The 95,324-nt window shown below is 59.0% G+C and carries 90 protein-coding genes, 4 tRNA genes, 1 pseudogene and 1 riboswitch; of the genes and pseudogenes, 66 read left to right on the top strand and 29 right to left on the bottom strand.

What is annotated here, in order from left to right; translation table 11 throughout:
• On the top strand, positions 1–471 hold a 471-nt coding region (locus tag AC1DIS_RS09310; protein WP_477780842.1), incomplete at its 5' end, for an OprD family outer membrane porin.
• Between the two features lie 74 nt (positions 472–545).
• Positions 546–1,955: an amino acid permease gene (locus tag AC1DIS_RS09315; RefSeq protein WP_064619401.1), complete on the top strand. Its 1,410-nt coding sequence runs from the start codon at positions 546–548 to the stop codon at positions 1,953–1,955.
• Between the two features lie 71 nt (positions 1,956–2,026).
• On the opposite strand, the gene AC1DIS_RS09320 is transcribed toward AC1DIS_RS09315, so the two are convergent.
• Positions 2,027–2,632: a TetR/AcrR family transcriptional regulator gene (locus AC1DIS_RS09320; RefSeq protein ID WP_007939160.1), complete on the bottom strand. Its 606-nt coding sequence runs from the start codon at positions 2,630–2,632 to the stop codon at positions 2,027–2,029.
• Positions 2,633–2,766: 134 nt separating this feature from the next.
• Between AC1DIS_RS09320 and AC1DIS_RS09325 the strand changes: the two genes are divergently transcribed.
• On the top strand, positions 2,767–3,681 hold the full coding sequence (locus tag AC1DIS_RS09325; protein ID WP_111454379.1) for a DUF808 domain-containing protein: 915 nt from the start codon (positions 2,767–2,769) through the stop codon (positions 3,679–3,681).
• A 185-nt stretch (positions 3,682–3,866) separates the two neighbouring features.
• Here AC1DIS_RS09325 and AC1DIS_RS09330 read toward each other — a convergent pair whose 3' ends face one another.
• Both AC1DIS_RS09330 and AC1DIS_RS09335 read right to left on the bottom strand, forming a co-directional pair.
• On the bottom strand, positions 3,867–4,655 hold the full coding sequence (locus tag AC1DIS_RS09330) for an MlaA family lipoprotein (RefSeq protein WP_258612511.1): 789 nt from the start codon (positions 4,653–4,655) through the stop codon (positions 3,867–3,869).
• Positions 4,648–5,946 (bottom strand): serine protein kinase PrkA, encoded by a 1,299-nt coding sequence (locus AC1DIS_RS09335; protein WP_018925099.1) that lies wholly within the window; start codon positions 5,944–5,946, stop codon positions 4,648–4,650. The genes AC1DIS_RS09330 and AC1DIS_RS09335 overlap by 8 nt, the downstream gene beginning before the upstream one ends.
• Positions 5,947–6,167: 221 nt before the next feature.
• Between AC1DIS_RS09335 and AC1DIS_RS09340 the strand changes: the two genes are divergently transcribed.
• The gene (locus tag AC1DIS_RS09340; protein WP_018925100.1) at positions 6,168–6,524 is read left to right on the top strand and encodes a hypothetical protein; all 357 of its coding nucleotides are present in this window, start codon (positions 6,168–6,170) and stop codon (positions 6,522–6,524) included.
• A 91-nt stretch (positions 6,525–6,615) separates the two neighbouring features.
• On the opposite strand, the gene AC1DIS_RS09345 is transcribed toward AC1DIS_RS09340, so the two are convergent.
• Complete coding sequence (locus tag AC1DIS_RS09345; RefSeq protein ID WP_477744256.1) at positions 6,616–8,211, bottom strand: glycoside hydrolase family 17 protein; 1,596 nt, start codon at positions 8,209–8,211, stop codon at positions 6,616–6,618.
• Positions 8,212–8,496: 285 nt separating this feature from the next.
• On the opposite strand from AC1DIS_RS09345, the gene AC1DIS_RS09350 reads away from it, so the two are divergent.
• The 3 genes from AC1DIS_RS09350 (at position 8,497) to AC1DIS_RS09360 (ending at position 11,511) form a co-directional block, all read left to right on the top strand.
• On the top strand, positions 8,497–9,348 hold the full coding sequence (locus AC1DIS_RS09350; RefSeq protein ID WP_477780843.1) for a glycine betaine ABC transporter substrate-binding protein: 852 nt from the start codon (positions 8,497–8,499) through the stop codon (positions 9,346–9,348).
• 196 nt (positions 9,349–9,544) lie between these two features.
• Positions 9,545–9,856 (top strand): DUF485 domain-containing protein, encoded by a 312-nt coding sequence (locus AC1DIS_RS09355; protein ID WP_007939152.1) that lies wholly within the window; start codon positions 9,545–9,547, stop codon positions 9,854–9,856.
• Positions 9,853–11,511 carry a cation acetate symporter gene (locus AC1DIS_RS09360; protein WP_018925104.1) on the top strand — a complete coding sequence of 553 codons (1,659 nt, stop codon included), beginning with the start codon at positions 9,853–9,855 and terminating at the stop codon, positions 11,509–11,511. Before AC1DIS_RS09355 ends, AC1DIS_RS09360 begins: the two co-directional genes overlap by 4 nt.
• A gap of 381 nt (positions 11,512–11,892) precedes the next feature.
• On the opposite strand, the gene gltA is transcribed toward AC1DIS_RS09360, so the two are convergent.
• A complete protein-coding gene (gene gltA / locus AC1DIS_RS09365) occupies positions 11,893–13,182 on the bottom strand; it encodes a citrate synthase (protein WP_018925105.1) in 1,290 nt (429 codons plus the stop codon).
• Positions 13,183–13,545: 363 nt separating this feature from the next.
• Here gltA and sdhC point away from each other — a divergent pair, with 363 nt between their 5' ends.
• The 12 genes from sdhC to AC1DIS_RS09425 all read left to right on the top strand — a co-directional run bounded on the left by sdhC (position 13,546) and on the right by AC1DIS_RS09425 (position 27,873).
• On the top strand, positions 13,546–13,920 hold the full coding sequence (gene sdhC, locus AC1DIS_RS09370; RefSeq protein ID WP_015096190.1) for a succinate dehydrogenase, cytochrome b556 subunit: 375 nt from the start codon (positions 13,546–13,548) through the stop codon (positions 13,918–13,920).
• Entirely contained in the window at positions 13,914–14,282 is a 369-nt protein-coding gene (gene sdhD / locus AC1DIS_RS09375) for a succinate dehydrogenase, hydrophobic membrane anchor protein (protein ID WP_003210573.1), read from the top strand. Before sdhC ends, sdhD begins: the two co-directional genes overlap by 7 nt.
• 3 nt (positions 14,283–14,285) lie before the next feature.
• The gene (sdhA, locus tag AC1DIS_RS09380) at positions 14,286–16,058 is read left to right on the top strand and encodes a succinate dehydrogenase flavoprotein subunit (RefSeq protein ID WP_018925106.1); all 1,773 of its coding nucleotides are present in this window, start codon (positions 14,286–14,288) and stop codon (positions 16,056–16,058) included.
• An 11-nt stretch (positions 16,059–16,069) separates the two neighbouring features.
• Positions 16,070–16,774 (top strand): succinate dehydrogenase iron-sulfur subunit, encoded by a 705-nt coding sequence (locus AC1DIS_RS09385; RefSeq protein WP_018925107.1) that lies wholly within the window; start codon positions 16,070–16,072, stop codon positions 16,772–16,774.
• Between the two features lie 262 nt (positions 16,775–17,036).
• On the top strand, positions 17,037–19,868 hold the full coding sequence (locus tag AC1DIS_RS09390; protein ID WP_477780844.1) for a 2-oxoglutarate dehydrogenase E1 component: 2,832 nt from the start codon (positions 17,037–17,039) through the stop codon (positions 19,866–19,868).
• A gap of 42 nt (positions 19,869–19,910) precedes the next feature.
• Complete coding sequence (odhB, locus tag AC1DIS_RS09395; RefSeq protein WP_018925109.1) at positions 19,911–21,125, top strand: 2-oxoglutarate dehydrogenase complex dihydrolipoyllysine-residue succinyltransferase; 1,215 nt, start codon at positions 19,911–19,913, stop codon at positions 21,123–21,125.
• Positions 21,126–21,233: 108 nt separating this feature from the next.
• Positions 21,234–22,670 (top strand): dihydrolipoyl dehydrogenase, encoded by a 1,437-nt coding sequence (gene lpdA / locus AC1DIS_RS09400; RefSeq protein WP_477744257.1) that lies wholly within the window; start codon positions 21,234–21,236, stop codon positions 22,668–22,670.
• 199 nt (positions 22,671–22,869) lie between these two features.
• Positions 22,870–24,036, top strand: coding sequence for an ADP-forming succinate--CoA ligase subunit beta (gene sucC, locus AC1DIS_RS09405; protein ID WP_007919879.1), 1,167 nt, complete (start codon positions 22,870–22,872; stop codon positions 24,034–24,036).
• Positions 24,036–24,917, top strand: coding sequence for a succinate--CoA ligase subunit alpha (gene sucD / locus AC1DIS_RS09410; protein ID WP_477780845.1), 882 nt, complete (start codon positions 24,036–24,038; stop codon positions 24,915–24,917). Before sucC ends, sucD begins: the two co-directional genes overlap by 1 nt.
• Positions 24,918–25,253: 336 nt before the next feature.
• Complete coding sequence (brnQ, locus tag AC1DIS_RS09415; protein ID WP_477744258.1) at positions 25,254–26,567, top strand: branched-chain amino acid transport system II carrier protein; 1,314 nt, start codon at positions 25,254–25,256, stop codon at positions 26,565–26,567.
• A 167-nt stretch (positions 26,568–26,734) separates the two neighbouring features.
• On the top strand, positions 26,735–27,472 hold the full coding sequence (locus AC1DIS_RS09420; RefSeq protein WP_018925112.1) for a DUF599 domain-containing protein: 738 nt from the start codon (positions 26,735–26,737) through the stop codon (positions 27,470–27,472).
• Positions 27,472–27,873 (top strand): MAPEG family protein, encoded by a 402-nt coding sequence (locus tag AC1DIS_RS09425; protein WP_477744259.1) that lies wholly within the window; start codon positions 27,472–27,474, stop codon positions 27,871–27,873. Before AC1DIS_RS09420 ends, AC1DIS_RS09425 begins: the two co-directional genes overlap by 1 nt.
• A gap of 76 nt (positions 27,874–27,949) precedes the next feature.
• Here AC1DIS_RS09425 and AC1DIS_RS09430 read toward each other — a convergent pair whose 3' ends face one another.
• Positions 27,950–28,195 carry a hypothetical protein gene (locus AC1DIS_RS09430; RefSeq protein WP_064619386.1) on the bottom strand — a complete coding sequence of 82 codons (246 nt, stop codon included), beginning with the start codon at positions 28,193–28,195 and terminating at the stop codon, positions 27,950–27,952.
• Positions 28,196–28,351: 156 nt separating this feature from the next.
• Between AC1DIS_RS09430 and AC1DIS_RS09435 the strand changes: the two genes are divergently transcribed.
• The 4 genes from AC1DIS_RS09435 (at position 28,352) to AC1DIS_RS09450 (ending at position 32,059) form a co-directional block, all read left to right on the top strand.
• On the top strand, positions 28,352–28,828 hold the full coding sequence (locus AC1DIS_RS09435) for a PaaI family thioesterase (RefSeq protein ID WP_111454373.1): 477 nt from the start codon (positions 28,352–28,354) through the stop codon (positions 28,826–28,828).
• Positions 28,825–29,277, top strand: a complete 453-nt coding sequence (locus AC1DIS_RS09440; protein ID WP_019579626.1) for a PaaI family thioesterase — start codon at positions 28,825–28,827, stop codon at positions 29,275–29,277. The genes AC1DIS_RS09435 and AC1DIS_RS09440 overlap by 4 nt, the downstream gene beginning before the upstream one ends.
• A gap of 81 nt (positions 29,278–29,358) precedes the next feature.
• Entirely contained in the window at positions 29,359–31,263 is a 1,905-nt protein-coding gene (gene htpG / locus AC1DIS_RS09445) for a molecular chaperone HtpG (RefSeq protein WP_064621333.1), read from the top strand.
• 67 nt (positions 31,264–31,330) lie between these two features.
• Complete coding sequence (locus tag AC1DIS_RS09450) at positions 31,331–32,059, top strand: dienelactone hydrolase family protein (RefSeq protein ID WP_086945838.1); 729 nt, start codon at positions 31,331–31,333, stop codon at positions 32,057–32,059.
• 93 nt (positions 32,060–32,152) lie between these two features.
• On the opposite strand, the gene AC1DIS_RS09455 is transcribed toward AC1DIS_RS09450, so the two are convergent.
• From AC1DIS_RS09455 to purM, 5 genes are all read right to left on the bottom strand, one after another.
• Positions 32,153–33,040 (bottom strand): pirin family protein, encoded by an 888-nt coding sequence (locus tag AC1DIS_RS09455; protein ID WP_064619378.1) that lies wholly within the window; start codon positions 33,038–33,040, stop codon positions 32,153–32,155.
• A gap of 61 nt (positions 33,041–33,101) precedes the next feature.
• A complete protein-coding gene (locus AC1DIS_RS09460) occupies positions 33,102–33,518 on the bottom strand; it encodes an OsmC family protein (protein WP_007936063.1) in 417 nt (138 codons plus the stop codon).
• A 195-nt stretch (positions 33,519–33,713) separates the two neighbouring features.
• Complete coding sequence (locus AC1DIS_RS09465) at positions 33,714–34,427, bottom strand: DUF3108 domain-containing protein (protein WP_064619375.1); 714 nt, start codon at positions 34,425–34,427, stop codon at positions 33,714–33,716.
• Between the two features lie 8 nt (positions 34,428–34,435).
• On the bottom strand, positions 34,436–35,086 hold the full coding sequence (purN, locus tag AC1DIS_RS09470; protein ID WP_018925121.1) for a phosphoribosylglycinamide formyltransferase: 651 nt from the start codon (positions 35,084–35,086) through the stop codon (positions 34,436–34,438).
• Entirely contained in the window at positions 35,086–36,144 is a 1,059-nt protein-coding gene (gene purM / locus AC1DIS_RS09475; protein ID WP_007936066.1) for a phosphoribosylformylglycinamidine cyclo-ligase, read from the bottom strand. Before purM ends, purN begins: the two co-directional genes overlap by 1 nt.
• Positions 36,145–36,528: 384 nt before the next feature.
• On the opposite strand from purM, the gene AC1DIS_RS09480 reads away from it, so the two are divergent.
• The 5 genes from AC1DIS_RS09480 (at position 36,529) to AC1DIS_RS09500 (ending at position 41,172) form a co-directional block, all read left to right on the top strand.
• Positions 36,529–37,578, top strand: coding sequence for a DUF2066 domain-containing protein (locus AC1DIS_RS09480; protein WP_477744260.1), 1,050 nt, complete (start codon positions 36,529–36,531; stop codon positions 37,576–37,578).
• A gap of 32 nt (positions 37,579–37,610) precedes the next feature.
• A complete protein-coding gene (locus AC1DIS_RS09485) occupies positions 37,611–38,684 on the top strand; it encodes an AI-2E family transporter (protein ID WP_018925123.1) in 1,074 nt (357 codons plus the stop codon).
• Between the two features lie 230 nt (positions 38,685–38,914).
• On the top strand, positions 38,915–39,619 hold the full coding sequence (gene hda / locus AC1DIS_RS09490; RefSeq protein WP_007936072.1) for a DnaA regulatory inactivator Hda: 705 nt from the start codon (positions 38,915–38,917) through the stop codon (positions 39,617–39,619).
• Between the two features lie 214 nt (positions 39,620–39,833).
• Entirely contained in the window at positions 39,834–40,469 is a 636-nt protein-coding gene (locus AC1DIS_RS09495) for a C40 family peptidase (protein ID WP_064619369.1), read from the top strand.
• Positions 40,470–40,635: 166 nt separating this feature from the next.
• Positions 40,636–41,172, top strand: a complete 537-nt coding sequence (locus AC1DIS_RS09500; protein WP_064619367.1) for a C40 family peptidase — start codon at positions 40,636–40,638, stop codon at positions 41,170–41,172.
• Positions 41,173–41,300: 128 nt separating this feature from the next.
• Here the strand turns inward: AC1DIS_RS09500 and AC1DIS_RS09505 are convergent, their stop codons facing one another.
• The gene (locus tag AC1DIS_RS09505) at positions 41,301–42,614 is read right to left on the bottom strand and encodes a PQQ-dependent sugar dehydrogenase (RefSeq protein ID WP_138866096.1); all 1,314 of its coding nucleotides are present in this window, start codon (positions 42,612–42,614) and stop codon (positions 41,301–41,303) included.
• A 68-nt stretch (positions 42,615–42,682) separates the two neighbouring features.
• Complete coding sequence (locus AC1DIS_RS09510) at positions 42,683–43,267, bottom strand: hypothetical protein (protein ID WP_477780846.1); 585 nt, start codon at positions 43,265–43,267, stop codon at positions 42,683–42,685.
• 154 nt (positions 43,268–43,421) lie between these two features.
• Positions 43,422–43,655: riboswitch (cobalamin riboswitch) on the top strand.
• Between the two features lie 81 nt (positions 43,656–43,736).
• Between AC1DIS_RS09510 and cobO the strand changes: the two genes are divergently transcribed.
• From cobO to AC1DIS_RS09580, 14 genes are all read left to right on the top strand, one after another.
• Positions 43,737–44,348 carry a cob(I)yrinic acid a,c-diamide adenosyltransferase gene (gene cobO, locus AC1DIS_RS09515; RefSeq protein ID WP_007936078.1) on the top strand — a complete coding sequence of 204 codons (612 nt, stop codon included), beginning with the start codon at positions 43,737–43,739 and terminating at the stop codon, positions 44,346–44,348.
• A complete protein-coding gene (locus tag AC1DIS_RS09520) occupies positions 44,345–45,670 on the top strand; it encodes a cobyrinate a,c-diamide synthase (RefSeq protein WP_477744261.1) in 1,326 nt (441 codons plus the stop codon). Before cobO ends, AC1DIS_RS09520 begins: the two co-directional genes overlap by 4 nt.
• Positions 45,667–46,317: a 5,6-dimethylbenzimidazole synthase gene (gene bluB / locus AC1DIS_RS09525; RefSeq protein WP_018925129.1), complete on the top strand. Its 651-nt coding sequence runs from the start codon at positions 45,667–45,669 to the stop codon at positions 46,315–46,317. Before AC1DIS_RS09520 ends, bluB begins: the two co-directional genes overlap by 4 nt.
• A complete protein-coding gene (gene cbiB / locus AC1DIS_RS09530; protein ID WP_018925130.1) occupies positions 46,314–47,222 on the top strand; it encodes an adenosylcobinamide-phosphate synthase CbiB in 909 nt (302 codons plus the stop codon). Before bluB ends, cbiB begins: the two co-directional genes overlap by 4 nt.
• Positions 47,215–48,207, top strand: a complete 993-nt coding sequence (gene cobD / locus AC1DIS_RS09535) for a threonine-phosphate decarboxylase CobD (protein ID WP_477744262.1) — start codon at positions 47,215–47,217, stop codon at positions 48,205–48,207. The genes cbiB and cobD overlap by 8 nt, the downstream gene beginning before the upstream one ends.
• A complete protein-coding gene (locus tag AC1DIS_RS09540; RefSeq protein WP_018925132.1) occupies positions 48,204–49,655 on the top strand; it encodes a cobyric acid synthase in 1,452 nt (483 codons plus the stop codon). The genes cobD and AC1DIS_RS09540 overlap by 4 nt, the downstream gene beginning before the upstream one ends.
• 42 nt (positions 49,656–49,697) lie before the next feature.
• A complete protein-coding gene (gene cobU, locus AC1DIS_RS09545; protein WP_018925133.1) occupies positions 49,698–50,219 on the top strand; it encodes a bifunctional adenosylcobinamide kinase/adenosylcobinamide-phosphate guanylyltransferase in 522 nt (173 codons plus the stop codon).
• Positions 50,216–51,271 (top strand): nicotinate-nucleotide--dimethylbenzimidazole phosphoribosyltransferase, encoded by a 1,056-nt coding sequence (gene cobT / locus AC1DIS_RS09550; protein WP_018925134.1) that lies wholly within the window; start codon positions 50,216–50,218, stop codon positions 51,269–51,271. The genes cobU and cobT overlap by 4 nt, the downstream gene beginning before the upstream one ends.
• Complete coding sequence (gene cobC / locus AC1DIS_RS09555) at positions 51,268–51,843, top strand: alpha-ribazole phosphatase family protein (RefSeq protein WP_477744264.1); 576 nt, start codon at positions 51,268–51,270, stop codon at positions 51,841–51,843. Before cobT ends, cobC begins: the two co-directional genes overlap by 4 nt.
• Before the next feature lie 2 nt (positions 51,844–51,845).
• The gene (locus tag AC1DIS_RS09560) at positions 51,846–52,577 is read left to right on the top strand and encodes an adenosylcobinamide-GDP ribazoletransferase (RefSeq protein WP_477744265.1); all 732 of its coding nucleotides are present in this window, start codon (positions 51,846–51,848) and stop codon (positions 52,575–52,577) included.
• A 254-nt stretch (positions 52,578–52,831) separates the two neighbouring features.
• Positions 52,832–53,236, top strand: coding sequence for a MarR family winged helix-turn-helix transcriptional regulator (locus AC1DIS_RS09565; protein WP_477744266.1), 405 nt, complete (start codon positions 52,832–52,834; stop codon positions 53,234–53,236).
• Positions 53,237–53,288: 52 nt separating this feature from the next.
• Positions 53,289–54,497 carry an MFS transporter gene (locus tag AC1DIS_RS09570; RefSeq protein ID WP_477744267.1) on the top strand — a complete coding sequence of 403 codons (1,209 nt, stop codon included), beginning with the start codon at positions 53,289–53,291 and terminating at the stop codon, positions 54,495–54,497.
• Positions 54,494–54,616 (top strand): hypothetical protein, encoded by a 123-nt coding sequence (locus AC1DIS_RS09575; RefSeq protein ID WP_007936107.1) that lies wholly within the window; start codon positions 54,494–54,496, stop codon positions 54,614–54,616. Before AC1DIS_RS09570 ends, AC1DIS_RS09575 begins: the two co-directional genes overlap by 4 nt.
• A gap of 71 nt (positions 54,617–54,687) precedes the next feature.
• Positions 54,688–55,239: a glutathione peroxidase gene (locus AC1DIS_RS09580; RefSeq protein WP_305411662.1), complete on the top strand. Its 552-nt coding sequence runs from the start codon at positions 54,688–54,690 to the stop codon at positions 55,237–55,239.
• An 89-nt stretch (positions 55,240–55,328) separates the two neighbouring features.
• Here the strand turns inward: AC1DIS_RS09580 and AC1DIS_RS09585 are convergent, their stop codons facing one another.
• The 3 genes and pseudogenes from AC1DIS_RS09585 to AC1DIS_RS09595 all read right to left on the bottom strand — a co-directional run.
• Positions 55,329–56,597 (bottom strand): OmpP1/FadL family transporter, encoded by a 1,269-nt coding sequence (locus AC1DIS_RS09585; RefSeq protein ID WP_064619339.1) that lies wholly within the window; start codon positions 56,595–56,597, stop codon positions 55,329–55,331.
• 146 nt (positions 56,598–56,743) lie between these two features.
• Positions 56,744–57,226, bottom strand: a complete 483-nt coding sequence (locus tag AC1DIS_RS09590) for a hypothetical protein (RefSeq protein WP_007936111.1) — start codon at positions 57,224–57,226, stop codon at positions 56,744–56,746.
• Positions 57,227–57,636: 410 nt separating this feature from the next.
• Positions 57,637–57,758 (bottom strand): annotated as a pseudogene (locus AC1DIS_RS09595) (phosphatidylcholine/phosphatidylserine synthase); the annotation flags it as partial.
• A 485-nt stretch (positions 57,759–58,243) separates the two neighbouring features.
• Between AC1DIS_RS09595 and AC1DIS_RS09600 the strand changes: the two are divergent.
• The 8 genes from AC1DIS_RS09600 (at position 58,244) to AC1DIS_RS09635 (ending at position 68,373) form a co-directional block, all read left to right on the top strand.
• The gene (locus AC1DIS_RS09600; protein ID WP_477744268.1) at positions 58,244–59,293 is read left to right on the top strand and encodes a hypothetical protein; all 1,050 of its coding nucleotides are present in this window, start codon (positions 58,244–58,246) and stop codon (positions 59,291–59,293) included.
• Positions 59,294–59,470: 177 nt separating this feature from the next.
• The gene (locus tag AC1DIS_RS09605) at positions 59,471–61,516 is read left to right on the top strand and encodes an iron-containing redox enzyme family protein (protein ID WP_477745553.1); all 2,046 of its coding nucleotides are present in this window, start codon (positions 59,471–59,473) and stop codon (positions 61,514–61,516) included.
• Positions 61,513–63,354 carry a carbamoyltransferase family protein gene (locus tag AC1DIS_RS09610; protein ID WP_477744270.1) on the top strand — a complete coding sequence of 614 codons (1,842 nt, stop codon included), beginning with the start codon at positions 61,513–61,515 and terminating at the stop codon, positions 63,352–63,354. Before AC1DIS_RS09605 ends, AC1DIS_RS09610 begins: the two co-directional genes overlap by 4 nt.
• Before the next feature lie 141 nt (positions 63,355–63,495).
• Positions 63,496–64,452, top strand: coding sequence for a TauD/TfdA family dioxygenase (locus AC1DIS_RS09615; RefSeq protein ID WP_064619327.1), 957 nt, complete (start codon positions 63,496–63,498; stop codon positions 64,450–64,452).
• A gap of 57 nt (positions 64,453–64,509) precedes the next feature.
• Positions 64,510–65,766: an ATP-grasp domain-containing protein gene (locus tag AC1DIS_RS09620; RefSeq protein ID WP_477780847.1), complete on the top strand. Its 1,257-nt coding sequence runs from the start codon at positions 64,510–64,512 to the stop codon at positions 65,764–65,766.
• Complete coding sequence (locus tag AC1DIS_RS09625) at positions 65,763–66,959, top strand: ATP-grasp domain-containing protein (RefSeq protein ID WP_477744271.1); 1,197 nt, start codon at positions 65,763–65,765, stop codon at positions 66,957–66,959. Before AC1DIS_RS09620 ends, AC1DIS_RS09625 begins: the two co-directional genes overlap by 4 nt.
• A complete protein-coding gene (locus AC1DIS_RS09630) occupies positions 66,956–67,741 on the top strand; it encodes an SDR family oxidoreductase (protein ID WP_477744272.1) in 786 nt (261 codons plus the stop codon). The genes AC1DIS_RS09625 and AC1DIS_RS09630 overlap by 4 nt, the downstream gene beginning before the upstream one ends.
• The gene (locus AC1DIS_RS09635) at positions 67,738–68,373 is read left to right on the top strand and encodes a LysE family translocator (protein ID WP_018925150.1); all 636 of its coding nucleotides are present in this window, start codon (positions 67,738–67,740) and stop codon (positions 68,371–68,373) included. The genes AC1DIS_RS09630 and AC1DIS_RS09635 overlap by 4 nt, the downstream gene beginning before the upstream one ends.
• A 403-nt stretch (positions 68,374–68,776) precedes the next feature.
• Here AC1DIS_RS09635 and AC1DIS_RS09640 read toward each other — a convergent pair whose 3' ends face one another.
• Positions 68,777–69,001 (bottom strand): hypothetical protein, encoded by a 225-nt coding sequence (locus tag AC1DIS_RS09640; RefSeq protein ID WP_007898912.1) that lies wholly within the window; start codon positions 68,999–69,001, stop codon positions 68,777–68,779.
• Between the two features lie 992 nt (positions 69,002–69,993).
• On the opposite strand from AC1DIS_RS09640, the gene AC1DIS_RS09645 reads away from it, so the two are divergent.
• Both AC1DIS_RS09645 and AC1DIS_RS09650 read left to right on the top strand, forming a co-directional pair.
• Complete coding sequence (locus AC1DIS_RS09645; protein WP_082920890.1) at positions 69,994–70,317, top strand: SEL1-like repeat protein; 324 nt, start codon at positions 69,994–69,996, stop codon at positions 70,315–70,317.
• A gap of 175 nt (positions 70,318–70,492) precedes the next feature.
• Positions 70,493–71,857, top strand: a complete 1,365-nt coding sequence (locus AC1DIS_RS09650) for a DNA recombination protein RmuC (RefSeq protein WP_169342498.1) — start codon at positions 70,493–70,495, stop codon at positions 71,855–71,857.
• A 178-nt stretch (positions 71,858–72,035) separates the two neighbouring features.
• Here AC1DIS_RS09650 and AC1DIS_RS09655 read toward each other — a convergent pair whose 3' ends face one another.
• Positions 72,036–75,506, bottom strand: a complete 3,471-nt coding sequence (locus AC1DIS_RS09655; RefSeq protein WP_477744273.1) for a hybrid sensor histidine kinase/response regulator — start codon at positions 75,504–75,506, stop codon at positions 72,036–72,038.
• Positions 75,507–75,665: 159 nt separating this feature from the next.
• The gene (locus AC1DIS_RS09660) at positions 75,666–76,205 is read right to left on the bottom strand and encodes a TetR/AcrR family transcriptional regulator (RefSeq protein ID WP_064619319.1); all 540 of its coding nucleotides are present in this window, start codon (positions 76,203–76,205) and stop codon (positions 75,666–75,668) included.
• Between the two features lie 91 nt (positions 76,206–76,296).
• On the opposite strand from AC1DIS_RS09660, the gene AC1DIS_RS09665 reads away from it, so the two are divergent.
• From AC1DIS_RS09665 to AC1DIS_RS09680, 4 genes are all read left to right on the top strand, one after another.
• Complete coding sequence (locus AC1DIS_RS09665) at positions 76,297–77,490, top strand: MFS transporter (RefSeq protein WP_477744274.1); 1,194 nt, start codon at positions 76,297–76,299, stop codon at positions 77,488–77,490.
• Positions 77,491–77,532: 42 nt separating this feature from the next.
• Entirely contained in the window at positions 77,533–77,844 is a 312-nt protein-coding gene (locus AC1DIS_RS09670; protein ID WP_477744275.1) for a cupin domain-containing protein, read from the top strand.
• 106 nt (positions 77,845–77,950) lie between these two features.
• Complete coding sequence (locus AC1DIS_RS09675; RefSeq protein WP_477744276.1) at positions 77,951–79,102, top strand: TDT family transporter; 1,152 nt, start codon at positions 77,951–77,953, stop codon at positions 79,100–79,102.
• Positions 79,103–79,204: 102 nt separating this feature from the next.
• Complete coding sequence (locus AC1DIS_RS09680) at positions 79,205–81,079, top strand: MFS transporter (protein ID WP_477744277.1); 1,875 nt, start codon at positions 79,205–79,207, stop codon at positions 81,077–81,079.
• A 52-nt stretch (positions 81,080–81,131) separates the two neighbouring features.
• On the opposite strand, the gene sugE is transcribed toward AC1DIS_RS09680, so the two are convergent.
• The 3 genes from sugE to rdgC form a co-directional block, all read right to left on the bottom strand.
• Positions 81,132–81,446, bottom strand: a complete 315-nt coding sequence (gene sugE / locus AC1DIS_RS09685; protein ID WP_018925158.1) for a quaternary ammonium compound efflux SMR transporter SugE — start codon at positions 81,444–81,446, stop codon at positions 81,132–81,134.
• A gap of 119 nt (positions 81,447–81,565) precedes the next feature.
• A complete protein-coding gene (locus tag AC1DIS_RS09690) occupies positions 81,566–82,531 on the bottom strand; it encodes a bile acid:sodium symporter family protein (RefSeq protein ID WP_018925159.1) in 966 nt (321 codons plus the stop codon).
• Positions 82,532–82,708: 177 nt separating this feature from the next.
• Complete coding sequence (gene rdgC, locus AC1DIS_RS09695; RefSeq protein ID WP_007936132.1) at positions 82,709–83,629, bottom strand: recombination-associated protein RdgC; 921 nt, start codon at positions 83,627–83,629, stop codon at positions 82,709–82,711.
• 159 nt (positions 83,630–83,788) lie between these two features.
• Here rdgC and AC1DIS_RS09700 point away from each other — a divergent pair.
• From AC1DIS_RS09700 to AC1DIS_RS09715, 4 genes are all read left to right on the top strand, one after another.
• A tRNA-Val gene (locus AC1DIS_RS09700) sits at positions 83,789–83,864 on the top strand.
• A 19-nt stretch (positions 83,865–83,883) separates the two neighbouring features.
• Positions 83,884–83,960, top strand: a tRNA-Asp gene (locus AC1DIS_RS09705).
• Positions 83,961–84,158: 198 nt separating this feature from the next.
• Positions 84,159–84,234 (top strand) — tRNA-Val (locus AC1DIS_RS09710).
• Positions 84,235–84,253: 19 nt separating this feature from the next.
• Positions 84,254–84,330, top strand: a tRNA-Asp gene (locus AC1DIS_RS09715).
• A 143-nt stretch (positions 84,331–84,473) separates the two neighbouring features.
• Here the strand turns inward: AC1DIS_RS09715 and AC1DIS_RS09720 are convergent.
• Complete coding sequence (locus AC1DIS_RS09720; RefSeq protein ID WP_477744278.1) at positions 84,474–85,610, bottom strand: catalase family protein; 1,137 nt, start codon at positions 85,608–85,610, stop codon at positions 84,474–84,476.
• Between the two features lie 3 nt (positions 85,611–85,613).
• Positions 85,614–87,446, bottom strand: a complete 1,833-nt coding sequence (locus tag AC1DIS_RS09725; protein ID WP_018925161.1) for a di-heme-cytochrome C peroxidase — start codon at positions 87,444–87,446, stop codon at positions 85,614–85,616.
• Positions 87,447–87,715: 269 nt separating this feature from the next.
• Between AC1DIS_RS09725 and AC1DIS_RS09730 the strand changes: the two genes are divergently transcribed.
• The 5 genes from AC1DIS_RS09730 (at position 87,716) to AC1DIS_RS09750 (ending at position 90,410) form a co-directional block, all read left to right on the top strand.
• Positions 87,716–88,429 (top strand): FKBP-type peptidyl-prolyl cis-trans isomerase, encoded by a 714-nt coding sequence (locus AC1DIS_RS09730; RefSeq protein ID WP_018925162.1) that lies wholly within the window; start codon positions 87,716–87,718, stop codon positions 88,427–88,429.
• Positions 88,430–88,724: 295 nt separating this feature from the next.
• The gene (locus tag AC1DIS_RS09735; protein ID WP_028940036.1) at positions 88,725–89,180 is read left to right on the top strand and encodes a YkvA family protein; all 456 of its coding nucleotides are present in this window, start codon (positions 88,725–88,727) and stop codon (positions 89,178–89,180) included.
• Between the two features lie 112 nt (positions 89,181–89,292).
• Positions 89,293–89,634, top strand: a complete 342-nt coding sequence (locus tag AC1DIS_RS09740) for a helix-turn-helix domain-containing protein (protein WP_026286335.1) — start codon at positions 89,293–89,295, stop codon at positions 89,632–89,634.
• On the top strand, positions 89,631–90,002 hold the full coding sequence (locus AC1DIS_RS09745) for a hypothetical protein (protein WP_007898892.1): 372 nt from the start codon (positions 89,631–89,633) through the stop codon (positions 90,000–90,002). The genes AC1DIS_RS09740 and AC1DIS_RS09745 overlap by 4 nt, the downstream gene beginning before the upstream one ends.
• Complete coding sequence (locus tag AC1DIS_RS09750; protein WP_477744280.1) at positions 90,003–90,410, top strand: SEL1-like repeat protein; 408 nt, start codon at positions 90,003–90,005, stop codon at positions 90,408–90,410.
• Between the two features lie 102 nt (positions 90,411–90,512).
• Here the strand turns inward: AC1DIS_RS09750 and AC1DIS_RS09755 are convergent, their stop codons facing one another.
• The 3 genes from AC1DIS_RS09755 to AC1DIS_RS09765 all read right to left on the bottom strand — a co-directional run bounded on the left by AC1DIS_RS09755 (position 90,513) and on the right by AC1DIS_RS09765 (position 93,148).
• On the bottom strand, positions 90,513–91,148 hold the full coding sequence (locus tag AC1DIS_RS09755; protein WP_019579664.1) for a hypothetical protein: 636 nt from the start codon (positions 91,146–91,148) through the stop codon (positions 90,513–90,515).
• Between the two features lie 102 nt (positions 91,149–91,250).
• On the bottom strand, positions 91,251–91,457 hold the full coding sequence (locus AC1DIS_RS09760; protein ID WP_477744281.1) for a hypothetical protein: 207 nt from the start codon (positions 91,455–91,457) through the stop codon (positions 91,251–91,253).
• Between the two features lie 335 nt (positions 91,458–91,792).
• Positions 91,793–93,148 carry a HEAT repeat domain-containing protein gene (locus AC1DIS_RS09765; protein ID WP_028940038.1) on the bottom strand — a complete coding sequence of 452 codons (1,356 nt, stop codon included), beginning with the start codon at positions 93,146–93,148 and terminating at the stop codon, positions 91,793–91,795.
• Between the two features lie 326 nt (positions 93,149–93,474).
• On the opposite strand from AC1DIS_RS09765, the gene AC1DIS_RS09770 reads away from it, so the two are divergent.
• Positions 93,475–93,795 carry a hypothetical protein gene (locus AC1DIS_RS09770; RefSeq protein ID WP_028940039.1) on the top strand — a complete coding sequence of 107 codons (321 nt, stop codon included), beginning with the start codon at positions 93,475–93,477 and terminating at the stop codon, positions 93,793–93,795.
• A gap of 87 nt (positions 93,796–93,882) precedes the next feature.
• Here AC1DIS_RS09770 and AC1DIS_RS09775 read toward each other — a convergent pair whose 3' ends face one another.
• Both AC1DIS_RS09775 and AC1DIS_RS09780 read right to left on the bottom strand, forming a co-directional pair.
• Positions 93,883–94,317: a DUF6678 family protein gene (locus tag AC1DIS_RS09775; protein ID WP_028940040.1), complete on the bottom strand. Its 435-nt coding sequence runs from the start codon at positions 94,315–94,317 to the stop codon at positions 93,883–93,885.
• Positions 94,318–94,511: 194 nt separating this feature from the next.
• The gene (locus AC1DIS_RS09780) at positions 94,512–94,943 is read right to left on the bottom strand and encodes a hypothetical protein (protein ID WP_477744282.1); all 432 of its coding nucleotides are present in this window, start codon (positions 94,941–94,943) and stop codon (positions 94,512–94,514) included.
• Positions 94,944–95,324 lie beyond the last annotated feature (381 nt).

Here is a 95,324-nt window from a genome sequence, read left to right on the forward strand (position 1 = left end):
GGCGCGCACCGCTTGACCCTGGCCTACCAACGGGTCGATGGCGATGAACCGTTCGATTATCTCGGCTTCGATCAGCAGCCGGGCACCTCGGTATTCCTTGCCAACTCGGTACAGATCCTCGACTTCAACGCGCCCAATGAGCGTTCTTGGCAGCTGCGTTATGACCTGGACATGGCGCCCTTTGGCGTGCCGGGCCTGAGCTTCATGTCGCGCTATGTGAGCGGTGACCATATCGACGACAGCCACTACGACGGCGGCCCCAATGGTGCCTATGGACGTTACGGCAGTGACGGCAAGCGCTGGGAACGCGACCTTGAAGCGCGCTACGTGGTGCAGGAGGGCAAGGCCAAGGACCTGTCGATACGTGTGCGTCAGGCCAGTGTGCGTTCCACCGCCCAGGTGGCCCGGGCGGACACCACCGACAACAACGAAGTCCGGGTGATCGTCGAGTATCCGCTGAATATTTTCTGATCCGTGGCTGATCCCCACCGGCAACCCAAACGATTTGCTCTCTTCAAGAAAGACAATATTCAGAGGAAAGAAAAATGACCGATAACGCCGGTTTTGAAAACATCTCCAAGCGTGAGCAGGGCCTCAGGCGCCAGCTCACCTCGGGTCAGATGAGCATGATCGCCATTGGCGGTGCGATTGGCACCGGGCTGTTCATGGGCAGTGCCTACGCCATTGGTTATGCCGGGCCGAGCGTGCTGCTCAGCTATGCGATTGGCGCGATCATCACCCTGCTGTTGATGGGCTGTCTGGCGGAAATGACGGTGGCCCATTCGACCTCCGGCTCGTTCGGCGCCTATGCCGAATTCTATGTCAGCCCATTGGCCGGGTTCCTGGTGCGCTATGCCTATTGGGCGGCGATTGTGCTGGCAGTGGGCACGGAAGTGACGGCGGTGGCGATGTACATGAAGTACTGGTTCGCCAACGTACCGGAATGGATCTGGATTGTTTCGTTCTCGAGCATGCTGATCGTGCTCAACGCCATCAGCGTGAAAACCTTCGGCACCTTCGAGTACTGGTTCTCGACCATCAAGATCGGTGCGATTGTCGGCTTCATCATCCTCGCGGTGTATGTGGTGTTCGGTTCCGGCAACGCGGATTACGGCGTGCACAATTACACCGCCCACGGCGGCTTCTTTCCCAATGGTCTGCAAGGCATGTGGATTGCGGTGATCGTCTCGATCTTCAGCTATCTGAGCGTGGAAATGATCGCAGTGGCCGCCGGCGAGGCGCAGGACCCGGAGCGGGCGGTGAAGAAGGCTTTTCGTGCGACCATCGTGCGGCTGGTGGTGTTCTACCTGCTGACCCTGGCCCTGATGCTGGCGATTGTGCCGTGGGTCCAGGCCGGTCAAGCGCAGAGCCCGTTCGTCACCGTCATGCAGACCATCGGCATTCCCGGTGCAACCGGCGTGATGAATTTCGTGATCCTGATTGCGGCGTTGTCGGCGATGAACAGTCAGCTCTACATCACCACCCGCATGATGTTCAGCCTGTCCCGCGGTGGTTATGCACCCAAGTCCATGGGGGTGTTGAGCAAGACCGGAATCCCGCTGAATGCCTTGTTGCTGTCGAGCTCCGGCATTGCCCTGGCAACGTTGCTCAATGTGCTGTACCCGGAAAGCTCCTTCACCTTGATGATGGCGATCTCGATGTTCGGCGCGATCTTCACCTGGTTCATGATCTTCCTGACCCACTACTGTTTCCGTCGCTACCACGAGCGCAACGGTGAACGGAAACTGTCCTTTCGCATGCGCCTGTTCCCGTACACCACGCTGTTGGGGCTGCTGCTGATGGGCGCGGTGATGATCACCACCTACTTCACCGATGCCTTCAAAATGACCTTGGTATTCGGTGTGCCTTTCCTGCTGATCCTCACGATCGTCTACTGGATCTTCTTCAGAAAACCCAAGGCAGCCGTGGTGTTGAATCCGCTGCCGAAGGTTTAGAGGGCGCAAACACGCAATCCCGACCGGCAGTTTTCATGGACTGCCGAGTCGGCATTGATCCTGGGCTGCTATCAGTCCGGCTCACACCCCTTGAGCACCAACCGGATAATCGTCTGTGCCGCCGCCTCATAATCAGCCTCATCCAGCTTGGCCTTGCCGGTCACTGCAGAAATCTGCCAGTCGAAATCGGCGTAGGTCTGGGTCGCGGCCCAAATGCTGAACATCAGGTGGTTGGGGTCGATCGGGGCGATCTGGCCGCGGTCGATCCAGGTCTGGATGCAGTCGATGTTGTGCCTGGCCTGGCCGTTGAGCTGCTCGACCAGGTCGGGGCTCAAATGCGGGGCGCCGTGCATGATTTCGCTGGCGAACACCTTGGAGGCGAAGGGCAGGTCGCGGGAGATGCGGATTTTCGAGCGGATGTAGCCACTGAGCACTTCGCTGGGCACGCCGTCGGCGTTGAACGGCGTCGAGGCTTGCAGGATAGGCTCGATGATGCTTTCCAGGACCTCGCGGTAGAGGTTTTCCTTGGATTTGAAGTAGTAGTAGACGTTAGGCTTGGGCAGCCCGGCCTTGGCCGCGATGTCACTGGTTTTGGTCGCAGCGAAGCCCTTGTCGGCAAATTCTTCACTGGCGGCACGCAGGATCAGTTCTTTGTTGCGCTCGCGGATAGTGCTCATAAACCAAGGGGTTCCTTGCCTGTTCTGGCGGTTGCGCATGGTAGCACCGGCCTCGCGCGGCGCTCAAGAATGCCCCGTGTGGCCTCGGGTCGCGTTATGCTGCGCACCATTCATTCAAGAAGGAAACCCGATTCATGGCAGGAAGCAGTTTGCTGGTGCTGATCGACGACATCGCCACCGTACTGGACGATGTAGCGTTGATGACCAAAATGGCCGCGAAGAAGACCGCCGGTGTACTGGGCGACGATCTGGCGCTCAACGCCCAGCAGGTTTCCGGCGTGCGTGCGGAACGGGAAATCCCGGTGGTATGGGCAGTCGCCAAGGGCTCGTTTCTCAACAAGCTGATCCTGGTGCCGTCGGCGTTGGCCATCAGTGCGTTCATTCCGTGGCTGGTCACACCGTTGCTGATGGTCGGTGGCGCTTACCTGTGCTTCGAAGGCTTCGAAAAACTCGCCCACAAATTCCTGCACAGCAAAGCCGAAGATCAGGCTGAACACGCAGAGCTGGTCGAGGCCGTGGCCAACCCGGCAGTCGATCTGGTGGCGTTCGAGAAGGACAAGATCAAAGGGGCGATTCGTACCGACTTCATTTTGTCAGCGGAAATCATCGCCATCACCCTGGGCACGGTGGCTGACGCTTCGCTGACCCAGCAAGTGATCGTGCTCTCGGGCATCGCCATCGTCATGACTATCGGCGTCTATGGCCTGGTGGCCGGCATCGTCAAGCTCGACGACCTTGGCCTGTGGCTGACCCAGAAGCCGGGCCAGATGGCTAAAAGCATCGGCGACGGGATTCTGCGCGCGGCGCCGTACATGATGAAAAGTCTGTCGGTAATCGGCACGGCGGCGATGTTTCTGGTCGGCGGCGGGATTCTGACCCATGGCGTGCCGGTGGTGCATCACTGGATCGAAAGTGTCACCGCAGCGTCTGGTGGCGCCGGGTTTATCGTGCCGACGTTGCTCAATGCAGTGGCCGGGATTGTGGCAGGGGCGGCGGTGCTGATTGGGGTAATGGCTGTCAGCAAGGTTTGGAAGACAGTGAAAGCCTGAAACCTGGTCAGTCCCGTAGGAGCGAGGCTTGCCCGCGAATGGAGCGCGTCGGTTGAACTGAATGACCGCGTTATCGTTCTTCGCGGGCAAGCCTCGCTCCTACAGTGATTGGTGGTGTTTGATACGCCGCGCATGAAAAAGGCCATTCGACGCAAATCGAATGGCCTTTTTTGCTGCCGATGGAGTTACTCGGCGATCTGCAGCTTGCGCGCCTCGGTATACACGTAACGCACTTTTTCATACTCGAACGGTGTGTTCATCTGCCCGTAGCGGAAGCCGTTCTGATAGCGCTTGTCGATAGCGCGCAGTGCCCAGATTTCCGGGTGGTTGGAACTGACTTCGGACACGTTCAGGAAATTGATCGCCGATTCGCCGGTGTAGTCGACCGCCAGGCCCGCGGTGTCGCGCAGGTTCGACGGGCCGAGGATTGGCAGCACCAGGTAGGCGCCGCCCGGTACGCCGTAGAAGCCCAGGGTCTGGCCGAAGTCTTCATTGCGGCGCGGCAGGCCCATGGCGGTGGCCGGATCCCACAGGCCGGCGACACCGATGGTGGTGTTGAGCAGCAGGCGAGCGGTGGTGTCCAGCGAGCGTTGCCCCTTGAATTGCAGCAGGCTGTTCACCAGGTTCGGCACATCACCGAGGTTGTTGAAGAAGTTGCTGACGCCGGTGCGCAGGAAACTTGGGGTAACGTAGCGATAGCCGTTGACCACGGGCAGGAACACCCATTCGTCGAACCGGTAGTTGAAGTGGTAGACGCGGCGGTTCCACTCCTCCAGCGGGTCATAGACGTTCAGCGCGTTGAGCGATGAGCGTTCGAATTCGCGCTGGTCCAGCCCCGGGTTGAATTTGAGTTTGCTCAGCGGTTCCTTGAAGCCGTCTTTATCGATCACCACTGGGGCGTTGGCTTTGCTGTTGTCGGCATTGGCGACGCCTGCACAGAGTAACGCTGCGATCAGCAGGAAGTATTTAGCCACGGAAAAACTCCAGCATGGCGTCGCTGTTGACGCGATAGTTGAGGTTGCCGCAATGGCCGCCCAATGGATAAACAGTCAAACGGTCGCCAAAGGTGCGGCGCAGAAAGCCCAGGTCGCCAGGGCCGAGGATCACGTCGTCGGCGTTGTGCATGACGGCGATTTTCGGGCTGTCGTGCAGGTAGTCCTTCAGTGCATACAGGCTGACCTGATCGATCAGTTGCAGCAGGCTGCCACCATCGGTGCGGGCGCGCCACATCGGGATGACCTGCTCGGTGATGTAGCAGTCGAAGTCGCACTGCAGCGCGCGTTTAAGGAACGGCGTGAGGGTTGTGCCTTCGGTGATCGGGAATTTCGGTGGCGTGATCAGGCCGCGACGGTTGATCAGGTCCGAGGTAAAGGCGATGTCCGCCGCCGAGAAACGGAACGAAGTGCCGATCAGCATTGCCATCTGCTCGTTGCTCAGGTGTTGCTTGGACTGCTGGAAGTCGTAGAGCAGGGCATCGTTAAGGTCGATGTAGCCCTTTTGCTGGAAGTAGCGGGTCAGTTTCCCCAGCACCAGCTCATAGAAAGTGGTGGTGTTGTTGATGCCCTTGACCTCGGTCTGTACCAGCTTGTCCAGGTTGGTGACCGAGGTGTAAAGGTTGACCGGCGGGTTGAGCAGCAAGACTTTCTTGAAGTTGAAGCTGCGACGGGTTTCATCCAGGTGTGCAACGAAAGCCGCATCCAGGGCGCCGAGGCTATAACCGGTCAGGAAATAATCGGTGACCGGCAGTTTCGGGTTTTGCGCCCGCACGGCCTGCATCACCCGGTACATGTCTTCGGCATCTTCCTTGGTTACGCCCGGGGTGGCGAAGCGCGAGGCGGCGCTCATGAAGTCGAAGCTGGTGGGCGACGACAGCTGCACCACGTGATAGCCGGCCTTGTAATAGAGCTTTTTCAGGTATTCGTTGAGGGTGCTGTCATAGCGTGCACCGGTGCCGGAGATCAGGAAGATCAACGGTGCGGCATGATCCTGCGTGGCGATGCGATAGGTGAGTTTTTTCACCGGCCAGAAGTTGTCCGGCAGATTGAACTCACGCTCCGGGCGCATCGTGACACTGCGGTCCGACTGATTGATGTCTTCATCCAGCGGCAATTCCGGGCGCAAGTCGGGCGGTGTCGTGGCGATGGTCGCCTCGAACGGGTTGGTCAGGGGGTAGCCATAACTGGCGGCGTCAATATCGGCCGCCAGTACGGACGCACTTAAAAGCAAGCCGCCAAACAGGGCGACGAAGCGCAAGGAACGAAGCATGACTAGATCCCTTAGAGGAAGGTGCCAAATGAAGTTCGCAGGCTATGACCATCGGATTTGGGCCAAAGTGCCATGCATCGGCCGCAAACAGGCCTGATTTCGGAGCAACGGTAGCGGGACGATACACTTTGCCGTTATTTCATGAACAGTTAATTGATGTTATTTGCTTACCACGGGCGGGGGATTAAGCTGGCGGCCGATTTCGTTTATTGGAGTGCTTCATGTCCCGCCGTCTGCCCGTGATTCTGCTGCTCGTTCTTCTGCCATTGTGGCTGGCCGCCAGTTATGGCGCGCGTTATGGCTTCATGGAGGATGCTCAATGGGTCGGCATCTGCGTTGACGAGGCCAGTCGCTGGGAATGCCTGGTGCGCTCGAACCTGGGTTTGATGATTCATTTCAAGGTGTTGGGCTGGGCGGCAGTGGCGGCAGCCGTGACCGGTTTTGTGCTGCCGGGGCGGGCAGGGTGGTGGCTGGCGGTACTGGCGCTGGTGCTCGGGTTTCCGGCGCTGGCGTTGTACACCACCACGTTGGCGGTGTTTGCGGTGGTGATTGCTGCTTTGCGTCTGGTTCGGGCATAAAAAAGATCGCAGCCTGCGGCAGCTCCTACACGGGGATATGCGTTTCCCTGTAGCTGCCGCAGGCTGCGATCTTTTGATCTTGCTGTGTTGATTACCCTTTGCGAACCCGCAAGCTGCGCCACAACGCCGCGACCATCAACACACTCACCAGCGCCCAGCCCCAAGCCTGCTGATTCTGCAGACCTTCACGAAACAGCTGCGGCGCAATGCCGGCGCCGATGATGAAGGTCAGCACGGCGATTTCCCGACGAGGCACTCTCACCGGCCGGCACAGGTACACCAGCGCCGGCAGGATGAAGGCGACACTCGGGAAGCTGCGATAACGCGGGTCAAACACCAGTTCCAGCATCATCACCGCCGCGGCAAAACCTGTCGCTGCCAGCCACCAGCCGGCTCGACGTTCGAGTGCATTGAAGGCGCGTCCACGCCAACCGGTGCGGGCGCTCAAGGTCAGCGCGGCATGGGCCAGCACCAACAGGTTCAACCCCGTCAGCAACGCTACCCACAACCATTCACTGGCAAATCGGGTGGTGACGCGGGCCAGGTCGCCCCAGGCGCCAATCGAGCAGGCCGCCAGGGCACCGAGCAGTGGCAGCACCAACGCTGCGCGGGTGCTGCGAACCCGACCGCCGAGGATCAGCGTGCCGATGAAGATCAAGCCACCCACCGCCAGCCATTGCGACCAGTACGGCACGTTCGAGACCGGCCCGGCGAGCACGCCCTTGTCCTGGCGATCGGCATCGAACAGTCCCCAATAACCGCCCACCGCCCCTTCGCTGGCGCGTTTCCAGGGCTGGTCGAACGCCTCGATCAGGTTGTAATGCCAGCCTTGCTGCTCGGCCATGATCACAAAGCTGCGGATGAACTTGGCTTCATTGACCCGGCTCGGCAGCGCCGTTTCGCGCTGACGACCTTCGCTCGGCCAGCCGGTTTCGCCAATCATCACGTCCTTGGGCGCGAACTTGTTGCCGAACACCTGGCGCACTTCTGCCACATGTTGCAGCGCAGCATCGATGTTCGACGGATCGTCTTCCCAGTACGGCAATAAATGGATGGTCAGGAAATCCACTGCCGGGGCGACTTCCGGATGTTTGAGCCAGAACTCCCAGACGTCGGCGTAGGTCACTGGTTGCTTGATCCGGCTTTTGACTTTATTGATCAGCGTTGCCAGTTGCGCGCCGGTGACTTCCTTGCGCAGCAGGGCTTCGTTGCCGACGATGACCGAGGTCACCACATCCGGGTTGGCATTGGCCGAGGCGATCAGCAGGTCGACTTCCTTGGCGGTGTCCACCGGGTTGCTGTTGACCCAGGCGCCGATCATCAGCTTCAAGCCGTGCTTGCGCGCCAGGTCGGGCAGATCCTGGAGGCCGGTCATGGAATAGGTGCGGATGCATTCGAAACGGGTCGCCAGCAGCGCGAGGTCGGCGTCCATGCGCTCGGGGCGCAGTTTGAACGGCACGTCGAATGGCGATTGGTCCTTGTCGAACGGGGTGTAGGAGGCGCATTGCAGCTTGTGCGTTGCGCTGACCACGTCCGGCAGGATCACCGGTTTGCCGAGGCCGTACCAGAAGCCGCCGAGGGCAAACAGCCCCAGCAGGCAAGCGAAAAGATAAGCCAAAAAAGGAAAGCGTGATGTCGCGGGCATGTTCAGGCCGTCTGGGAGCAAAGCCGGGCATGTTACCTGCATTTGGCCTACGCTTGGTGGGCTGCTTGGTTTTGACATGCAAAGTTCAGGCGGGATGGCCTATGCATTTTTAGCGGTCGCGATTAATGGCCTTCTGATGTCGTTTCTCGATGTCTTGAGGTCGCTGGCAGAGCAGGTCACTGTTGGCGTCAGGTTGATGATCGACACGTCAGTACTCCACTGATAATCGAGCGAGTTTGCGGTCGGCGTGATGGGGGCGCTGTGCACCATAAAAATACGTTGAGCGACTCGGCATCCGTCGAGTGCAGCACTTTCGGGGAAGTAACGATGAAGATGCGACGACTCTTGGGCGCAGGTGCCGCTTTGGTGCTGGCAATCAGTTCTACCGTAGCCAGCGCTGAAGGCAAGGCAGTAACGATCGGTTATGTGGACGGCTGGTCGGACAGCGTCGCCACGACCAACGTGGCTGCTGAAGTGATCAAACAGAAACTCGGTTATGACGTGAAACTGCAAGCGGTTGCCACCGGGATCATGTGGCAAGGTGTGGCCACCGGCAAACTCGACGCCATGCTGTCGGCGTGGCTGCCTGTGACTCACGGCGAATACTGGGCGAAGAACAAGGATCAGGTCGTCGACTACGGCCCGAACTTCAAGGATGCGAAAATCGGTCTGATCGTGCCGGAGTACGTCAAGGCCAAGTCGATTGCGGACCTGAAAACCGACGAGAGCTTCAAGGGCCGTATCGTCGGCATCGACGCCGGTTCAGGCGTGATGCTCAAGACCGATCAGGCCATCAAGGATTACGGTCTGGACAATTACACCCTCAAGGCCAGTTCCGGCGCCGGCATGATTGCCGAGCTGACCCGTGCCGAGAAGAAAAACGAATCCATTGCCGTCACCGGTTGGGTGCCGCACTGGATGTTCGCCAAGTGGAAACTGCRCTTCCTGGAAGACCCGAAAGGCGTTTACGGCGCAGCTGAAACCGTGAACAGCATCGGCAGTAAAGAACTGGCAACCAAAGCGCCTGAAGTCGCGAAGTTCCTGAAGAACTTCCAGTGGGCGTCGAAAGACGAAATCGGCCAGGTCATGTTGGCGATTCAGGACGGTGCCAAGCCTGAAGCCGCAGCGAAAGACTGGGTGGCTAAACACCCGGATCGCGTTGCCGAATGGACCAAATGATTTGAGCTGAAGCGTCTGGTCAGCACCTCCCAAGGCCCCTTGGCTTAAATGCCAAGGGGCTTTTTGCTTTCTGTGGGAATTCGGAGGGGGAGAAACCGTCATGTCGTTCTAATACTAAGGTCGTCTGGAACCTCTCCGGCAGCCGCATAGAGTGGATAACGTTCCAACTAAAATCTGTGCTGCGAGGATAAAAACAATGAACGACAGCATTTACCTCTCGATTCAAAACAGCCCGCGCTTCAAGGAGCTGGTTAGCAAGAGAGAACGATTCGCCTGGATTCTTTCAGCGATCATGCTTGGGCTGTACTCAGGATTCATCCTTTTGATTGCTTACGGGCCGCATATTCTGGGCGCAAAAATCAGCCCCGAGTCTTCGATTACCTGGGGCATTCCGATCGGTGTCGGGCTGATTGTTTCGGCCTTTGTCCTGACTGGCATCTACGTACGACGCGCCAACGGCGAATTCGACGACTTGAACAATGCGATTCTCAAGGAGGCTCAGCAATGATCCGGCGTCTAATCGCTCTCTTGAGCATCGCAGCCTTTGCACCGGGCGCCTGGGCGGCTGAGGCCCTGACAGGTGCAGTGCAGAAACAACCGCTCAACGTATCCGCGATCATGATGTTCGTGGTATTCGTCGGGGCAACCTTGTGCATCACCTATTGGGCGTCCAAGCGCAACAAATCGGCCGCCGACTACTATGCGGCGGGTGGCAAGATCACCGGTTTCCAGAACGGTCTGGCGATTGCCGGTGACTACATGTCCGCGGCGTCCTTCCTGGGTATCTCCGCCCTGGTGTTCACCTCCGGCTACGACGGCCTGATCTACTCGATCGGCTTCCTGGTGGGCTGGCCGATCATTCTGTTCCTGATCGCCGAACGCCTGCGTAACCTGGGCAAGTACACCTTTGCCGACGTGGCGTCCTATCGCCTGGGGCAAACCCAGATCCGCTCGCTGTCGGCGTGCGGTTCGCTGGTGGTGGTGGCGTTCTACCTGATCGCGCAAATGGTCGGTGCCGGCAAGCTGATTCAGCTGCTGTTCGGTCTGGACTACCACGTTGCGGTGATCCTGGTCGGTATCCTGATGTGCCTGTACGTGCTGTTCGGCGGCATGCTGGCGACTACTTGGGTGCAGATCATCAAGGCGGTGCTGTTGCTGTCCGGTGCCTCGTTCATGGCGCTGATGGTGATGAAGCACGTCAACTTCGACTTCAACACGCTGTTCTCCGAGGCGATCAAGGTTCACGCCAAAGGTGAAGCAATCATGAGCCCGGGCGGCCTGGTGAAAGACCCGATCTCGGCGTTCTCCCTCGGCCTGGCACTGATGTTCGGTACCGCTGGCCTGCCGCACATCCTGATGCGCTTCTTCACCGTGAGTGACGCGAAAGAAGCGCGTAAAAGCGTGCTGTATGCGACCGGGTTCATTGGTTACTTCTACATCCTGACCTTTATCATCGGCTTCGGCGCGATCCTGCTGGTCAGCACCAACCCGGCCTTTAAAGATGCGGCAGGCGCGCTGTTGGGCGGCAACAACATGGCGGCGGTGCATTTGGCCAACGCGGTGGGTGGCAGTGTGTTCCTGGGCTTCATCTCGGCGGTGGCGTTCGCGACCATTCTGGCGGTGGTGGCCGGCCTGACCCTGGCCGGTGCCTCGGCAGTGTCCCATGACCTGTATGCCAGCGTGATCAAGAAGGGCAAGGCCAACGAGAAGGACGAAATCCGCGTCTCGAAAATCACCACCATCGCCCTGGCGGTGCTGGCGATCGGCCTGGGCATTCTGTTCGAGAAGCAGAACATCGCGTTCATGGTGGGCCTGGCGTTCTCCATCGCGGCGAGCTGCAACTTCCCGGTGCTGCTGCTTTCCATGTACTGGAAGAAACTGACGACTCGCGGTGCGATGATCGGCGGTTGGTTGGGGCTGGTCAGTGCGGTTGGCTTGATGGTGCTGGGGCCAACCATCTGGGTGCAGATCATGGGTCACGAGAAGGCGATCTTCCCGTATGAATACCCGGCGCTGTTCTCGATGATCATTGCCTTTATCGGGATCTGGTTCTTCTCGATCACTGACAAATCTGCTGCGGCTGACAATGAGCGGGCGCTGTTCTTCCCGCAGTTTGTCCGTTCGCAGACGGGGTTGGGGGCGAGTGGGGCGGTTTCGCACTAAGGCTTCTTATATATAAGCTGCGCTGACACGAATGCCCCGGTCGAGAGATCGGGGCATTTTTATTGGGCTTTTATGGGCGGTTATCGCCCTTTGTAGGGGCGAGGCTTGCCCGCGAAGGCTATATGCAAAAGCCAAAGCGAGGCGGCCGGCCGGCCTGATCGGACGTGGGGATATATTCCTCCCGTAGGAACTGCCGAAAGCTGCGATCTTTTGATCTTGCCGTTGCTTTGGCTTTTGATCTGTCTGCTCTTTTCCCGGAGGTCGAGCCGCCGTTACCGAAGAAACGGATATATACACAACCAAAGAGCACAAACAAAAACGGCCTCTATCTATATAGAGGCCGTTCTCGGTGCAACTTAAGACGTTATCGCAAGACAGGTCTTATTTGCGGTCTTCAAGCGGGGTGATGTCACGCGACTCGTAGCCGGTGTACAGCTGGCGCGGACGGCCGATCTTGTACGGGCTGGAGAGCATTTCTTTCCAGTGGGAGATCCAGCCGACAGTCCGCGCCAGGGCGAAGATCACGGTGAACATACTGGTTGGAATGCCGATCGCCTTGAGGATGATCCCCGAGTAGAAGTCGACGTTCGGGTACAGCGAGCGTTCGATGAAGTACGGGTCGGTCAGGGCGATCTCTTCCAGGCGCATGGCCAGTTCGAGTTGCGGATCGTTGGTGATGCCCAGTTCCTTCAATACTTCGTCGCAGGTCTGCTTCATGACGGTAGCGCGTGGGTCGCGGTTTTTGTAAACCCGGTGACCGAAGCCCATCAGTTTGAACGGATCGTTCTTGTCTTTGGCCTTGGCGATGTACTTGTCGATGTTCGAGACATCGCCAATTTCATCGAGCATGGTCAACACGGCTTCGTTCGCACCGCCGTGGGCAGGGCCCCACAGTGCAGCGATACCGGCGGCGATACAGGCGAACGGGTTGGCACCCGAGGAACCTGCCAGACGTACGGTGGAGGTCGATGCGTTCTGTTCGTGGTCGGCATGGAGGATGAAGATCCGGTCCATGGCCTTGGCGAGTACCGGGCTGATCGGTTTGATCTCGCACGGGGTGTTGAACATCATGTGCAGGAAGTTTTCCGCGTACGACAGGTCGTTGCGCGGGTACATCATGGGTTGGCCCATGGAGTACTTGTAAACCATTGCAGCCAGGGTCGGCATCTTGGCAACCAGGCGGATCGCGGAAATTTCGCGATGCTGCGGGTTATTGATGTCGAGGGAGTCGTGGTAGAACGCCGAGAGGGCGCCAACTACACCGCACATGACGGCCATCGGGTGGGCGTCGCGACGGAAGCCGTTGAAGAAGGTCTTCAACTGCTCGTGGACCATGGTGTGGTTCTTCACGGTGCCGACGAACTGGGCCTTCTGTTCTGCGGTCGGCAGCTCGCCGTTGAGCAGCAGGTAGCAGGTTTCCAGGTAGTCCGACTTTTCAGCCAGCTGTTCGATCGGGTAGCCGCGGTGCAGCAGAATACCGTTGTCGCCGTCGATGTAGGTGATCTTCGACTCGCAGGAGGCGGTCGACATGAAACCAGGGTCAAAGGTGAAACGGCCCGTGGCCGTCAGGCCCCGAACGTCGATAACATCGGGACCAACGGTGCCGGTTAAAATGGGCAGCTCGACGGGGGCTGCGCCCTCGATGATCAACTGCGCTTTTTTGTCAGCCATGTGGCCTCCTATTTATGCTTGAAATCATCAGACAGACCCCCCACGCAGGGCCCGCACCACTATAGTGAGATAAATTCGAATGTCAATTTGCCTAAAGTCTTGCTCCAGAAGGCTTTAACCGCACTTTTTTCTCGAAATTGTCTGCCGTTTACGCCTTTTATGTCACTTGTGCAATCCGCTATTAGGGGAAGGTGAACGCGTTGTCATTAGTAGCCTAACTGTCTATACTCGGCCACCGACCGCCAGGGGCTTTTGGGCCTGCTTTATTGGGGGTCGCATCCCTGGGTGGTGGTTACCTGACCAGTGCACTCCCCAACAACTTTGCCCTGATTGTTAGGGGCTCTTCAGTGTGAAAAAAAAGCCGTGAAAAGCCAACGACCTGTAAACCTAGACCTAAGGACCATCAAACTCCCCATCACCGGCGTTACGTCGTTTCTTCACCGTGTTTCCGGCATCATCCTCTTCCTGGGCCTTGGCTTCATGCTTTATGCATTGGGCAAGTCTCTGGGTTCCGAGGAAGGTTTTGCCGAGGTGAAGGCATGCTTGACCAGCCCGCTGGCCAAGTTCGTAGCATGGGGCCTCCTGTCCGCTCTTCTGTATCACCTGGTAGCCGGTGTGCGCCACTTGATCATGGACATGGGCATCGGTGAGACGCTGGAAGGCGGCCGCCTGGGCTCGAAAATTATCATCGCCGTTTCCGTGGTGTTGATCGTTCTGGCAGGAGTTTGGATATGGTAACCAGCGTTACGAACCTTTCGCGTTCGGGCCTCTATGACTGGATGGCGCAACGTGTGTCTGCGGTTGTTCTCGCGGCTTATTTCATTTTCCTGATCGGATACCTCGCTGCGAATCCTGGCATTGGCTACGCCCAATGGCATGGCCTGTTCGCCCACAACGGGATGCGTATCTTCAGTCTGCTGGCCCTTGTGGCCCTGGGCGCTCACGCCTGGGTCGGCATGTGGACCATCGCGACCGACTACCTGACGCCGATGGCGCTGGGCAAGTCCGCGACTGCAGTACGTTTCCTTTTCCAGGCGGTATGCGGCGTTGCGATGTTCGCTTACTTCGTCTGGGGTGTGCAGATTCTCTGGGGTATCTGATCCATGGCTAACATTCCAACGATTTCTTTCGACGCCATCATTATTGGTGGCGGCGGTGCCGGCATGCGCGCAGCGCTGCAACTGGCACAAGGCGGTCACAAGACTGCCGTGATCACCAAGGTTTTCCCGACTCGTTCGCACACCGTATCGGCCCAGGGCGGCATCACTTGCGCCATTGCGTCTGCGGATCCGAACGATGACTGGCGCTGGCACATGTACGATACCGTCAAGGGTTCCGACTACATCGGTGACCAGGACGCTATCGAATACATGTGTCAGGAAGGTCCGGCCGCAGTTTTCGAACTGGACCACATGGGCCTGCCGTTCTCCCGTACCGAAACCGGTCGCATCTACCAGCGTCCGTTCGGCGGTCAGTCCAAGGACTACGGCAAGGGCGGCCAGGCTGCACGTACCTGCGCGGCGTCCGACCGTACCGGTCACGCGCTGCTGCACACCCTTTATCAGGGCAACCTGAAAGCCGGCACCACGTTCCTGAACGAATACTACGCTGTCGATCTGGTAAAGAACGGTCAAGGCGAGTTCGTCGGTGTGATCGCGATCTGCATCGAAACCGGTGAAACCACCTACATCCGTGCCAAGGCCACCGTACTGGCCACCGGCGGTGCAGGTCGTATCTACGCTTCGACCACCAACGCCCTGATCAACACCGGTGACGGCGTTGGCATGGCGCTGCGTGCCGGCGTACCGGTACAAGACATCGAAATGTGGCAGTTCCACCCGACCGGCATCGCCGGCGCCGGTGTACTGGTAACCGAAGGTTGCCGTGGTGAAGGTGGTTACCTGATCAACAAGCACGGCGAGCGTTTCATGGAGCGTTATGCTCCGAACGCCAAAGACCTTGCCGGTCGTGACGTGGTTGCCCGTTCGATGGTTAAGGAAATCATCGCCGGCAACGGTTGCGGTCCGAATGGCGACCACGTAATGCTCAAGCTCGACCACTTGGGCGAGGAAGTGCTGCACAGCCGTCTGCCAGGCATCTGCGAACTGTCCAAGACTTTCGCGCACGTTGACCCGGTCGTCGCTCCGGTTCCGGTTGTTCCGACTTGCCACTATATGATGGGCGGCGTTGCCACCAACATTCATGGCCAGGCGATCACTCAGGACGCCGAAGGCAAGGACACCATCATTCCTGGCCTGTTCGCGGTTGGTGAAGTGGCTTGCGTATCGGTTCACGGTGCCAACCGTCTGGGCGGCAACTCGTTGCTCGACCTGGTGGTTTTCGGTCGTGCGGCCGGTCTGCACCTGGAAAAAGCGCTGACCGACGGTATCGAATACGACGACGCCACCGACGCCGACATCAATGCGGCCCTGTCGCGTCTGTCCGCTCTGAACGAGCGTACTGATGGTGAAGACGTGGCAACCCTGCGTCGCGAGCTGCAAAGCTGCATGCAGAACTACTTCGGTGTATTCCGTACTGGCGAATACATGCAGAAGGGTATTGCTCAACTGGCTGATCTGCGTGGCCGTATCGCCAACGTCAAGATCAACGACAAGAGCCAGGCGTTCAACACCGCGCGTATCGAAGCGCTGGAGCTGCAGAACCTGCTGGAAGTGGCCGAAGCTACCGCCATCGCTGCAGAAGTACGTAAAGAGTCCCGCGGTGCTCACGCCCGTGAAGACTTTGAAGATCGTGACGACGAAAACTGGCTGTGCCACACCCTGTACTTCCCGGGTGAGAAGCGCGTTGCCAAGCGTGCAGTGAACTTCTCGCCGAAGACTGTTCCGACTTTTGAACCTAAGATTCGGACTTATTAAGGGTGGCCGCCATGTTGCAAGTCAGTGTTTATCGTTACAACCCTGATCAGGACGCTGCGCCGTTCATGCAGGAATTCCAGGTTGATACCGGTGGTAAAGACCTGATGGTGCTGGACGTGCTGGCCCTGATCAAAGAGCAGGACGAGGGTTTCTCCTATCGTCGCTCTTGCCGTGAAGGTGTTTGCGGTTCCGACGGCATGAACATCAACGGCAAAAACGGTCTGGCGTGCATCACGCCGCTGTCTGCCGTCGTAAAAGGTAACAAGCTGATCGTTCGTCCTCTGCCAGGTTTGCCGGTTATCCGTGACTTGGTCGTCGATATGAGCATCTTCTACAAGCAATACGAAAAGGTTAAGCCATACCTGCAGAACGACACGCCGGCTCCGGCCATCGAGCGTCTGCAGTCCCCTGAAGAGCGTGAAAAACTCGACGGTCTGTACGAGTGCATCCTGTGCGCTTGCTGCTCGACTTCGTGCCCGTCCTTCTGGTGGAACCCGGACAAGTTCCTGGGCCCGGCTGCCCTGCTGCAAGCGTACCGCTTCCTGGCAGACAGCCGCGACACCAAGACGTCCGAGCGTCTGGCTTCGCTGGATGACCCGTTCAGCGTATTCCGCTGCCGGGGCATCATGAACTGCGTCAACGTTTGTCCGAAAGGCCTGAACCCGACTAAGGCCATCGGTCACATCCGTAACATGCTGCTGCAAAGCGGCGTGTGATTCAGCTGCTGTACCCGTAGAACCGCTGTACCCGTAGATGCTACGGCGCAGGCTTCAACCGGCGCCGTAGTTTTAACCTGAGCAGCAGCCCATAAGGCTGCGGCTCTTATTTTGAAGAAATGAGACAAGCAGGGGCATCCGGGCTGGTACCCGGACTATCAGCGTGATCCTAAGTGGCTTGTTTTAGTCGCTGCATTCGGACTTCTGCAAGTTTGCTCGGTGTCGACGCCGGTGGTGTTCCCCTAACCGAGGGTGACCAAGCATGCAAGAAAGCGTGATGCAGCGCATGTGGAACAGCGCCTACCTTTCCGGTAGTAACGCTGCCTATGTGGAAGAGCTCTACGAGCTCTACCTGCACGACCCTAACGCTGTGCCAGAAGAGTGGCGCACCTACTTCCAGAAGTTGCCTGCTGATGGCAACACTGCCACCGATGTTTCGCACTCCACAATTCGCGATCATTTCGTCTTGCTGGCAAAGAACCAGCGCCGCGCCCAACCGGTTTCCGCCGGCAGCGTGAGCAGTGAGCACGAGAAGAAGCAAGTTGAAGTGCTGCGATTGATCCAGGCCTACCGTATGCGTGGCCACCAGGCAGCCCAGCTTGACCCGCTGGGGCTGTGGCAGCGTCCTGCACCTGCAGACCTGTCAATCAATCATTACGGCTTGACCAATGCCGATCTTGATACGACCTTCCGTGCCGGCGACCTGTTCATCGGCAAAGAGGAGGCGAGCCTACGCGAAATTCACGAAGCGTTGCAGCAGACATATTGCCGCACCATCGGCGCTGAATTTACGCACATCACCGATTCCGAGCAGCGCCAGTGGTTCCAGCAGCGTCTGGAAAGCGTGCGCGGCCGTCCGACGTACTCCGCCGACATCAAGAGTCACCTGCTCGAGCGCGTCACTGCCGGCGAGGGTCTTGAAAAATACCTTGGGACCAAGTATCCGGGTACCAAGCGTTTCGGTCTGGAAGGCGGCGAGAGCCTGATTCCGATGCTCGATGAACTGATCCAGCGTTCCGGCTCCTACGGCACCAAGGAAATCGTCATCGGCATRGCCCACCGTGGTCGTCTGAACGTGCTGGTCAACACCTTTGGCAAGAACCCGCGCGAGTTGTTCGACGAGTTCGAAGGCAAGAAGAAGGTCGAGCTGGGTTCCGGTGACGTTAAATATCACCAGGGCTTCTCGTCCAACGTCATGACCACCGGCGGTGAAGTTCACCTGGCCATGGCTTTCAACCCGTCTCACCTGGAAATCGTTTCTCCAGTGGTCGAGGGTTCGGTCCGTGCCCGTCAGGATCGTCGTAACGATCCTACCGGTGAAAAGGTTCTGCCGATCTCCATCCACGGTGACGCGGCATTCGCCGGTCAAGGCGTGGTCATGGAAACCTTCCAGATGTCGCAGACCCGCGGTTTCAAGACCGGCGGCACCGTGCACATCGTGATCAACAACCAGGTCGGCTTCACCATCAGCAACCCGCTGGACTCGCGCTCCACCGAGTACGCGACCGACGTTGCGAAGATGATCCAGGCGCCGATCCTCCATGTGAATGGTGATGATCCGGAAGCCGTGTTGTTCGTGACCCAGTTGGCCATCGACTACCGCATGCAGTTCAAGCGTGACGTGGTGATCGATCTGGTCTGCTACCGTCGTCGCGGCCACAACGAGGCTGACGAGCCAAGCGGTACCCAGCCTCTGATGTATCAGCAGATCACCAAGCAGCGCACCACCCGTGAGCTGTATGCCGATCGTCTGACCCAGAGTGGGGTGCTGGACGCTGAGCGTGTTCAGGCGAAAGTCGACGAATACCGCAACGCGCTGGACAACGGTCTGCACGTAGTAAAAAGCCTGGTCAAAGAGCCGAACAAAGAGTTGTTCGTGGACTGGCGTCCGTATCTGGGCCACGCCTGGACCGCGCGTCACGATACTCGCTTCGATCTGAAAACCTTGCAGGAACTGTCCGCCAAGCTGCTGGAGATTCCGGAAGGCTTCGTGGTTCAGCGCCAGGTCTCGAAAATCTACGAAGACCGTCAGAAGATGCAAGCCGGCGGCCTGCCGATCAACTGGGGTTACGCCGAAACCATGGCGTACGCGACCCTGGCGTTCGAAGGTCACCCGATTCGCATGACGGGTCAGGACATCGGTCGCGGTACGTTCTCGCACCGTCACGCTGTCTTGCACAACCAGAAAGACGCGGGTACCTATATCCCGCTGCAAAACCTGTACAAGGGTCAGCCACGTTTCGACCTGTACGATTCATTCCTGTCCGAAGAAGCGGTTCTGGCGTTCGAATACGGTTATTCGACCACCGAGCCAAACGCTCTGGTTATCTGGGAAGCCCAGTTCGGCGACTTCGCCAACGGTGCCCAGGTGGTTATCGACCAGTTCATCACCAGTGGCGAGCACAAGTGGGGCCGTCTCTGCGGTCTGACCATGCTGTTGCCGCACGGTTATGAAGGTCAGGGTCCGGAGCACTCCTCGGCTCGTCTGGAGCGTTACCTGCAGCTGTGCGCCGAGCACAACATTCAGGTAGCCGTGCCGACTACGCCGGCCCAGATCTACCACTTGCTGCGTCGTCAGGTGATTCGCCCGCTGCGCAAACCATTGGTAGTCCTGACTCCGAAGTCGTTGCTGCGTCACAAGCTGGCCATCTCGACCCTGGAAGATCTGGCCGAAGGTTCGTTCCAGACCGTGATCCCGGAAATCGATGCGCTTGACCCGAAAAAGGTCACTCGCATGATCCTGTGCAGCGGCAAGGTCTACTATGACCTGCTGGAAAAACGCCGTGCCGAAGGTCGTGAAGACATCGCCATCGTGCGTATCGAGCAGCTGTATCCGTTCCCTGAGGACGACCTGATGGAGGCTCTCGCCCCTTACACCAACCTCGAAAACGTGGTTTGGTGCCAGGAAGAGCCGATGAACCAGGGCGCCTGGTACAGCAGCCAGCATCACATGCGTCGCAGCCTGACCAACCATAAACAAGGCCTGGTCCTGGAATACGCTGGTCGTGAGGCGTCTGCCGCACCTGCTTGCGGTTACGCTTCGATGCACGCCGAGCAGCAGGAACAACTGCTGCAAGATGCTTTCACTGTTTAACGCCTTCGCGCACCTGAAACCGAATTTAAGGACCCACAGATAATGGCTATCGAAATCAAAGCCCCCACTTTCCCGGAATCGGTTGCCGATGGCACCGTTGCCACCTGGCACAAAAAACCGGGCGACGCCGTCAAGCGTGACGAACTGATCGTCGACATCGAAACCGACAAAGTCGTACTGGAAGTTCTGGCCACTGCTGATGGCGTGCTGGGCGCGATCGTCAAGAACGAAGGCGACACCGTTCTGTCCGACGAAGTTCTGGGCTCCATCGGTGAGGGCGGTGCTGCCGCCGCTCCAGCCGCTGCTGCACCTGCCGCTGCTGCCGCTGCTCCTGCCGAAGCGGGCGAAGACGATCCTGTTGCTGCACCGGCTGCTCGCAAGCTGGCTGAAGAAAACGGCATCAACATCGCTTCCGTTGCCGGTACTGGCAAAGGCGGTCGTGTGACCAAGGAAGACGTGGTAGCAGCTGTTGCCGCCAAGAAAGCCGCTCCGGCTGCTGCACCTGCCAAGGCTGCTGCACCGGCTGCTTCGGCTCCGGTATTCGCTGCTGGCGACCGCGTAGAAAAACGCGTTCCGATGACCCGTCTGCGTGCCAAGGTTGCCGAGCGTCTGGTTGAAGCTCAATCGAACATGGCCATGCTGACCACTTTCAACGAAGTCGACATGACCGAAGTCATGGCCCTGCGTTCGAAGTACAAGGACCTGTTCGAGAAGTCCCACAACGGCGTACGCCTGGGCTTCATGTCGTTCTTCGTGAAAGCGGCTACCGAAGCGCTGAAACGCTTCCCGGCTGTCAACGCGTCGATCGACGGTGCCGACATCGTTTACCACGGCTACGCCGACGTTGGTGTGGCTGTTTCCAGCGACCGCGGTCTGGTTGTACCGGTTCTGCGTAACGCCGAACTGATGAGCCTGGCTGAAATCGAAGGCGGCATCGCTACCTTCGGCAAGAAAGCCCGTGACGGCAAACTGTCGATGGAAGAAATGACCGGCGGCACGTTCACCATCACCAACGGCGGTACTTTCGGTTCGATGATGTCGACTCCGATCGTCAACCCGCCACAGGCTGCGATTCTGGGTATGCACAACATCATCCAGCGCCCTATGGCGATCAACGGTCAGGTAGTTATCCGTCCGATGATGTACCTGGCGCTGTCCTACGATCACCGTCTGATCGATGGCAAAGAAGCTGTGACCTTCCTGGTGACCATCAAGAACCTGCTGGAAGACCCGGCTCGTTTGCTGCTGGATATCTGATTTCGTTGCACGGGCCGTTCAGATGGACGGCCCTTCTGTAATGACCAGCTTCGTCCCACGACGGTCCTCAAAAGGGGCCGTCCGGTTTGATTCGAGAAGGAATGACACATGACTCAGAAATTCGACGTGGTAGTGATTGGCGCGGGTCCTGGCGGCTACGTGGCTGCCATTAAAGCAGCGCAACTGGGCCTCACCACTGCCTGCATCGAGAAATACACCGACAAGGAAGGCAAACTGGCCCTCGGCGGTACTTGCCTGAACGTCGGCTGCATTCCATCCAAGGCGCTGCTGGACAGCTCCTGGAAGTTTCACGAAGCGCAAGACGGCTTCGCGATCCACGGTATCAACCACGCTGGCGTGACCATGGACGTGCCAGCAATGGTCGGCCGTAAAGCCAACATCGTCAAAGGCCTGACCTCCGGCGTTGCAACGCTGTTCAAGGCTAACGGCGTCACTTCGATCCAGGGCCACGGCAAACTGCTGGCTGGCAAGAAAGTCGAAGTCACCAAGCCTGACGGTTCGGTTGAAGTCATCGAAGCCGAAAACGTCATCCTGGCTCCGGGCTCGCGTCCGATCGACATTCCACCGGCTCCGGTCGACCAGAATGTGATCGTCGATTCGACTGGCGCTCTGGAATTCCAATCCATACCAAAACGCCTGGGTGTAATCGGCGCTGGTGTTATCGGTCTGGAACTGGGTTCGGTATGGTCCCGTCTGGGCGCTGAAGTCACCGTTCTCGAAGCACTGGATACCTTCCTGATGGCAGCGGACACCGCTGTTTCCAAGGAAGCGCTGAAAACCCTGACCAAACAGGGTCTGGACATCAAGCTGGGCGCTCGCGTGACCGGTTCCAAAGTGAACGGCGACGAAGTCGTTGTGAACTACACCGATGCCAACGGCGAACAGAACATCACTTTCGACAAGTTGATCGTAGCCGTTGGTCGCCGTCCGGTGACCACTGATCTGCTGGCTGCCGATTGCGGCGTGACCCTGGACGAGCGCGGTTTCGTGCACGTTGACGATCACTGCGCCACCACCGTACCGGGCGTTTACGCCATCGGTGACGTGGTTCGCGGCATGATGCTGGCTCACAAAGCCTCGGAAGAGGGCATCATGGTTGTCGAGCGCATCAAGGGCCATAAAGCCCAGATGAACTATGACCTGATCCCTTCGGTTATTTATACTCACCCGGAAATCGCGTGGGTCGGTAAAACCGAGCAGGCCTTGAAAGCTGAAGGCGTAGAAGTTAACGTCGGCACCTTCCCGTTCGCAGCCTCTGGCCGTGCCATGGCCGCCAACGATACCGGTGGTTTCGTCAAGGTCATCGCTGATGCCAAGACTGACCGCGTATTGGGCGTCCACGTGATTGGCCCGAGCGCCGCAGAACTGGTTCAGCAGGGCGCGATCGGCATGGAATTCGGCACCAGCGCTGAAGACCTGGGCATGATGGTTTTCTCCCATCCGACCCTGTCTGAAGCCTTGCACGAAGCAGCGTTGGCAGTGAATGGCGGCGCCATCCACATCGCCAACCGCAAGAAACGCTAAGCGGATAATAAGAAACCACGGCGGTACGGCCCGTCGTGAGCCTTGCGAGCAAGACTCACCGCGGAATGTCCGCTGGACGCAGTCTTGCGTAGCTGCACCGGGTACCCGGAAAGGTTACGCAAGCAGCAGTCACAGGTGGTGCGGCACTTGAATGAGTGCAGCACCGAATGCGCAGTACCTAACGAAGACGGTAATAAGCATGAATCTTCACGAGTATCAGGGTAAGCAGCTGTTCGCTGAGTACGGCCTGCCAGTATCCACCGGTTACGCGGTAGACACCCCGGAAGCAGCAGCAGAAGCTTGCGACAAAATCGGCGGCAGCGAATGGGTTGTCAAAGCCCAGGTTCACGCCGGTGGTCGCGGTAAAGCGGGCGGCGTAAAGCTGGTTCGCAGCAAAGAAGACGCTAAAGCATTCGCACAGCAGTGGCTGGGCAAGCGTCTGGTGACTTACCAGACTGACGCCAATGGTCAGCCAGTCACCAAAATCCTGGTTGAATCGTGCACTGATATCGCTAAAGAGCTGTACCTGGGCGCTGTCGTTGACCGTTCGAGCCGTCGCATCGTGTTCATGGCTTCCACCGAAGGTGGCGTGGACATCGAGAAAATTGCTCACGACACTCCAGAAAAAATTCTGAAAGCCACTATCGATCCACTGGTTGGCGCTCAGCCATTCCAGGGTCGCGAGCTGGCATTCCAGCTGGGTCTGGAAGGCAAGCAAGTTGCTCAGTTCGCCAAGATCTTCGTAGGTCTGGCCAAGCTGTTCAAGGATCACGACCTGGCTCTGCTGGAAGTGAACCCGCTGGTGATCAAGGCTGACGGCGATCTGCACTGCCTCGATGCCAAGATCAACATCGACGCCAACGCCATGTACCGTCAGCCTAAGCTGAAGACTTTCCACGATCCGTCGCAAGACGATCCGCGCGAAGCGCACGCTGCCAAGTTCGAACTGAACTACGTAGCACTGGAAGGCAACATCGGTTGCATGGTCAACGGTGCTGGCCTGGCCATGGGTACCATGGACATCGTCAACCTGCATGGCGGCAAACCAGCCAACTTCCTCGACGTGGGCGGCGGTGCTACCAAAGAACGCGTAACCGAAGCGTTCAAGATCATCCTGTCCGACACTAACGTCGCTGCAGTACTGGTCAACATCTTCGGCGGCATCGTTCGTTGCGACATGATTGCCGAAGGCATCATCGGCGCTGTGAAAGAAGTCGGCGTGAAAATCCCGGTTGTTGTTCGCCTTGAAGGCAACAACGCTGAGCTGGGCGCTAAAGTACTGGCAGAAAGCGGTTTGAACATCATCGCTGCTACCAGCCTGACCGACGCTGCTCAACAAGTTGTCAAAGCTGCGGAGGGCAAATAATGAGCGTCCTGATCAATAAAGACACCAAAGTTATCTGCCAGGGTATTACCGGTTCGCAAGGTAGTTTCCACACCCAGCAAGCCATCGAGTACGGCACCAAGATGGTTGGCGGCGTAACTCCAGGCAAAGGCGGCACCGAGCACCTGGGCCTGCCAGTGTTCAACACCGTGAAAGACGCTGTAGCTGCCACTGGCGCCACCGCCAGCGTGATCTACGTTCCAGCTCCTTTCTGCAAGGACTCCATCCTGGAAGCAGCCTTCGGCGGCATCAAGCTGATCGTTTGCATCACTGAAGGCATTCCTACCCTGGACATGCTGGATGCCAAGGTCAAGTGCGACGAGCTGGGCGTAGTCCTGATCGGTCCTAACTGCCCAGGCGTGATCACTCCAGGCGAATGCAAGATCGGCATCATGCCAGGTCACATTCACTTGCCAGGCAAGGTCGGTATCGTTTCCCGTTCCGGCACCCTGACCTACGAAGCTGTGAAGCAGACTACTGACGCCGGTTTCGGTCAGTCGACTTGCGTCGGCATCGGTGGTGACCCGATCCCGGGTTCGAACTTCATCGACATCCTGAAGCTGTTCCAGGAAGACCCGAAGACCGAAGCGATCGTGATGATCGGCGAGATCGGTGGTTCGGCTGAAGAAGAAGYGGCTGCCTACATCAAGGCACACGTGACCAAGCCGGTTGTTTCCTACATCGCTGGTGTGACTGCTCCTCCGGGCAAGCGCATGGGCCATGCTGGCGCAATCATCTCTGGCGGCAAAGGCACTGCAGACGAGAAATTCGCTGCTCTGCAAGACGCAGGCGTTAAAACCGTGCGTTCGCTGGCAGACATCGGCAAGGCCCTGGCCGAGCTGACCGGTTGGGCCGTCAAGTAAGCCTCGCGCTTAACTGACGCTCCACCAAACAAAGGCCACCTTCGGGTGGCCTTTGTCATTTCCGGGGTTTGAGATATTCGCAGCGCTTTTTGTGGCGAGGGAGGTTGTGAAAATTAGATATGTAAACACGACACTGAAATGTCGCGTATCGGATAGTTCGCCCCGTAATAGTGCGTTTGGTGGGCAAATTCGGTAGGCTAGCCGCCATTTTGCGTTTGCGGCCCACAAGGCTGCGGCGCGCTAAACGGGTCAGTCCTATACGGATCGACAGCATTTCCCTCACCCATAAGGGAAATCCCTCTCTAAATTCCGATTCAGTAGTGTGGTATTTCCTTAATGAAAGTGTTGAAAGGCCAGGACATCCTGGCACTGGGCTTCATGACATTTGCCCTGTTCGTCGGGGCTGGCAACATCATCTTCCCGCCTATCGTCGGTTTGCAGTCCGGGCCTAATGTCTGGATGGCGGCGCTGGGTTTTCTGATCACCGCAGTCGGTCTGCCGGTGATCACCGTGGTCGCCCTGGCCAAGGTCGGTGGTGCAATGGATGCCTTGAGCAGCCCGATCGGTAAAATCGCCGGTGGCCTGCTGGCAGCCGCGTGCTACCTCGCTGTCGGCCCGTTGTTCGCGACACCACGCACCGCGACCGTGTCGTTCGAAGTGGGTCTGGCGCCGCTGACCGGCGAGAGCCCGCTGGCGCTGTTTCTCTATAGCTCGGTGTACTTCCTGCTGGTGTTCTTCATCTCGCTCTATCCGGGCCGTCTGCTGGACACCGTAGGACGGTTCCTCGCACCGCTGAAGATCATCGCCCTGGCCGTACTCGGCATCGCAGCGTTCGCGTTGCCGGCCGGTAACATTGGCGTGGCTACCCCTGAATATGTGGCGGCACCGTTCTCCCAGGGCTTCATCAATGGTTACCTGACCATGGATACCCTGGGTGCGCTGGTATTCGGCATTGTCATCGTCAATGCGATCCGCTCCCGTGGCGTGGAATCGCCGGTGTTGATCACCCGTTACGCGATCATCGCCGGGCTGATTGCCGGTGTAGGTCTGGCGCTGGTTTACGTCAGCCTGTTCCGGCTCGGCTCGGGCAGCCATGAAGTGGCCGCCGGTGCCACCAACGGCGCGGCGGTATTGCACGCCTACGTGCAGCACACCTTCGGTTCGCTCGGTAGCGGTTTCCTCGCGGTGCTGATCTCCCTGGCCTGCCTGGTGACTGCGGTGGGTCTGACCTGCGCCTGTGCCGAATACTTCAGCCGTGTGCTGCCACTGTCCTACAAGACGCTGGTGATCATCCTGGCCGCGTTCTCCCTGCTGGTGTCCAACCTGGGCCTCACCAAGCTGATTGCGTTCTCGATTCCGGTACTGACCGCCATCTACCCGCCGTGCATCGCCCTGGTGGCCCTGAGCTTCTGCAAGGACTTCTGGCATGAGCAGGGTCGCATCGTCGGTCCGGTGATGCTGGTGTCGTTCATTTTCGGCATGATCGACGCTCTCAAGGGCGCCGGTCTGGCCGACTGGATGCCGACTCAACTGGCTCACCTGCCGCTGAGCGAGCAGGGCCTGGCGTGGCTGGTGCCCTCGGTCATGACCCTGGTGGTTGCCGTGGTTTGCGACCGTCTGCTGGGCAAGCGCGAAGAAGCGCTGGCTTAAGCCGCTTCATGACCCGCCACAAGCGGGCTTGAGCTACAAATGGAAATGCCCCGTATCAATCGATACGGGGCATTTTTTATGCGCGTGATGCAGTGTCTTTTTCCTTGGGTTAACGTCGAAGCACTATCCGCAGGTTTCATCATCGTCTACACATCACAAGGAACTGCATGTCGTTCATCCACGCCAATCTGATCCACATCCTCGCCGCGCTCTGGTTTGTCGTCTGCTGGGGTGGCTACACCCGTTACGCGACATGGAAGGGCCGTGACACCGCATGCCTGGCCAGTGTGCTGCACCTGTACCGCGAAGACTGGATGCGCCGCATGCTGTTGCGCGACAACCGCATCGCCGATGCCAGCGTGATCGGTAACCTGGAGCGCAACGCCTCGTTCTTCGCTTCCAGCACGTTGATTATCCTGGCCGGTATTCTCACGGTGTTGGGGGCATCCGAAAGAGCCGTGTCGTTGCTTGCGGATATCCCGATGGTGCAACAGGCTTCCCAAGGCATGTCGGAGATCAAGTTGTTGTGCCTGGCGCTAGTGTTTGTCTATGCGTTCTTTACGTTCAGCTGGTGCATGCGTCAGTACAACTTTGCGGCCATTCTCGTGGGTTCGGCACCGATGATCGGTGAGCGGCATGTGTCCGAGCAAGAGCGTAACGCCTTTGCTTCCCGAGCCGCCCGTGTCATCTCCATGGCGGCCAACCAGTTCAACTTCGGTCTGCGTTCCTATTACTTCGGCATGAGCATGCTGGCGTGGTTTGTCAGCCCCTGGTTGTTCATGTTGATGAGCGCCGGTGTCGTGTTGGTATTGTATCGCCGCGAGTTTCACTCCGACGTTCTTGACGTGATGGTCTATACACCTACAGAGGCGCCATTGCCTGAGCTGAACAAAGAGGCGGCTTGATGAGTATTCCATTCTGGTGTGTGTTTATCAGCGCCTTGTTGATTTTCGTGGCGCGCATGCCGGTGGCCAAGGCGATGAAAGAGCAGGGCGGTTACAACAATCACCTGCCGCGTCAACAACAGGCGCAACTCACAGGTTTCGGCGCCCGGGCATTGGCGGCCCACCAGAACAGTTTCGAGGCGTTCATTTTGTTTGCGGTCGGGGTGTTGATGGCGCACACCACGCAAACGGCGGGATGGCTGATCGATGCACTGGCGATCGCCTTCGTGATCGCGCGCGTTATCTACTTACTGTGTTATTGGGCTGATCTGGCCTGGCAGCGAAGTCTGGTGTGGTTCGTCGGATTAGTGTGTTCGTTGTTGCTGATGATTAGTCCGACTTTTAGGACTATTTTGCTCTAAGGACGCGTTTCGAGCAAAATTTCAGATAAAAGAAAACCCGCACTTGGCGGGTTTTCTTTTATCACTAAAAACGCTTTTAGTTTTTAGGTGCTTCTGGAGCGGCTTCTTTTGCCGCTGCTTCGTTCGATTCAGTCTGAGCTTTGGCAGCTTCAGCGTTTTCTTTTGCCGCCTCGTTCACTTTATCCTGAGCTTCGCTCATTTTTTCCTGAGCTTGCTCTGTATGTTGGGTGGCTTCTTGAGCTTTGTCCTCGGATTTTTTACCGCAAGCGGCGAGACCGAGGGAAGCGGTCAACATCAAGGCAATAGCTAAAGTCTTACGCATGGGGTGTTTCTCCTGATGGAAAATATTTACTGGCCTTTCGAGCACAGCGACCAGGGTTAAGTTCCTTAAATCATTCAGATATATAAGTTTGTTTTGCTACGGAACTTTTACTTAAGAGCCGGCTACTTCGCCCGGACACTAAGGAGCGTTTACCAAATGGCCGAAAACCCCGTTTTTGAGCGTGCGATGCGATTCCTGTCGGCGTTGCGCCATTGTCAGGTACTCGGCATGCGCCTTCACAGCGCCAGCAGCGAAGGACTGACGGTGATTCTGCCGTATAGCCCGCAGATCGTCGGCAACCCGCAAACCGGGGTGATTCATGGCGGTGCGCTGACCTCGCTGATGGACACCGCCTGCGGCATGGCCACCCTCTGCGTGCTGCCTGAGTTCGAAGTCTGCCCGACGCTCGACCTGCGCATCGACTACATGCATGCCGCCGAGCCACACAAAGACGTTTACGGCTTCGCCCAATGCTACCGAGTGACTACTGATGTGATTTTTGCGCGCGGTTTTGCCTATCAGGACGACCCCGAACAGCCCATCGCTCATGTAGTGGGCACCTTCATGCGCATGGGCAAGGGTCTCAAAGGCGCTAAAGGCTTTGGCGGCGCCATTTCCGGAGGTACGAAATGACCGACACGTTCAAGGAGCAGCTTCAACAGGCCCATGCTCAGGGGGACTACGCCGCGCTGCTGCAGCTGATTCCTTACGCCGAGCTGATCGGCGTTGAATGTTCGCGGGTAGGAGATGAGCTGCTGTTTCGTCTGCCGGCCAACAAGGACAACATTGGTAACCCTTTACTGCCAGCGATTCATGGTGGGGTGATTGCCGGGTTCATGGAGCTCTCGGCGGCGCTGCACCTGTTGATTTTCACCGGCTCGCCCGGTGTGCCGAAGATTATCGACTTCTCCCTCGACTACCTGCGCGCGGGGCAGTTTCGCGATACCTGGGCCCGATGCCAGGTTTGTCGTCAGGGGCGGCGGGTGGCAAACGTGGCGATTACCGCCTGGCAAAGCACTGAAGCCGAGCCCATTGCCACGGCCCGGGCCCACTTCAAAATCGAAGAGCCCTTGAAATCCTGATCTAAGCCCCCAACTCTGAGGACAACCCGCCGCCGACCCTCAAGGTCGCGGCCACTGCCATCTGATTGGAGTTTGATGACCATGAGTGTGGAAACTCAAAAGGAAACCCTGGGCTTCCAGACCGAGGTGAAGCAGCTGCTGCACCTCATGATCCATTCGCTGTATTCCAACAAGGAAATCTTCCTTCGCGAATTGATCTCGAACGCCTCTGACGCTGTCGATAAATTACGTTTTGAAGCGCTGGCCAAGCCTGAATTGCTGGAAGGCGGCGCTGAACTGAAAATCCGTGTGAGCTTCGACAAGGACGCTAAAACCGTCACCCTCGAAGACAACGGCATCGGCATGAGCCGTGAAGATGCGGTCACTCACTTGGGCACCATCGCCAAGTCCGGTACCGCCGATTTCATGAAGCACCTGTCTGGTGATCAGAAAAAAGACTCGCACCTGATCGGTCAGTTCGGTGTCGGTTTCTACTCGGCGTTCATCGTCGCCGATAAAGTTGACGTATTCAGCCGCCGTGCCGGCCTCGCTGCCAGCGAAGGTGTGCACTGGTCGTCCAAGGGCGAAGGCGAATTTGAAATCGCCACCGTCGAAAAAGCTGATCGCGGCACCCGTATCGTTCTGCACCTGAAATCCGGCGAAGACGAGTTCGCCGATGGCTGGCGCCTGCGCAACATCATCAAGAAGTATTCCGACCACATCGCCTTGCCGATCGAGTTGCCGAAAGAAGTGGCAGCCGCCGAAGGCGAAGAGAAGCCTGCCGTTGAGTGGGAAACCGTCAACCGCGCCAGCGCCCTGTGGACTCGCCCTCGCACTGAAGTGAAGGACGAGGAATACCAGGAGTTCTACAAGCACGTCGCTCACGATTTCGAAAACCCGCTGAGCTGGAGCCACAACAAAGTCGAGGGCAAGCTCGAGTACACCTCGCTGCTTTATGTGCCGACCCGTGCTCCGTTCGATCTGTACCAGCGTGAAGCGCCGAAAGGCCTGAAGCTGTACGTGCAGCGCGTGTTCGTCATGGATCAGGCTGAGTCGTTCCTGCCGCTGTACCTGCGCTTCATCAAAGGCGTGGTTGATTCCAACGACCTGTCGCTGAACGTGTCGCGGGAAATCCTGCAGAAAGACCCGATCATCGACTCCATGAAATCGGCGCTGACCAAGCGCGTTCTGGACATGCTGGAAAAACTGGCGAAGAACGAGCCTGAGCAATACAAAGGCTTCTGGAAGAACTTCGGTCAGGTCATGAAAGAAGGCCCGGCAGAAGACTTCGCCAACAAAGAAAAAATTGCCGGTCTGCTGCGTTTCGCGTCCACTCAGGGCGACGACGGTGAGCAGGTTGTAAGTCTGGCCGACTACCTGGCTCGTACCAAGGAAGGTCAGGACAAGATCTACTACCTGACCGGCGAAACCTACGCGCAAGTCAAAAACAGCCCGCACCTGGAAGTTTTCCGCAAGAAAGGCATCGAAGTGCTGCTGCTGACCGACCGTATCGACGAGTGGCTGATGAGCTACCTCAGCGACTTCGACGGCAAGAGCTTTGTCGACGTGGCACGCGGTGACCTGGACCTCGGCAACCTGGATTCGGAAGAAGACAAGAAAGCCGCGGAAGAAGTCGCCAAGTCCAAAGAAGGCCTGGTTGAGCGTCTCAAGACCGCTTTGGGTGAGTCCGTTGCTGAAGTGCGGGTTTCCCATCGCCTGACCGATTCCCCGGCGATTCTGGCCATCGGCGAGCAGGACCTGGGCCTGCAAATGCGTCAGATCCTGGAAGCCAGCGGTCAGAAGGTTCCGGATTCGAAGCCGATCTTCGAATTCAACCCGGCTCACCCGCTGATCGAGAAGCTCGACAACGAGCAGAGCGACGAGCGCTTCGGCGACCTGTCGCACATTCTGTTCGATCAGGCGGCCCTGGCGGCCGGCGACAGCTTGAAAGACCCGGCCGCTTATGTGCGTCGTCTGAACAAGCTGCTGGTTGAACTGTCGGTTTAACCACGTTGTATAAAAACCCGCTTCGGCGGGTTTTTTCATTCTGGTGCTTTTTTACTGGGAGTCAGTCATGAGCCAAATCACTGTTCGATCCGTCGCCTATCAGATCGACGGCCAATCGTATGAAAGCCGTCTGGCCTTCGATGCCGACCATAAAGGCCCGCGTCCGGGTCTGTTGATGGCGCCGAACTGGATGGGCGTCAGCGTCGGCGCCGAGGAGATTGCCAAATCGGTGGCATCCAAGGGTTATGTGGTGCTGATCGCGGATCTGTACGGGCAATCGGTTCGTCCGCAGAACGGCGACGAGGCAGGCGCGGCGATGATGCCGCTGAAGAATGATCGCGCCTTACTGCGCAAACGCATGCAGGCAGCCTTCGAACAACTGCAAGGGCAGGGCGAGGCGGCGGTCGATACCTCGAAACTGGCGACTTTTGGTTTCTGCTTCGGTGGTTGCTGCGCGCTGGAGCTGGCGCGTAGCGGTGCGCCGGTGAAGGCTGCGGTGTCGTTCCACGGTACGCTGGATACGCCGAACGTGAACGATGCGAAAAACATCAAGGGTTCGGTGCTGGTGCTGCATGGCGCTGCCGATCCGCTGGTGCCGAAAGAGCAGCTGCCAGCGTTTGAAGCTGAGATGAATGCCGCCGGTGTGGATTGGCAATTGCTGAGCTATGGCGGCGCGGTGCATTCGTTCACCGACCCGCATGCCAACGTGCCGGGCATGATGATGTATGACGCGAAAACCGCGGCTCGCGCGTTCACGTCGATGCATAACTTGCTGGATGAAGTGTTCAAGGGTTGATTGCTGCTCTCGGTCCGGACGATGATCGTTCCCACGCTCTGCGTGGGAATGCCTCTAGGGGCGCTCGCGGCGTGGGAACGATCAGCCTATCAGTTACAGGGGCGTTGGCGGGCTTCGGTGTTTCGGCAACTCAATCCGCTCACTTTCCCCCGGCACCGTCGGCCAATCCCCGGCCGCCCAGCGCCGACGTGCTTCATCAATCAACGCCGGATCACTGGCCACGAAGTTCCAGTTGATCCGTCGTGGCCCGTCCAGTGGCGCTCCGCCAAACAGCACGGCATGGCAGTCACTCTCGGCGAACAGCGTCATCTCTTCCCCGGCCGGCAGCACTACTAGCGTGTAGGGCTCCAGCAGCTCGCCATCAAGCTGCGCCTCGCCGCTCAACACATACAGCGCCCGTTCTTCATGCTCGGTGGGAATCAGCAGCGTGGTCGCCGTTTGCAGGTTCAATTCGGCATACAGCGTAGGCGAAAGCACCGGGACCGGTGATTCAAGGCAAAAGCCCTTCCCGGCGATCATTCGTATCTTCACGCCAAGGTTTTCGCTGGCGGGCAGCGTGGCTGCTGGATGGTGGCTGTAGTGTCCTGGGCCGTGCTCACGGTCCTTGGGCGAAGCCAGCCAGATCTGTAAGCCGTGCATCGTACCGCCACTGTTCTTCAAGGCTTCGGGCGTGCGTTCGACGTGGGCAATCGCACTGCCGGCGGTCATCCAGCTGACATCGCCGGCATTCACCACCTGATCGGAACCGAGGCTGTCCTTGTGCTGGATTTGCCCTTCGAACAGGTAGGTGAGGGTGGACAGCCCGATGTGCGGATGCTGACGGATGTCCATGCCTTTGCCCGGTGGATAACGGGTTTCGAGCATGTGGTCGAAAAACACGAAGGGCCCGACGTTGCGGCACTTGGCTGACGGCAAAGGGCGAAGGATCGGCTGGCCTTCGACATCTTCGGCGCGGGGGCGGATCACGAGCGGAGTGTTCATGGTGCGTTCCAGGCTGAGCGGGTGACGCAGGGAGCATAACCCGCTTGCGCAGCCGTTGCCGCTATTGGCTGAAGGCGCCTTCGGACAGATGAGTCTCGATGCTGACTTCAGAGGTGGTCATCAGCTTGTGTACCGGGCAGCGGTCGGCCACGCGGTGCAGCTCGTCGCGCTGGGCGTCGGTGAGTACGCCCTTGAGCGTGAGTTTGACGTGCAGGGCATATTTGCCTTTCTGCTCTTCACTGTTGTCGCGCTTGACCTCGACCCCGACGCCGGTCAGTGGGATGCCCTTCTTCTTCGCATACAGTTTCAGGGTCAGGGCCTTGCAGGCGCCGAGGGCCGCGTCGAAATAGTCATGGGGCTCTGGCGCGGTGCCTTCGCCACCGGACGACTTGGGAACATCGGCAAACAGTTCATGGTCATCGATCTGGACGCTGTGACGAAAACCTTCGGCGGAGACAGTATTGACGGTAACAGTCATGGGAAACCTCGCAGGGATCAGGAAAAGTCATTCGATCAAAAAAGACCCTGAATTTATAGAGTATTCCTTCACGTTCGCGTTCCTATTTCTTGCCGGACGATTTGGCCACAGCTCAAAGTTGTCATTGTCCTGTCCCCCGCTTAACGCCAGACGAAAAAAAGCCCCGCGTTTGCGGGGCTTTCATGTCGGTCCGGATCAGCTGCCTTTGACCGTCTTGCCGTTGACCGTACCGTCGAGGAGCATGATGTTGTACTCCTTGCCGTCGGTTTCGACCTGTTGCAGACGGACCAGCAGGTAATCCCAATCCTTGGCGAACCACAGCACGGTGATGCGCTTGCTTTGTGTCGGATCGCGCACGCGCTCGACCTTGACCGCATCGATCTGGCCTGCCTTGGTGTCGACTTTCTCCGAGCCCAGCACGCGGAAGTCATAGGTATCGACTTCGCCGGCATCGACGACCTGATAGCTCATGCTTTTCTTGCCGGAGGCCACGTCATGCTGCAGCGCCAGTTGATAGGTGGACTTGTCGACCATGCCGCGGTTGAGCGGGAGCTTGACGGCGTCACCGCGATCGGTGCCGGTGACCATCTTGTTGGTCCAGTCGAAATCCAGATCAGCCTTCTTGGCTTTGCCCAGGCCACCCCGTTCGAAGTGGTAGGACTGCGGCAGCAGCGTGTCCTTGTCCAGGGTCAGGGTGCTTTCTTCGGTCAGGCTGGCGATCATCATCGATGCCTTGAAGCTGAGTTTCCAGACGCCGTTGGCTTCCTTGGTCAGGCTGCGTTCGGCGGTGCCGCTCATGGGCAGTTGCTTCCAGTCGGCGGTGTAGCTGGCGGAGAAGGGATGAAGGTCCGCGGCCTGCGCAAACGGCAGGGCGAGCAGGGCGCAAGCGAAGAGCAGGGCACGACGCATAAAATCTCCTAGGTTCGAATCAAGTGGCCGCTGGCCGCGAGTAACTGTCCGTCCAGTAAAGCACCTTGTTCGCCGAGTGATAAACGGCCTTCGGCAAACCAGCGTACGGCCATCGGGTAGATCAGGTGTTCCTGGGTGTGGACTCGCTGCGCCAGACTCTGCGGCGAATCGTGCAACTCTACCGGTATTACTGCCTGTACGACCAGTGGTCCGCCATCGAGTTCCTCGGTGACGAAGTGCACGGAGCAGCCGTGTTCCGTATCGCCGGCCTCCAGCGCGCGCTGATGAGTGTGTAACCCTTTGTATTTGGGCAGCAGCGAGGGATGGATATTGAGCAGGCGACCCTGGTAATGGCGCACGAAGTCAGCGCTGAGAATGCGCATGAAACCGGCCAGTACCACGAGTTTGGGGTTGAAGGCGTCGATCAGTTCGATCAGCGCGGCATCGAAGGCCTCGCGGCCCTCGAAAGCCTTGTGATCCAGGGTGCGGGTGTCGATACCCGCGTCCCTGGCGCGTTGCAGGCCGTAGGCGTCGGCGCGGTTGGAAATCACCGCAGCAATGCGGGCCGGGCTGTCGCCGGTCCGCGTGCTGTCGATCAAGGCCTGCAAGTTACTGCCGGTGCCGGACAGCAGCACCACCACATCACAGGTCTGGGACATTAATGAGCCTTGAGGTTCTTCAGTTCGACCTGAGCCGCGCCTTCGGCAGCGGTGGCGATCTGACCGATGACCCATGGCTGCTCGCCAGCTTCACGCAGGACGTTCAGCGCGGTTTCAACGTGCTCTTGAGCCACGCAGATGACCATGCCGACGCCGCAGTTCAGCACGCGGTGCATTTCGGTTTCGTCGACGTTGCCTTTCTCTTGCAGCCAGTCGAACACCGCAGGGCGGGTCCAGCTCGCGACGTCAACCACCGCTTGAGCGCCTTTTGGCAGTACGCGCGGGATGTTGTCCAGCAGGCCGCCACCGGTGATGTGGGCCATGGCTTTGACGGCGCCGGTGTCCTTGATCAGCTTGAGCAGCGGCTTCACGTAGATACGGGTCGGAGCCATCAGCAGGTCGGTCAGCGGTTTGCCGTCGAGCTGGATATTCTCGATGTCGGAACCCGATACTTCGATGATCTTGCGGATCAGCGAGTAGCCGTTGGAGTGCGGGCCGGAAGACGGCAGGGCGAGCAGGGCATCGCCGGCAGCGACTTTCGAACCGTCGATGATTTCGGATTTTTCCACGACGCCGACGCAGAAGCCGGCCAGGTCGTAGTCTTCACCTTCATACATGCCAGGCATTTCAGCGGTTTCGCCGCCGACCAGGGAGCAGCCGGACAGTTCACAGCCGGCGCCGATGCCGGTTACAACCTGAGCAGCGGTGTCGACGTTCAGTTTGCCAGTGGCGTAGTAGTCGAGGAAGAACAGCGGCTCAGCGCCGCAGACCACCAGGTCGTTCACGCACATGGCCACCAGGTCGATGCCGATGCTGTCGTGCTTGTTCAGGTTCAGCGCCAGGCGCAGCTTGGTGCCGACGCCGTCAGTGCCCGATACCAGCACCGGTTGTTTGTAACCGGCCGGGATTTCGCAGAGGGCGCCGAAACCGCCCAGGCCGCCCATGACTTCCGGGCGCGCAGTGCGCTTGGCGACGCTCTTGATGCGTTCGACCAATGCTTCACCGGCGTCGATGTCTACACCGGCGTCCTTGTAGCTCAGGGAGGGTTGCTTGCTCATGATCCAGGCCTTTAGGGGGGATTCAGGGGTAACGACCGAGTTCAGCGGGCCTGTCGAAATTGATGAGGCAATTGCCTCACGCGCTATTTCGACACTACCCGGCTGTAGCCGGTCTGCGAAGGCGCGCGATTTTATCAGGCTTGAGGGGCAGCGGCCATCCTCGTGCCGACGGGCAGGGGCATATCGCGTTAAAAAAACTGATATTGCCCGTGTTGGCGACGTCCCACATGGCTGTATAAGGTACGACGTTAACCGTCTATCGTTATGACAGTGCGAAAACTTACCGCGATCGTGTGAATGTTTTGCTTGGGCCTGCGGTCACAGCCCTGGCTCAATCGTCTTCATGCGGTCTGTTCCAGCCGCTCTTGTCGTCAGGAATCTTCCATGCGTTTTCTTAAATTCTTGTTCGTGGGCTGTTTATCCGTGGTCAGCCTGGCCAGCCATGCCGAAACCGTCAAAGGCCTCTATCAAGTGCGCCAACCGGTCAGCGGCCAGACACCGGAGGAGCGCGACCAGGCGACTCAGCAGGCGCTGGAAACGCTGGTGTTGCGCTTGACCGGCGATCCCAAGGCGGCGCAAAGCCCTGGCCTTGCGACCGTGCGCAAAGACCCTCAGCAGATCATCAGTCAGTTCGGCTACGACGCCGGGCCACCGCAAGTGCTGAAAGTCGATTTCGACCCGGCCACCACCGAGCAGGCCTTGCGTCGTGCCGGGCTGGCCGTGTGGGGGGCCAATCGGCCGTCGATCCTCGGCTGGTGGTTGAACGATTCCACCGAAGGTTCGAGCCTGGTCGGCGATGGTCAGGCCAGTGCTGCGCCCTTGCGTCGGGCGGCTCAGCACCGAGGCCTGCCGCTGCGTTTGCCGCTGGCTGACCTGAATGAACAGATCGTCGCCACGGCACCGAATTTGGAAGGTGCCGACCCTGCGCCACTGCGCAGTGCCTCCGATCGTTACAATGCCGATGCCTTGCTGGCGGTGCATGCCCGTGAAGAAGGGGGGCAATGGCAAGCCAAGTGGCGACTGTGGCTGGGCGATCAGAAAGAGGCCGGCAGCGTGCAGGGCGCCGATACCGCCGCCGTGGCCGATGCGGTGATGCTGGCGGTCAGCGAGCGTCTGGCGTCGCGTTTCGTTGCCAAGCCAGGTGCGTCGGGTGAGCAATTGTTGGAAGTTCAGGGCATGAATCTGGAGCGTTATGCGACGCTTGGGCGTTTGTTGGAGCCTTTTGGCGCGCGTCTGCAAAGTGTCGATGGTGACCGCGTGCTTTATCGCGTCAACGGCAGTGCCGATCAGCTGCGAGCTCAGTTGTCCCTGGCGCAATTGCAGGAGGTTCCGGCCAGTCAGGTGCCGGCACCTGTTCAGCCGGTGACTGTGGGTTCTGCGCCGGCCGCAGCGCCAGCGCCTGCCCCGACGCCGCAGTTGCATTTCCGTTGGTGAGTTTTTTCTTTATATAGAAGCAGGAGTGGTACATGGCCGATACGCGGCGTTGGTTCTGGCTCGGTGGGGTGGCCCTGCTTTGCGCGTTTGTTTACCTGTTGCATCCGATCCTGACGCCGTTCCTGGTGGCGCTGTTGCTGGCCTATCTGTTCGACCCGCTGGTGGATCGGCTGGAGAAGCTCGGCTTGTCCCGGACATGGGGCGTGGTGGCGGTGTTCGCGTTGTTCACGATGGTCCTCACCACGCTGTTGTTGGTGTTGGTGCCGATGCTCGCCAAGCAGCTGTTTCGCTTGTATGAACTGGCGCCGCAGATGCTCGACTGGTTGCAGCACACCGCGTTGCCGTGGGCGCAATCGAAGTTGGGTTTGTCGGAGGGCTTCTGGAAGTTCGACAAGCTCAAGGCGGCGATCAGCGAGCACATGGGCCAGACCACCGACATTGTCGGCGTGGTGCTGAGTCAGGCGACGGCTTCAGGCCTTGCGCTGATCGGCTGGCTGGCCAATCTGGTGCTGATCCCGGTGGTGAGTTTTTATCTGCTGCGCGACTGGGACCTGATGATGGCCAAGATCCGCAGCTTGCTGCCGCGTGATCGTGAAGAGCGTGTCATGACCCTGGCTGGGGAATGCCATGAAGTGCTTGGGGCGTTCGTGCGCGGACAGTTGCTGGTGATGCTGGCGCTGGGTGTGATCTACGCCGCTGGCTTGATGATCGTCGGGCTGGAACTGGGGTTGTTGATCGGTCTGATTGCCGGCCTGGCGGCGATCGTGCCGTACATGGGGTTTGTCATCGGGATTGGCGCGGCGTTGATTGCCGGCCTGTTCCAGTTCGGTGGCGATCTGTATCCCATGATCGGTATCGTCGCGGTGTTCATGGTCGGCCAGGCGCTGGAAGGCATGGTTCTGACGCCGTTGCTGGTGGGTGACCGGATCGGCCTGCACCCGGTGGCGGTGATCTTTGCGATTCTGGCCGGCGGCGAGCTGTTTGGTTTTACCGGGGTGCTGCTGGCATTGCCGGTGGCGGCGGTGATCATGGTCCTGGTGCGCCATGTGCATGATTTGTATAAAGATTCGGATATCTACGGCGGTGTCGACGAGTCTGAGAAGTAAGGCCTTTTGATCGCTCGTCGCGGGCAGCCTGGTTTCACGCCGGGTTTGCCCGTATCCCTCGCGCGGCTGTCACATGCACCGCCAAAGAAACTGTCATAAAACCAGCACGTTAACGCAAACCTTTGATTTTGCTTGTGGTCTGTCGCATTGTGCCGTCAGCTTCACGGGTATAAACTTCGCAAACTTTACACAGAGGCCACTAACGGTTCCTTTGGAACTGTTCAGTCAGCATGAAACCGATTCAGCTGCCCCTAGGTGTGCGTCTGCGTGATGACGCCACCTTTATCAATTACTACCCAGGCGCCAATGCCGCTGCACTCGGCTATGTCGAGCGGCTGTGCGAAGCCGACGCCGGCTGGACGGAAAGCCTGATTTACCTCTGGGGCAAGCACGGGGTAGGGCGCACGCATTTGTTGCAGGCGGCTTGCCTGCGTTTCGAGCAGATGGGTGAACCGGCGGTGTATCTGCCGCTGGCCGAGTTGATGGACCGCGGCATCGAAATCCTCGACAACCTCGAACAATACGAACTGGTTTGCCTGGACGATTTGCAGGCGGTCGCCGGCAAGGCGGATTGGGAAGAGGCGTTGTTCCATCTGTTCAATCGTCTGCGTGACAGCGGTCGGCGTCTGCTGATCGCCGCCTCGACATCCCCGCGCGAACTACCGGTGAAGCTGGCGGACCTCAAGTCTCGGCTGACACTGGCGCTCATCTTCCAGATGCGTCCGCTCTCTGACGAAGACAAGTTGCGTGCCTTGCAGTTGCGCGCCTCCCGTCGTGGCCTGCACCTGACTGACGAAGTCGGTCATTTTATTTTGACTCGCGGTACTCGCAGCATGAGTGCGCTTTTCGAGCTGCTTGAGCGCCTCGATCAGGCCTCCCTTCAAGCTCAGCGCAAGCTGACAATCCCGTTCCTGAAAGAGACGTTGGGCTGGTAAAAGCCAGGTTTTTCGCGGGTTCCGGCATATTCCAGGCGTCAACAAATCCGCTTTCCTGCAAGGGAGCAGGCTGCGCAAAGGTTTAAAATGGGCTTAAGCGCTTAGATGGAAACGAGAAACCGATAAGTCACATAAAGATCGATTGAATTTGCAAATGAGATCGATAGCGGGCATAGTCTCGGCTTCTTTACAACTATCAGCCACGGTCGTGCCCATGCTAAATCGCTTCGCACCCCTCGTGCCTCTCGCACTCGTCACCCTGTTGTTCGGTTGCGCTGCTCACTCTCCAGTGTCCCAGCAAGAGCCACAGCATCAGGTTTCAAATTCAGTTACCGCGCAGTCTTCTTCCGTTCTTTTCCAGGAAGAGCTAGCAACCAATAAAGAACTGGCAGACTTCGCCGGGGGCAAGTCGTATCAGCTTCCGGTTCTGGCTGACAGCATCCTCGAACGTGGCATGTCCCTGATCGGTACCCGTTACCGTTTCGGCGGCACCTCCGAGGCAGGCTTCGACTGCAGCGGCTTCATCGGTTATCTGTTTCGTGAAGAGGCTGGCATGAACCTGCCGCGCTCCACTCGCGAAATGATCAACGTTGACGCTCCGCTGGTGGCTCGCAGCGCCCTCAAGCCGGGTGACCTGCTGTTCTTCGCCACCAATGGCCGTCGCGGTCGTGTCAGTCACGCCGGGATCTACGTGGGTGACAACCAGTTCATCCACTCCAGCAGCCGCAAAAGCGGTGGTGTCCGGGTCGATAGCCTGGGCGACAGCTACTGGAGCAAGACCTTCATCGAAGCCAAGCGTGCGCTCGCAATGGCACCGGCTGCAGCGCCTATCGTCACTGCGCGCCAATAAGCGGACAGTTTACAAGGCGAACTTAAAGTCTTACTTGAAGTTTGCCGCGTAGCCGCTAGAATCCTGATCTATTATTGATGGCAAACCGCCTGCGTTCTGCGCAGGCGGTTTTCTTTTCTGTCTTTGTGGCAGAAAAAAGCCGCAGCCAGATCAGGATGTTCTGTTTATGACGATGTCGGCCCGCCTCGCACTCATGTTCTTCGCTGCGCTGCTCAGCGCCTGCGCCAGCCGCACACCGCCACCTGCGCCGGTGGTTCGCGCACCGATTGTTTTCGGTTCTCCCCAAGCCTTTTCCCCTGCGGCAGAAGACGTGCTGTTTCGCGCGCTCGGTCTGGTGGGGACGCCTTATCGTTGGGGCGGCAACACGCCGGATTCCGGGTTCGATTGCAGCGGTTTGATCGGTTACGTCTATCGCGATGTCGCAGGCATTTCCTTGCCGCGGTCCACACGCGAGATGATCGGCATGCAGGCTCCCGACGTCGGCAAGGAAGGCCTGCAAACCGGCGACCTGATTTTCTTTGCCACCAATGGTGGCTCCCAGGTCAGCCATGCCGGGATCTATGTCGGCGAAGGGCGCTTCGTCCATGCACCAGCCACGGGCGGCACGGTCAAGCTGGACAGCTTGTCCAAGGCTTACTGGCAGAAAGCCTACCTGAGCGCCAAGCGCGTCCTGCAGCCCGAGCACTTGGCACATAATCCCTAGGGGTTTGTCATGATCGCTCTGGCGGAGTTGTAGGAGCGAGGCTTGCCCGCGAAGGCGGCAGCACAGTCAACATTKATATCGACTGACACACCGCTTTCGCGGGCAAGCCTCGCTCCTACGGACAGACTTTACTTGGCCGCGGAAACGCGCCACACCTTGTTCCCCACATCATCCGCCACCAACAAGCCGCCCTGCTGATCGATCACCACGCCCACCGGCCGCCCCATGGCTTTTCCCTCGTCGTTGAGGAAGCCGGTAAGCACATCCAGCGGCTGTCCGCTCGGTTTGCCGGCGCTGAACGGCACGAAAATTACTTTGTAGCCGCTGTGCGGTTTACGGTTCCACGAGCCATGCTGGCCGATGAAGGCGCCTTGGGTGAACGGCGCGGGCAACTTGCTGCCTTCGGCGAACGTCAGGCCCAGCGACGCGGTATGGGGCCCCACCGCGTAGTCCGGTGCAATGGCCTTGGCGACCAGATCAGGGTTTTGTGGCTCGACGCGAACATCGACATGTTGCCCGTAATAGCTGTAAGGCCAGCCATAGAACCCGCCGTCCTTCACTGAAGTGATGTAGTCCGGCACCAGGTCGCTGCCGATTTCGTCACGCTCGTTGACTGCGGTCCACAGTGCGCCGCTTTGTGGCTCCCAGGCCAGGCCGTTCGGGTTGCGAATCCCCGAGGCGAAGATTCGATGGTTGCCGGTGGCGCGATCGACTTCCCAGATCGCCGCGCGACCTTCCTCCTGATCCATGCCGTTTTCACCAACGTTGCTGTTCGAGCCCACGGTGACGTACAGCTTGCTGCCGTCCTTGCTGGCGATGACATTTTTGGTCCAGTGGTGATTTCGCGTGCCGCCCGGCAAATCGACCACTTTGATTGGCTGTGACTTGATCGCTGTCTCGCCGTTTTCATAGTGAAAACGCAGCAAACGGTCGGTGTCGGCGACATACAGGTCTTTGCCAACCAGGGTCATGCCGAAAGGCGAGTTGAGGTTTTCCAGGAACACCGTGCGGGTTTCGGCGACGCCGTCGTGGTCCTTGTCCCGCAGCAGAGTGATGCGGTTCGGGCTGGGGACGCCAGCCCCGGCGCGGCCCATGACTTTGCCCATGATCCAGCCGCGAATGCCATTGCTGTCATCGGATTTGGACGGCGCGTTGGTTTCGGCCACCAGTACGTCGCCGTTGGGCAGCACATAGAGCCAGCGCGGGTGTTCGAGGTTTTCGGCAAACGCTGCTACTTGAGTGCCTGCGGCGGCGACGGGTTTTTTACCCTGAGGCCAGCCGATCGCCGGGGCGATGTTCACCGTCGGGATCAGGGTTTTGTTCGGTTCCGGCAGCTTGGGCGACGGTCCGGTGCCGTCCGAGACTTGCAGGCTGGAGGTTTCACCACAGGCGGCGAGCCCTCCGGCGAGCGCTATGATGAGAATGAGCTGGGGTTTGCGCATTACTGATCTTCCCTATGAATGCATTGACGTAATCATAGAGAAGCGTAAACACCCGATGGTTCAACCGGTCAGCCGCGGGCCTCCTTGAACAGCACGGCGATCCCCGGATGGTAGTTGCCGGCTTCATTGCGCAACTTGCGGTAGGCGTAAGGGAAATACCAGGCCACGGCGCAGGTGTGCTCCTTTTGCAGGTCGTCGAGCATGTCCTGGAGTTCTTCCGGGGTGGCGCTGTGCTGGGCTTTTTGCGGGGCGACAAACAGGCAGCCGAGTTTCAGGTCGCTGGCGTAGCTGATGCGCTTCGCGTCGCTGGTGATGTCCGCCAGTGCCTGGGTCAGGTTCAGGTTGTTGACCCGCGGCCAGCGCTGGGTGGCCTGCAGGTACGCGCGTTCTTCGCTGGTGGCGATAAACAGATCGGCGCGGGCGTTGCGTTCGCCTTCTTCGGTCTGTTTGCGCGACGGTGTTTGCTGCAGCGTGACCATTTCCGCCATCCAGGYTGCGGCAGAGAGCAGGCCGAGGTTGGCGTTTTCGTCGTACCAGTAAGGCGTATCGTTATCGCCGCGCACGGCGTTGTAGCGGTCGATACAGTCAAACCAGCGTTCCAGCACCGGGCGCAGGAATTCCAGCTTCGGATTGCTGATGATCATGCCTTGCATGTGGCTCACCCTTGTTATTGTGTTGTGAGGTTGTGGCTCTTTGATATCACTGCTGGCAGTGTGGCACAAGATTGGCGTCAGATAATTGATCAGCGGCAGTTATTCGCCGGAAGGCGTCCCGTCTTTAATTGACGCTCCACCCCCAACCCTCTAACCTTCGCGGCTTGTTTCAGGTGCTCTGTGGCCTTGGTCGACAGAGTGAAACAGGGAAGCCGGTGAGTGGATTTCTTCCAGCGAAGAATGATCACGATCCCGGCGCTGCCCCCGCAACGGTAAATGAGTGAAGACTGCGCCTGATGCCACTGTGTCGATGAACGATGCGGGAAGGCGCGCAGTTGGCCCCGAGCCGCTCATGAGCCCGGAGACCGGCCTGATCCATTCAGCGGCATCACGGTGGGCGATGCCAGGCTTCTTGCCGTCTATTCTTGTGCCTGCCCGCCGTTATCCAGCCTCAACGGAGAGCTCCCCCATGACTGATACCCCTGATCGTGACGAACGCCATCTGGCGCGCATGCTGCGCAAAAAAGCCGTGATCGACGAACGCATCGCCAATTCGCCGAATGAATGCGGCCTGCTGCTGGTGCTGAGCGGCAACGGTAAAGGCAAAAGCAGTTCGGCGTTCGGCATGCTTGCGCGCTCCATGGGCCACGGCATGCAATGCGGTGTGGTGCAGTTCATCAAGGGGCGCAGCAGCACTGGCGAGGAGCTGTTCTTCCGGCGTTTCCCGGAGCAGGTGCGTTTTCATGTGATGGGCGAGGGCTTCACCTGGGAAACCCAGGACCGCCAGCGTGACATCGCCGCCGCCGAAGCTGCGTGGGCGGTGTCCCGCGAACTGCTGAGCGATCCGTCGATTGGCCTGGTGGTACTCGATGAATTGAACATCGCCCTCAAGCACGGTTACCTCGATCTCGATCAGGTGCTCAGCGACTTGCAGGCCCGTCCGCCGATGCAGCATGTGGTGGTCACTGGCCGTGGCGCCAAACCGGAGATGATCGAACTGGCTGACACCGTCACCGAAATGGGCATGATCAAGCACGCCTTCCAGGCCGGGATCAAGGCGCAAAAAGGCGTCGAGTTGTGAATCAACCACGTCAATGCCCGGCGGTACTGATTGCCGCGCCGGCCTCCGGTCAGGGCAAGACCACCGTCACCGCCGCGCTCGCCCGCTTGCACCGCAATCAGGGGCGCAAGGTGCGTGTGTTTAAATGCGGCCCGGACTTTCTCGACCCGATGATTCTCGAGCGCGCCAGCGGTGCGCCGGTCTATCAGCTGGACATGTGGATGGTTGGCGAGCAGGAAAGTCGTCGCCTGTTGTGGGAAGCCGCTGGCGAAGCTGACCTGATTCTCATCGAAGGCGTCATGGGGTTGTTCGACGGTACGCCGTCCAGTGCCGACCTGGCGCGGCATTTCGGTGTGCCGGTGCTCGGCGTGATTGACGGCACCGCGATGGCGCAGACGTTTGGCGCACTGGCCCTGGGGCTTGCGCGCTATCAGCCGGATTTGCCGTTTGCCGGTGTGTTGGCCAACCGGGTTGGCACCCTGCGTCATGCGCAATTGCTCGAAGGCAGTCTGACAGAAGGCTTGCGCTGGTACGGCGCGTTGTCCCGGGAGACCGGCATCGAATTGCCGAGTCGGCACCTCGGCCTGGTACAGGCCAGCGAATTGAATGATCTCGATCTGCGCCTCGATGCAGCCGCCGCCTCGCTGGCCAGCAGTTGCGACGTGGCTTTACCGCCTGCCGTGGAATTCGCCGCGCCTGAAGTGATCGCCGCCGAACCATTGCTGGCCGGTGTGCGGATTGCCGTGGCCCGGGACGAAGCCTTTGCATTTACCTACGGCGCGAGCCTGGATCTGCTGCGGGCGATGGGCGCCGAGTTGTCTTTCTTCTCGCCGATCCGCGACCGCGAGTTGCCGGCGGCAGACAGCCTTTATCTGCCGGGCGGTTACCCTGAATTGCACCATGTGGCGTTGTCACAAAACACGCCAATGCTGACCGCCATCCGCGCGCATCACTCGGCGGGCAAACCGTTGCTGGCCGAGTGTGGCGGCATGTTGTACCTGCTGGACTCGTTGACCGATGTCGAGGGTACTCGCGCTGAATTGGTTGGCTTGCTGACCGGTGATGCGGTGATGCAGAAGCGTTTGGCGGCGTTGGCCTTGCAGGCGGTGGAGCTGCCCGAAGGTTTGCTGCGTGGGCACACCTATCACCACTCGCTGACCAGCACCGAGCTTGAGCCGATTGCGCGTGGCCTGAGCCCCAATGGCGGGCGAGGGGCGGAGGCGGTTTATCGTGAGGGGCGGATGACGGCCTCTTATGTGCACTTTTATTTTCCGTCCAATCCGGCGGCGATTGCTGCGTTGTTGGCACCCGATCGTGAAGCCGCCATCGCGAGCAGGTCATGACAGAAAACGCCTTTTCCGAAGCCGAGCGCGATGCGGTCTACCGAGCCATCGGCGAACGCCGTGACATGCGCCACTTCAGCGGCGGCACGGTCGAGCCCGAGTTACTGAGGCGCCTGCTCGAAGCCGCGCACCAGGCGCCGAGCGTCGGCCTGATGCAGCCCTGGCGGTTCATCCGCATCAGCGACCGGGCGCTGCGCGGACAGATCCAGCAACTGGTGGAGGAAGAGCGCGTCCGCACCGCCGAAGCCCTCGGCGAGCGCTCCGACGAATTCATGAAGCTCAAGGTCGAAGGCATCCAAGACTGCGCCGAAGTGCTGGTCGCTGCGCTGATGGACGATCGCGAACGGCATATCTTCGGCCGTCGTACGTTGCCGGAAATGGACATGGCCTCGCTGTCCTGTGCCATCCAGAACCTTTGGCTGGCGTCCCGCGCCGAAGGCCTGGGCATGGGCTGGGTGTCGCTGTTCGAACCGCAAGCCTTGGCGAACCTGTTGGGTTTACCGGTCGGGGCCAAGCCTTTGGCCGTTCTTTGCCTGGGGCCGGTCAAGGAATTCTATCCAGCGCCGATGCTGGTACTCGAAGGCTGGGCGCAAGCGCGTCCGCTCAACGAGTTGCTGTATGAAAATTATTGGGGAGTGAGTCAATGAGTGTGGCGTTGTTGAGTGTCGCCGCGGTCGCGCTGGATGCGCTGCTGGGTGAACCCAAACGCTGGCATCCGCTGGTGGCGTTCGGTCGTTTTGCCGATCGCATCGAACAACGTTTCAACTCCGCTGGCCGCGGTTGGCGCAGTCACGGGGTGACGGCCTGGGTGATGGCGGTCGTGCCGCTGACCTTGCTGGTCACCGCGCTGTCCTGGGCACCTTATGTTGGCTGGATCGTCGAGATTCTCGCGCTCTATTGCGCGCTTGGCATGCGCAGCCTCGGCGAGCATGTCGAGCCGGTGGCCAAGGCCCTGCGCAGCGATGATCTGGTTGAGGCGCGCACACGCGTCGGTTATCTGGTCAGCCGTCAGACCAGCGAACTGGACAAAACCGAAGTCGCCCGCGCCGCCACCGAATCGGTGTTGGAGAACGGCAGCGATGCAGTGTTCGCCGCGCTGTTCTGGTTTGCCGTGGCGGGTGCGCCCGGTGTGGTGCTCTATCGTCTGAGCAACACCCTGGATGCGATGTGGGGTTATCGCAACGAACGCTTCGAGCGTTTCGGCTGGGCTGCCGCAAAGATCGACGATGTCCTCAACTACATTCCTGCACGCCTGGTGGCGTTGACCTACGCACTGTTGGGCAAAACCCGACTGGCGCTGAAATGCTGGCGCACCCAGGGGCCGACCTGGGACAGCCCGAATGCCGGGCCTGTGATGGCGGCTGGTGCCGGTGCGTTGGGTGTCGAGTTGGGCGGGGCGGCGATTTATCACGGCGAACTGCATCAGCGTCCGCAGTTGGGCGAAGGCGTGCCGGCGGATGCCGATTCCATCGACCGTGGCTGGCAATTGGTCCAGCGCGGGGTATGGTTATGGCTGCTGATTCTCTGCGTGGGGGCTGAATTCTATGCTTGAACACGGTGGCCGGTTGCGCAAGGCAGCACTTGAATACGGTATCGCCGAAGCCGATTGGCTCGACCTGTCCAGTGGTCTTGCGCCCTGGCCATTCCCGGTTCCGGATATCCCGCTGCGGGCCTGGGCACGTTTGCCGGAAACCGATGACGGTCTGGAGCAAGCCGCCTGCGACTATTACGGTGCGGCCCAGGTGTTGCCCGTGGCCGGTTCGCAAATGGCGATTCAGTTGCTGCCGCGTTTGCGCAGGGCCGGCAAGGTCGGCGTGCTGTCGCCGTGTTACGCCGAGCACGCCGAAGCCTGGCGTCGCAACGGTTATGTCGTGCGTGAAGTCCTGGAGTCGGAAGTCGATTTCTTTCTCGACAACCTTGACGTGCTGGTGGTGGTCAATCCGAACAATCCCACGGGTCTGAGCCTGACCCCGGCCCGCCTGCTGGATTGGCATGCGCGGCTGGCCCAGCGCGGTGGCTGGTTGGTGGTGGACGAGGCGTTCATGGACAACACACCGCATTTGAGTCTGGCGCCGTTCACCAACCAGATCGGCTTGATCGTGCTGCGTTCCTTCGGCAAGTTTTTCGGCCTGGCCGGTGTGCGGCTCGGGTTTGTGCTGGCCGAGCGCAAGTTGCTCAAACTGTTGGCCTCGCAGGTCGGGCCTTGGGCGGTCAGTGGGCCGACCCGCGTCTTGGGCCAGGCGTGCCTGACGGATACGGACGGGCACACCCGACAGCGCATTCGCACTGACGAAGCTGGCGAGCGTCTGGCGTTGCTGCTTGAGCGGTATGGTTTCAAACCTCAGGGCGGTTGCGCGTTGTTCCAGTGGCTGATCACCGAGCGCGCCCAAGCGCTGCATGAATTCATGGCCCGGCGTGGCATTCTGCTGCGGTTGTTCACCCACAACAGCAGCCTGCGTTTTGGTTTACCTGCGGATGAAGCGGACTGGTCGCGCCTCGAACAAGCCCTGCAAATCCATGCCAAGGAAAACCCATGACAACGTTGATGGTGCAAGGCACCACATCCGATGCCGGTAAAAGCACACTGGTGACGGCACTGTGTCGCTGGGTCACGCGCCAAGGCGTGAGCGTGGTGCCGTTCAAGCCGCAGAACATGGCCCTCAACAGTGCGGTGACCGCCGACGGTGGCGAGATAGGTCGCGCTCAGGCGGTGCAGGCCCAGGCTTCAAACCTTGAACCGCACACCGACATGAACCCGGTGCTGCTTAAACCCAACAGTGATACCGGCGCCCAAGTGATCATCCATGGCCGCGCCGTCACCACCATGAATGCGGTCGCCTATCACGACTACAAAGCCATCGCCATGCAGGCGGTGCTGGCCTCCCATGAACGGCTGAGCGCGGCGTATCCGCTGGTGATGGTTGAAGGGGCGGGCTCGCCGGCCGAGATCAACCTGCGCGCCGGCGACATCGCCAACATGGGGTTTGCCGAGGCGGTGGACTGCCCGGTGGTGCTGATTGCCGACATCAATCGCGGCGGAGTTTTCGCGCATTTGGTCGGTACGCTGGAGCTGCTGTCGCCGAGCGAACAGGCGCGGGTCAAAGGCTTCATCATCAACCGTTTTCGCGGCGATATCGCCTTGCTGCAACCGGGGCTGGACTGGCTGGAAGCGCGCACCGGCAAACCAGTGATCGGCGTGTTGCCTTATGTGATGGACCTGCATCTTGAGGCCGAGGACGGCCTCGATCAACGTCAGACCGACAAGGCCGATCAAGTACTCAACGTGGTGGTGCCGGTACTGCCGCGCATCAGCAACCACACCGATTTCGATCCACTGCGCCTGCATCCGCAAGTGGACCTGCAATTCATCGGCCCTGGCCAGGCGATTCCACCGGCCGACCTGATGATCCTCCCGGGTTCGAAAAGCGTACGCAGCGACCTCGCGTACCTGCGGAGCAACGGCTGGGACTCGGCGATCGCGCGGCACTTGCGCTACGGCGGCAAAGTGCTGGGAATCTGCGGCGGCCTGCAAATGCTCGGTGAGCAGGTGCATGACCCGCTGGGCCTCGAAGGCGCGCCGGGTTCCAGTGCCGGTTTGGGTTTGCTGGCGTTCGAAACGCAGCTCGAAGAAGAGAAGCAGTTACGCAACGTACGTGGGCGTCTGGCGCTGGAAGATGCGCAGGTCAGCGGCTATGAAATTCATGCCGGCGTGACCACCGGGCCGGCGCTGGAAAACGCCGCCGTGCAGCTGGACGATGGTCGCAGCGATGGTGCGCAAAGTGCCGATGGGCAGATTTTCGGTACGTACCTGCATGGCCTGTTCGAATCACCGGCGGCGTGCAGTGCACTGTTGCGTTGGGCTGGTTTGCAGGAGGTGCAGGAGGTGGATTACCACGGGTTGCGCGAGCGCGATATCGAGCGGTTGGCGGATCTGGTGGAGAAGCATCTGGATACCTCGCTGTTGCGTGAACTCTGCGGTTTTTGAGGTGGCTGCACTGGCCTCATCGAAGATTTTAAGGAATGAACCATGCTGCAACTGATCCTCGGCGGCGCCCGCTCCGGCAAAAGTCGTCTGGCTGAAAAGCTGGCGACTGACAGTCAGCTCCACGTCACTTACATCGCCACCAGCCAACCCCTGGACGGTGAAATGAACGAGCGGGTGGCCCATCACCGTGCCCGTCGTCCGGCCGAATGGGCGTTGATCGAGGAACCGCTGGAGCTGGCCCGCGTACTGCGCGAAAGCGCCGGCGTCGACCGTTGCCTGCTGGTGGATTGCCTGACGCTGTGGCTGACCAATCTGCTGATGCTCGATAACGCCGAGCGCCTGTCGGCCGAGCGCGAGGCCCTGCTGGACTGCCTGGCATCGTTGCCGGGTGAAATCATTTTTGTCAGCAACGAGACCGGAATGGGTGTCGTGCCGCTGGGCGAATTGACTCGCCGCTATGTCGATGAAGCCGGTTGGCTGCATCAAGCCTTGGCCGAGCGCTGCCAACGTGTCGTCCTGACCGTCGCCGGCCTGCCCCTGACTTTGAAAGGAACTGCATTATGACTCACACCTGGTGGCTGAACCCGTGCAAGCCAATCGATGCACAAGTGGTCGAACAGGCGCAGGCGCGTCAGCAGCAATTGACCAAGCCTGCCGGTTCCCTCGGCCAGCTCGAAGCGGTGGCGGTGCAACTGGCCGGGTTGCAGGGGCAGGTCAAGCCGACCCTCGATCAGCTGTGGATCGCGATTTTTGCCGGTGACCATGGCGTGGTCGCCGAAGGGGTGTCGGCGTTTCCGCAGGAAGTCACCGGACAGATGCTGCACAACTTCGTCAGCGGCGGCGCGGCGATCAGCGTGTTGGCGCGGCAGTTGGGCGCGTCCCTTGAAGTAGTCGACCTCGGCACCGTTACGCCGTCATTGAATCTGCCGGGTGTGCGTCACCTGAACGTCGGCCCGGGCACGGCGAATTTCGTCCAGGGCCCGGCGATGACTCAGGCCCAGGGCGAACTCGCCTTGCAGGCTGGTCGCGACAGTGTGCAGCGCGCCATCGCGGCAGGCGCGCAGTTGTTCATCGGCGGCGAAATGGGCATCGGCAATACCACGGCGGCCAGCGCCTTGGCCTGTGCTTTGCTCGATTGCCCGGTGGTGCACCTGGCCGGACCGGGCACTGGCCTGAACGCGGCGGGTGTCAGCCATAAAGCCCAGGTCATCGAGCGCGCCTTGGCGTTGCATGGTGCTCAGCGTGGCGATGCGCTGCAAACCTTGTTCAACCTCGGCGGTTTCGAAATCGCTGCGCTGGTTGGCGCGTACCTGGCTTGTGCTCAGGAAGGTGTCGCGGTGTTGGTCGACGGGTTTATTTGCAGCGTCGCCGCGCTGGTGGCGGTGCGTCTGAATCCGGCCTGTCGTGAGTGGTTGCTGTTCGGTCATCGTGGTGCCGAGCCAGGTCATCGCCATGTGCTGGAAACCCTGAACGCCGAACCGTTGCTGGACCTCGGTCTGCGGTTGGGCGAGGGCAGTGGTGCGGCGTTGGCCGTGCCATTGCTGCGCCTGGCCTGCGACCTGCACGGACAGATGGCAACATTCGCCGAAGCCGCAGTGGCGGATCGCCCGGCATGACCTTGCGCCTGGACCTGTTGCGTCATGGCGAAACCGAACTCGGTGGCGGCCTGCGCGGCAGCCTCGATGATGCGCTGACCGGCAAGGGCTGGGAGCAGATGCGCGCTGCGGTGGTTGAGCAGGGCCCTTGGGATCGCTTGGTCAGCTCGCCGTTGCAGCGTTGTGCACGCTTTGCTGAAGAGCTTGGGACGCAACTGGGGTTGCCGGTGCAGCTGGAAAAGGATCTGCAAGAGCTGCACTTCGGCGCTTGGGAAGGGCAGAGCGCCGCGGCGCTGATGGAAACCAGTGCCGAGGCATTGGGCTTGTTCTGGGCCGATCCCTATTCGTTTACGCCGCCTGATGGTGAGCCGGTTGCCGACTTTTCGACGCGGGTGTTGGCGGCCATTGAGCGGTTGCACGCGGCCTATGCGGGTGAGCGGGTCCTGCTGATCAGTCATGGCGGCGTCATGCGATTGTTGCTGGCGCAAGCGCGCGGATTGCCGCGTGAGCAATTGCTCAACGTTGAGGTCGGCCATGGCGCGTTGTTCTCGTTGACGGTTGAATCCGGCGCCTTGTTAAGGGAAGTGATCTGATCATGTTGCCGTTCTGGATCGCCCTGCAATTTCTCAGCAGCCTGCCGATTCGCCTGCCGGGCATGCCGACGCCCGAGGAGTTGGGCCGGTCGCTGCTGTTTTATCCGCTGGTCGGCGTGCTGTTCGGCGCCATTCTGTGGGCGCTGAATGGGCTGTTGCAGGGCGCGCCGTTGTTGCTTCATGCCGCACTGTTATTGACTGTGTGGGTGTTGCTCAGTGGCGCGTTGCACCTGGATGGCCTGGCCGATAGCGCCGATGCGTGGCTCGGTGGTTATGGCGACCGTGAGCGCACTCTCACGATCATGAAAGACCCGCGTAGCGGGCCGATCGCGGTGGTAACGCTGGTGCTGGTGTTGCTGCTCAAGTTCGCCGCGTTGCTGGCGTTGATCGAGCAGCAGCACAGCGTAGTGCTGATCATCGTTCCACTGATTGCCCGCAGCGCGCTGTTGGGATTATTCCTGACCACACCTTACGTGCGTCGCGGTGGATTGGGGCAGGCGCTGGCCGATCATCTGCCGCGTTTGGCCGGGAAACAGGTGTTGGTGATCAGTGCGGTGGCCTGTGTGTTGATCGCGGGCCTCAGCGGTGTGTGGGCGCTTGCGCTGGCAGCTGTGGTGTTTGTCTGGTTGCGGCAAGTCATGATGCGGCGATTGGGCGGGACGACCGGCGACACTGCCGGGGCGTTGCTGGAGTTGCTGGAAGTAGCGGTGCTGGTGGGGTTGGCGCTGCTCTGAATCCCCGTAGAAGCGAGGCTTGTCAGCCCGCTAAGCGGATTCAGGTGCAGCACACTCTTGGTAGCAGCTGCCGAGCTCGCGAGGCTGCGTTCGGCTGCGAAGCGGTCGCGAGTTCGGCTGAGGCGGTCTGCCTGATGCGCCGCAAGTTCTGATTTTACGACTGCTGCGCAGCCGAACGCAGGCTTCGCCAGCTGTTACAGGTAAAATGTGTCGAAATATTTGCTTTCATTTAACCGCGGGTATATACACGCACCATGCTTCCTTCTCAATGTTTGTGCACTAACCTGCGTCGCGCCGCTCGTGGCGTCAGCAGGCATTACGACGGCGCGCTCGGCGGCTTCGGGATCAACGTTGCCCAGTATTCTCTGCTGTGCAACCTGCAGCGTCTGGATCAGCCGAGCATCTCGACACTGGCCGAGGCCATGGGCCTGGATCGCAGCACCCTGGGGCGCAATCTACGGGTGCTGGAAGGTGAAGGTCTGGTGACGCTGGTCGAGGGCGAAGACATGCGCAATCGCATCGTCCTGCTCACCGAGACAGGGCGCGAACGTCTGGCGGCGGCCTTGCCGGCCTGGGAAGCGGCGCAGCAGCGGTTGATCGACCGTCTGGGTGCCGAGAAGCGTGAAACCTTGCTGAAACTGCTGGACGAACTGGCTTGAGGCCAGTTTTTTCGATCTTAAGCGGGTATATACCCGCTACCGGAGAACAACAATGACATCGATGTGGCGTACGTGCGGTTGGGTGCTGTTGGGCAGTGCGCTGATTCTGGCGTTGTCCCTGGGGGTGCGACACGGCTTCGGGTTGTTTCTGGCGCCGATGAGTGCCGAATTCGGCTGGGGTCGCGAAGTGTTTGCCTTCGCCATTGCCCTGCAGAACCTGATCTGGGGCCTGGCGCAGCCATTCACCGGCGCATTGGCCGACCGCTTTGGCGCCGCAAAGGTGGTGTTGATCGGTGGTGTTCTGTACGCCCTGGGCCTGATGTTCATGGGGTTGTCCGATTCGGCGGTGACCTTGTCCTTGAGCGCCGGGTTGTTGATCGGTATCGGTCTGTCCGGCACCTCGTTCTCGGTGATCCTTGGCGTGGTCGGCCGTGCCGTACCACCGGAAAAACGCAGTATGGGCATGGGGATCGCCAGTGCTGCCGGTTCCTTCGGTCAATTCGCCATGTTGCCCGGCACGCTGGGGCTGATCGGCTGGCTGGGCTGGTCTGCGGCATTGCTGGTGCTGGGCCTGCTGGTGGCGCTGATCGTGCCGCTGGTGAGCATGCTTAAAGACAAGCCGTTGCCGGTGCTCGGGCATGAGCAAACCCTCTCTGAAGCGCTACACGAAGCCTGCTCCCATTCAGGGTTCTGGTTGTTGGCGTTCGGCTTTTTTGTCTGCGGTTTTCAAGTGGTGTTCATCGGTGTGCACTTGCCGGCGTATCTGGTGGATCAACATCTGCCAGCCTCCGTCGGCACCACGGTGCTGGCGCTGATCGGGCTGTTCAATATCTTCGGTACCTATACCGCAGGCTGGCTCGGCGGACGGATGTCCAAACCGCGCTTGCTCACCGCTCTGTATCTGTTGCGGGCGGTGGTGATTGCACTGTTCCTCTGGGCACCGGTCACTCAGGTCACGGCCTATTTGTTCGGCATGGCCATGGGTTTCCTCTGGCTGTCGACGGTGCCCTTGACCAACGGCACGGTGGCAACCTTGTTTGGTGTCCGAAATCTGTCCATGCTCGGCGGGATTGTTTTCCTGTTCCACCAGCTGGGCTCGTTCCTCGGCGGCTGGTTGGGCGGGGTGGTGTATGACCGAACCGGGAGCTACGACTTGATCTGGCAGGTGGCGATTGTCTTGAGTCTGATGGCCGCGGCCCTGAACTGGCCAGTGCGCGAGCAGCCGGTGGCGCGCCTGCAAACCCAAGTGAGTGCCGCATGAACAGTCTTTGGCCGCGGATGGCAGCCATCGCCGTCGGCGTATTGCTGCTGGCCCTGGTTTGGTGGGGCTGGCATCAGGGTGGGCTGGCATTGATGCAGCTGGGCATGGGTGCTTGCTAGCGAGCTGCTTGCTAGCGAGCGGCGAAGGCGAGTAGTTTCGCGTTCTGACGATTGCTCAAGGATGCACCGACATGCCGATGCGCTGGCTTGCAGTTCCTGCGTTGCTGATGGTTTTTTCCGGGCTGGCTCAGGCAGCAGAATGCCCGGAGCTGTTGCAAGGCTCATTGCCGAAGCTGCGCGCCAAGGAATCCATCGATTTGTGCCAGCGCTTCGCCGGCAAACCGTTGGTGGTGGTCAATACCGCAAGCTTCTGTGGCTTCGCCCCGCAGTTCAAAGGTCTTGAGGCGCTGTATCAGCGCTACAAGGATCAAGGGCTTGAGGTGGTCGGTGTTCCATCCAATGACTTCAGGCAAGAGTCCAAGGATGGTGCAGAGACTGCCAAGGTCTGTTACGTGAATTACGGCGTGACCTTCACCATGACCGAACCGCAGAAAGTCCGCGGCGATGACGCCACGCATTTGTTCAAGGTCCTTGCCGAGCAAAGCAGTTCGCCGAAGTGGAATTTCTACAAATACGTGGTCGATCGCCAAGGCAACGTGATCGCCAATTTCTCCAGCCTGACCAAGCCCGACAATCCCGAGTTCATCGAGGCGGTGGAGAAAGCCCTGGCCTCGAAGCCCTGATCGACGCGCACTAAAAAGCCCCGCCTCTGTACAAGAGTGCGGGGCTTTTTCAATTCAGGCGGCGAGGGGTTCAGGTTCGCCGTGAATGATCAGAAACGGTAGGTCGCGCCTACACCGAAACCGTTTGCCCAGTTTTCATACTTGGCGTTGTAGCTCTGGCGGCCGTTGCTGTTGTTGACCTTGACCGACTCTTCGCGCAGGTACGAGTACGCTACGTCGATGGTCAGGTCGTCGGTCGGACTCCAGCCTGCGCCCAGGCTGAAAATCTTGCGATCGCCAGTCGGAATGCGCGGGGAGCGGTTTTCGTTGTTGGTTGGTGCCTGGTCGACGGACAGACCGGTACGCAGAACCCATTGTTTGTTCAACTGGTACGAAGCACCGATGGCGTGAGCCCAGGTGTCATGCCAGTTCTGTTCTTCGGTGATGGTACCAAACCGGCTGTTCAGGGCTGCAGGGACGCCGCTGTTTTCGACGCTGATTTCTTTCAGGCGGCTCCAGCGAGTCCAGGTGCTGCCCGCGTAGAGGGTCCACTTGTCATCCAGTTGATGAGTGAGCGAGATATCAACCGATTCAGGAGTCGTTATGTCCAGGGATGCATCGTACTTCTGGTTAGGGTTCTGACCCAGAGCCCCGAGGAGGCTGTAGTTGACCTTGGTGTCACCTTCGAGCTTGTACTTCACTTTCGAGTGGTAGGTCAGGCCAACGCGAGTGCTGTCGGTCGCTTGTACCAAGATGCCGATGTTGTACCCCAGCGCGGTGTCGTCACCTTTGATCTTGACGTTACCGTCCGCTGCGCGCGGGTTTAGTGACAGGTTCGATTCCAGGGTGCCGTCAATGCGGTTGATGGTCGGACCGAAACCGATCGACACCTTGTCGTTGAAGGCATAGCTGATGGTTGGCTGGAGAGTCACGATTTTGACTTCGCTTTTACTGCCGAAGTAACGGCCGGCGAAGCCGTTCTCGTAGTCGGTCACCAGACCGAATGGAGCATAGACGCCGAAACCGACTGCCCACTGGTCATCGAGTGGCTTTACGTAGTAGCCCATGGGCACGCCCATGAAAGGGACCATGTCACCTTTGTTGGTACCACCATTCGGGCTGGAGCTGGCATCACTGATGTCAGCGTGCGCGTCGATAAATGCAACACCGCCGGTCACCTGTTCGCGCTTGAGGCGAGACATGCCGGCAGGGTTACCAAAAACAGTGGATGCGTCGTCGGCAGAAGAAGATCGCCCGGCAAAACCTGTCCCCATCCCGCTGATGCTTTGTTCGTTGAGGGCAAAGCCACTGGCGAAGATCTGGGTGGATGCCAAGGCAACGGCGAGGCTAAGGGTGGTTTTGAGCATTACTTTTTTCATTATTAGAACTCCTGGTGATCACCGGAGCGAAAATTACCAACATTTTCGTCCGGGCGCCATAGCCTGTATTGCTTGATTTAGAGCGGTTTTGTAGGACAATCCGACCAAAATCGCGACCTGTTGGGCGATCTTCTGAAATGGGTGAATCAGCAGGCGACCTGATTCAACGATGAAACACAGGTTTGCCAGGCGTAGGTGAAGTCTCGCAAACGACCTTGGGGCTGGAAGGTCTGGCGCCAGATTCGGGCCATTCCCAGCAAGTCATCGGAGGCGGGGAGGGGAGTGTTCTGTTCTTCTACCAGCAGCCAGGCGATGGCTGTGGCGTAACGCAGGTTGACGGTCAATTCCAGGTGCGGCCCGCTGAGAAAAGCATGCTGGCTGGCCAGGCCGCGAACCAGGCTCGCCCGCTCCGGGTCCAGGGCCAGGTAGTGATCCCAGAGGGCCTGGTGGCGGGGCTCGGCGATCCGGTACAAGCCGTGTCCACGGCGGTCATGCAGGGCTGAACCAAGGGCTGACTGACTGGCGGCGATGCCCAGCAGCAGGGATTCGGCAGTCGCGCTATGGCGCCCGAGGTAGATCAATGTCGGACGGATCACATAACGGCACAGTTCGCTGGCAGCGATACCCATAAAGCCCTCGAAACATCAAGTGGTCGGCGATACCTGAAGAGGCCTTGGCAGCTGTGGATCGAATCAGGCTCGCCGTAAGCGGATCAAGCCGCTTGAGTTGAAGTGTAGTGTCATTATTTTGCTGTAAAGGACTGTTTTTAAAATATTTCCGGCTTCGAGTTATAAACGTTATATCGGTTGGTGCTTAGGCAATGGCGGCTAAAAGAGAAATATCGGGCGATAAAAACCCCGCTTTTCAGGGTGATGCTGTTCACCTAAGCGGAGCCGCCTTACCGTCCTTGGCCTGGAAGGCCTTGGACGGTGCAGACGCGACTCACTCTATGGGGGTGTTTTGGAGGAAGGTGCTCAGGAGCCGGCGTACGCGACGGCGACAGGTCGATGATGTAAAGGCACAGTGCAACCACGTTCTACGTGGCGGCGAAGCCCTGGAAGGAGTTGTCCTTGCTCTTCATGTTGACATTGCCAAAGCAAACAGCGACGGCACCAGAATCAGCGACACGGCCAGCAGCAGGGTGTCGTCAGGCAACTTGACCGGGCATTCATAGGGTTTGTTGATTTACGCGCCTTTTCATGAATATTTTTTTTCTTGGATAAAATGCAGGTGCTTCATTTGACATTTGGGATCCAATGTCTAGAATCGATCGCATGAGCCCCTCGGATGGGCCAAAAAAGAATAAAAGTAAGAAGGAAGATACAATGCATGGAAGCTATCCGTATCAGCGTATTGCAGTCTGCAATACCTTCAAATTGCACCTCGCAAAAATCATCACTGAATTTCCCGCCTCGTCGCATTGTGCTGTGAATTATTTTGCTCGCGCACGGTTTTAATTAATTTCGACCTTCATGCATCTAACAGTTTGGATTGTTGATATCCCAAACTTATGGTGCCTGGCTTGCTGTGGGCCGTTATTGGCAGGTTCGCACTTTCGATATTGAATAATCGAAATAGACGTTCGTCCCAAAAAAAGTTGGCTGATCAAATGGAATTCCGATTCTCGCTAAAGGAGTGGCTTGGCCATGTTTAAAAGACGCAAGCGCATTGCGCTGGATGATCCCAGTCTGGAACGTGTGAAGTTAACACCCCAGATGCTCACCTACGATCAATTCGCCAGTCGCAGTCGTTCCCAGTACTTGCCTTATGTGATGGGTTTCAATGCCGCCGATTACCGTTCGGAAGCGATCAATACCGATCGGCTCGGATTTCGCCTGGCCTATGATGCGCAAGGTCGGCCGGTCAGTGTCGGCACCCTCGAGGCCAGCACGCTATCAGAGGTGAATTTACTGGTCGGGGCCTCGTCAGCCTTGGGTTACGGGGCTTCCAGTGATGCCGCCTCGGTAGCGAGCCGCCTGTCCACGCATGATCCCGATGCTACGCCATGGCTGAATTTCGCGGGGCATACCTTTAATGCGACCCAGGAATTGATGCTGTTCGTGCTGCATGCTCATCGACTGCCCAAAGTGCGACGCATCGTGATCATGGGCGGCTTCAATACTCTGGTCATGGCGCGTCTTCCTGAGTTCATTCGAGGTGATCTGCCACCGTTCTACTTCTGCGGTGACTATTACGAAAAGTTTGATGAAATTGCTGAGGAAAATGGTGCAGAACTGCCGCCTGGAAAACTTCCAAAATGGCCGGCCGAAACGACTGAGGTTCCGCCTGTTTCGCAAACTCTGGTACGCGCTCTGCAAGACACCATGAATTGTCTGACTACCTGGAAACGCCTCGCGGATTCTTTGGGTGCAGAACTTACGTTTGTTCTCCAGCCCTTGGCGACTTGGGTAAGAACGCCGTGTGCCGAAGAACAGAAGCTGTTTAATGAGCTTGATCAGATTTCCCGGTTTGGTACCTGGCAGCATTTATATGGCGATATATCCGCCCCCACGGTCGCGGAATATTACGCCGATAGTCTGGCCAACGGTTGTCATGACTTGGGTATTCGATTTGCCAGTTTGATCGATGATTTTAGAGAGCGTCCGGATGATGAATGGTTATACGTTGATCGCGCGCACTTTACCGACCTTGGCAGTGATGTCGTAGCACGCGCCATTCATCGATACCTGCAATGAAAATTTAGGGGGCTCTATGTTAAAGCGAATTCGCAAGGCACTTGGTTCTTTGTTCAAGAAAAAGAAAAAAGCCAAGAAGAAAAACAATTCCTCCATATATCCAATGCACTGATGAAGACTAATAGGCAAATCTTTTCCAGCTTCCTCGGGGCAGAGACCGGGGGAGAGGCCAGGCGCATGTTCACGCCGGTCAGCCTGCGCACTTGCCTGGGTGAGGTGCATGGGACGGACTTGGTAGACGTCGACTTCACCAGCCCGGCGGCTTTGGCGGGGCTGGCGAGTGTTGCATGCGAGCGGCTTGGGCCGTTGCGCGACGGATTCCGAAGGTTGGCACAGACAATCGAGGGGAACGAAGCGGATGCCCAGGCGTTGCGTGCCAAGGCGGCGTTGGAGTCGGCTCCCTTTCTGATCGGCAGTCAGCACCTGATTCATGGGGTGTGCGGCAGCTGGAATAATGAAGCGCGCCATGCCATGGCAGCGCTGAGTATCCATGCGGCGGATGTGGGGGCCGGTCAGCCAGGGGCCAGTCGTATCCAGCGCTACCTGGAATTGCTGCGTCAGCACGCGCTGGCAGATGCTGGCGAAGATCTCTTGCGAGCAGTGGCCGACCCAAGGATCTCGGACGGAGCCTTCAACTTTGCCTCGACCCTGCTCGTATTGGGGCATTTTCCGGAGTCGCTGACGGCCCAGATCCTGGGGATCAACCTTTACCTGCGTCATTGCGGGCTGTTGCCCTCGTTTGAGTTCATCGCCCATAACGAGCCGTCCGCCCGCCAGTTTCTCGATCTGCGTCGCGACCCCGCTGGTAGTGCCGACGATCTTGCCGTGCTCGCCGAAACGGCAGTCCGGGAATTTCTCGTGCAAATGGGCGCTGCCGGAAACGATGGGGTACGCCAAGGCTACCTGTGGGCGCGCCGGCAGGCCGAGGAGATGAACGAAGCGCTGCTCGATGTGCTTGAGCGCTGGCTCGATCCGAGAGAGGCGGCGCGCCACCTGATCAGCCGACGTCGGCTGGATGCTTGTCAATACCACGACAAGACTCAGTTGAATAAGGTGCCGATGAAGCCCTTGCTCGCAGTCGACGACTCCTTGAAGTTTCTCGACCATCTTGCCGCCAGCGCTTACGTGCGGGCGGGCAGGCCGGAATCGAGTCCACTGCTCACCAGCCTGATTTCGCCGCGGGGCAAGATGTTCCGAATCTTCAGTCGCGACGATATTGCCATTCTTCACCGCTGGATCTGCGGCTTGCCTTACTCCGATGCGCCCAGGCAGACCCCGGCTTTCCAGGTATGGAAAGACGACGGAAAACTCGCCGGGGCTCTTCGCGAGGTCGCTGAAACCCAAGCGTTGGTCGCCAGATTCAGCCCGCGACAGGCCTACCCGCGCCTGTTGCGAATGGAGCTCACGCCGTCAGAGGAATCCTATGCCGGTCACTACGTGAAGAGCTGGCTGGCCAGGGCCGCCCGTGGCGTCACCAAGGGGTATTGCTCGTTGCCGGAGCGTTGGGCTCCCGGTGTCCTGCAGCAGTGGTTGCAGGGCCAGCATGAAGCTTCCAACCAGGCACTGGAGCTGGACGAAGAGCTGCCGTCTCGCGATGAGGTGGTCGCCGATATCCTGTCCCTGGCGCCGCTGACAATGATCGACGGGGCCTGGCTGGCCGGGTTCGCCCACCCGGCGGTAGCCTCCACGGCGTACGGCAGCAGACTGTTCGAAACGCTTTTCGATGAGTTGGGCAACGGAATCGAGGCGCAGAACCATCCCGTCATCTACCGCCATCTGCTCAAGGCAGTACATGGCGAGTTGCCGGCCACCGCCGACCCTGGATACGCCAACGCCGCTTGTTTCAACGACGAGAACTTCGAGCTGCCCGTGTTCTGGTTGTCTATCGGGCGATATCCCCAAACCTACTGCCCGGAGATTCTCGGGCTGAACCTGGCGATGGAGCTGTCCGGAGTAGGGGGCGGTTATCGGCGTACCCACAAGGCGTTGGTTGCCTACGGCTATCCGACGATGTTCGTCGATCTGCACAACTCCATCGACAACATCTCCACCGGGCATACGGCATGGGCTGCCGCGAGTCTGGATACCTACCTTTGTGCTTTTTCTCGTAGTGACCGTGATGAACTCTGGGCGCGCGTCCGTAATGGATTCGTCGCGCTCAATCCACCCAGGGAGCAAACAATGCTGGATAAGTTTCGCGAAAAAGTGAGGTCGCTGCTATGACGATTACGCTTGGCATCTCTGCCTTTTATCACGACAGCGCGGCCAGTCTGGTAGTGGACGGCAAGATCGTCGCCGCGGCCCAGGAAGAGCGTTTCAGCCGGATACGGCATGACCCGGGTTTTCCACGCAAGGCCATCGAGTACGTCCTGAGGAACGCAGGTATAAACCTGGCCGATGTCGACCATGTCGCCTATTACGAAGACCCGGCACTGAAGTTCCGTCGGGTACTCTCGACGGCCGCCGTGGCCGGGTTTTCGGCAGCGCGCACCTACGCACCGGTGCTTGGCGAATGGCTATCAACCAAGCGCCGGATGGACCGTGAGGTCGTGCGTCATCTCAGAGCGATGGGAGACCGGGACGGTCGCCGAATCGAAGTGCATGGTCACCACGAGTCCCACGCCGCATCGGCATTTTTCCCCAGTCCTTTCGAGAGCGCCGCGATCCTGTGTATCGACAGTGTCGGCGAGTGGGCGACGACCACCATCTGGCACGGCAGGCCAGAAGGTATCAAGCTGGTTGCCGAGTTGTCCTTTCCCCATTCGCTGGGCCTGCTTTATTCGGCCTTCACCTATTTCTGCGGCTTCAAGGTGGACTCCGGCGAATACAAACTCATGGGACTTGCGCCATATGGCAAGCCTCATTACGTCGACACGATCCTCTCGCATCTGATCGATGTGAAGCCCGATGGCAGCTTCAGGCTCGACTGGACCAAGTTTGAGTTCATTAAAGGCCAGGTCATGACGGGCGATGCCTTTGAGCAGCTGTTCGGTGGCCCCCGGCGCTTGCCCGAGGCCCCCCTTACCGGTCGCGAGTTCGATTTGGCCGCATCGGTGCAGAAAGTCACGGAGATCGTCGTTTCGCGCCTGGCCAAGACCGCCCGTGAGCTCACTGGCGAGACCGCACTGTGCATGGCCGGGGGCGTTGCCCTCAACTGCGTAGCCAACGGCGTGATCTCGCGTGAGCGGATATTCGACCGTCTGTGGGTGCAACCGGCGGCTGGCGATGCGGGTGGCTCGCTGGGCGCCGCGCTGCTGACTGACCGCAAGTATCGCGGCGTAGCAAGCCGCGAACTGCCTGCTGGCGTGCGTGATGGCATGAGCGGAGCATTGCTTGGGCCGGAGTACAGCGAAGAGCAGATCAGGGACGAACTGGAAGCCTGCGGCGCTGTTTTTCACAGGCTTTCGCCGGAAGAGCTCGACCAGCGGGTGAGCACCAGCATCGAGGACGGCGGGGTCATCGGCTGGTTCCAGGGGCGAATGGAGTTCGGTCCGCGATCGCTTGGCAGCCGTTCGATCCTGGGTGATCCGCGCCGCTCGGACACCCAGTCAAACATGAACCTGCGCATCAAGTTCCGCGAGTCCTTCCGCCCCTTCGCTCCCGTGGTGCTTGAGGAAAAAGCGGCAGACTACTTCGACATCGTCGAGGAAAGCCCCTACATGCTGGTGGTCTCGCCCATTGCAACGGGCATTCGCAAGGCGATCCCACAGGAGAGTGCGCGGCTTACCGGGATCGACTTGCTCAAGTTGGTGCGTAGCGAGCTGCCGGCAATCACCCACGTGGACTTCTCGGCAAGGGTGCAGACCGTGGACCGGGAGCGCAACCCGCGGTTCCGGGCGCTGCTTGAACACTTCTATCAGCGTTCAGGGTGTCCTGTATTGGTCAACACCTCGTTCAACGTGCGCGGTGAGCCGATTGTGAACACGCCGTTCGAAGCCTATCGCTGCTTCATGCGTACCAACATGGATGTGCTGGCGATTGGCGACTTCTACCTCGATAAATCGGAGCAGCCTCAGTTCGAGGAGGCGGTCGACTGGCGCGAGACAGTACCGCTGGATTAACTCTTTCATACACTAGGGAAGGTGCACTATGGATTATGTTCTGCTCTACCTGATCCTGCCGTTGGGGATGTTTATCCGACGAACCAAGGCGTTCGCCCATCAGCCGGACCCCAAGGTCACCTCATACCTGAACCGCAAATCATGAGCGTCATGGCCATGGATGTTCAGGAGGCTTCATTGGTACAGGTGGTGGTCGTCAATGATCCCGACCTGACCGGGCTGGAGGGCTGTCGCGTGAGGCTGGCCGAAACGCCGCACTGCGCTGAGAGTGTGGGAGCAGTCGGCGGGGACTGGCTCGGCACAGTGTTGGGCCGGGATATCGTCGAGGCAATTCGCGCATTTCCTGACAGCCCGCACAAAGCGCTGCTCATCAGAGGCATTTCGCTCTCTACGGACGTCGCGACGCCGCGCAATGGTTTCCTGCCCAACGCCGAGTGTGTTCTTGACTTCGATCTGCTGCACTTTGGCATGTTGCGGCTGCTGGGTGTCAGGCCGCATGCAGTCGAGTATGAGAACTTCGGCAAGCTGGTCAGAAACGTCGTTCCGGTCCCGGAGGCCGCGGGCACCACCAGCTCTTGGGGCGCGGATGTGGAGTTTTTCTGGCACACCGACAATCCCAACTGGCCCTTCGCCGATCAAAGCCGAAATGTCGCGACCGCCGTGCCGAACTTCTTGGCCTTTACCGCCGTGCGCAACTTTGAAGGCGCCTCCACCGACATTGTTTGTGTGGATCATGTCCTTTCAAAGCTGCCCGGCTGGGCGATCGCCCAGTTGCAGAAGTCTGCCTACACCTTTGGTGCCCCTGCCTCCAACGAGGGCTTCGATGGCCAGCCGAGGGTACTGCCGGTGCTGGAGCACGACGAGGGCGGTTATCGCCTGCGCTTTGACGATGGCATCGTGGCCGCCCTCGACCTGGACAGCGAAAAGGCACTTGGGCTCCTGCGCCAGTGCCTGCGCGATGCCCAGGGTATAGAGGTGGTGTTGCAACCAGGCGACTTCTTCATTTTCAAAAATGCCCGCGTGCTGCACCGGCGCAAGGCGTTCCAGCCTCTGCTCAACGGCAAGGCGCGCTGGCTGCGCCGGGTGTACGGCAGTTGAGCCTTTGCTTCAAGAACCATCACACAACAAACATCACAGTAGACAGGGAGTTCATGCATGAATAAGCGTATCGCAGTAGTCGGTGGTCGTCCCTCGCCCATTCACGGTGCCAAGGAGCTGGGCATCGACGTAGTGCTGGTGCATCAGGAGGGTGACTACGAGCAGGAAATCCTCGCCCATTGCGAACAGGTGGTGCATGCCAGGATTGACGACGCCGAGGCCATCATCAAGGTCCTCGAGCCCCTGCACCGCGACCGTCCGTTCGATCGCATCATGACCACTACCGAAGTGGCAGGCGAGTCAACGGGCAAAGTGGTCGATCACTTCGGTCTCACCGGGGTTTCCTATAAGACTGCGCGCCTGCTCAAGGACAAAGTGGCCATGCGCGAGTTGCTGGTCGAGCACAACCTGAGCCCGGTTGCCTATCGCCATGTCACCAGTGCGCAGGATGCCGTCGCGTTCGTCAAAGAGCATGGCAAGTCGGTTCTCAAGCCCGCCGAAGGCGTGGCCAGCCTGCATATCCATCCCTGCGATGACGCAGCCTCTGCTTCCAAGGCCTGGCAGGCGCTTCAGGATGCCGACGTCAAGCACATTATCATCGAGGAGTACCTGGAGGGGCCGGTCGTCAGCGTCGACTCCTTCTCGTTCCAGGGGCGCCACCTTCCCATTGGTTACTCCCAGTACCGCATGAACGACAAATACGTTGAGTGGGAAGTCAGCACGCCGAGCACCGAGGCCAGGAAATGGCTGAGCGAGCTGAAGGAAATGACCTGCCGCCTGCTCGACGCGGTAGAACTGGAAGAGGGGCCCTCCCATAGTGAGTTCGTGCTGACCCCCAAGGGGCCTCGTGTACTCGAATCCCATGCTCGCCTGGCGGGCTCGGGTGCCCCTGAACTGGTGCGGCGTGCGTTCGGCCTGGACCTGAACCGCATGTTCCTGACTGTGCCGCTGGGTATCGACACTCTGCCGCAAGTGTCGCCCGAGCCGAAAGCGGGTGCCGCGATCCAGTTCTTCGTACCGACACCTGGCAAGGTCAGAAAGGTCGAGCTCGATCTCAAGCCTGACGTCGATGTGCGCCATACCAAGTCAGGCGAGACTCCACGGGTGTTCTTGCCGTTCCTGTTCGAACTGGGCGCAGCCGAGCGTGCCGTAGTCATCCAGAAGCATGAGGGCGATACGATTCCACCGCTCGACACCGTTGCCGACTGCGTTTCAGGGTATGTCCTGGCAACAGGCACCTCGCGCGAGGATGCCGTGCGTATCGGTGATGAACTGGTAGCGGYGGTCAACTTCATCGTGGATCCCACGGCATGAAATATGTCCTCTGCTTGCACCGTTGGGTCGGTAGCCAAGCGCTATACGACCGATACGAACTGCCGACAGGAATGCAGATTCGGGCGATCTGTACGCCCGAATCCTGCGCGTCCCTGCCGAGCGAGCGCCTGGCGTCAAGCTCGGTGCTCGTCTCACTGGACGATGCTGAGGCGGTCATGGCTGAGGCCGAGCGTCTGGTCGAGCAACATGGGGTTCCAGCGCTGGTGGTTGCCCTCAATGAGGGCGACCTGCTCAATGCGGCTTCTATCCGTGAGCGATGGCAGGTACCGGGAGATCTTGTCGCGTGGACCGAGCGGTTCCGCGACAAGCTCACCATGCTGGAGGTCGCAGGCCGGCAATCGTCGATCGGCGTGTTGCCTGCTTCGCCTGCCGATTCCCGCGAAGCGGTAGAGCGACTGGCCGCTGAACACGGCTATCCGCTGGTGCTCAAGCCGCGCTACGGCACGGCGAGTCGCGGCGTAAAGTTTCTTCGCGGCCCAAGGGATCTTGATCAGATCGGGCAGGCCATGGAGCCGATGATGGTCCAGGCTTGCTGCGCGGCCCCCATCCTGCACGTTGACGGCTGGTGGGATGGGCAACGGATTGTGGTAGTCACGGCGTCGCGTTATGTGAACAGCTGTGCCGATTTCGGTCCGGATAGCCCGCTGGGCAGTATCGAACTCGAGGAGGGCGACGACGAACGGCGGATTGCGGGGCGGGTCGAACAACTGCTGGCGGTCTTCGCGCCTGAGCGAGAAATCGTCTTCCACCTCGAACTGTTCGACCTGGATGACAGATTGCTGTTCCTGGAAATCGGTGCCCGGGTCGGTGGCGCCGAAATCCCGTTCCTCTGGCGAGAGGTGAGGGATATCGACCTGCTGGGGATCGCTTGGGAAATCCAGACCGGGGCGTCTACCCGCTACCGGGACCTTGCGCGCAGCCTTAGCAAGGAGGGCAGGCCATTGCACCGCGAGCGGGGGGCATGGGTGATCGCCCGCCGCAACAGCTCGCCGCGTGAAGGCTTGGGTACCCTGTACTGGGCTCAACCGCAGAACCTGGATCGCTTCGCCAGCGGTGTTTATGAGGGCGCTGGCACGCGCCTTCGGCTGCGCAGCTTCGATCGTCCCGCGCTGGTACGTGACGTGGGGAAGATCTTCGAACAGTTATCCGAAGCATGGGGAGCTCAATCTTGAAAACAGCAGTTGTTACCGGTGCAAGCAGTGGCATTGGCGAGGCATGCGCTCGTACCTTGGCCAGTCGTGGTTGGCGGGTATTCCTTGTGGCGCGCAGGGGGGATCGGCTCGAGCAGATTGCCGGCGAAACCGGCGGACGCGCCATTGTGCTGGATGTGACACAGGCGCGAGAGGAGGACTTGGTGCAGGTTTTCGAGTGCGATCTTCTGGTGAACTGTGCGGGCGGGGCGATTGGCCTGGATGGGGTAGACGCGGCCAGTGCCGAGGACTGGACGAACATGTTCAACAGTAACGTCCTTGGGACTTTGCGGATGACCCAACTGCTATTGCCTCGGCTCATCGCGTCCCAAGGGTGCATCATCAATATCACCTCAACGGCTGCGCTAGCCGGATATGAGGGGGGAGGCGGCTATTGCGCGGCCAAGAGTGCCCAGCGCGCACTGACCCATTCCTTGCGACTGGAGATGAAGGGTATACCGGTGCGCATCACCGAAGTGCTCCCCGGCATGGTGCATACGCCAGAGTTTTCCTTGAATCGTTTTCGCGGCGACGCCGAACGGGTCAGTGCCCTCTACAAGGATGTCGACCGGCCTTTGAGCGCGGACGATGTCGCCCAGGTTGTGGCTTGGGTTGCCGATCAGCCTGCACATGTTAATGTCGATGAAATCGTGGTTCGGCCAGTGGCACAGCGTGCTCAGCATGCGCTGTTCCGCGGCAGCCTCGGCTGGTTCGAGCCGCAGCGGGCCGAAACATCCCCTTTGAACGATGGAGCACGCCAATGATGGCGCTGGAAAGCCTGGCCGGTGTGGCCATCATCTCCTTGGGCATGGTGCTGACACCGGGTCCCAACATGGTCTACCTGACCTCGCGGGCGATTTCCCAGGGGCGGCTGGCCGGGATGATTTCGCTGGCGGGTGTGGCGCTAGGCTTCGTGTGCTACTTGTTGGCGGCGGGACTGGGACTGGCCGCTTTGTTCAAGGCAGTGCCAGTCGCCTACGATGTCGTCAGGATCGCAGGCGCATTTTATCTGGGCTATCTGGCCTGGAACATGCTGAAGCCCAGGGGGAGTTCCCCCTTCGAGGCGCGGGAGCTGCCACCTCACTCGCGGAGACGGCTGTTCACCATGGGGCTTGTGACGAACCTGCTGAATCCGAAGATTGCGCTGATGTATTCCGCGCTGATCCCGCAGTTCATCGACCCTTCCGCAGGATCTACCTTCCAGCAATTCATCCAGATGGGGCTGGTACAGATCACCATTGCCGTCACCGTGAACGGCATGATCGTTCTCGCCGCCTCCCGGGTCAGTGGATTCCTGGCCAAGCGACCTTCTGCCATGCGCACCCAACGCTGGGTGTCCGGGACTGTCCTGGGCGTCTTCGCGGTCGATATCCTGCTGCGCAAACCGCTCACCTGATAGGGAGCGAGTGTTTCGCCTGACCGTAATGCTGTTCACTTGAGTATTTGAGCCTCAGCCGGACTTCCTCGAAAATCCGATGCCAGACCTCTGGCATCGGATTTTTATGGTGCGCCCAGCATGGGCGTAATCTTGTGCGTAGATCCGGCGGTTGTGCGGGGACATTGCCGTGCAACTGATCGTGATGGCCGCGGACAACCCGATTTCAGGTACAGGCGGATGATTGGCAGGGTTAAGAACCGGTATCGGAGGGGGGGCTGAATCACCGTCCAAGGCCTTCAAGGCCAGGGACGGTGAAAATATCAAAGCCCCGGTTTCCAGTGGACCGTAAGGCTGCTCCGCTTAAGTGAGCGGCATTACGCTTTTCAGCAGGGCTTTTGAGGTTTTCAGCCTTTCTGGCGTCTCAGGCAACCAGTGCCTGGCGAGTACGCTCGATCACAGCCTGCAGCGGCTCGGCGCTGGAGTATTGATCGGGGTACAGGCGTTCGCTGTGACGAGCGATGCCGTGTTCGTTGACCAGAGTGAAGCTGAAGCAGCCTTTGCGAGCGGCCATGATCAGGCAGTTCATTGGAGCAAAAGCGTTGGTTAGGGTGCGAATGGCATCCTGAGTGTGGATTTGAGTAGACATAATCGGGTGTTCCTACARGCGACACGGATAAGAACCGTGCAAAATTAAAACGTTCCAGTGACGACGACCACCATTGGTCGAACGAAGAACCCGACTGGAACAAAGCAGCCAGTTTGAAGCGCTGATAAGTTGGCGCGCTTGGGCTGGCAGGTAGGTACTTAGGAGGGCAGGCAACACATCAGGGGCAAAGGTTCTGGGCCCGGGGTGAAGATCCTGATCAATTTGCAGGCTGGTTCGGTCAGAGTAAGTGAACTTCGCAACACCCTTTGCTTTCGATTCAAAGGCTGTGTTGACGCAAGATTTACCTGGAAACCATCGAGGTGGTCGATCCCGCTTTGTCGGTGAAGGCTTCTCTCAGGGAAGGCTGACCGGGGGGATTTGTTCGACCAGAATTGACTTTCAGCTTGGTACTAACGCCGCGGATACTAACGGATTGAATGGCCGAAGGGAAGCCTGCTCGCAAAAAAACACTGAAGTGCCGGCCGACCACATCCGCAAGTGCTGTCGGAAAATGTCATCGGCCGACACGTGCCCCGCAATTGCCCAAAAAACGGCCGTTGATCCGAGAGGGCGATCGAGCCAGGATCAATCTGCGGCGCGGGTTGCCGGGTTTATCCCCAGGCGTCACCGTAAAAACGCGCCGAAAAAGCGCACTGATATAACCGCCTCGCAGGTACTTGTGCACATTAGTTGCGCGGACTGTCATCCCACTGTCATCCTCGCTTCACCGAGGGTGGGTGCCTGTAACGAAAATTTAAGTCAATGAAAAACATCGCTTTTTTTTACTGGTGAAAAAATCGTCAGTTTGACTGCGAGCCCCATTCCACACGGCTTTGCGCGACTTCAAGGGCGGTTGTCCACTGAGTTATCCACAGCTTCTGTGGATTGTCCCGAGCGCTTGCTCTAGGACGGGCGTGCAGGCTTTTCTCGACTTTACCTGTGCGAAAAAAAGAGTAGAGTGGCGCGCCTTCCGATCTGCCCCACAGTGCTTTATGAAGTTTCGCTCAGTACCAGTCTCTCCTGCCTCAGCACCCTCCAGCATTAACCCACCCAAGCGCTTTTCGATGCGTGTGGCCGAGTGGCTACTGGACAGCCCGCGCCTGGGCGAAAACCCCAACGTCAAACACTTCGCCGGACGTTTACTCAAGCAACCTGCCCGTGAAGGCGTAGTGGCCGCGCAAAGCCGCCTCGGCCAATTGATGTGCCGCGAATGCGGGAATGCCCGGGATCGCCGTATTGGCCAGGACCTGTTGCGCCAGGCTGCGCGCGCAGGGGACCGACGCGCCCAGCAGGAACTCGGCCTGATCGAAGACTGAGCTGTCCAAGACCTGACGCCTTGGTTAACCTTCACGCTTTATCTAATCGGCAGGAGTGGCTATGGCGATGGACTTGACCAGCGCATTGCTGGGGCTGGCGGGCGCTGCACTGCCATTGCTGATACTGGCTTGGCAACTTCAGCGTCGGGCGAGTACGGGGCAGGCCGAACTGGCATTGCTGGAAGAGCGCCTGGCCATGGCCCAGCTGACGCAGGATGGCTTGAACGCCCAGCTCGACACCTGCCGTGATGAAGTCGCTGACCTGAGCCAGGCCAACGCCGCCAAACAAGCCGATCTGGCCGCCCTGCGCCGTGAAGTCGAATTGCTGCAGATCGAACGCGACGATGCCCGCGACGCAGCCCACGCCTGGAACATCGAACGTGCCGGCAAAGAAGCTGAGTTGCGTCGCCTGGACGCTCAGGCTGCCTCCCTCAACGCCGAGTTGCGTGAGCAGCAGGAAAGCCATCAGCAGCGCCTCAACGACCTGCAAGGCTCGCGAGACGAACTGCGAGCGCAATTCGCCGAGCTGGCGGGCAAGATCTTCGACGAGCGCGAACAGCGTTTTGCCGAAACCAGTCAGCAGCGTCTGGGGCAATTGCTCGATCCGTTGAAGGAGCGCATCCAGTCGTTCGAAAAGCGCGTCGAGGAAAGTTATCAGGCCGAAGCCCGCGAGCGCTTTTCCCTGGCCAAGGAACTGGAGCGTCTGCAACAACTGAACCTGCGCCTGAGCGACGAAGCCACCAACCTCACCCGCGCCTTGAAAGGGCAGAAAACCCAAGGCAATTGGGGTGAACTGATTCTTGAGCGGGTGCTTGAACACGCGGGCCTGGAGAAGGGGCGCGAGTACCAGACCCAGGTCAATCTGAAGGGGCCGGACGGTGAGCGATTCCAGCCGGATGTGATTATTTACCTGCCTGGCGACAAGCAGGTCGTGGTCGATTCCAAGGTCAGCCTCACGGCTTATCAGCAATATGTGGCCGCCGAAGACGACGGCATCGGCCAGATCGCCATCAAGCAGCACGTGCTGTCCCTGCGCAATCATGTCAAAGGCCTGGCCGGCAAGGACTACAAGCGGCTCGACGGGCTGCACAGCCTGGATTTCGTCCTGCTTTTCGTCCCGATCGAAGCGGCGTTTTCCGCGGCGTTACAGGCTGAGCCGACGTTGTTTCAGGAGGCCTTCGACCGCAACATCGTGATCGTCAGCCCGACCACGTTGCTGGCCACTTTGCGGGTCATCGACAGTCTGTGGAAGCAGGAACGCCAGAGCCAGAACGCTCGGGAAATCGCCGAGCGCGCCGGGTGGCTGTACGACAAGTTCGTGTTGTTCATTCAGGATCTGGATGAGGTCGGCAATCGCTTGCAGCAGCTGGACAAGGCCTACAGCTCTGCCCGCAATAAGCTGACAGAAGGCCGCGGCAACCTGGTCAGTCGCAGCGAACAGCTCAAATTGCTTGGCGCGCGGGCCAGCAAGAGCTTGCCGGCGGACCTGCTGGAGCGGGCCATGACGGATGTCGATGGCTTGGCCGAGTTGCCCGAATAAGCCATCTTTTTCGATGGCATCTGTGGCGAGGGGGGGCTTGCCCCCGTTCGGCTGCGAAGCAGTCGCAAAGCAGGCAGAGCGGTATGCCTGAAACACCGAAGCTGCACAAATCAGGGCTGCTGGCAGCCCAACGGGGGCAAGCCCCCTCGCCACGGTGGTGTGTACCAAACCTGCCGTACTACAACGGTAAATGCCGGCTCAACAACGCCCGCAACGCCGCCGGCTTCACCGGTTTGGCCAGGTAATCCAGGCCCGCTGCATGCACCTGGGCCACGGTCTCCGGCCGTCCATCGGCGCTGATCACCACCCCCGGCACCGGCTCGCCCAATTGCGTGCGCAACCACGCCATCAAGTCGGTTCCGGTCTCGCCATCGTCCAGGTGGTAATCCACCAGCGCCAACTGCGGGCGCATCCCGTCGTTGAGCAGCGTCGCGCATTCATCACGGTTGCGCGCGGTCCAGACCTGGCAACCCCAGCGCGTGAGCAGGCTGTTCATGCCGATCAGGATGCTGTCCTCGTTATCGATGCACAGCACCTGTGCGCCGCCGAGCAAATGGCCATTGAGTTCGGCAACCTTGGCCGGCACCGCGGCTTGTGCCCGAGCCAACGGCACGCTGACACTGAATACACTGCCGCGCCCCGGCCAGGAGCGTACGCGCAAAGTGTGACCGAGCACGCGGCACAGTCCATCGGCAATCGCCAGTCCCAGGCCCAGGCCTTTCTCGGCCCGGGTCTGGTGGCTGTCGAGGCGTTTGAACTCTTCGAAAATCACCTGTTGTTTGTCTTTCGGAATACCCGGTCCACGGTCCCAGACCTCCAGGCACAGCTCGCCGTTGCGCCGCCGAACGCCGAGCAACACGGGGCCTCTGGCGTAGCGGAAGGCATTGGTCAGGAAGTTCTGCAAGATCCGTCGCAGCAGTTTGATGTCGCTGTCGACCCGTAGCGTGCTGCCCCGGACGCGGAATTTCAGCCCCTGTTCCTGAGCAAGTGCCTTGAACTCGGCCCCCAGCGTGTCAAACAACTCATTGAGCACGAAGGGCCTGCGATCAGGGTTGATCTTGCCGCTTTCCAGACGGGAAATATCCAGCAGATCACTGATCAGGTCTTCGGCCGAACGCAGTGAGCTGTCCAGGTGTTGAACCAGCTTCTGCGCTTCGCTGGACAAACCCTCTTCCTGATGGGAGAGGGCGGCGGAGAACAGCCGCGCGGCGTTCAGCGGTTGCATCAAGTCATGGCTGACGGCGGCCAGGAAACGCGTTTTCGACTGGTTGGCCGATTCGGCGGTGCCCTTGGCTTCGGTCAGGGCAAGGTTGAGTTGCGACAGTTCGTGGGTCCGTTCGGCGACCCGCCGCTCAAGGCCTTCATTGGCTTCGGTCAGCGCCTGCTCGGCTTCGCGGAACGCGGTAATGTCGGTGAAACTCATGACGAAACCGCCGCCGGGCATCGGGTTGCCGATCAGTTCGATCACTCGGCCGTTGGGGAACAGTCGCTCGGAGGTATGGGCGCGGCCCTGACGCATCCAGTGCAAGCGACGGGCGACATGCACTTCCGCTTCGCCGGGGCCACACAGGCCGCGTTCGGCGTTGTAGCGAATGATGTCGGCAATCGGTCGGCCGACGCTGATCAAACCGTCGGGGTAGTTGAACAGCTCCAGGTAGCGCCGGTTCCAGGCCACCAGTTTCAGCGACTGGTCGATCACGCTGATGCCCTGGGTGATGTTCTCGATGGCGCCTTGCAGCAGGGCGCGGTTGAATTGCAGCACTTCCGAGGTTTCGTCGGCGATCCGTACGACGTCCTCYAGTTGCATTTCCCGACCTTCGATGGCGGCTTTTACCACCGCCCGAGTCGAAGAGGCGCCGAGTACACCGGCCAGCAAGCGTTCGGTATGGGCGATCCATTCGCCGTCGGCGTTCTGGTTCGGGTTGAAGCCTTTGCCCTGGCGGTAGGCGAAACGGATGAAGCTCTGACGGGCCCGTTCTTCGCCGACAAACCGGGCAGCCAGTTGCAGCAAATCGTCGATCTGTACCGCCAGCATCGAGCGGGCGCTGGGGCGGGGGCTGATTTCCTGGCCGATGAAACGACCGGCCTGCCAGTGCTCCGAAACCCGTGTGCGTGACAGCACCGAGACCCAGGCGAACAAGGTGAAGTTACCCGCCAGGGACAACACCACGCCCTGAGTCAGCGGCGTGATCGGCAGGTTCAGCGGATTGCTTTGCAGCCAGGCCAGGCCCGGAAAACTGCTCAAGGGCAAGCCGAGGCTGTTGGCGGCAACCGGCAACACCAGGGTGTAGAACCAGAGGAATGTCCCGGTGGCCAGACCGGCGAACACGCCACGGCGGTTAGCCTGTTTCCAGTACAGCGCGCCGAGCATGGCCGGGGCCAGTTGGGTCACGGCGGCGAAGGCAATCTGGCCGATGGTCGCCAGGCTCGCGGTCGAGCCCAGCAGGCGATAGCTGACGTAGGCCAGCAGCAGAATGACCACAATGCTCACCCGGCGCACCGAAAGCATCCACTGGCGGAACACTTCGAATGGCCGTTCGGCGTTGTTGCGCCGCAGCAACCATGGCAGCAACATGTCGTTGGAGAGCATGGTCGACAGCGCCACGCTGGCGACAATCACCATGCTGGTCGCCGCCGAAGCGCCGCCGATAAACGCCAGCATTGCCAGGGCAGGGTGAGATTGGGCCAGAGGCAGGCTGATAACGAATGAGTCCGGCAGCACCGAACTGGGTAGCAACATCTGACCGGCCAGTGCAATCGGCACCACAAAAAGCGCGGCCAGCGCCAGATACGTCGGGAACACCCACTTGGCCAGGCGTAAATCCTGGGGGTCGATGTTTTCCACCACGGTCACGTGGAACTGCCGGGGCAGGCAGATGATCGCCATCATCGCCACACCGGTCTGCACCACCATGGACGGCCAGTTGATGGTTTCCTTCCAGTACTCTTCCAGGCGCGGGGCGAGCATGGCCTGGTCGAACAGGTCGTCGAAACCGTCGTACAGGCCGTAGGTCACGAACGCGCCGACCGCGAGAAAAGCGAACAGCTTGACCAGCGATTCAAAGGCAATCGCCAGCACCATGCCGCGGTGGTGTTCCGTGGCGTCGAGGTTGCGGGTACCGAAAACGATGGTGAACAGCGCCAGTACCAGGGAGACGATCAGCGCCGTGTCCTGCGCGCGCGTGCCCATGGCGTCGGCGCCGGCGCCGATCAACAGGTTTACACCCAGCACGATGCCCTTGAGTTGCAAGGCAATGTAGGGCAGCACGCCGACCAGGCAGATCAGCGCGACGACTACCGCCAGGGACTGGGATTTACCGTAACGGGCGGCGATGAAGTCGGCGATGGAGGTGATGTTCTCCTGCTTGCTGATCATCACCATTTTTTGCAGGACCCACGGCGCGCACACCAGCAGCAGGATCGGCCCGAGGTAGATCGGCAGGAAGGACCAGAGTTGTTCGGCTGCCTGGCCCACGGCGCCAAAGAACGTCCAGCTGGTGCAATAAACCGCCAGCGACAGGCTGTACACCCAGGCACGCACCCGTGGCGGCAGCGGCGTGCTGCGACGGTCGCCGTAAAAGGCGATGGCGAACAGGATGGCCATATAGGCCAGGGCGACAATGGCGATCAGCCCGGTGGACAGCGACATGGGAACTCCAGACAAAAGACATCCGGGACTGCGCCCGATCCAGACAGTCTCGCATGACCGCCTGAGTTAGTCAGTGTCGACCAAGGTCGTGGCGTGGCGGGGTGTCGCAGGTTGGGAGTCAGTTGGATCTTTGGTGTCTTTTCGGGTCTCTTCGCGGCGTTACTGACTCAACGCAATATCGATCAGCCGATGCAACTCTTCAACCTCCAGCGCCTGCGCCGCAAACAGGATGCGAAACACCGTCGGTGCCACCACCATATTGATCAACCGGTCGACACTTGGCCGTGATTGATCGGGATAGCGATCCAGAATCGTCTGCAACTGCCCGCCAATGATCGTCACGCAATAGCCCGGCGTGGCGCTGGATTGCACGTCGCGCATCATGTTGCGCCCGGGTTCGGAACTCATTTCGTCCAGATATTGCTCCGCCCAGGCCCGCACGTCCCCGCGCAGGCTGCCGGTATTGGCCGGCTCACTGTCGGGGCGCATGCGGGCGAGGGCGACATCGGCCAGCAGTGCAGACAGATCACCCCAGCGCCGATAAATGGTCGACGGCGTCACCCCGGCCCGGGCAGCGATTTGCGGCACGGTCAGGGTCGCCCGATCCTGCTCTTCAAGGAGCGCGCGGACAGCCGAATGAATCGACTCTTGAACCCTGGCACTTCTGCCACCAGGGCGTAAACCTTCTTTAATAGCCATGCGGCGGACCTTAACACAAAGAATTTGCTTTAAGCGCTGACCAGTAGCAGACTCCGCAAAAGCAAAAAATTAGCTTTTGCGGAGTGTGCTCATGTCTCTTCCAGCGACAAATCGTTCCAGCCTGTGGTTTCTGGCGATCACCTTACTCAGTTTTCTCGCCGCTTCCACCGCGCCGACCCCGTTGTATCACCTCTATCAGGAGCACCTGCAGTTCTCGGCCGCGACCCTGACCCTTATTTTCGGTGTCTACGCCCTCAGCTTGCTGGCGGCGCTGCTCACGGTCGGTTCGCTGTCGGATTATCTGGGGCGCAAACCGGTGATTTTTACCGCCGTGTTGCTGAATATGCTGGCGATGTTGCTGTTCATCAACGCCGACAGCGTCGCCTGGTTGATCGGTGCGCGAGTACTTCAGGGTTTTGCGACGGGAATGGCCACCGCCGTCTTGAGTGCGGCGTTGCTGGACACCGATCGCCAGCAAGGGCCGATGGTCAACAGTGTCGCGCCGTTGCTGGGCATGGCGCTGGGGGCCATGGGTTGCGGATTATTGGCCGAGTTTGCGCCCCTGCCGCTGCAATTGACCTATTGGGTGTTGTTCGCGCTGTTTTTGATGCAAGCGCTGTACGTCTGGCGCCTGCCGGAAAGCGTCAGTCGACAACCGGGTGCCTGGGCCTCGCTCCGCCCGACCCTGCATGTGCCGATTCAGGCGCGGCGAATGTTGTGGCGGGTGCTGCCGATAGACCTCGCGGTGTGGGCGCTCGGCGGCTTTTTCGCCTCCCTGGCGCCGTCCCTGGTGCGGACAGCCACCGGGTCCACGTCGAACCTGATTGGCGGTGCGACGGTGGCCGTGTTGACGGTGACCGGTGCCTCGATGATCTACGCCTTGCGCAATCGGCCGGCCGACAAGGTCTTGCTGCTGGGCGCGAGCTTGCTGCCCGCAGGCGTTGCGCTGATTCTGCTGGCGGTCCACAGCGCCAGCCTGCCATTGTTTTTCTTCGGCACGCTGGTGGCGGGCAGCGGATTCGGTACGGGTTTCCTTGGCGCCTTGCGCAGCATCGTGCCGCTGGCCTTGCCTCATGAGCGGGCCGGGTTGATGTCGGCGTTTTATGTGCTCAGTTATCTGGCGTTCTGCTTGCCGTCGTTGCTGGCCGGTAATCTGACCCGCAGCTTTGGGCTGGTGGCGACCACCGACGGTTACGGCGCGGTACTGATCATCCTGTCGCTCGGTGCGCTGATCGGGTTGCTTCGTGAGCGGTCTGTCAAAGTCTGTGGCGTCGATGTCAGATGACCGTTAGCCTTGGCACCGCCATTCATTTCGACGGACCGACCCATGAAGATCATCCGCAGCAAATCCTTCACCGGTGACCGCGCCTGGGCGGCGCTGGACATCGCCAGCATGAACGGTATCACCACCCGTTTGCACTGGACCGATCAGCCGTATAAATGGCACGTCAACGATGGCCAGGAAGTGTTCGTGGTGCTCGACGGTCAGGTGCAGATGCGTTATCGCGAAGCAGGCCTCGAAAAGGAAACCCTGCTGGAGGTCGGCGATATTTTCTATGCCTCGGTGGGCACCGAACATGTGGCTCATCCGCAGGGCGTGGCGAGGATATTGGTGATCGAGACTGAAGGCAGCGTCTGATGCTATATCTGCAAAACAGATAACAGTTAGAGATATTACCCGTTATATCGATATTCTATTCGGATCTATCATGAGCGCCTCCCTCATTAGAGGACAGGAGTTCGCCATGACCTGCACCCGTAGCGTTAAACCCGGTATCAAGCCGTTCAGTCATCTGCAGCACCCAAGAGAAGCCATCCGCCAATTCACCCCGAACTGGTTCGCGGCGACCATGGGCACTGGTGTATTGGCGCTTGCGCTTGCGCAACTGCCGGTGTCGACTCCCGGTCTGCATGCATTGGCCGAAGGCTTGTGGTTATTAAATATTGGCCTGTTTGTGTTGTTCACGGCCATGTATGCCGCGCGTTGGGTCATGTTCTTCGACGAAGCGCGGCGGATTTTCGGCCACTCCACGGTTTCGATGTTTTTCGGCACCATTCCCATGGGCCTTGCGACCATCATTAATGGCTTTCTGTTGTTCGGCCTGCCGCGCTGGGGCGACGGTGTGATTCATGTCGCCGAAGTGCTGTGGTGGCTGGACGTGGCGATGTCGCTGGCCTGCGGCGTACTGATTCCCTACATGATGTTCACCCGTCAGGAGCACAGCATCGACCAGATGACCGCTGTCTGGCTGTTGCCGGTGGTGGCGGCGGAAGTGGCGGCTGCCAGTGGTGGCTTGCTGGCGCCGCACCTCGCCGATGCTCATTCGCAGTTAGTGGTGCTGGTGACCAGCTACGTGCTTTGGGCTTTTTCCCTGCCGGTGGCGTTCAGCATTCTGACCATCCTGTTGCTGCGCATGGCGTTGCATAAATTGCCCCACGAAAACATGGCCGCCTCGAGCTGGCTGGCGCTTGGGCCGATTGGCACGGGTGCGCTGGGCATGTTGTTGATGGGTGCCGACGCGCCGGCGATCTTTGCCGCCAATGGTCTGCCGGGGATCGGTGAAATAGCTGAGGGCCTTGGGCTGGTGGCCGGGATCACGCTGTGGGGCTTCGGGCTTTGGTGGATGCTGATAGCACTGCTGATCACCGTGCGTTACTTGCGCGCCGGTATCCCGTTCAATCTCGGCTGGTGGGGTTTCACGTTCCCGCTGGGTGTCTATTCCCTGACTACGCTGAAACTGGCCAGCACCTTGAACCTGACGTTTTTCAGTGTCTTTGGTTGCGTGTTGGTGGCCATGCTGGCGGTGATGTGGCTGATTGTCGCCAAACGCACGGTGCAGGGCGCGTGGAAGGGCGAACTGTTTGTCTCACCGTGCATCGCAGGATTAAAGAAATAACCGGCAAAGATTAGGTAATGTGTGTGGCCTGGATCGACGTTCGACATTCCAATAACAGTATCCACGCCACCCTCTACCAAAAAAATCAGGGACACATGGAAGATGAGTCACCCCTCGCAGTTCACCTTGCTTCGCACTCGGCGCTTCCTGCCTTTTTTTGTCACGCAGTCCCTTGGGGCCTTTAACGACAACATCTTCAAGCAGTCGCTGATCCTAGCCATTCTGTACAAGCTGACCATCGAGGGTGACCGTTCGATCTGGGTCAACCTGTGTGCGCTGCTGTTTATCCTGCCGTTCTTCCTGTTCTCGGCCCTGGCCGGGCAGTTCGGGGAGAAGTTCGCCAAGGACGCGCTGATCCGTCTGATCAAGCTCGGGGAAATCGTCATCATGACGGTGGGCGCGGTCGGTTTCATGTTCGATCACCTGTCGCTGATGCTGTTGGCGCTGTTTGCCATGGGCACCCACTCGGCGCTGTTCGGGCCGGTGAAGTACTCGATCCTGCCGCAGGCCTTGCGCGAAGAAGAGCTGGTGGGTGGCAACGGGTTGGTGGAAATGGGCACCTTCCTGGCAATTCTCGCCGGGACGATTGGCGCCGGCATCATGATGTCCGCCAGCAACTACGCGCCGGTGGTGTCCACGGCAATCATCGGCATTGCGGTGCTCGGTTATCTGGCCAGCCGCAACATTCCCCGAGCTGCGGCGGCATCGCCGCAAATGCGCCTGAACTGGAATATCTTCAGCCAGTCCTGGGCCACGTTGAAGCTGGGCCTGGGGCAAACCCCTGCGGTCTCGCGTTCGATCGTCGGCAACTCATGGTTCTGGTTTGTCGGGGCGATTTATCTGACGCAAATCCCGGCGTATGCCAAGGAATGGATGCACGGCGACGAGACCGTGGTGACGCTGATTCTTACCGTGTTCTCGGTCGGTATTGCACTGGGTTCGATGCTTTGCGAGAAACTCTCCGGGCGCAAAGTCGAGATCGGTCTGGTGCCGTTCGGCTCATTCGGCCTGACCGTATTTGGCCTGTTGCTGTGGTGGCATTCCGGCGGAATTCCGGACAGCGTTGCCGGCCATGGCTGGCTCGAAATCCTCGGGTTCGGTCACACCTGGCTGGTGTTGATCGACATCCTCGGGCTTGGGGTCTTCGGCGGTTTCTACATCGTGCCGCTGTATGCGCTGATCCAGTCCCGCACCGTCGAGAACGAACGGGCCCGCGTGATCGCCGCCAACAACATTCTCAACGCCCTGTTCATGGTGGTATCGGCGATTGTGTCGATCGTCTTGCTGAGCATCGCCAAGCTGTCGATCCCGCAGCTGTTCCTGGTGGTGTCGCTGCTGAACATCGGCGTCAACGCGTACATCTTCAAAATCGTCCCCGAGTTCAGCATGCGTTTCATGATCTGGCTGCTCGGCCATTCCATGTACCGCGTCGAGCATCGCAACCTGGAGTTGATTCCTGATGAGGGCCCGGCACTGCTGGTTTGTAACCATGTGTCGTTCGTCGATGCGTTGCTGATTGGTGGCGCGGTGCGTCGGCCGATTCGTTTTGTGATGTATTACAAAATCTACAACCTGCCGGTGCTGAATTTCATCTTCCGCACGGCCGGCACGATTCCGATCGCCGGGCGTCAGGAAGACATTCAAATCTACGAAAAAGCCTTCACCCGCATTGCCCAGTATCTGAAGGATGGCGAGCTGGTGTGTATTTTCCCCGAAGGCAAGTTGACCGCTGATGGCGAGATCAACGAGTTCAAGGGCGGGCTGACGCGGATTCTCGAAGAAACACCGGTGCCGGTGATTCCGCTGGCGTTGCAGGGGTTGTGGGGGAGTTTCTTCAGCCGCGATCCGAACAAGGGCTTGTTCCGTCGGTTATGGTCGCGGGTGACCTTGGTGGCAGGGCCGGCGGTGGCTGTTGAGGTGGCTGAGCCAGCGAAGTTGCAGGCGTTGGTGGGGGATTTGCGTGGCGCCGTTAGATAGTTGGTGACTTTGCGGGCGTCATCGCGGGCTTGCCCGCGATGACGTCAGTGGCCTAAGCGCTGACCTTGAGCCCAACCAACCCGGTAATGATCAGTGCCACACTGGCCAACCGAAACAGTGCCATGGATTCACCAAACAGAATGATCCCGGCGATCACCGTGCCCACTGCACCCACGCCGGTCCAGATTGCATAGGCCGTGCCCAGCGGCAATTCCTTCATGGCAAGGCCCAGCAGGCCAAGGCTGATCGCCATGGCGGCAACGGTCAATGCGGTGGGAAGAGGGCGGCTGAAGCCGTCGGTGTATTTCAGGCCAACGGCCCAGCCGACTTCGAACAGGCCGGCGAAAAACAGAATGATCCAGGACATGGAAGACCTCCATCGATGGATGGGGTCGTCCCCGGATTAAGCACTCGATCGAGCCGCGAGGTCGTCCCCGCGTTGCGCGATAGAGTGCCCATCATTAACCCGAGGATCAAGTTTTCGGATCAGTCAGCCACTTGCTGAGCAGCGATTTTCCGATCCTCTTTTTCGCTCATGCGACGGAAATAGGTGGAGAGCAGGGCCCCGGAAATGTTGTGCCAGACGCTGAACAGCGCGCTCGGCACCGCCGCCAGCGGCGAGAAGTGCGCACTGGCCAGTGCCGCACCCAGACCGGAGTTCTGCATGCCGACTTCCAGTGCCAGGGATTTGCGCTGGGCCAGCGGCAGGTTGAACAGGCGCCCGGTGAAGTAACCCAGCAAGTAGCCGAAGCTGTTGTGCAGCATCACCACGGCCATGATCAGCAGACCGGATTCGGCAATCTTCGCCTGGCTGGCGGCCACCACGGCCGTGACGATGATCACGATGCTCACCACCGATACCAGCGGCAACACTTCTACCGCGTGACGAACCCGATCACCGAGTACGCGTTGGGCAACCACGCCAAGTACGATCGGCAACAGCACGACTTGCAGGATCGACCAGAACAGCTCCATGAACGACACCGGCAACCAGGCCGAGGCCAGCAGCCAGATCAGCGCCGGTGTCAGCAATGGCGCGAGGAGGGTGGTGACGGCGGCAATGGCCACCGACAACGCCAGGTCGCCGCGAGCCAGCCAGGTCATCACGTTCGACGAAGTGCCGCTCGGGCAGCAGCCGACCAGAATCACCCCGACGGCGATCTCTGGCGGCAGGTGGAATACCTGGCAGAGTAACCATGCCATGCCGGGCATGATCACGAAGTGGGCGACCACGCCCAGGGCCACGCGCCACGGATGGCGAGCGACTTCGGCGAAGTCTTCGAGCTTGAGGGTCAGGCCCATGCCGAACATCACCAGCCCCAGCAGCGGCACAATGGCGCCTTTCAAACCGATGAACCAGGCCGGCTGCAGAAACGCCACGATGGCGAAAATCAGTACCCAGTAAGCGAAGGTGTTGCCGACAAAACGACTCAATGCAGCGAGTGCGCGCATGGCCTGATCCTTGTTATGTGTTTAAAAGCGGGTAGGGCTTGGAACTTGGGTTGCCTGCAAAAAGATCGCAGCCTTCGGCAGCTCCTACATTTGAAATGCGATCCTTTGTAGGAGCTGCCGAAGGCTGCGATCTTTTCTTACCAGGCGCCGCCGATCAAGGCCGGCGCCCTAAGGCAATCAGATACCCTGTGGGGTCTCTTCACCACCCAACGCTTCAACCAGTGCTGGCAGGAAGTCGCCGAAGGTCAGCATCATCAGGGTGAAGCTGGCGTCCAGTTGGCCGAGTGCTTCGTCGCCACCGTCCTGCTCCGCCTGATCTTGCAGCAGGTCTTCGAACTTCAGGCGCTTGACCACCATTTTGTCGTCAAGCACGAACGACAGTTTGTCCTGCCAGGCCAGCGACAGTTGAGTGACCACTTTGCCGGTGCTCAGGTGCAGCTGGATTTCTTCGCTGGTCAGGTCCTGACGCTTGCAGCGCACGATGCCGCCGTCTTCGTGGGTGTCGCGCAGTTCGCACTCGTCCAGCACAAAGAAATCGTCTGCGGCTTTCTGAGTGGTAACCCACTCGGTCATGGTTGCGGTCGGCGACATCTTCACCGTCAGCGGACGTACCGGCAGCGAGCCGATCACTTCACGCAGGGTGGACAGCAGGTCTTCGGCACGTTTCGGGCTGGCCGAGTTCACCAGGATCAGGCCCTGTTTTGGCGCAATGGCGGCGAAGGTCGACGAGCGACGGATAAAGGCGCGAGGCAGGAAGGCCTGGATGATTTCATCCTTGATCTGATCGCGTTCCTTTTTATAGACCTTGCGCATTTGTTCGGCTTCGATCTCTTCGACCTTTTCCTTCACTGCGTCACGCACGACGCTGCCCGGCAGAATGCGTTCTTCTTTACGGGCGGCGATCAGCAGGAAGTCTCCGCTGACGTGTACCAGCGGTGCATCTTCGCCTTTGCCGAAGGGCGCGACGAAACCGTAGGTGGTCAACTCCTGGCTTGCACATGGACGCGCCAGTTTGGTGGCCAGTGCAGTTTCCAACGCCTCGGCATCAAAAGGCAGATCTTGGGTCAGGCGATAGATAAGCAGGTTTTTGAACCACATGGGGTGAGTCTCTCCTTTATACAAAGGGGGGCATTATTGTCTTCGCCGGGTCATAGGCCAACCCTTCTCTAAGCCTTTGGAAGGCCTGAGAAAATTATTTAAAAAAGTGCTTGCCAGAGGTTGGGTCGCTCCGTAGAATGCGCGCCACACCGAAGCGAAGGGTGATTAGCTCAGCTGGGAGAGCGTCTGCCTTACAAGCAGAATGTCGGCGGTTCGATCCCGTCATCACCCACCATTCGTTTCAAGTGTTTAGCGCAGCGGTAGTTCAGTCGGTTAGAATACCGGCCTGTCACGCCGGGGGTCGCGGGTTCGAGTCCCGTCCGCTGCGCCATATTCGGTAACCTGGACCACTGAACGCCAGGTCACCACGGAAAAACCCGCTGAGGCGGGTTTTTTTCTGTCTCAAGTTTGTACCTTGTTCCATCGGGTTGTGTCGTTTCACCGGTTTTCGGATTTTTTTGAAAAAAACTTCAATTAAATCAACACTTTACGAAAACTTGTGGCATAATGCGTCCCGTAACGAAGCGAAGGGTGATTAGCTCAGCTGGGAGAGCGTCTGCCTTACAAGCAGAATGTCGGCGGTTCGATCCCGTCATCACCCACCATTCGTTTCAAGCGTTTCGCGCAGCGGTAGTTCAGTCGGTTAGAATACCGGCCTGTCACGCCGGGGGTCGCGGGTTCGAGTCCCGTCCGCTGCGCCATATTCGGTATCTGGAACACTGAACGCCAGATCACCACAGAAAGCCCGCTTAATGCGGGCTTTTTGCTGTCTGGGATTTGGCTTTTTGCCGGACTCACTGAAGAAAGCGACCTGTTCGGGTCGCTTTTTTCGTTTCTGCCTTACTTATTGTTCGCCGTTGCGGCTGTGTCGGTAGTCGCTAACGGCCTCGTACACCGCTTTGCGCAACCGGTTGATTCCACCAATCGGCCGATGGGCTTCAAGGCCGAACCATGGATTGAACGACAGGTTGTCGCATTGCAGGTTCAGCGCCGGGGTGTCGAAATCCTGGGCGGGCAGCTTGATCCTGGCCACGGTTTCGAAGGGCGCGTCTCGTTCACGCCACTCGATGCTGGTGTCTTCGATCGGCATGTATTGGCCCGGATCCTGACGCTGGATCTGCAAAACGAAACAGGCCGGCACCCGATCAGTCGACAGCTGCTGGTTCAGCGCACTGCGCAGGAAGTTCGGCAGGTTTTGATTTTGCGTGGGCAGCGTGTAGGTCGGGCAGCTCTCCGGATCCGGTATCACCCGGAATTTGACGTTGGCCTCACCAAACTTGTACGGCGAAACCGAAAAGTAGGTGGTCTGGGTCGGGCTTGCCGGGGCAGGGGAGAGTGTCGCCAGCGCAATAAACAGATGACGAACCTGCCAGGTGCGCGGATCCCAAGCCGGGAAGAACGCCATTATCGTTTTGCCGTCAGCCTGAGCGGCCACATTCTGACGATACTCGGCGACATCGCTGACAAAGAAGTTCGGATGGTTGAACATCACGAAATCCTGCTCGTTGCGCCCTTGTCGATCACTCAGCAACTGTTTACCCGGCACATCGAACAACTTGATCGCCATGCCCCGGGCATCGCGGATGCTGTCGAACTGCGGATAGGCATTGCCGTTGGACAGACGCATCGTCGCTTGCCAGGTTTTGCCGGGTTCGCTGAACACGCCTTGGCGCAACGCCGTCGCCAGATCCGGCAGCACCTGAACCTCGGCCTTCACGCAACCATGGGCCTTGGCGTGAGCATCGCGCAGATAGCGAGTACTTTCGCGGTGTTGATCGACGATCCGCACCGCTGTCTGGATGATGTCCCGGGTCATCGCCGCTTCGCCGTCCGGAATCAGTTCTTCAGCCGATACCGGGCCGCGATGTTGCCAGGCGAGCCATGCCATGGTCAGCGCCCAGCCGAGGACCCCCAAACCCAACATCCAAAGCAGGGTTTTACCAAGGAAGGCACCCAGACGTAGCCAGAGCGTGATCAGCATGGGTCAATCCTTTTGACTGATGAGGTGGTCTGGCAATTGCGACTCCAGCGGGCCGCCCAACACTTTCAGGTATTCCAGCAGCGCCCAGCGCTCCTGCGGTTGCAGCAGGCGACCGATCACGCCATTACCGCGCTCGCCGTCGCGGAATTCGTGGCCGCTGTTGTGATTGCCGGTAATACGCGTGTCGAACACAAAACCGTTGGTGAAGGCTTCGGTGCGATAGCCCAGGTGTTTGGGATCGTATTCGAAGGTGCCCTTGTAGAACGTTGTTGCACGTTCATCCTGGGGCGAGAGCAGTTGATAAATGCTCGGCACCGAACCGTTGTGCAAAAACGGCGGCGTGGCCCAGACGCCCGCCAGCGGCCGGGCCTTATAGCTGCGTAATTCCTGGACGCCGATAGGCAAGCCGAAACCGTCCAGGTTCGGCCGCTCCGCCGGCGTCACATTGGCAGCGCGATAGGCCTGGTTCCCCACGAAAGCAGTGACGTAGGCCAGCCCCTTGGCCACTGACAACTGGCTCAAATCCAAGGGCTCCGTGGGTTTTGGATGCAATTGCACGTCCAGTTGCGCAAGCTCTGCCGGATCCCACTGCAGGGCTGTCAGATCGAAGCGGTGGTCGGCAATATTGTTGGCGGCGCCGGGGTCTGTGCCWATCACCTCCACGGGCAGTAAGTTCAGGTGGTGCACCGGTCTGCCGTCGCTTTGGGTGACGCGGGGGACGTGGCACCCAGCGCAGTTTTCCGCGAATAGTGCGCGGCCTTTTGCGGCCAACGGTTTGTCGATGGAGCCCAGCAAGGCTTCCGGCCAGACGGGCGGCTTGAGTCGTTGCAGGGTTTGTTCGATCCGGTGCAGATCGCGCACCCGGACGCTGGACGGGTAGCGATCGTCGCCCTTGAGGGGCTGCCCGCTGGCGTCGAAGAAATTCAGCGTGGCGCCGACACCCAGGGCCTCGCCGATGTTACGGGCCATCGGTTGCTGCGCCGAACCGTTCCACTGCACCCAGTCGAAGGTCCACATGTCCCACAGTTGCGGGTAGTCCACCGGCGCGTTGGCCACGCGGTAGTTGGCCGGCGAAATGGCGTCGCCGAAGCTGGCGTTGGCAATGCGCCCGAAGGCGTCGGTACGGCCGGGGCCTTCTTCGGTGGGGTAGAGCCCGCGATGGGTATCGTTCCAGGCCACTTTCAAGAAGGTATCGAGTGAGCTTTTGAAGTCCTGGCGTAGCTGTTGATGCCGGGCGTCATAGTCCTGGCCCAGGACATTGCGCGCGAAACGTTCGAATTTCCACGGGTTGTAGTAAGTCGAGGCGAGGCTGGCCACCAGTGCCTGGCCGAAACTGCCGCCGCGCAGGGTCGGGACGCTGGATGGCAACACATGCTGGGCCGAGCCACCGTCGATGCGCACGGCCTGGCCGTTGAAACGCAATTCGCCGGTGTGGCAGGCGGAACAGGTGATGTCCAGAAACTCTTCCTGGCTGCCCGGATTCTGATGACGGGCGAAACCGACGGGCAGGTTGCCAGGGTTGTCTGGCGTGGCTTTCTGGCTCGGATCGATCAGAAAACCAAAGCGTGCGAGGTATTCGGGGGCGGCGAATCGTTTTTGCGAGAACGGCAGTTCGAGCGCGTTGAACCAGTCATAGCGCAAGCCTTTGACCTGGGTGCCTTGGGGCGTGAAGTAGTAGGCCTGGCGGTCTGCGGCGCTCCATTGCTCCAGGTAATGCACCTGTTGCGCCGGTGACCAGGCCGGTAATTTCGGGTTGGCGACGTAGTACAGCACCACGGCGAGGCCCAGCCCCAGTAGTACTGCGATCAGAATCAGCAAGCGGATTATGAGGCGCACGATAAACATCCTTGTCAATTTGTAGCTCTCTTATGCCTCAGCTGATGAAGTGCGGCAAGAGGCCATTACGCCAAGGGCTGTGGGAACCGGCATCGGGGGCTGTGAGAGCCAGATGACAGAAGCTTCATCGTTCTAATCCCGAAATGCGTTTAAACACCTGAACTTATCGGAAGTTTCCTGCTCTCATGCCGGTAGCCATTGGTCGTGGCCGCCTGATAAGCTCGCGGCTTTACTCGATTGCCCTTTAGGCGCATGAACAAGGAAATAGCATGAAACAGCATCGGTTGGCGGCGGCGGTGGCCCTGGTTGGCCTGGTACTTGCGGGTTGTGATTCGCAGACCAGCGTAGAGCTGAAAACCCCGGCGCAAAAAGCTTCCTACGGCATTGGCCTGAACATGGGCAAAAGTCTGGCTCAGGAAGGCATGGATGATCTGGACTCCAAAGCCGTAGCCCAAGGCATCGAAGATGCCGTCGGCAAGAAAGAACAGAAACTGAAGGATGAGGAACTGGTTGAAGCCTTCGCAGCGCTGCAGAAGCGTGCCGAAGAGCGTTTGGCCAAGATGAGCGAAGAGTCGGCAGCCGCCGGCAAAAAATTCCTCGAAGAGAATGGCAAGAAAGCCGGTGTCGTCACCACGGCTTCCGGCCTGCAATACGAAGTGGTCAAGAAGGCCGATGGCGCACAGCCTAAGCCGACCGACGTAGTGACTGTTCACTACACCGGTAAACTGACCAACGGCACCGTTTTCGACAGCTCCGTCGAGCGCGGCAGCCCGATCGATCTGCCGGTCAGCGGTGTGATTCCGGGTTGGGTCGAAGGCCTGCAACTGATGCACGTTGGCGAGAAGTACAAACTGTACATCCCTAGCGACCTGGCTTACGGCGCCCAAAGCCCTAGCCCGGCGATTCCAGCCAACTCGGTGCTGGTATTCGACCTGGAGCTGCTGGGCATCAAGGATCCAGCCAAACAAGACGACGCCAAGTAATCCGCGTCTGCTCGAAAAAACAACGCCTCGCTTATGCGGGGCGTTGTTGCATCTGGGGTTTGGTGAAGGTAAACAAAGCGAACGGATGCGGTACGCTGCAGTCATAGCCAGTGAGAGTGCCCGAGCTAGACGGACCGGTGCGCCAAGTCAATGAAATCTTGGGTTTTTTTATGTGAGTAAAAAACGCCCGATCTGAGCAAGACCCTTGTGAAACGGGGCTTCCAGCGGTGAAATGCAGCTCTGTTCACAAGGTTATCCACAATTTGTGTGGATAACATTTCAGTGGGAGGAAAAGATGAAAATGCCCTGGAATTTCGCCCGCTTCCTGCCAATGGCCGGGCGCCTGCTCGCCCGTGGTCGTTTGCCGACCCTGCTGTTCGCGGTTGCCAGCAAAGGCGCGAGCCAAGGTAATCGTCTGGGCAAACTTAAAGACGATCTGCGCTTGTTACAGGCACTCTGCCTGGCCTACTGGCGTGGCGAGTACCGGGCCATCAGCCCGAAAGCGATGGTTTCGGTGGTGGCCGGCCTGATGTATTTCCTGAGCCCGGTGGATGCGATCCCGGATTTCATCCCGGTGTTCGGCATGCTCGACGACATTGCCGTCCTGGCCTGGCTGATGAAAGTCCTCGATGACGAACTCAACGCCTTCCGCGCCTGGCGCAAGCGTCAGGCGCCGGAAAAACTCGCAGTGGTTGAACGCCTGCCCGATACCCCGGAACAGCTGCAACTTCAGGGCCCGAAAAAAAACTGAACCGATTCAGGATCATCCATATTCATACCCCCCGCGACCTTGGCCGCTGTTAGGATTACACTTCTAAGGAAAAGTGCCGACTCGCTACGTGTCGTTGTCCTACGGGGTAGTCATGGATATTCAGATAATTACACGCGAAGGCGAACCAGAATATGCGGTTCTGCCATGGGCTCAGTATCAGGCTCTACTGAAAGCAGCAGGCATCAACGAACAACCACCGCGCGAAGCCACAGTGCGTCCCGCGGCCACATCAGACCAGACTCTTCCGGGTCTGGATCAACTACGCAGTTTGCGCGAAGGGAAGGGCATCGCCATTGAGGCGCTTGCCCGCACGGTAGGCATCAGCCCGTCATATCTCGCCTTGATCGAAAGCGGTGAGCGTCAACCCGACGCTGCTATTCGCCGCAGCCTCGCCTGGGAGTTGACGGTGCCAGGATGGAGGGATGAATCGTGAGCGTACGCATCAGTCGTCAACATTGGGATGGATTGCTGGGGGAACTGGATCAGGCGCGCCGTCAGCGCCATCTTCTGACTTATCGGGCATTGCTGGAGCGATTGCAGCTACCCACGCCCGCCATGCAAACCCTGACCGCCGCCCTTGAACACCTGGCCGCGCTGGACGCCAGGGCCGAGCAGCCGCTGCGCAGCTCGCTGGTGATCAGCCAGGGCGCCAGTCGCTTGCCGCGCACCGGCTTCTTCGAATGTGTCGAGCGCCTCGGACGCTTCTCCGGACCGTCCGACGGCGTGGCTGCCGCGTCCTGGCATGCCTCGGAAGTGGTGCGGGTGTTCGAATACGAGTACCCCGAGTCGGCAGAAGCCTGAGTGTTCCTACGACTCAAGGCGCGGGCCGGTTACTGGCTGGCCCGCCGGTTGTTCCACTGGTCGTGGTTTGTGCGCCAACCGCGCGGCTGGCGCTGGCTCGAGGGCCAGTTCGCGCGCATGGCCAACCTGGGCGATGTCGCCGCCCAGAGCTTCTACGGCCACATCCTGACCTTTCGCGGCGTCGGTCTTGGGGCTCGCGAGGAGGGTGTGCGATTACTGCGCCTGGCCGCGTTGGCGGGGGATGGCAAGGCGGCGTATCAGGTGGGCGTGATCTGCCTCGCGGGGACGCCGAGCAAGGCACCGGATCCGGTGGAAGCGGCGCGGTTTTGGCGTATTGCCTTGAAGGCCGGGCATCCGTTGGCTGAGATTAAGTTGAAAGAGTTGGCGAGTGACGATACTGCGCAGTGATTCGATGTCCTTCGATGAGCAAGCGTTGTGGGGGGGATCTAACGATGGTCAATTGTAAATTCTGTGGCGAGCTGCTTCGAAAAACGGCGGTGGGCCCGTTACCTATTGATCAACAACCCCGTTATAAACAACAGTCCCGGCTCCCTCCTTCTTAACCGTAAGCTTATTCCCCTCCGCCACGGCCTCAACCAACTCAGAACACCCATCCACCACCCGCGTTCCATCAACACGCTCAGCCTTGCTGTCAAAACTGAAAACATAAGTAGATGCCGGACAACCATTCCCTCCCTCTCCCGTGGAAACCACCACCACATATTTACTCGGCCCAAACGTATAAGCCTTTTCAATAGACACGTAACCGGTGTACTCAGCCTGCTCCACAATTGATTCCATGAGATTCACCACGCCAGCCCGCGATTGATAATTCAGAGCGGTCCCCATCTCCTTGGTCTCGGTAGTGAAAGGCCCTGCTCGCTCGGCACTCACGGGCAAGGTTTCATAGGCAACACCGGGAGGCGCAGGTGGTGCAGGCTGCGCGATTTGCGTCGTGGCGATGGGCTTTACAATGGGGCTTTGCAGGGGCTCAGGGATATCGCATTGGCCATTTTTGCAAATGAAATCCCCTTGGCAGTCGATATCTTCCGAGCACTGGTTCGTTTCTTCGAAGGTGCTCTGGTCAGCCTTGGCGTAGCTGACGACGGCCAGAGCCAGGAGGGTGCAGGCAAACAGACGCTTCATCTGTGAAGTCCTTTTCTTGGATGGTGGCCTGATGATAACTGCAAATCTTCGGGGATTGTCCCCTGGTTGCGTTCTTGCGAATCGCTTAGTGGCTCCTGGCATTCAGGAAAAAGGGATACGATCAATTTCGTGCTGACTCATTGCTCGCCAGTCGCTCGGGACAATGCCGTACTCGGCCTCTGCGCACTTCATGGTCTCCTCCAGAGTCAGCATGAGGTGGTCGTCTTCGATTTGCAGTGCCTGGTAGTCCTCGAAGCGGATTTCAAGATAAACCGGGGCGTCACCTTCGACCTCCAAGCCGAACAGCACGATGGCAGTGACCCAGGGGCGGGAGTTGTGGGTCTTACGGACATTTGCAAAAAGGGGTCGAGCGGTTGCAAATCGGAAAAAGGGACTGACTTTTTTGAGGGAAATAAATCAGTTCCCTTTTTGCTGCTTCGGGTCGGTCCGCATGACTTCAAAATTCCTCCAGTCCGTCRTGTTTTCGCAATGAAAGCATACGAGTCTTGTCGGAAGAAAATTGGGCATAACAGAGTTTTTCGGCACGCTAATGTGCTGTTTAGTGCTTATGAGTGACTGCATTTAGCCGATTGCATCCAGGGGCACGAGCGCTGTCGATCAATATGTCCCTCTTTACTTACAGGTCATTCTGCAATACGGGCTACGCTGTCGCTGCGGATGAGTCCTGCCGCGGCTAAGTTCCGGAGCTTTTGCGCCAGTGTTTCTCGCTCGGCCTTTGAGGTGACCGGATCGACGATTTGATATTGGCGATCGCACCACATCCCAACCTGACGTAGCCAAAAAGCCTGTGCACCTGTTTCAGTGCTCAGCCGCCCCAGTAGGTACGCCACCTGCTGCCAACCCGGCCTCAATTGAAGTATCGCTTGGCGGCGTGCCGTCGACAGTTCATGCCAATCCCGATCTAATTTGTCGCCTGATCCAGGGGTCACAGATTTCCAAGGTTGCTTGTTCAGTTGAGCGACTGCGGCGTAAAACACTTTGTCTGATGGGTCGTCAAGCGCCCTCAGCAACTCGGTCAATTGGTTGTCGCCAAGCAGGCGTATGGCCGCTTGCCGCACGGAGGAATAGTGAGAGCGCATCGCTTCTGTTAGCCACCGCTTGTCCAGAGGGACTTTAAGTTCGGTTGCCAAGCCAATAATACCGAGCCAATCCTGTTTCCGTGGTGGAAAGCCCAGATTCAATTTCTCCGTCAGGATGGCGCTTGCATCGACGTTATGGCGTACTGCTGCCCAGCGCGCCAAACTACGGATCGAGGTCGATGCATCCAGCAAGGCCTGGCGCAACAATGGCTTCGGATCGTCGACCAACGGCAGTAGGGCGCGCAGCACRCAAACACGCACTTTGGCGCCGGGTCGTGATAGGGCTTCAAGTAACAGTGGTGATGCTTGCGCAGCTGGTAAATCTTGACATGCTGACACGGCAGCTAACCGTACGGTCAGCTCGCGATGGGCCAGGGCGTCCCTTAAAAGCGTCTCCGGCGCTGAGTCCTTTTCCAGCAATAGCGCAAACAGATAGCGCGCAGCTTTACCTTGTTGCGAAAGGAAATTGGCGTAGACCTCAGTCTTGATCTCGGGTGACTGCAGTACAGAGCGAGCGGCCATGAGCGTGGGACCATGATCGGCTCTTCGGCGCGCGGCCAACGCTATGAGAGGTTCCAGCGCGAACAATAGCGCCTGAGCCTGGGATGGAGTCATATAGTGATTCAGCCCCTCCAACGCTAGATCGCGAATCTGGGGTACCCAGTCGTTCAAACGCTGTATCAAAGCTACTAACGCTTCAGGAGAAGGATTATTGCACAGCCCCCTGACAGCGACTTCTCGAATGAAGCCGTTGTAGTGAGTACTGACCTCTATCCATTTTCCATTGTCCTCTGCATTCCCTAGCAGTTCCAACGCTTCGTTTCGCCGCTGTTCCGCCAATGAGGAAGCCGGCATTTGCTGGTTCTTCAGTCTACCCAGCCATTCCCTTATTAAGTTCATTTTTTAATCCTTTTAATGCTCGTGCGGGCTGTCTTGTTAACACTTTAACCAATTTCTCAGGTCGACTGCATTCAGTTGGAAAGGATGCTTCCGGCCGATTTCTGCCTGTCGTGAAGGGGGCAGTCGACCCAAACCTGTCATCTGAATTGCGTTCATTGACATGCACGTCAGCCGCCACGCTTAAAATCGTGCCGATGATTTACTGATCTCAGACACAGGCTGATCGGTTGGGTAAGCTGGGAGGTTACGGTCGCACCGCTAGTGGAATCTGACAGGATAAGTGGATTCAGGTGCGTGGGGGATTTTTGTTTACCTTATGAGGCACCATGGACTCTTCTTTTGACGAATTGATCGACAGGGCGATGTATCTGGGCGTACATCAAGTTGCATACCCAATTGATATCTTAGGTACTGCTAGGTTGTTAGCAGAGCACGCATCCGACGATGCGGACTTTGAAAAGATACTTTCACTGGTTTCAGACCCAGAGAACCATTTTACTCGCTGGGCCGCCATACGAGCCATTGTGATCCTGGGGCCTGCATCGGTGGCCAAAGCCCGCGAAACGCTGAGCGTCCGGATGACGCTTGAGGATTTTCCTCTCGCCCGACAAGAACTACACAATGCGCTGGCTTCGACGACAGGGTGATGCGGTCACCCTGAAAACGGGATTAGCTGTCAGCGACTATGCTATATGGGGCCCTTGAGACAATGAGTCTCCTTTTTTCGCAGACTATTATACTGGCGGAAAATCTTCATACGATTTTGGGAAGTATCCCCAAATTCTCAGAACGTCGGCGCGCACGTCAAACTCGAAGCCAATTTGTGCGACCACCTTCGATATTTCGTCTGTATGGTCAATGGTTGTACTTGCAAGCAGCCTTCCTTTTGAGGGGGCGGCTTCTGACAAGCCAATGTCGAACCATTCGACGGACGCAAATGGAAACGGCAGATGGTAAAACCACTCGACATCCCACCCTGAGACATATCCAGTGACGGACTTGGATCGGTAAGACGGACGCCAACCCTGACACTGGCGGAAATGGTTGATCAGCTCATCCCACTTGGTATTGTTCGATGCACTTGCCAAGTTTCTCGTAGCTATGGCAGCATGGATTTTCTTCCGTATTGCATCATCATGGCCCGCACCGGACCTCGGTAGCTCGCTCATATTCAGTTCTATCGATTTTTTAGTCTATGGAAAAGGGGACTGATATATTTTTAAGGAAATAAATCAGTCCCCTTTGTCATGCTTTGTCATGGTCAATTATAAATTCTGTGGCGAGCTGCTTTCGCCTGTGGATTCAGCCGGTCGATGCAAGCCCGCTTCCAGCCCAAAAGCGATAAACTCTCAATTTGTGAAAGCTAACCTCTAAGGGTACGCATTATTTCCTGGACCACCGGCTTCGTGTATTTCTCACTCGGGTCAGTCTCCGGAGGGTCGTTACTGCGGATCCATTCACCTTGATCGAATGCTTGGTAAAGCGAGAAAGCGGGCTGAGGCATTTCGTTAGTCATGCCCACTTCAATCACGGCATTTATGATCCCGTTCATGACGCCGTCGCAAAAATCATAGATCAAAGATCCCTGTAGATAGCCTTCCGCAACCGTGACGGACAGCTCGTTCAGCACATCTTGCGGTGCTACATCAAACTTCTCGCAAGTGGCGGCAAGATTACTCAGCGTTAAACCGTCTGCTTCAGCTTTCACCGAAAGCTCCTTGAGTTCATTCTTCGGTAACACCCTGATCATGAGCTTCTTCCGGTTAGGTGCGACGGTAACGCTTGCATCACTCATAAGGCTTTCCGGCCAACAGGATGGCCGCACAGCGCTGCCACACGTTCAATACCATGCTGCAATATGGCTTCATGGACGGTCAACTTCGGCTACAGGCAATGTTCGCTTCGGGTCGGTCCGCATGACTTCAAAATTCCTCCAGTCCGTCATATTTTCGCAATGAAAGCATACGAGTCTTGTCGGCAGAAAATAGGGCATTACAGAATGTTTCGGCACGATAATGTGCTGTTTTAATTATGGAAAATGGATTTTAAGGACAGCCGATGTCGATGTCTTGTCAGATCATGGATAAATCTGAGAGTGGTGGATGCGGGTGCAAGATCCAGAAGATTCTGTTGCAAACTGCAACAGCCAATACGGTTTCGGATGACAAGGTGGTAT

Source organism: Pseudomonas sp. 05N433 (assembly GCF_056396925.1).

Excerpts from the sequence above, each read along its gene's own strand:
- AC1DIS_RS09675 (WP_477744276.1), top strand. The coding sequence starts at position 77,951 with ATGACCTGCACCCGTAGCGTTAAACCCGGTATCAAGCCGTTCAGTCAT.
- AC1DIS_RS09775 (WP_028940040.1), bottom strand. The coding sequence starts at position 94,317 with ATGAGCGAGCTACCGAGGTCCGGTGCGGGCCATGATGATGCAATACGG.
- AC1DIS_RS09560 (WP_477744265.1), top strand. The coding sequence starts at position 51,846 with ATGTTGCCGTTCTGGATCGCCCTGCAATTTCTCAGCAGCCTGCCGATT.
- AC1DIS_RS09580 (WP_305411662.1), top strand. The coding sequence starts at position 54,688 with ATGCCGATGCGCTGGCTTGCAGTTCCTGCGTTGCTGATGGTTTTTTCC.
- AC1DIS_RS09320 (WP_007939160.1), bottom strand. The coding sequence starts at position 2,632 with ATGAGCACTATCCGCGAGCGCAACAAAGAACTGATCCTGCGTGCCGCC.
- cobO (WP_007936078.1), top strand. The coding sequence starts at position 43,737 with ATGACTGATACCCCTGATCGTGACGAACGCCATCTGGCGCGCATGCTG.
- AC1DIS_RS09495 (WP_064619369.1), top strand. The coding sequence starts at position 39,834 with ATGCTAAATCGCTTCGCACCCCTCGTGCCTCTCGCACTCGTCACCCTG.
- AC1DIS_RS09355 (WP_007939152.1), top strand. The coding sequence starts at position 9,545 with ATGAACGACAGCATTTACCTCTCGATTCAAAACAGCCCGCGCTTCAAG.
- AC1DIS_RS09335 (WP_018925099.1), bottom strand. The coding sequence starts at position 5,946 with ATGCTTCGTTCCTTGCGCTTCGTCGCCCTGTTTGGCGGCTTGCTTTTA.
- AC1DIS_RS09315 (WP_064619401.1), top strand. The coding sequence starts at position 546 with ATGACCGATAACGCCGGTTTTGAAAACATCTCCAAGCGTGAGCAGGGC.
- AC1DIS_RS09540 (WP_018925132.1), top strand. The coding sequence starts at position 48,204 with ATGACAACGTTGATGGTGCAAGGCACCACATCCGATGCCGGTAAAAGC.
- rdgC (WP_007936132.1), bottom strand. The coding sequence starts at position 83,629 with ATGTGGTTCAAAAACCTGCTTATCTATCGCCTGACCCAAGATCTGCCT.
- cobU (WP_018925133.1), top strand. The coding sequence starts at position 49,698 with ATGCTGCAACTGATCCTCGGCGGCGCCCGCTCCGGCAAAAGTCGTCTG.
- odhB (WP_018925109.1), top strand. The coding sequence starts at position 19,911 with ATGGCTATCGAAATCAAAGCCCCCACTTTCCCGGAATCGGTTGCCGAT.
- AC1DIS_RS09615 (WP_064619327.1), top strand. The coding sequence starts at position 63,496 with ATGAGCGTCATGGCCATGGATGTTCAGGAGGCTTCATTGGTACAGGTG.
- sdhD (WP_003210573.1), top strand. The coding sequence starts at position 13,914 with ATGGTAACCAGCGTTACGAACCTTTCGCGTTCGGGCCTCTATGACTGG.
- AC1DIS_RS09425 (WP_477744259.1), top strand. The coding sequence starts at position 27,472 with ATGAGTATTCCATTCTGGTGTGTGTTTATCAGCGCCTTGTTGATTTTC.
- AC1DIS_RS09450 (WP_086945838.1), top strand. The coding sequence starts at position 31,331 with ATGAGCCAAATCACTGTTCGATCCGTCGCCTATCAGATCGACGGCCAA.
- AC1DIS_RS09460 (WP_007936063.1), bottom strand. The coding sequence starts at position 33,518 with ATGACTGTTACCGTCAATACTGTCTCCGCCGAAGGTTTTCGTCACAGC.
- bluB (WP_018925129.1), top strand. The coding sequence starts at position 45,667 with ATGACAGAAAACGCCTTTTCCGAAGCCGAGCGCGATGCGGTCTACCGA.
- AC1DIS_RS09485 (WP_018925123.1), top strand. The coding sequence starts at position 37,611 with ATGGCCGATACGCGGCGTTGGTTCTGGCTCGGTGGGGTGGCCCTGCTT.
- cobC (WP_477744264.1), top strand. The coding sequence starts at position 51,268 with ATGACCTTGCGCCTGGACCTGTTGCGTCATGGCGAAACCGAACTCGGT.
- AC1DIS_RS09730 (WP_018925162.1), top strand. The coding sequence starts at position 87,716 with ATGAAACAGCATCGGTTGGCGGCGGCGGTGGCCCTGGTTGGCCTGGTA.
- cbiB (WP_018925130.1), top strand. The coding sequence starts at position 46,314 with ATGAGTGTGGCGTTGTTGAGTGTCGCCGCGGTCGCGCTGGATGCGCTG.
- AC1DIS_RS09440 (WP_019579626.1), top strand. The coding sequence starts at position 28,825 with ATGACCGACACGTTCAAGGAGCAGCTTCAACAGGCCCATGCTCAGGGG.
- AC1DIS_RS09585 (WP_064619339.1), bottom strand. The coding sequence starts at position 56,597 with ATGAAAAAAGTAATGCTCAAAACCACCCTTAGCCTCGCCGTTGCCTTG.
- sdhA (WP_018925106.1), top strand. The coding sequence starts at position 14,286 with ATGGCTAACATTCCAACGATTTCTTTCGACGCCATCATTATTGGTGGC.
- AC1DIS_RS09345 (WP_477744256.1), bottom strand. The coding sequence starts at position 8,211 with ATGCAGGTAACATGCCCGGCTTTGCTCCCAGACGGCCTGAACATGCCC.
- AC1DIS_RS09575 (WP_007936107.1), top strand. The coding sequence starts at position 54,494 with ATGAACAGTCTTTGGCCGCGGATGGCAGCCATCGCCGTCGGCGTATTG.
- AC1DIS_RS09340 (WP_018925100.1), top strand. The coding sequence starts at position 6,168 with ATGTCCCGCCGTCTGCCCGTGATTCTGCTGCTCGTTCTTCTGCCATTG.
- AC1DIS_RS09500 (WP_064619367.1), top strand. The coding sequence starts at position 40,636 with ATGACGATGTCGGCCCGCCTCGCACTCATGTTCTTCGCTGCGCTGCTC.
- sucC (WP_007919879.1), top strand. The coding sequence starts at position 22,870 with ATGAATCTTCACGAGTATCAGGGTAAGCAGCTGTTCGCTGAGTACGGC.
- AC1DIS_RS09770 (WP_028940039.1), top strand. The coding sequence starts at position 93,475 with ATGGACTCTTCTTTTGACGAATTGATCGACAGGGCGATGTATCTGGGC.
- AC1DIS_RS09385 (WP_018925107.1), top strand. The coding sequence starts at position 16,070 with ATGTTGCAAGTCAGTGTTTATCGTTACAACCCTGATCAGGACGCTGCG.
- AC1DIS_RS09465 (WP_064619375.1), bottom strand. The coding sequence starts at position 34,427 with ATGCGTCGTGCCCTGCTCTTCGCTTGCGCCCTGCTCGCCCTGCCGTTT.
- AC1DIS_RS09640 (WP_007898912.1), bottom strand. The coding sequence starts at position 69,001 with ATGTCTACTCAAATCCACACTCAGGATGCCATTCGCACCCTAACCAAC.
- cobD (WP_477744262.1), top strand. The coding sequence starts at position 47,215 with ATGCTTGAACACGGTGGCCGGTTGCGCAAGGCAGCACTTGAATACGGT.
- AC1DIS_RS09565 (WP_477744266.1), top strand. The coding sequence starts at position 52,832 with ATGCTTCCTTCTCAATGTTTGTGCACTAACCTGCGTCGCGCCGCTCGT.
- AC1DIS_RS09720 (WP_477744278.1), bottom strand. The coding sequence starts at position 85,610 with ATGCTGATCACGCTCTGGCTACGTCTGGGTGCCTTCCTTGGTAAAACC.
- AC1DIS_RS09735 (WP_028940036.1), top strand. The coding sequence starts at position 88,725 with ATGAAAATGCCCTGGAATTTCGCCCGCTTCCTGCCAATGGCCGGGCGC.
- AC1DIS_RS09420 (WP_018925112.1), top strand. The coding sequence starts at position 26,735 with ATGTCGTTCATCCACGCCAATCTGATCCACATCCTCGCCGCGCTCTGG.
- hda (WP_007936072.1), top strand. The coding sequence starts at position 38,915 with ATGAAACCGATTCAGCTGCCCCTAGGTGTGCGTCTGCGTGATGACGCC.
- AC1DIS_RS09505 (WP_138866096.1), bottom strand. The coding sequence starts at position 42,614 with ATGCGCAAACCCCAGCTCATTCTCATCATAGCGCTCGCCGGAGGGCTC.
- AC1DIS_RS09690 (WP_018925159.1), bottom strand. The coding sequence starts at position 82,531 with ATGCGCGCACTCGCTGCATTGAGTCGTTTTGTCGGCAACACCTTCGCT.
- AC1DIS_RS09605 (WP_477745553.1), top strand. The coding sequence starts at position 59,471 with ATGTTCACGCCGGTCAGCCTGCGCACTTGCCTGGGTGAGGTGCATGGG.
- AC1DIS_RS09755 (WP_019579664.1), bottom strand. The coding sequence starts at position 91,148 with ATGAAGCGTCTGTTTGCCTGCACCCTCCTGGCTCTGGCCGTCGTCAGC.
- AC1DIS_RS09455 (WP_064619378.1), bottom strand. The coding sequence starts at position 33,040 with ATGAACACTCCGCTCGTGATCCGCCCCCGCGCCGAAGATGTCGAAGGC.
- AC1DIS_RS09740 (WP_026286335.1), top strand. The coding sequence starts at position 89,293 with ATGGATATTCAGATAATTACACGCGAAGGCGAACCAGAATATGCGGTT.
- AC1DIS_RS09570 (WP_477744267.1), top strand. The coding sequence starts at position 53,289 with ATGACATCGATGTGGCGTACGTGCGGTTGGGTGCTGTTGGGCAGTGCG.
- AC1DIS_RS09360 (WP_018925104.1), top strand. The coding sequence starts at position 9,853 with ATGATCCGGCGTCTAATCGCTCTCTTGAGCATCGCAGCCTTTGCACCG.
- AC1DIS_RS09670 (WP_477744275.1), top strand. The coding sequence starts at position 77,533 with ATGAAGATCATCCGCAGCAAATCCTTCACCGGTGACCGCGCCTGGGCG.
- brnQ (WP_477744258.1), top strand. The coding sequence starts at position 25,254 with ATGAAAGTGTTGAAAGGCCAGGACATCCTGGCACTGGGCTTCATGACA.
- AC1DIS_RS09665 (WP_477744274.1), top strand. The coding sequence starts at position 76,297 with ATGTCTCTTCCAGCGACAAATCGTTCCAGCCTGTGGTTTCTGGCGATC.
- htpG (WP_064621333.1), top strand. The coding sequence starts at position 29,359 with ATGAGTGTGGAAACTCAAAAGGAAACCCTGGGCTTCCAGACCGAGGTG.
- AC1DIS_RS09480 (WP_477744260.1), top strand. The coding sequence starts at position 36,529 with ATGCGTTTTCTTAAATTCTTGTTCGTGGGCTGTTTATCCGTGGTCAGC.
- AC1DIS_RS09435 (WP_111454373.1), top strand. The coding sequence starts at position 28,352 with ATGGCCGAAAACCCCGTTTTTGAGCGTGCGATGCGATTCCTGTCGGCG.
- AC1DIS_RS09635 (WP_018925150.1), top strand. The coding sequence starts at position 67,738 with ATGATGGCGCTGGAAAGCCTGGCCGGTGTGGCCATCATCTCCTTGGGC.
- AC1DIS_RS09680 (WP_477744277.1), top strand. The coding sequence starts at position 79,205 with ATGAGTCACCCCTCGCAGTTCACCTTGCTTCGCACTCGGCGCTTCCTG.
- AC1DIS_RS09600 (WP_477744268.1), top strand. The coding sequence starts at position 58,244 with ATGTTTAAAAGACGCAAGCGCATTGCGCTGGATGATCCCAGTCTGGAA.
- AC1DIS_RS09325 (WP_111454379.1), top strand. The coding sequence starts at position 2,767 with ATGGCAGGAAGCAGTTTGCTGGTGCTGATCGACGACATCGCCACCGTA.
- AC1DIS_RS09660 (WP_064619319.1), bottom strand. The coding sequence starts at position 76,205 with ATGGCTATTAAAGAAGGTTTACGCCCTGGTGGCAGAAGTGCCAGGGTT.
- AC1DIS_RS09430 (WP_064619386.1), bottom strand. The coding sequence starts at position 28,195 with ATGCGTAAGACTTTAGCTATTGCCTTGATGTTGACCGCTTCCCTCGGT.
- AC1DIS_RS09610 (WP_477744270.1), top strand. The coding sequence starts at position 61,513 with ATGACGATTACGCTTGGCATCTCTGCCTTTTATCACGACAGCGCGGCC.
- lpdA (WP_477744257.1), top strand. The coding sequence starts at position 21,234 with ATGACTCAGAAATTCGACGTGGTAGTGATTGGCGCGGGTCCTGGCGGC.
- AC1DIS_RS09625 (WP_477744271.1), top strand. The coding sequence starts at position 65,763 with ATGAAATATGTCCTCTGCTTGCACCGTTGGGTCGGTAGCCAAGCGCTA.
- gltA (WP_018925105.1), bottom strand. The coding sequence starts at position 13,182 with ATGGCTGACAAAAAAGCGCAGTTGATCATCGAGGGCGCAGCCCCCGTC.
- purM (WP_007936066.1), bottom strand. The coding sequence starts at position 36,144 with ATGAGCAAGCAACCCTCCCTGAGCTACAAGGACGCCGGTGTAGACATC.
- sugE (WP_018925158.1), bottom strand. The coding sequence starts at position 81,446 with ATGTCCTGGATCATTCTGTTTTTCGCCGGCCTGTTCGAAGTCGGCTGG.
- AC1DIS_RS09590 (WP_007936111.1), bottom strand. The coding sequence starts at position 57,226 with ATGGGTATCGCTGCCAGCGAACTGTGCCGTTATGTGATCCGTCCGACA.
- AC1DIS_RS09780 (WP_477744282.1), bottom strand. The coding sequence starts at position 94,943 with ATGAGTGATGCAAGCGTTACCGTCGCACCTAACCGGAAGAAGCTCATG.
- AC1DIS_RS09645 (WP_082920890.1), top strand. The coding sequence starts at position 69,994 with ATGAAGTTTCGCTCAGTACCAGTCTCTCCTGCCTCAGCACCCTCCAGC.
- cobT (WP_018925134.1), top strand. The coding sequence starts at position 50,216 with ATGACTCACACCTGGTGGCTGAACCCGTGCAAGCCAATCGATGCACAA.
- purN (WP_018925121.1), bottom strand. The coding sequence starts at position 35,086 with ATGTCCCAGACCTGTGATGTGGTGGTGCTGCTGTCCGGCACCGGCAGT.